This is a genomic window from Chryseobacterium sp. GP-SGM7 (genome assembly GCF_049166575.1).
In the GTDB taxonomy this organism is placed as follows: Bacteria; Bacteroidota; Bacteroidia; order Flavobacteriales; family Weeksellaceae; genus Chryseobacterium.
Window position 1 is genome coordinate 1 of sequence record NZ_JBMHFF010000002.1, and the last position, 115,343, is coordinate 115,343.

Annotated in this window: 101 protein-coding genes, 8 tRNA genes, 1 other RNA gene and 1 pseudogene; 89 read left to right on the forward strand and 22 right to left on the reverse strand. The window is 34.6% G+C overall.

All coding sequences use genetic code 11. The features are described from left to right. The first annotated feature begins 516 nt into the window (after positions 1-516). The 15 genes and pseudogenes from ACOOWA_RS08820 (at position 517) to ACOOWA_RS08890 (ending at position 18,997) form a co-directional block, all read left to right on the forward strand. On the forward strand, positions 517-1,806 hold the full coding sequence (locus ACOOWA_RS08820; RefSeq protein WP_421374680.1) for a phage integrase SAM-like domain-containing protein: 1,290 nt from the start codon (positions 517-519) through the stop codon (positions 1,804-1,806). Positions 1,807-1,848: 42 nt separating this feature from the next. After that, a complete protein-coding gene (locus ACOOWA_RS08825; protein ID WP_421374682.1) occupies positions 1,849-2,886 on the forward strand; it encodes a hypothetical protein in 1,038 nt (345 codons plus the stop codon). Between the two features lie 184 nt (positions 2,887-3,070). Continuing rightward, positions 3,071-3,373 (forward strand): DUF3853 family protein, encoded by a 303-nt coding sequence (locus ACOOWA_RS08830; RefSeq protein ID WP_421374684.1) that lies wholly within the window; start codon positions 3,071-3,073, stop codon positions 3,371-3,373. After that, positions 3,373-4,437, forward strand: coding sequence for an AAA family ATPase (locus tag ACOOWA_RS08835; RefSeq protein WP_421374686.1), 1,065 nt, complete (start codon positions 3,373-3,375; stop codon positions 4,435-4,437). Before ACOOWA_RS08830 ends, ACOOWA_RS08835 begins: the two co-directional genes overlap by 1 nt. Continuing rightward, positions 4,382-4,651: a transposase gene (locus ACOOWA_RS08840; RefSeq protein ID WP_421374688.1), complete on the forward strand. Its 270-nt coding sequence runs from the start codon at positions 4,382-4,384 to the stop codon at positions 4,649-4,651. The genes ACOOWA_RS08835 and ACOOWA_RS08840 overlap by 56 nt, the downstream gene beginning before the upstream one ends. Beyond that, a complete protein-coding gene (locus ACOOWA_RS08845; RefSeq protein WP_421374690.1) occupies positions 4,645-5,460 on the forward strand; it encodes an IS3 family transposase in 816 nt (271 codons plus the stop codon). Before ACOOWA_RS08840 ends, ACOOWA_RS08845 begins: the two co-directional genes overlap by 7 nt. 198 nt (positions 5,461-5,658) lie before the next feature. Continuing rightward, positions 5,659-8,546 (forward strand): annotated as a pseudogene (locus ACOOWA_RS08850) (SNF2-related protein); the annotation flags it as partial. Between the two features lie 217 nt (positions 8,547-8,763). Continuing rightward, entirely contained in the window at positions 8,764-10,977 is a 2,214-nt protein-coding gene (locus ACOOWA_RS08855) for a cysteine peptidase family C39 domain-containing protein (protein ID WP_421374692.1), read from the forward strand. Positions 10,978-10,981: 4 nt separating this feature from the next. Further along, positions 10,982-11,479, forward strand: a complete 498-nt coding sequence (locus ACOOWA_RS08860; protein ID WP_421374694.1) for a hypothetical protein — start codon at positions 10,982-10,984, stop codon at positions 11,477-11,479. Positions 11,480-11,777: 298 nt separating this feature from the next. Further along, positions 11,778-12,701, forward strand: coding sequence for a hypothetical protein (locus tag ACOOWA_RS08865; protein ID WP_312304125.1), 924 nt, complete (start codon positions 11,778-11,780; stop codon positions 12,699-12,701). 8 nt (positions 12,702-12,709) lie between these two features. Continuing rightward, positions 12,710-13,192, forward strand: coding sequence for a hypothetical protein (locus tag ACOOWA_RS08870; protein WP_312304128.1), 483 nt, complete (start codon positions 12,710-12,712; stop codon positions 13,190-13,192). After that, positions 13,185-15,215, forward strand: coding sequence for an AAA family ATPase (locus ACOOWA_RS08875; RefSeq protein ID WP_421374696.1), 2,031 nt, complete (start codon positions 13,185-13,187; stop codon positions 15,213-15,215). Before ACOOWA_RS08870 ends, ACOOWA_RS08875 begins: the two co-directional genes overlap by 8 nt. 102 nt (positions 15,216-15,317) lie before the next feature. Further along, a complete protein-coding gene (locus tag ACOOWA_RS08880) occupies positions 15,318-16,406 on the forward strand; it encodes a hypothetical protein (RefSeq protein ID WP_421374698.1) in 1,089 nt (362 codons plus the stop codon). Positions 16,407-16,517: 111 nt separating this feature from the next. Then, on the forward strand, positions 16,518-17,363 hold the full coding sequence (locus tag ACOOWA_RS08885; protein WP_421374700.1) for a DUF695 domain-containing protein: 846 nt from the start codon (positions 16,518-16,520) through the stop codon (positions 17,361-17,363). Between the two features lie 17 nt (positions 17,364-17,380). Further along, on the forward strand, positions 17,381-18,997 hold the full coding sequence (locus ACOOWA_RS08890) for a hypothetical protein (RefSeq protein ID WP_421374702.1): 1,617 nt from the start codon (positions 17,381-17,383) through the stop codon (positions 18,995-18,997). A 110-nt stretch (positions 18,998-19,107) separates the two neighbouring features. On the opposite strand, the gene ACOOWA_RS08895 is transcribed toward ACOOWA_RS08890, so the two are convergent. The 3 genes from ACOOWA_RS08895 to ACOOWA_RS08905 all read right to left on the reverse strand — a co-directional run bounded on the left by ACOOWA_RS08895 (position 19,108) and on the right by ACOOWA_RS08905 (position 25,102). Beyond that, on the reverse strand, positions 19,108-20,355 hold the full coding sequence (locus ACOOWA_RS08895; RefSeq protein WP_421374704.1) for a site-specific integrase: 1,248 nt from the start codon (positions 20,353-20,355) through the stop codon (positions 19,108-19,110). A gap of 247 nt (positions 20,356-20,602) precedes the next feature. Beyond that, positions 20,603-21,002: a transfer-messenger RNA gene (gene ssrA / locus ACOOWA_RS08900) on the reverse strand. Between the two features lie 275 nt (positions 21,003-21,277). Continuing rightward, positions 21,278-25,102 carry a T9SS type B sorting domain-containing protein gene (locus tag ACOOWA_RS08905; protein WP_421374706.1) on the reverse strand — a complete coding sequence of 1,275 codons (3,825 nt, stop codon included), beginning with the start codon at positions 25,100-25,102 and terminating at the stop codon, positions 21,278-21,280. Between the two features lie 415 nt (positions 25,103-25,517). On the opposite strand from ACOOWA_RS08905, the gene rpsU reads away from it, so the two are divergent. From rpsU to ACOOWA_RS08955, 10 genes are all read left to right on the forward strand, one after another. After that, a complete protein-coding gene (gene rpsU, locus ACOOWA_RS08910) occupies positions 25,518-25,715 on the forward strand; it encodes a 30S ribosomal protein S21 (RefSeq protein WP_034702010.1) in 198 nt (65 codons plus the stop codon). Between the two features lie 81 nt (positions 25,716-25,796). Further along, on the forward strand, positions 25,797-26,684 hold the full coding sequence (locus tag ACOOWA_RS08915) for a tyrosine-type recombinase/integrase (RefSeq protein ID WP_421374708.1): 888 nt from the start codon (positions 25,797-25,799) through the stop codon (positions 26,682-26,684). Next, positions 26,681-26,971: an HPF/RaiA family ribosome-associated protein gene (locus ACOOWA_RS08920; RefSeq protein WP_421374710.1), complete on the forward strand. Its 291-nt coding sequence runs from the start codon at positions 26,681-26,683 to the stop codon at positions 26,969-26,971. Before ACOOWA_RS08915 ends, ACOOWA_RS08920 begins: the two co-directional genes overlap by 4 nt. A 110-nt stretch (positions 26,972-27,081) precedes the next feature. Beyond that, positions 27,082-27,155: transfer RNA gene (locus tag ACOOWA_RS08925), tRNA-Thr, on the forward strand. 20 nt (positions 27,156-27,175) lie between these two features. Next, a tRNA-Tyr gene (locus ACOOWA_RS08930) sits at positions 27,176-27,256 on the forward strand. 86 nt (positions 27,257-27,342) lie between these two features. After that, positions 27,343-27,415 (forward strand) — tRNA-Gly (locus tag ACOOWA_RS08935). Positions 27,416-27,504: 89 nt separating this feature from the next. After that, a tRNA-Thr gene (locus ACOOWA_RS08940) sits at positions 27,505-27,578 on the forward strand. A gap of 20 nt (positions 27,579-27,598) precedes the next feature. After that, positions 27,599-27,679 (forward strand) — tRNA-Tyr (locus ACOOWA_RS08945). A gap of 86 nt (positions 27,680-27,765) precedes the next feature. Next, positions 27,766-27,838 (forward strand) — tRNA-Gly (locus ACOOWA_RS08950). Positions 27,839-27,878: 40 nt separating this feature from the next. After that, positions 27,879-27,950 (forward strand) — tRNA-Thr (locus ACOOWA_RS08955). 103 nt (positions 27,951-28,053) lie between these two features. Here ACOOWA_RS08955 and ACOOWA_RS08960 read toward each other — a convergent pair. Both ACOOWA_RS08960 and ACOOWA_RS08965 read right to left on the reverse strand, forming a co-directional pair. After that, positions 28,054-28,998: an ISAon1 family transposase gene (locus ACOOWA_RS08960; protein ID WP_421374626.1), complete on the reverse strand. Its 945-nt coding sequence runs from the start codon at positions 28,996-28,998 to the stop codon at positions 28,054-28,056. A gap of 28 nt (positions 28,999-29,026) precedes the next feature. Continuing rightward, positions 29,027-29,380: an ISAon1 family transposase N-terminal region protein gene (locus tag ACOOWA_RS08965; protein ID WP_421372726.1), complete on the reverse strand. Its 354-nt coding sequence runs from the start codon at positions 29,378-29,380 to the stop codon at positions 29,027-29,029. 307 nt (positions 29,381-29,687) lie between these two features. Between ACOOWA_RS08965 and ACOOWA_RS08970 the strand changes: the two genes are divergently transcribed. The 9 genes from ACOOWA_RS08970 (at position 29,688) to ACOOWA_RS09010 (ending at position 40,296) form a co-directional block, all read left to right on the forward strand. Beyond that, positions 29,688-30,368 carry a response regulator transcription factor gene (locus tag ACOOWA_RS08970; RefSeq protein WP_421374712.1) on the forward strand — a complete coding sequence of 227 codons (681 nt, stop codon included), beginning with the start codon at positions 29,688-29,690 and terminating at the stop codon, positions 30,366-30,368. Next, positions 30,369-31,733 (forward strand): ATP-binding protein, encoded by a 1,365-nt coding sequence (locus ACOOWA_RS08975; protein ID WP_421374714.1) that lies wholly within the window; start codon positions 30,369-30,371, stop codon positions 31,731-31,733. Positions 31,734-31,973: 240 nt separating this feature from the next. Next, complete coding sequence (locus tag ACOOWA_RS08980; RefSeq protein ID WP_421374716.1) at positions 31,974-32,750, forward strand: SDR family oxidoreductase; 777 nt, start codon at positions 31,974-31,976, stop codon at positions 32,748-32,750. A gap of 5 nt (positions 32,751-32,755) precedes the next feature. Further along, positions 32,756-33,202: a DUF2147 domain-containing protein gene (locus ACOOWA_RS08985; RefSeq protein ID WP_421374718.1), complete on the forward strand. Its 447-nt coding sequence runs from the start codon at positions 32,756-32,758 to the stop codon at positions 33,200-33,202. Between the two features lie 34 nt (positions 33,203-33,236). Then, positions 33,237-33,590 (forward strand): hypothetical protein, encoded by a 354-nt coding sequence (locus tag ACOOWA_RS08990; RefSeq protein WP_421374720.1) that lies wholly within the window; start codon positions 33,237-33,239, stop codon positions 33,588-33,590. A gap of 3 nt (positions 33,591-33,593) precedes the next feature. Then, positions 33,594-34,508 (forward strand): helix-turn-helix domain-containing protein, encoded by a 915-nt coding sequence (locus ACOOWA_RS08995; protein ID WP_421374722.1) that lies wholly within the window; start codon positions 33,594-33,596, stop codon positions 34,506-34,508. Between the two features lie 148 nt (positions 34,509-34,656). Further along, the gene (locus tag ACOOWA_RS09000) at positions 34,657-35,898 is read left to right on the forward strand and encodes a TolC family protein (RefSeq protein WP_421374724.1); all 1,242 of its coding nucleotides are present in this window, start codon (positions 34,657-34,659) and stop codon (positions 35,896-35,898) included. An 11-nt stretch (positions 35,899-35,909) separates the two neighbouring features. Continuing rightward, positions 35,910-36,992 (forward strand): efflux RND transporter periplasmic adaptor subunit, encoded by a 1,083-nt coding sequence (locus tag ACOOWA_RS09005; protein ID WP_421374726.1) that lies wholly within the window; start codon positions 35,910-35,912, stop codon positions 36,990-36,992. A 202-nt stretch (positions 36,993-37,194) separates the two neighbouring features. After that, positions 37,195-40,296, forward strand: a complete 3,102-nt coding sequence (locus ACOOWA_RS09010; RefSeq protein ID WP_421374728.1) for an efflux RND transporter permease subunit — start codon at positions 37,195-37,197, stop codon at positions 40,294-40,296. 92 nt (positions 40,297-40,388) lie between these two features. Here ACOOWA_RS09010 and ACOOWA_RS09015 read toward each other — a convergent pair whose 3' ends face one another. After that, positions 40,389-41,894 carry a DUF4394 domain-containing protein gene (locus ACOOWA_RS09015; RefSeq protein WP_421374730.1) on the reverse strand — a complete coding sequence of 502 codons (1,506 nt, stop codon included), beginning with the start codon at positions 41,892-41,894 and terminating at the stop codon, positions 40,389-40,391. A 249-nt stretch (positions 41,895-42,143) separates the two neighbouring features. Between ACOOWA_RS09015 and tuf the strand changes: the two genes are divergently transcribed. From tuf to nusG, 4 genes are all read left to right on the forward strand, one after another. Further along, entirely contained in the window at positions 42,144-43,358 is a 1,215-nt protein-coding gene (gene tuf / locus ACOOWA_RS09020) for an elongation factor Tu (RefSeq protein ID WP_066678598.1), read from the forward strand. 52 nt (positions 43,359-43,410) lie between these two features. Beyond that, positions 43,411-43,481 (forward strand) — tRNA-Trp (locus ACOOWA_RS09025). A gap of 12 nt (positions 43,482-43,493) precedes the next feature. Then, positions 43,494-43,700: a preprotein translocase subunit SecE gene (gene secE / locus ACOOWA_RS09030; RefSeq protein ID WP_034679301.1), complete on the forward strand. Its 207-nt coding sequence runs from the start codon at positions 43,494-43,496 to the stop codon at positions 43,698-43,700. A gap of 19 nt (positions 43,701-43,719) precedes the next feature. Next, a complete protein-coding gene (gene nusG, locus ACOOWA_RS09035; RefSeq protein ID WP_421374733.1) occupies positions 43,720-44,262 on the forward strand; it encodes a transcription termination/antitermination protein NusG in 543 nt (180 codons plus the stop codon). A gap of 114 nt (positions 44,263-44,376) precedes the next feature. Here the strand turns inward: nusG and ACOOWA_RS09040 are convergent, their stop codons facing one another. Both ACOOWA_RS09040 and ACOOWA_RS09045 read right to left on the reverse strand, forming a co-directional pair. Beyond that, positions 44,377-45,321 (reverse strand): ISAon1 family transposase, encoded by a 945-nt coding sequence (locus ACOOWA_RS09040; protein ID WP_421374626.1) that lies wholly within the window; start codon positions 45,319-45,321, stop codon positions 44,377-44,379. A 28-nt stretch (positions 45,322-45,349) separates the two neighbouring features. Next, positions 45,350-45,703: an ISAon1 family transposase N-terminal region protein gene (locus tag ACOOWA_RS09045; protein ID WP_421372726.1), complete on the reverse strand. Its 354-nt coding sequence runs from the start codon at positions 45,701-45,703 to the stop codon at positions 45,350-45,352. A 737-nt stretch (positions 45,704-46,440) separates the two neighbouring features. Here ACOOWA_RS09045 and rplK point away from each other — a divergent pair. From rplK to ACOOWA_RS09135, 18 genes are all read left to right on the forward strand, one after another. Beyond that, entirely contained in the window at positions 46,441-46,887 is a 447-nt protein-coding gene (gene rplK / locus ACOOWA_RS09050) for a 50S ribosomal protein L11 (RefSeq protein WP_034679146.1), read from the forward strand. Between the two features lie 11 nt (positions 46,888-46,898). After that, positions 46,899-47,591, forward strand: a complete 693-nt coding sequence (gene rplA / locus ACOOWA_RS09055; RefSeq protein WP_055983824.1) for a 50S ribosomal protein L1 — start codon at positions 46,899-46,901, stop codon at positions 47,589-47,591. Positions 47,592-47,608: 17 nt separating this feature from the next. Beyond that, positions 47,609-48,193 (forward strand): 50S ribosomal protein L10, encoded by a 585-nt coding sequence (gene rplJ, locus ACOOWA_RS09060; protein ID WP_421374736.1) that lies wholly within the window; start codon positions 47,609-47,611, stop codon positions 48,191-48,193. A 48-nt stretch (positions 48,194-48,241) separates the two neighbouring features. Next, complete coding sequence (gene rplL, locus ACOOWA_RS09065; protein ID WP_055983830.1) at positions 48,242-48,610, forward strand: 50S ribosomal protein L7/L12; 369 nt, start codon at positions 48,242-48,244, stop codon at positions 48,608-48,610. A 320-nt stretch (positions 48,611-48,930) separates the two neighbouring features. Beyond that, positions 48,931-49,347, forward strand: a complete 417-nt coding sequence (locus tag ACOOWA_RS09070) for a hypothetical protein (RefSeq protein ID WP_421374738.1) — start codon at positions 48,931-48,933, stop codon at positions 49,345-49,347. A gap of 827 nt (positions 49,348-50,174) precedes the next feature. Next, a complete protein-coding gene (locus ACOOWA_RS09075; protein ID WP_421374740.1) occupies positions 50,175-50,798 on the forward strand; it encodes a hypothetical protein in 624 nt (207 codons plus the stop codon). Between the two features lie 61 nt (positions 50,799-50,859). After that, positions 50,860-51,678 (forward strand): hypothetical protein, encoded by an 819-nt coding sequence (locus ACOOWA_RS09080; RefSeq protein WP_421374742.1) that lies wholly within the window; start codon positions 50,860-50,862, stop codon positions 51,676-51,678. 4 nt (positions 51,679-51,682) lie between these two features. Further along, a complete protein-coding gene (locus ACOOWA_RS09085; protein WP_421374743.1) occupies positions 51,683-52,540 on the forward strand; it encodes a hypothetical protein in 858 nt (285 codons plus the stop codon). A gap of 1 nt (position 52,541) precedes the next feature. Next, complete coding sequence (locus ACOOWA_RS09090; protein ID WP_421374745.1) at positions 52,542-53,342, forward strand: hypothetical protein; 801 nt, start codon at positions 52,542-52,544, stop codon at positions 53,340-53,342. A 501-nt stretch (positions 53,343-53,843) separates the two neighbouring features. After that, positions 53,844-57,665 carry a DNA-directed RNA polymerase subunit beta gene (gene rpoB / locus ACOOWA_RS09095; RefSeq protein ID WP_421374747.1) on the forward strand — a complete coding sequence of 1,274 codons (3,822 nt, stop codon included), beginning with the start codon at positions 53,844-53,846 and terminating at the stop codon, positions 57,663-57,665. Positions 57,666-57,790: 125 nt separating this feature from the next. After that, complete coding sequence (gene rpoC, locus ACOOWA_RS09100; RefSeq protein WP_421374749.1) at positions 57,791-62,056, forward strand: DNA-directed RNA polymerase subunit beta'; 4,266 nt, start codon at positions 57,791-57,793, stop codon at positions 62,054-62,056. 87 nt (positions 62,057-62,143) lie between these two features. Further along, a complete protein-coding gene (locus ACOOWA_RS09105) occupies positions 62,144-62,452 on the forward strand; it encodes a DUF3467 domain-containing protein (RefSeq protein WP_027388013.1) in 309 nt (102 codons plus the stop codon). Between the two features lie 182 nt (positions 62,453-62,634). Beyond that, positions 62,635-63,285 carry a Crp/Fnr family transcriptional regulator gene (locus tag ACOOWA_RS09110; protein WP_421374751.1) on the forward strand — a complete coding sequence of 217 codons (651 nt, stop codon included), beginning with the start codon at positions 62,635-62,637 and terminating at the stop codon, positions 63,283-63,285. A 124-nt stretch (positions 63,286-63,409) separates the two neighbouring features. Then, a complete protein-coding gene (locus ACOOWA_RS09115) occupies positions 63,410-64,255 on the forward strand; it encodes a DUF5777 family beta-barrel protein (protein ID WP_421374753.1) in 846 nt (281 codons plus the stop codon). 2 nt (positions 64,256-64,257) lie between these two features. Continuing rightward, positions 64,258-64,608, forward strand: a complete 351-nt coding sequence (locus ACOOWA_RS09120) for a hypothetical protein (protein WP_421374755.1) — start codon at positions 64,258-64,260, stop codon at positions 64,606-64,608. Positions 64,609-64,618: 10 nt separating this feature from the next. Beyond that, positions 64,619-65,161 carry a YceI family protein gene (locus ACOOWA_RS09125; RefSeq protein WP_421374757.1) on the forward strand — a complete coding sequence of 181 codons (543 nt, stop codon included), beginning with the start codon at positions 64,619-64,621 and terminating at the stop codon, positions 65,159-65,161. Positions 65,162-65,180: 19 nt separating this feature from the next. Beyond that, complete coding sequence (locus tag ACOOWA_RS09130; protein ID WP_421374759.1) at positions 65,181-65,708, forward strand: ankyrin repeat domain-containing protein; 528 nt, start codon at positions 65,181-65,183, stop codon at positions 65,706-65,708. Between the two features lie 2 nt (positions 65,709-65,710). Beyond that, positions 65,711-66,481, forward strand: coding sequence for a T9SS type A sorting domain-containing protein (locus tag ACOOWA_RS09135; protein ID WP_421374761.1), 771 nt, complete (start codon positions 65,711-65,713; stop codon positions 66,479-66,481). 258 nt (positions 66,482-66,739) lie between these two features. On the opposite strand, the gene ACOOWA_RS09140 is transcribed toward ACOOWA_RS09135, so the two are convergent. From ACOOWA_RS09140 to ACOOWA_RS09175, 8 genes are all read right to left on the reverse strand, one after another. Continuing rightward, the gene (locus ACOOWA_RS09140) at positions 66,740-67,291 is read right to left on the reverse strand and encodes a hypothetical protein (RefSeq protein WP_421374763.1); all 552 of its coding nucleotides are present in this window, start codon (positions 67,289-67,291) and stop codon (positions 66,740-66,742) included. Further along, entirely contained in the window at positions 67,254-68,474 is a 1,221-nt protein-coding gene (locus ACOOWA_RS09145) for an RHS repeat domain-containing protein (protein ID WP_421374765.1), read from the reverse strand. Before ACOOWA_RS09145 ends, ACOOWA_RS09140 begins: the two co-directional genes overlap by 38 nt. Positions 68,475-68,603: 129 nt before the next feature. Then, the gene (locus tag ACOOWA_RS09150; RefSeq protein WP_421374767.1) at positions 68,604-69,035 is read right to left on the reverse strand and encodes a hypothetical protein; all 432 of its coding nucleotides are present in this window, start codon (positions 69,033-69,035) and stop codon (positions 68,604-68,606) included. An 11-nt stretch (positions 69,036-69,046) separates the two neighbouring features. After that, positions 69,047-71,002 (reverse strand): RHS repeat-associated core domain-containing protein, encoded by a 1,956-nt coding sequence (locus tag ACOOWA_RS09155; protein WP_421374769.1) that lies wholly within the window; start codon positions 71,000-71,002, stop codon positions 69,047-69,049. 165 nt (positions 71,003-71,167) lie between these two features. Then, on the reverse strand, positions 71,168-71,635 hold the full coding sequence (locus ACOOWA_RS09160; RefSeq protein WP_421374771.1) for a hypothetical protein: 468 nt from the start codon (positions 71,633-71,635) through the stop codon (positions 71,168-71,170). A gap of 86 nt (positions 71,636-71,721) precedes the next feature. Next, the gene (locus ACOOWA_RS09165) at positions 71,722-75,216 is read right to left on the reverse strand and encodes a DUF6443 domain-containing protein (RefSeq protein WP_421374773.1); all 3,495 of its coding nucleotides are present in this window, start codon (positions 75,214-75,216) and stop codon (positions 71,722-71,724) included. Between the two features lie 6 nt (positions 75,217-75,222). Beyond that, the gene (locus tag ACOOWA_RS09170; RefSeq protein ID WP_421374775.1) at positions 75,223-78,525 is read right to left on the reverse strand and encodes a SpvB/TcaC N-terminal domain-containing protein; all 3,303 of its coding nucleotides are present in this window, start codon (positions 78,523-78,525) and stop codon (positions 75,223-75,225) included. Positions 78,526-78,529: 4 nt separating this feature from the next. Then, on the reverse strand, positions 78,530-80,152 hold the full coding sequence (locus ACOOWA_RS09175; RefSeq protein WP_421374777.1) for a T9SS type A sorting domain-containing protein: 1,623 nt from the start codon (positions 80,150-80,152) through the stop codon (positions 78,530-78,532). Positions 80,153-80,372: 220 nt separating this feature from the next. On the opposite strand from ACOOWA_RS09175, the gene ACOOWA_RS09180 reads away from it, so the two are divergent. After that, positions 80,373-81,653, forward strand: coding sequence for an ectonucleotide pyrophosphatase/phosphodiesterase (locus ACOOWA_RS09180; protein WP_421374779.1), 1,281 nt, complete (start codon positions 80,373-80,375; stop codon positions 81,651-81,653). Between the two features lie 418 nt (positions 81,654-82,071). On the opposite strand, the gene ACOOWA_RS09185 is transcribed toward ACOOWA_RS09180, so the two are convergent. Continuing rightward, positions 82,072-83,130: an NAD(P)-dependent alcohol dehydrogenase gene (locus ACOOWA_RS09185; protein ID WP_421374781.1), complete on the reverse strand. Its 1,059-nt coding sequence runs from the start codon at positions 83,128-83,130 to the stop codon at positions 82,072-82,074. Between the two features lie 394 nt (positions 83,131-83,524). On the opposite strand from ACOOWA_RS09185, the gene ACOOWA_RS09190 reads away from it, so the two are divergent. The 22 genes from ACOOWA_RS09190 (at position 83,525) to ACOOWA_RS09295 (ending at position 103,826) form a co-directional block, all read left to right on the forward strand. Further along, the gene (locus ACOOWA_RS09190; protein WP_421374783.1) at positions 83,525-84,841 is read left to right on the forward strand and encodes a phenylacetate--CoA ligase family protein; all 1,317 of its coding nucleotides are present in this window, start codon (positions 83,525-83,527) and stop codon (positions 84,839-84,841) included. Beyond that, the gene (locus tag ACOOWA_RS09195; RefSeq protein ID WP_421374785.1) at positions 84,842-85,927 is read left to right on the forward strand and encodes a 2Fe-2S iron-sulfur cluster-binding protein; all 1,086 of its coding nucleotides are present in this window, start codon (positions 84,842-84,844) and stop codon (positions 85,925-85,927) included. A gap of 83 nt (positions 85,928-86,010) precedes the next feature. Further along, positions 86,011-86,949, forward strand: coding sequence for a 1,2-phenylacetyl-CoA epoxidase subunit PaaA (gene paaA, locus ACOOWA_RS09200; RefSeq protein WP_421374787.1), 939 nt, complete (start codon positions 86,011-86,013; stop codon positions 86,947-86,949). 105 nt (positions 86,950-87,054) lie between these two features. After that, positions 87,055-87,336 (forward strand): 1,2-phenylacetyl-CoA epoxidase subunit PaaB, encoded by a 282-nt coding sequence (gene paaB, locus ACOOWA_RS09205; protein ID WP_034679196.1) that lies wholly within the window; start codon positions 87,055-87,057, stop codon positions 87,334-87,336. A 12-nt stretch (positions 87,337-87,348) separates the two neighbouring features. Beyond that, positions 87,349-88,155, forward strand: a complete 807-nt coding sequence (paaC, locus tag ACOOWA_RS09210; RefSeq protein WP_421375575.1) for a 1,2-phenylacetyl-CoA epoxidase subunit PaaC — start codon at positions 87,349-87,351, stop codon at positions 88,153-88,155. A 170-nt stretch (positions 88,156-88,325) separates the two neighbouring features. Then, positions 88,326-88,790 carry a 1,2-phenylacetyl-CoA epoxidase subunit PaaD gene (gene paaD / locus ACOOWA_RS09215; protein ID WP_047446914.1) on the forward strand — a complete coding sequence of 155 codons (465 nt, stop codon included), beginning with the start codon at positions 88,326-88,328 and terminating at the stop codon, positions 88,788-88,790. A 155-nt stretch (positions 88,791-88,945) separates the two neighbouring features. After that, the gene (locus tag ACOOWA_RS09220) at positions 88,946-89,746 is read left to right on the forward strand and encodes an enoyl-CoA hydratase-related protein (RefSeq protein ID WP_421374790.1); all 801 of its coding nucleotides are present in this window, start codon (positions 88,946-88,948) and stop codon (positions 89,744-89,746) included. A gap of 106 nt (positions 89,747-89,852) precedes the next feature. Then, positions 89,853-90,989: a 3-hydroxyacyl-CoA dehydrogenase NAD-binding domain-containing protein gene (locus ACOOWA_RS09225; RefSeq protein WP_421375577.1), complete on the forward strand. Its 1,137-nt coding sequence runs from the start codon at positions 89,853-89,855 to the stop codon at positions 90,987-90,989. A gap of 236 nt (positions 90,990-91,225) precedes the next feature. After that, on the forward strand, positions 91,226-91,534 hold the full coding sequence (locus ACOOWA_RS09230; RefSeq protein WP_421374792.1) for a hypothetical protein: 309 nt from the start codon (positions 91,226-91,228) through the stop codon (positions 91,532-91,534). 2 nt (positions 91,535-91,536) lie between these two features. Continuing rightward, entirely contained in the window at positions 91,537-91,950 is a 414-nt protein-coding gene (locus tag ACOOWA_RS09235; protein ID WP_421374794.1) for a PaaI family thioesterase, read from the forward strand. A gap of 51 nt (positions 91,951-92,001) precedes the next feature. Beyond that, a complete protein-coding gene (locus ACOOWA_RS09240; RefSeq protein ID WP_421374796.1) occupies positions 92,002-92,364 on the forward strand; it encodes a four helix bundle protein in 363 nt (120 codons plus the stop codon). A 44-nt stretch (positions 92,365-92,408) separates the two neighbouring features. Beyond that, positions 92,409-93,617: a 3-oxoadipyl-CoA thiolase gene (gene pcaF, locus ACOOWA_RS09245; RefSeq protein ID WP_421374798.1), complete on the forward strand. Its 1,209-nt coding sequence runs from the start codon at positions 92,409-92,411 to the stop codon at positions 93,615-93,617. Positions 93,618-93,828: 211 nt separating this feature from the next. Next, complete coding sequence (locus ACOOWA_RS09250) at positions 93,829-94,422, forward strand: transferase hexapeptide repeat family protein (protein ID WP_421374800.1); 594 nt, start codon at positions 93,829-93,831, stop codon at positions 94,420-94,422. Between the two features lie 75 nt (positions 94,423-94,497). Then, positions 94,498-95,325: an alpha/beta hydrolase gene (locus ACOOWA_RS09255; protein WP_421374802.1), complete on the forward strand. Its 828-nt coding sequence runs from the start codon at positions 94,498-94,500 to the stop codon at positions 95,323-95,325. An 11-nt stretch (positions 95,326-95,336) separates the two neighbouring features. Then, entirely contained in the window at positions 95,337-95,885 is a 549-nt protein-coding gene (locus ACOOWA_RS09260; RefSeq protein ID WP_421374804.1) for a hypothetical protein, read from the forward strand. A 19-nt stretch (positions 95,886-95,904) separates the two neighbouring features. Beyond that, positions 95,905-98,400, forward strand: a complete 2,496-nt coding sequence (paaZ, locus tag ACOOWA_RS09265; protein ID WP_421374806.1) for a phenylacetic acid degradation bifunctional protein PaaZ — start codon at positions 95,905-95,907, stop codon at positions 98,398-98,400. 17 nt (positions 98,401-98,417) lie between these two features. Next, the gene (locus ACOOWA_RS09270) at positions 98,418-99,740 is read left to right on the forward strand and encodes a S41 family peptidase (RefSeq protein ID WP_421374808.1); all 1,323 of its coding nucleotides are present in this window, start codon (positions 98,418-98,420) and stop codon (positions 99,738-99,740) included. A 1-nt stretch (position 99,741) separates the two neighbouring features. Then, positions 99,742-100,428 (forward strand): SMUG2 DNA glycosylase family protein, encoded by a 687-nt coding sequence (locus ACOOWA_RS09275; RefSeq protein ID WP_421374810.1) that lies wholly within the window; start codon positions 99,742-99,744, stop codon positions 100,426-100,428. 137 nt (positions 100,429-100,565) lie between these two features. Further along, positions 100,566-101,030, forward strand: coding sequence for an IS200/IS605 family transposase (tnpA, locus tag ACOOWA_RS09280; RefSeq protein ID WP_421375579.1), 465 nt, complete (start codon positions 100,566-100,568; stop codon positions 101,028-101,030). Between the two features lie 96 nt (positions 101,031-101,126). Beyond that, positions 101,127-101,891: a methyltransferase domain-containing protein gene (locus ACOOWA_RS09285; RefSeq protein WP_421374812.1), complete on the forward strand. Its 765-nt coding sequence runs from the start codon at positions 101,127-101,129 to the stop codon at positions 101,889-101,891. A gap of 293 nt (positions 101,892-102,184) precedes the next feature. Then, on the forward strand, positions 102,185-102,949 hold the full coding sequence (locus ACOOWA_RS09290; protein ID WP_421374814.1) for an enoyl-CoA hydratase/isomerase family protein: 765 nt from the start codon (positions 102,185-102,187) through the stop codon (positions 102,947-102,949). Between the two features lie 139 nt (positions 102,950-103,088). Further along, positions 103,089-103,826 (forward strand): hypothetical protein, encoded by a 738-nt coding sequence (locus ACOOWA_RS09295; protein ID WP_421374816.1) that lies wholly within the window; start codon positions 103,089-103,091, stop codon positions 103,824-103,826. Positions 103,827-103,981: 155 nt separating this feature from the next. Here ACOOWA_RS09295 and ACOOWA_RS09300 read toward each other — a convergent pair whose 3' ends face one another. Then, complete coding sequence (locus tag ACOOWA_RS09300; RefSeq protein ID WP_421374818.1) at positions 103,982-104,524, reverse strand: GNAT family N-acetyltransferase; 543 nt, start codon at positions 104,522-104,524, stop codon at positions 103,982-103,984. A gap of 155 nt (positions 104,525-104,679) precedes the next feature. Next, positions 104,680-106,281 (reverse strand): class I SAM-dependent methyltransferase, encoded by a 1,602-nt coding sequence (locus ACOOWA_RS09305; RefSeq protein WP_421374820.1) that lies wholly within the window; start codon positions 106,279-106,281, stop codon positions 104,680-104,682. Positions 106,282-106,381: 100 nt separating this feature from the next. Here ACOOWA_RS09305 and ACOOWA_RS09310 point away from each other — a divergent pair, with 100 nt between their 5' ends. The 9 genes from ACOOWA_RS09310 (at position 106,382) to ACOOWA_RS09350 (ending at position 112,736) form a co-directional block, all read left to right on the forward strand. Continuing rightward, positions 106,382-106,999: a hypothetical protein gene (locus ACOOWA_RS09310; RefSeq protein WP_421374822.1), complete on the forward strand. Its 618-nt coding sequence runs from the start codon at positions 106,382-106,384 to the stop codon at positions 106,997-106,999. A 308-nt stretch (positions 107,000-107,307) separates the two neighbouring features. Continuing rightward, positions 107,308-107,598: a winged helix-turn-helix domain-containing protein gene (locus ACOOWA_RS09315; protein WP_421374824.1), complete on the forward strand. Its 291-nt coding sequence runs from the start codon at positions 107,308-107,310 to the stop codon at positions 107,596-107,598. Between the two features lie 65 nt (positions 107,599-107,663). Continuing rightward, positions 107,664-107,954 (forward strand): hypothetical protein, encoded by a 291-nt coding sequence (locus ACOOWA_RS09320; protein WP_421374826.1) that lies wholly within the window; start codon positions 107,664-107,666, stop codon positions 107,952-107,954. A gap of 124 nt (positions 107,955-108,078) precedes the next feature. After that, the gene (locus tag ACOOWA_RS09325) at positions 108,079-108,918 is read left to right on the forward strand and encodes a metallophosphoesterase (RefSeq protein ID WP_421374828.1); all 840 of its coding nucleotides are present in this window, start codon (positions 108,079-108,081) and stop codon (positions 108,916-108,918) included. A gap of 401 nt (positions 108,919-109,319) precedes the next feature. Next, a complete protein-coding gene (locus ACOOWA_RS09330; protein WP_421374830.1) occupies positions 109,320-109,706 on the forward strand; it encodes a hypothetical protein in 387 nt (128 codons plus the stop codon). 11 nt (positions 109,707-109,717) lie between these two features. Further along, the gene (locus ACOOWA_RS09335; RefSeq protein ID WP_421374832.1) at positions 109,718-110,203 is read left to right on the forward strand and encodes a Coq4 family protein; all 486 of its coding nucleotides are present in this window, start codon (positions 109,718-109,720) and stop codon (positions 110,201-110,203) included. Between the two features lie 50 nt (positions 110,204-110,253). Then, entirely contained in the window at positions 110,254-111,630 is a 1,377-nt protein-coding gene (locus tag ACOOWA_RS09340) for a DUF4153 domain-containing protein (protein ID WP_421374834.1), read from the forward strand. Position 111,631: 1 nt separating this feature from the next. Further along, complete coding sequence (locus tag ACOOWA_RS09345; protein ID WP_421374836.1) at positions 111,632-112,159, forward strand: hypothetical protein; 528 nt, start codon at positions 111,632-111,634, stop codon at positions 112,157-112,159. Between the two features lie 61 nt (positions 112,160-112,220). Further along, positions 112,221-112,736, forward strand: coding sequence for a hypothetical protein (locus tag ACOOWA_RS09350; protein ID WP_421374838.1), 516 nt, complete (start codon positions 112,221-112,223; stop codon positions 112,734-112,736). A gap of 71 nt (positions 112,737-112,807) precedes the next feature. On the opposite strand, the gene ACOOWA_RS09355 is transcribed toward ACOOWA_RS09350, so the two are convergent. The 3 genes from ACOOWA_RS09355 to ACOOWA_RS09365 form a co-directional block, all read right to left on the reverse strand. Further along, positions 112,808-113,620 (reverse strand): hypothetical protein, encoded by an 813-nt coding sequence (locus tag ACOOWA_RS09355; protein ID WP_421374840.1) that lies wholly within the window; start codon positions 113,618-113,620, stop codon positions 112,808-112,810. Between the two features lie 215 nt (positions 113,621-113,835). After that, complete coding sequence (gene dtd, locus ACOOWA_RS09360; RefSeq protein WP_421374842.1) at positions 113,836-114,285, reverse strand: D-aminoacyl-tRNA deacylase; 450 nt, start codon at positions 114,283-114,285, stop codon at positions 113,836-113,838. Continuing rightward, positions 114,285-114,743 carry a hypothetical protein gene (locus tag ACOOWA_RS09365; protein ID WP_421374843.1) on the reverse strand — a complete coding sequence of 153 codons (459 nt, stop codon included), beginning with the start codon at positions 114,741-114,743 and terminating at the stop codon, positions 114,285-114,287. The genes dtd and ACOOWA_RS09365 overlap by 1 nt, the downstream gene beginning before the upstream one ends. A 107-nt stretch (positions 114,744-114,850) precedes the next feature. Here ACOOWA_RS09365 and greA point away from each other — a divergent pair, with 107 nt between their 5' ends. Beyond that, on the forward strand, positions 114,851-115,321 hold the full coding sequence (gene greA / locus ACOOWA_RS09370; protein WP_421374844.1) for a transcription elongation factor GreA: 471 nt from the start codon (positions 114,851-114,853) through the stop codon (positions 115,319-115,321). Positions 115,322-115,343: the final 22 nt, after the last annotated feature.

Consider the following 115,343-nt stretch of genomic DNA (forward strand, 5'->3'; position numbering starts at 1 on the left):
AAAGTTATAATTCTTAAAAAAAATTAAAATTTATAAAAAAAGTTAAAAAAATAAATATTATTGTAACATATGTGGTATCTGTTGATTTTATGACGTGTATTTTAAAGATTTGTTGAGTTATCAATATCCTATTAAATACCTCAAATGAAAGCTGTAAAACCTTTAAAATTAATATATACATCTTTGCAATGATAATATCTTGTTCTCTGGGTTGAAGTGTGATTTTGTGCTTTTTAAAGTTAATATAGGTAAAATATAAATACAAAGACGTTGCTTTACAAACAAAAACCTCTATATCAATGATATAAAGGTTTTTGTTGTTTACGTTTTCAACGTATCATTTTTGGTGGAGTTGGAGGCTCTTTCTCCCGAACCTTTACAGGTGATATTAAAGTATCAAAATGCTGATTTGTAGAAGTTAATGTATTCTGTAGTTAAAATAGAATATCATAAATAATCATTGTATATCTCAGTAATTGGGTGTAAATTTGGGTGTTAGTTTTAAGTCCTACACCTATGAATATCAAAAGAAATATCGTATTTGCTCTTGAAAAAAGAAAGAAGGATGGTGCGCCTGTTGTAGAGAATGTACCTATCCGTATGCGTGTTATATATCATAACAAAAGGATTGAGTTCACCACAGGCTATCGTATAGATGTTTCAAAATGGGATGATGGCAAGCAACGTGTAAAAAATGGTTGTACAAACAAACTCAAGCAGACCGCAGCTGAAATTAATTCTGACCTTTTAAAATACTATTCAGATATCCAGGATATTTTTAAAGAATTTGAAGTGAATGACTTCATTCCTACTCCTGAACAACTTAAAGTAGCATTCAACAATCGTCACATTAAAGACTTGCCTAATAATTTGAAGCCTGAAGCTCCCGTAATATCTTTTATGGGAAAATTTGATGAGTTTGTTAGGGAATGTGGAGTTCACAACAATTGGACAGATGCTACTTATAAGAAATTAGCGGCAACTAAAAAACATTTAGTGACTTTTGACAAAAACCTTTCTTTTGAAGATTTTGATGAAAGCAAGTTGACGGAATATGTAAATTATCTACGTGACAAGAAAGGTTTTCGGAATACTACCATCGGTAAGCAGGTAGGATTTTTAAAATGGTTTCTTCGATGGAGCAAAAAGAAAGGATACACTTCCAACTTTGCTTTTGAATTATTCAAACCAAAACTGAAGACCACTCAGAAGAAAGTTATATTTCTGACTTGGGCGGAGCTGACGACATTAAGAGAATATAAGATTCCGGAGACAAAAAAATATTTGGAACGGGTTCGTGATGTTTTCTTGTTCCAGTGTTTTACAGGGCTAAGATATTCAGATGTATTCAATTTACGGCGCAGTGACGTAAAAGAAAACCATATCGAAATTACGACTGTAAAAACTGCGGACAGTTTAATTATTGAGCTGAACAACCATAGTAAAGCAATATTGGACAAGTATAAGGAAGTATATTTTGAATATGATAAAGTTCTCCCGGTAATCACCAATCAGAAGATGAATGATTATTTGAAGGAGTTGGCAGAATTGGCGGAAATAAATGAGCCTGTTCGGGAAGTTTATTACAAAGGCAATAAGCGCATTGACGAAGTTACACCTAAATACGCACTATTGGGAACTCACGCAGGAAGGCGAACATTTATTTGTAATGCCTTATCATTGGGGATTCCGGCACAAGTGGTTATGAAGTGGACTGGACATAGTGATTATAAAGCAATGAAACCCTATATTGATATTGCTGATGAAATCAAAGCCACTGCAATGGATAAATTTAACCAGCTTTAATAATTGTATTGTAAGTTTGTAAAAATTGAAAATATTTGATTGATGGGAGAAAACGATAATCAGCAAAGCGATTTTTTGTATCAGATAATAGATGTCTTGCCTCAATATACTACAGTAAATACAGTTTATCAAGGCATCCTAGGTAGTACATTAAACTTTGAAGAACAGTGCCAGATTACAGATTTCTACACTGGGATAAAGAACCGTGAAAACTTTGAAAAAGCAGTTCTGAATTTTATCCTTTCCACAGATAAAGAAAAACAGTTTCCGATTGTCTCTATGTTGCGAACATTGATTGATAGCAATATTGAATTGTATAAGAACAACAAGGATTTTTTTGATAATATAGATGTAATATCTGTTTGTGCAAATAGACCTGACTCTCTCAACTATCAAATCAACATTCAGCAAAAACGTACCAACTCTTTGTGGATGGAATTGATACAGATAAGAAATTCTTTGGAATCTGCAAGCTGGAAGAGAGAAAATGCAAAAGTTGAATACCTTACAGGAGAGGAAGAGAGAGTTTCCAACTTATACAAAATTGAACAGGATAAACTTGCTGTACTATATAAACAGAAGGCAGAATCAGATACGGCCGCTTCAAAATATGTAAAAAATGTTTTTAGGAATATCTATGAATCAGGAATTTTCAATATTTCAATATTGAATAATTATTTTCCGATTGAAACAGAAAGGCAGGATCACAATCAATCAAATCCCCAACTTCAGGAAGGGAAATATTTCCCTATGGAATTAGTCTCAAAAATTCATAAGGAATGTAATGGTTTTCAATTTGAGAGTTTAACGGAAGTAGAATTGTATTCCATCCTAAATTTACTACCTGTAAACACTCTATTGGTTATCAAGAGAGGAGAAAAGACACGTATGTGTTATTTAATTTCTATCCTTTATAATTATTTGAAAGTACAAGACAAAATAGAGTGGCGTAGCTCTATATTAAAGTCCCTAGACATTAAGGAGGATTTCTACACTTCAAAATATAAAGAACCTGTATCTGAAGTGCCCAGCAGAGAATCTAAAAATTTTGCGCTGTCTATCAGTAAAATATTTGTTTAATACTTTCTGATAGCATATAATACCACTTTTACCACTTAAAATATTTTTAATACTCATTGATAATCAATGATATAAATTTTAGAAATCCACCTTCTTACCACCTTTTTTCCGACATAGATTTGCAATGTGTTCGAACAGTAACGCCGAAGTATAAGGCTTGTTTAACTATAACATTGTAAAAGATATGAACCTAAACGAACTTAAGCAGAAACCGCTTTGGCAGATGACAGGTGAAGAATTTCTTTATCTTCAGCAGGCTGATGGACATAAAGAAGCTGAACCTATTCCCTTTAATAATTCTTTAAAAAAACACGTGTATGGAATAGTTGGAATAGCACGTTTATTCGGATGTAGTATTCCCACGGCTAACCGTATCAAACAGAGTGGAAAGATTGATGAAGCCGTCACACAGATAGGACGTAAGATCATTGTTGATGCAGACCTTGCATTAGAATTAGCCGGACGTAAAACAGGAGGAAGAAAGTGATGATGGATAATAGCAAAGACATAAAAGCCTTGTGGCATTCCTCGCGTTTGTTGATTACCGATAAATTTGAATATCCACCGGTAGTCATCCGTATTGATGAATCTGTTGTAGGAACGCTTGGTAATTTTTCCGCTACCGTTGGGAAAGCTAAGAGTAGAAAGACCTTTAGCGTTACTGCGATGACCGCAGCTGCTTTGGTGTGTCGTCTGATGCTCAATTATAATGCAGAAATGCCTGATGATAAAAGGAAAATCATTTACTTCGATACCGAACAAAGTCCGTATCACAGCCAGAAAGTACTTTCCAGAATAATTGAGCTTTCAGGAATGAACAAGGAAATTCAACCTGAGAATCTTGAATTTGTCTGTTTAAGAAGATTCAATCCATCAACCCGTATTCAGATTATCGAAGAAGCAATCAAAAGCACTTCTTCATTAGGTTTAGTCATTATTGATGGAATAAGGGATTTAGTTTTTGACATCAATTCTCCGAATGAATCTACTGAGATTATTTCTAAACTTATGATATGGACAGAAGTCTATCAGTTGCATATTCACACTGTTTTACACGTCAATAAAACAGATGATAACGCACGGGGACATTTGGGAACTGAACTACTCAATAAAGCCGAGAGCATACTACAAGTGGTAAGGGATGAAAAAGATCCGAATATCTCTATTGTAAAGCCGATGAGTATTCGTGATGTCGAGTTTGAGCCTTTTGCCTTCAGGATTGATAATGATGGTCTCCCTGAATCCGTGGATGACTATCATATAAAGACGGGGCAAGTCAAGGGATTCGATTATCACGAAATCTCTGAACAGATACATCGGGAAGCACTATCGCTTGCTTTCAAAGATCAAAAATCACTTTCTTATGGAGAATTGATTTCAAAGCTCATAGAATCCTATGCCCATTTCGGATATGAATTCGGAACTGTAAGTCTCCCTAAAAACTGGACATTTTATAACCCTAAAATTATAAACAAAAAACGATTAATTTTAGGTTATGAGAACGAGCAAATTTACAGACAGCCAAATTTTGGCAATTTTAAAGGAGTATGAGTCAGGACAAACAGCAAAAGAATTATCTCGGAAATACGGTTTTCACTATCAGACTTTGCATGATTGGAAAAAGAAATTCAGTGGGATCAGTTCTACCCAGGAATTACAAAAGATCAAAGAATTAGAATCGGAAAACAATCGGTTGAAAAAGATGTTTGCCAACCTTAGTTTGGAACATGAAGCACTGAAAGACGTACTCTCAAAAAAGTGGTAAAGCCTGCCACAAAACGGGAAGTGGTTGCTTATCTGGTTTCAGAATATCCGATGAACATTCGGCAGGCGTGTAAATCTTTGAATTTGGAGCGAAGCAGCTATTACTATCATCCCAAAAGAAAAGATGATACGGACGTCATTGATTGTTTGAACCAACTTTCTGAAAAACATCCCAGCTATGGATTCAAGAAAATGTTTCACAGTCTTCGTAATGAAGGTTTTGTTTGGAATCATAAGAAAGTATATAGAGTTTACAAGAAACTGGGACTGAATATTTTGAGAAAAAGAAGGAGAAGACTTGCTTCAAGAGAAAGACAAAACTTGGAAGTTCCTGAAAAATACAATGAAGTTTGGAGTATGGACTTTATGAGTGATTCTTTATTTAATTCAAGACGATTTCGAACGTTGAACATTATTGATGATTATAATAGAGAATCGATTTGGATTGAAGCCGGGCTTTCCATCGGAGCGATGCATATGACCGATCTATTGGAATGGATTGTAAAGGAAAGAGGAAAACCAAAAGCAATACGAACGGATAATGGTCCCGAGTTTACGAGCTCTGTTTTCACGAATTGGTGTCATAAACACAGAATTGAAATCCGGTACATTCAACCAGGGAAACCTGTTCAGAATGCTTTTATTGAAAGGTTCAACAGAAGTTATAGGACAGAGGTGCTGGATGCAAGAATCTTCAATACTTTGATAGAAGTACGGGAAATAACTTCTGATTGGATGGAGCATTACAACTATAACAGACCTCATGAAAGCTTGGGAAACCTATCTCCAATGCAGTATTTGTTGAACTAAGCGAAGCGAATCATGAATACCATAAAAAAATATGAAATAAATGAATAAAAAGGAAAACTCACCAGACGCTAATCCCAACACTGAGTTTTCTCCTTTTCAACAAATTTTGCCAACATCAACAACAGAATGAAATATTTTATAGTTTTACAAAACAAAATGAGGGTATAATTCTGTCCAAAGTTCGGGGAGACTTACAGGAATATTTATAAAAAACTGGAACAGTTAGAAAAAGATTTTGCCGATAAATATGCTATTGGTGGAACCGAAAATCAATATGAAAAGCAAAAGGCTCTACTGGAAAGCGTTTTACCCAAGCCTAAATCCCTTGATGAAATTTATATCAGTCCAAATCACGAATTTATACACCAATTTGGGTTAGGATATGTAGAAAAAGAACAGTGGAATTCTAATTCAAGACAAATAGAAACCGTAATGGTATCCTACAATCTTGCTGAAAAGTTTAAAGATTTTGTAAGCAGTTTACCCAGTGATGCCTTTGCGGGATCGTCGTCGTGGGAGGTGCAAAGTTTTGTCGATAATGAGACCGTTACGGGAAGTGACAAAGAAAGAAATGCTCTCGTCCGTGAAAGAAGAAAAGCCGCTGCTAACGATTTGTTTTATAAATTTTTGAGAGAAGAATTATCGGATGAACTAAGACAGCGCTTCGTAAAAGACTTTAACAGAAACTATAATAATATTCATGTTCCTGATTATTCCAAATTCCCGCTGTTCTCTAAAATTCATCTTAATTTCAAAGGAAGAGAATTAAAACTAACCGAGGTTCAGAAAGCAGGAATCGTAAGACAAACTACAAAAGGAGTTGGCTTATTAGCTCATGAGGTTGGTTTTGGGAAAACTTTATCCGGAATTTTATCTATGCATGAAGCGATGGAGCGTGGAAATACAAAAAGACCTTTAATTGTTGTTCCGAACGAAAGTATTCTCAAACAATGGGTGGAAACGATTTTTGAAACCATTCCTCATGCCAAACTAAATGTACTGGGAAACCTGGGTAAAGATTATGTTCTTTCAAAGTTTGATAACAAGGACGGAGAGATAACCATAGTTACCTATGAAGGCTTTAATAATATCGGTTTTTCTGAAAATATTACTCAGGAGCTGGCTTCCCGATTTTCTTACATTTCAGAAAGTGAGCTAAAAAGTGTTAATTCCATTAGTGAAAGGGATTTTCAGAAAGAACTGGAGAAAGAAAAAGAACTGGAGGGAAAAATGAAACGTGGTAAAATCTATGATTGGGAAGATTTTGGCTTTGACCATCTTACTTATGATGAAGTCCATAATGCCAATCATATTGTCGGTAAGGTTAGGGTAGAAGACCGTAGATTTGCTTCGGATTTCAGGAGCCAGAACCAGCAGACTTCCAAATTAGGAATCAATACCTGGATGGCAGCACAATACATTCAGGACAAGAATGATGGAAGAAATGTTACTCTGTTTTCTGCTACCCCTTTCACCAATAAGCCTTTAGAATATTATTCCATTTTATCCCTGATCGCTAATAAACGTTTGGAAGAGTCCGGTTACTTCAATGTCAATACATTTTTTGAAACCTTTATGGAGGCAGATAATGATATGGAAATTGATGCCAAAGGTGATGTGAAATTCAAAGCGAATGTCCGTAGGTTTAAGAATAATTCTTTGTTTCAGCAGCTGCTTTCCGAATTTATTGATATTAAAGGGGAAGAAGATAATCCAGAACTGAAGCGTCCCAACAAAATCAACAAAGAATATAAAATTGAGCAAAATGATCTGACGAAAGAGCAATATGATCTACTCAATGAAAGCTTTAGTGAAACAAAGAAAGGAGCGATCCTTACCCATATCCTTAATGCCCGGTTGATTGCCATTTCTCCATATCTGTCGATTTATTATGATGGAGAAGAACCTTCTGTACAGGAATTTATAGAGAATTCTCCGAAGCTAAGGCAGACGATACAGCTGATCCGGCAGAATAAAAAAGACATTCCGGATTTAGGGCAAATTATTTATTCAGAATTAGCCGTTGCAGAATTTCCAAAGCTGAAAGAATATCTTATTAATGAAGTTGGTTATAGACCCGAAGAAATTGGAATTATTACCGGAGCAACCAGTAAACCGGGTAGGTTAAAGATCCAGGATGACTTTAATGCAGGAAAAATAAAAGTAATCATAGGCAGCGAAGCTATCCAGGAAGGAATGAACCTTCAGGAAAATACAACTGATCTGACCTCCTTTCTTTACCGTATAATTTTACTTCTCTACGGCAGGTGGAAGGACGAATATGGAGACAGGGGAACAGGAATGAAAATGTCCGTGTCAATTTTATGCTGACCAATGACAGTATTGATGTTTTTATGCTTCAAAAATTGCAGGCTAAGCAGGCAAGATATTTAGAAGCCATGAAAAAAGGAGCGGATGTATTAGATGTTTCGGATATCAGTACCCAGGAGCTCAAGACATCGATCATTACCAATCCGGAAACAAGGGCTAATATTGAGATTGAATTGATGAAAAAACGAATTGAAAGTGAGAAAAACAAACACCTTGCGGATAGTGCTTTTGTATTAAGGAAGTATGAAGATTTTATCAAAGTTCAGGAAGGCGTAACCAAAGCAGAGTATAGTTATAGCAGGATTTTAGGGTACTCCAAAGAGGAAGGAGAGGACTCAGAATATTGGAAAAATCAGCTTCCATCTTATCAAAAAACGATAGAGCTGGCAAAAGAAGAAGTTCAAAAAGCAATCCAGCATTTAGCTGAAAAAGGAGTAAATGTTACAGAAATTGAGAAGCAAACCGAGGCTACAGAGGATAAAATAGCTGAATTGGATAAAAAACTGGAAGAACTTCCGGAGATAAAAGATAATTTAATTGCTCAATATAAGATGGAAAAAGAGCAACAGCTTAAAAGTAATAAGCATATAGATCATGTAAAAGACAGGGCAGAAGAGAATAAAATTCTATATAATACTTTATTGAACGTGAGTCCTATAAATACTATGGATAGTAAAATCTCATTAGATGTAACACCAAATCAAGAAGAAGATATGAATTTGGATAATGTATCGACTGTAGTAAGAAAAAGATAATGAAAAATATGTAGAGATTCCTTCTCATCTTTTCCGAGAAATTAAGTTTTCAGACAGGAGTGAACTTAGCAGAAAATAGGACATAGATATTTTTCTCTCATTTTATTTTGGATGAATTTTTATAAAGGAAAAATAACACGTCAAGTTCTGGCGTGGGTGAGGATTAGCTTTGCTTTAGAAACATTAAAACAAAATATTAATTGCTAAAACACAGCTTATGAAGAAACTATTTGATGATGAGTGGAGTGATGATCTCTCTGAGTTTAAGGTCATTTCCATAGAAGATTTAAACAAAGGATTTGTAGGAGATAAGAGTGCTTTGGGAGATACTATTATCAACAAAGATAATTCTCCTGATTACAGAAGCCCGTTCCATGATTACAGAAATACACCTTTAGGGTATTCTTATCTTACAGATAATCCTGTATCCATATTTGCTTCAACAGGAGTCAATGAAAAAGGCGAAAAGGGCTATGAGTATTATGCAGAAGTCCTTCCTTGTGAAACAGGTTCACAGGTATATGGAAGCTATCAGGCTAATGCCAGAAAGAAACAAGCTTTATTTCTGTTCTATGAGAAACCTAATCCTAACAAATCAAACTTCTCTGGTGATTTTTACATTGCCAAGATGGGAGATTACTTTGTACAACTTTTCAAGAGATTTCCAGAACCATTACCCTCCAATGTAAATGGTCAGTTTTTCAGGAATATTACCTCTATGGAAGATGAAGCTGCCTACTTGACACAGCTAGCTTATACTTTTGAGAAGGATAAAATAGATGCTACCCTTGTTCATCAGGCTTTAATGAGAGAATATCAGTTTTATACAGGAGACAGAAGGTTTGAAGAGATTATAGGAAATATTTCTTCTATTCCTGCTGATGCCATTGGATGGTGTGCTGAAAAGCTGGAAGTTTTTAAGCCTACAGAGAAGAATTATAATCCTCAAGCTAATGATTATTCTCCTTTAATCCCTATTATAGGAGGTGTTGCAGTTCCTGTTAATATAAATAAAGCTGCACAGTTCTTTGAGAACTTAGGTGACAATCCTTTTGTTCAGGGGGCAGAGGTTGCTTTTTCACAGGTATGGTCTATGGTGAAACAGGCAGCAAGTAAGGTTAAAGATGCTTCTGTAGACCATCTTCCTGATACATTTAAAAAGCTGATCAATAAAATTACAGGTGTCATTAATGATATTAAATCCTTTCTGACCAATATAACAAATGATCTTGGTGAAATGGTAAAGCAGGGATTTGAGGTTCTTAAATTAGCCAATGCTTTCTATTGTGGTGTTAATAGTGGGCTTATCAGTCTTATCCAATGCCTACTTTATATTTTAGAGTTTCTCTTACAACCTACTACTGCTTTCTCCTATCAACAATATCTTGAAAGAAGAGATTTAATGGAAAAAGCAGAAGATGTATTGGATTGGGTAGCAGAGAATGTTCCTAAGTTCTTGCAGGGAGTTAAAGACATATTCAAAGCCAGTGGAAGCATTTCTCAATCTGATATGGAAGGAATATTGGATAAGATGAAAGAATACTTTGAGAATGTTTCTCGTTATACAGTGGCTTTTTATGTTGGTATATTTGCCTTTGAACTACTAATTAATATTTTGCTACTTATCTTTACAGAGGGTGCAGGGAATGTGGTAAAAGGAGCTACTTATGTACAAAAAGCAGCAAGTTTATTAAAGGTTCTGGCAAGGGAAACTGTTTCTGTAGCCACATTAGGAATTACAGATTTACTGGCTTTTCTTTCAAGATTTATTATTAGATTTGGAAAGGCTTGTGCTAAAGGGTTTTCTGGCTTTACCAGATTCATTGAAGAATTATTGCAAGGGGCTAAAAATGGTGCTAAAGCAGAGGAACTAGCTGATGAAATCCATGATATAGAGGAAGTAATAATCAAAGGAAGAAAACTTCAAAAAGGAGGTGGTGATGCAACCAAGTCTTTTGCTGAAAATGCAGGAATTAAGATAGAGCGATTTTTAAGTGAAGCTAAGGTCTTTGGACAATCTACAGACTATACTTGTGCTGCTACTTCTTTGAGAATGACATTACATGACAAGGGTATTTTACTATTAGAAGATGAATTGGCAAGAGCATTAAAAACTGATACTAATGGGGCTTCAATTTTAGATATCCCTGAGGCTCTATATTTCAAAAGATTGGAAGATCAGGTAACAGCTATTGCTGAAAAAGATATTAGGTTATCAAAGTTATTAGAAAAATTAGAAGACGGAGATAAAGCAGTTGTGAGTATTGGCACAGAACATTTTAAAGGACATGCAGTAGTACTGGAGAAAGTGGAAGATGGTAAAGTATTTTTACGTGACCCCTTACCTATGAATCAAGGTGCTTCATACAAAATGAATATTGAAGATTTTAAAAGAATATTTAAAGAAAGAGCAGTAATTATTAAAAAATAAAACAATGACAGAGGCAGGAAACATACAATATAATACAAAAGGGGAAAAACCTTTAAAAGGCTACCAGATAGTTAGAGTGAGAAATGTATCTCATTCAAAAGAAGTATTAGATAATTTTAAGAATGCAGTTTTAACAATTTTAAAAAATAAGAACTTAAGTGATGAAGATCCTAAATGGGAACAATTATTACCTCAAGGTATTGTTAATAAGCTTAAACAATTAGATGATGATGACTTTAAATATGATGAACTTTTATATAGGCTAAGCACAAGTGTCTATAAATTTCAAGATATAAAAGATTGGGAGTGGTATAGTTCTTTAGAGACAGAAAAAGGATTCGATATTATTGTAAAAGGTTGGTTCAATGCTCATCAATTTATCAATTTTATCCATTGCCAAAATGTTCCTTTAGATGATATCAGGATTATTGATGCTGATAAACAAGAAATTTATGAGCTAAAAACTATCAAGGATTATACTTCATATAAAATACTAAAGTAAACTAACTTAATATTTCTAAAACTAAACCATTCTTGAATTACATTACAGTAAAGAATGGTTTTTTCTTGAAGAAAATGATATTTGTATTAGGGACCTTGGCTTTTATCTCATAAATTGTGCAAGTTAAAAGTGACTTATCAAAATCCAACTCTTTATACAAAGCTCTCTAAATTATTGCTTCTAACTGAACTATAAATTTTGTAAAAAATCTCTGCAATGGGAATTTAGCAAGCTAGTTTAATAGTATATTAGAAAATTTAACTATTTTTATAGTTCAAATATATTGACTATTAATCATATGTATAAAACTGAACATGGTGATTTTGACGGAAATTCATGGGAAGAATTTTGTCAATTATGTTTTAAACACAAATACGAGAAAGAAGGTTATCAAGAGCTTCCTGCATGGCAGGGAGATTTAGGTATTGAAGGATATACAAGAGCTGGAAAAGTTTTTCAATGTTATTGTCCTGATGAGAATTATAATGCTGATGTACTTTATGAAAAACAAAGAGATAAAATCACAAAAGATTTAGGGAAACTGATTTCTAATGAAAAAGAACTCAAAAGATATTTAGGGAATCAAAAAATAGCACAATGGATATTTGTTACTCCTCGATATCAAAATAAAGAGTTAGTACGTCATTGTGCTGAAAAAGCTAAAGAATTTAGAGAAAAAAAATTGGATATCCTGGATCCCAATTTTGACATTCTTATTCATGATCTCGATTTCTTTTCGGAACAAATACCCCTTATTATTGATGGAAAAGGCAAGAAAATAGAAATTAATCATCAAGATGAAACAGATCAAAATGCTACTCAATGGATAAATTCAGAAATTGATCTTGTTGAAAATGCGAATAGAAAAAACGGCCATAGAATTATTGCAACTGCAAATAATCGAGATAGGAAAATTGAGAAATTGACAAGAATCACCATTTCAAATTTCCTAAATGGTAATATTACGATTAATAAATTACAGCAGAAATTTCCGGATGACTATGAAAAACTAGTTAGAGTTGTATCCCAATTTGAGAAAAAAGTTGAAGAAATCTGCTTAACTAATGATGCAAGTAGTACTGAATTATATTCGACAATAGAAAAAGATCTGAAAGACAGAGTCAGGATTACACTTCCTTATTTAAATGAAATAACCATTGAAAAATTGACGGAACAGGTATTAGCAGACTGGATACTTAGATGCCCAATTGATTTTGAATAAAAATAATCATGGAAAACTCAGAAATAAACTTTGAACGAATTACCTTTAAACAGAAACCAATTCCGATCCCTGTTGATTATAGACCGACTTATAAAATAAGTATTATTCTTTTGGTATTAAAATTTTGTTGTATTGGTGAGACATCATCATTACTGAAACTTCACTTATTTTCATGGGTATTGAAATTTGACAGAAATATGGAGATATTTCAAAAATTCATATTAAGTAATTATAAAGATGAATTTCAGGTGTGGAGTATCGAACCTGCATTAAATAGAGCATTACAATATGCTATTGCAGACAATCTTTGCGAACTAACATCAACAAGCAAGTATAAGCTCACGGAAAAAGGAAATCAATTTTGTGATTCAATTTTAAATTCTGAAGCTTTTGAACAGGAAATTACTTTTTTAAAGTTTGTTGGTAAAAACAAAATTACCGATAGCAGGCTTAATTCGATGATTAAACAATGGAAAATTGAATATGACTAAACTAAAAATTAACCGATTAAAAATTGAAATAAATACTGATGCTGGAATATTCGGAGCTGAACATGAATTCTCAAAAGGGCTGAATATAGTGAGGGGAGACAATACCACGGGAAAATCATCTTTATTCCAATCAATAATTTATGCCTTAGGATTTGAAGAATTGTTAGGAGGAAAATTTGAAAAGACTCTTCAATCTGTTTTAAAAGACAAAGTAGAATATCCTCGAAATGAACAGTATTTCAATATCATTCAATCTTATATTTATTTGGTTATTGAAAATCAGCTAGGACAAATAATAACCATAAGACGCGGAGTAAAAACACCAGGCAGAAAATCTCAATTAGTAGATATTTATTTTGGAGACTACATAACCAATTTGAAGGATATTACAGAAGAAAGACAAATGTGGGTTCATGATAAGGGTGGAGCTTCCGATAATGATTTTGGCTTTCATAAATTTCTATGTGAGTTTCTTGAAATAGATTTACCAAAAGTTATAACATACAAAGGAGATTATACCCAAATTTATCTACAGCAATTAGCTTCTTCCTTTATTATTGAACAAAAAAAAGGATGGAGTGACTACTTTATTACTGCACCAATATATTCAATAAGAGACCTCAATCAGCGAATAGTTGAATATCTGTTGAATCTGGATGTGTTTGAAAATAATGAAAAAAGAGAGGAAATAAATATTCGTAGAAACTTACTACAATCTAAGTGGGAAAAGGTATTTAATGAAATGGATTATTTAGCAGACAGATCTAGCTCAGAACTTACTGGAATAAGTTCAGAACCTGAAATAATAAATGATCTAAATTCAATTAAGCTTCTTTATAAAAAAGAAAATTCCAATATAAGGATTGAAGAATATTTACAAGAGCTCAGAGATGAACTTATAACCTTTGACAACACAATTAATACTGTCGGTCAAAATTCAAGCAAATACGAGAAAGAATTAGAAGAAAAGCAGAATTTGCTAAATAAAATTGTAGTTAATTATGAACTGTTATTACCTGAGATAACTAGTGAAATTGAAAAATTAAGGCAATATCAAAATCAGTTTAAAAATATTTCTGAAGACTTAAGAAAAAATAAAGGCGTACAAAAACTAAATAAACTTGGTGCTGAACAAGACATAAAATCCATACAAAACATTTGTCCAACTTGTACCCAAGAAGTTAAAGATCTTTTACCAAGTGATATTAACCATACACCGATGAGATTAGATGATAATATTAAATATCTTGAATCTCAACTGGCAATGATTGAAGTTTATATATCAGGACAGAAAAAATTAATTACAGATAAAAGGGCGAAATCTGAATTATATCAGCAAACTTCAACGAAATTAAGAAAAGAAATAAGAAGCCTAAAAACAGAACTGGTCGAGGATTCCAGAGTTCCTTCGGTGGTTGAAATTGAAGAAAAATTCAGTTTAAATCAAAGGATAAACTTTTATAGTAAGACGATTGAAAAATTTGAATCTTTAAAAAATGACTTAATTCCTTTGATTGAAGAACATATTGAAATCCAATCGGCAGTATCAAAATTACCAAAACTGAACTTATCTGAACAGGATGCTAATAAAATCATTGATCTAGAAAATAATTTTGTTTCATACTTACAAAAATTTGGATATACAAGCAAATCGTTCAACAGTATCAAGATTTCAAGAGATAATTACTTCCCAATTGTTGATGAGCTTTATAGTATTAAATTTGATTCTTCTGCTAGTGATTTCATAAGAAGTATATGGGCATTTACTATTTCATTAATGAAAACATCAGTAAATTATAATGGAAATCACCCTCAGTTTTTAATGTTTGATGAACCTAAACAACAGGATGCTTCTCTTGAAAGCTTTAAATCTTTTCTAAAAGAATTATCTGAATTTAAGGAACAACAAATGATTGTCTTTGCTTCATTTGAAAACTCTGATGAGACATTTAACGAATCGACGGAAAAAATTGAATTTTCTCTAAACCGTATTAACGAAACTTTAATAAAACCAATAAAGTAAGAGATTGTTTTAATAGTTAGGTAAAAATAATCTGTTGTGGATGAATTTTATCTATTAAAATGGGCTATGAATTAATGATTATACTAATTTTGATATAAAAAAATGTCTAAAAAATATTCAGAATATTATCCAAACCAAATAGCATTAGAAAATAAATTTGAAAAGCATCTGAAAAACACTAATCGATTTGTAGAATTTTGTAGAGGGAAGGAAGTTCCGTATTATCAAGATGAAGGCAATTGGGGAACAAAGCTTGATCTTAGAGATGTTTCTGAGAAGGAAGGCGTAAAACGAGCTTATCTATTGCAAGAGTTTTACATATGGAAAGAGTGGAAGGAAAAAGGGCGAAACATTTTTCATTTTTCAGAAAATATAACTGATCTACTAAAACAAACTGACGTTCTTGATATTGATATTTCTCTAATTAAGTTGCCATATTCAGACTTTTATATTGATTTATCATCTGCAAAAATTCCTTTTGAAGAAGATGTTTCTGAAATCATTGAAGGTGCCTTTATCAGAGATGAGTATCATGATGGGGAGGATTATGAAAGAGCAATAAATATAGATTTTGTCAGCAAAGAATATATTGGAAAATATTGGAATATTAACAAAGATTTATGTTGGGATACCGAACGGGGATTTCATTCAATATTACTTTTCCTTGATAGGAAAGATAATCTGAAGACAATTGAAGATGCTATAAATTTTGATAAAGATGGATTTGTAAGTACTCCAATGTTTGATGATAGAGATGAGGATACAAAACAGGGCTTATATAGCATTCATAAACAATTTGTAGATAGAACAATTAATTTCATTATCAATTGCCTCCTGTATTTGACAACTAAAGAAGTTGATATTGATGAGAAATATCCAGTCGATTTACCTGTTCATTTAAAAGCTAAATTAGAGAAAGCAGCTACTAAACGGAAGAAAGAAATTGTTCATTCAGAAATATTACAAAATGGATTTACCAAAGTCAAATATGTAGGATATAGGTTGACCACAGCAAAGCCTCTTAATAATTCAGGAAGAGAACTTAATCCACATTGGCGAAGAGGGCATTGGCGAAATCAAAAGTTTGGTGAAAACTTTAGTGAAGCAAAATTAATTTGGATAATGCCTACAATTGTTAATAAAGAAAAAGGGAAGCCTCAAAAAGGACACATTTATGAAGTAAAACAATAATCTCTGATTTCAAATTAGAAACTATAAATAGGTTATAAAGCCGATGCGAGACTATTTTATTAGTGGTATAGTGCTGATGATTAGAGACCATGAAAATACAAAAAAGAAAAAATGAAACTAATAATTATGTTGATCTTTCTTGGACTTTTAGGTTGTAACTTAAAAGCACAATCGAACAAAATTCCTATCGAGAAAATTGAGGAAATGTTTTCTAATATGAAAGAAAACGGAGTAAATCCAGACACTAAAATGCTTTGGGGTTATTTCTTTACTTCTGAAAAAAAAGATAAATTTATCCAAGTTGCAGGCAAGCTTAAGAGTAAAGGTTTTGATTTTGTTGAAATTTATCAAGCAAAAGATAAAAGCTATTGGCTTCATTTAGAACGCAGTGAAATACATAATCCAAAAAGCTTATTTGTTCTCGATGAAGAACTTTATACAATAGCAGATGAATATGGAATTATTTATGATGGCTTTGACGTTGGAAATGTAGACAAAGATAAACCGATCGAAAGAGATACTTATGCAGTTCCAGAGGAATTTAAGACAATTGACTTCCAAAAAGATAAATATCCCTGTTTGCTAATTGGTAACACCGCGTTTGACAGATTTCCGCACAAAGAAGAATTTGGCTATTTTATAAAAGTTACAACATCCTACAAGAAAGATGACAAATTGATGTTGCCGGTTGATGGAGAGCTAGAAAACTTAGAAAAGTTTGAATCTTTTATAACAAATAATTTGACGCAAAACAAAATTAAGAACTACTACGTTTTTAGAAATACACATAAAGGAATTAGAAACTTTTACATAGTAACAAATGACAAAGCTGATGCAACGCAAGTTTTGAATGTCATTAAAATGTCCGGAAAACAACGAACGTTTGATTTTGAAATTTTGACAGACAAAGGTTGGAGCTTGTACAATGAGTTTAGAAATAAAATGCCGAATGAATAAGAGATAAATTAGTAATTATGAAAATTCTTTTATATACATTAACCTTATTTATTCTGACAGCATACTCCGTCAAGGGACAAACTATGGATAACACTTTACAAAAGTTAGTTGAGAATAAACTCATTGAAAAAAAGCAAATCAGGGATTTTGAAGAAGTACTAAATCGGAATGAAACAAAATCAAATAGCGCTTACTTACGCTCGCTTTATCAAATAGAATTTAAGAAGCTAACCGGGCATTACTATTCAGAGTTAGGAATGCAGTTGAAGTTTGCAGATGAAAAGCCTAAGCTATCAGTACAGACAAAAATAAATGAAGAGTTGTACCTGTACCTTTCCAAGCTTAAGAATTGTGGCTTAGTAACAGTCAAGCAATTTAATGATCAGTCAAAAAAGATTGGGAACAATGATTATGTATATATTCTTCAGCTTTTACCTGACTTAGCAGATCAAAGTGCTTATGAAGAATGGTTAAGCTCTGATAAACTTAGTAAATATGGCGAAAAACTGTTCATAAATAATGTTATTTCTGAAAAATCATTTGAGAAATTTAAAAATGATGTTAATGCTGGGAAAATAACATCACATTATCAGCTTGTCGATTATTGCAAGAATGCAATCTTCTTTGATTTAGCAAAATATTCTAATGACCCTTCTATTTACCTTGAACAAATTCACCAGGAAGTTTCGAAGCTTCTACCGGAATTAAGTTTTACAAACTTCAAATATAAAATAGAAGTGGATTCGACAGAATCATTTAAGGATTATACTTCGTATAAAGTTATTGTATCACTAAAAGCTAATAATAAAACATATACCCAGAAAAGTTTTATATCACCCAATGATATTGATAAAGGTGGGGGCTTTTTAGGAAAAATTGATGATCAAGAGTTTTATAAAATATTCAATAAAATTCTTGCAGACAATCAATCACCATTGAGACTTCATGAAATACAACCTACATACCAATACGGGCAGGCAAAAAAATATCAATATTTTGGGATAATAGCTCTGTCTAAAAATCAGCTTCAAATGTTCCGAAATTTGGATAGCTATATGCAACTAAGCTACGAAAAATTCAAAAACAGTTTAACATCAGATCAGATTGACATTGCAATAAAAGAATATCAGAAAATTGGTTTATTTAATCATTTGTCGACATCGCAAATTGATAATGCAAAAGTGAGAGTTTCTGAACAAGAAAATGATAATCTAAATGGTGTACTAGCTGCTTTTCCAGATGTTGTACGTATATATGATACAGAATTAGGAAATCTCAAAGATCCATATGCTGAATTGATAAAAGAATATAAAAGAATATCTCATAACCAATTTAATGCAACAGAAATTTCTGATAATTTTGACATACAAAATAAAAAAGCCATAGTAAAATTTAAAGTTGGGAGTAAGTCTTATAATAAGACACTTAAAATTGAAGATGACTGGATTGATACGAATTTTTTTGATTTTATAAAATCAGTTGTTACAGACCAACAACTAGAAGGACAATTTTACGAACTCTATACGGGCGGACAAGAAGTAAGTATTATATATTTGACTAAAGATCAATATACTTACTTAAAAATGAAAAAACTTTTAGTATTTGCTGACGAAGAATGGCTGACAGAAGAATAAAGTCATAACAACTGAGGTGACAGGATTGTAATAGCTTGTTTTATGGAGAAATCATTTATGTTTATTTTAAAAAGGCTCAGATTATAAAATCTAAGCCCTGACTTTTTGGCTCACACACTTCGTGGGATAGTGTCCATATTTCTTTTTTTGCCTTTGATCAATATTTTTTTTAATACCGACATATCCTCCCCAATTTTTTTATCTTGTATTTTAGCATAATGCTGGGTCATTCTAATGTTGGCATGTCCAAGCATCTTGCTTACGGTCTCTAAAGGGACACCATTATTGAGAGTAACCGTTGTAGCAAATGTATGTCTTGCCGTATGAAAAGTAATATCAAAATCAATTTCACATAAGTCTCCAATTTCTTTTAAATACCCATTCATCTTTTGATTGCTTAGTACCGGTAAAACAGTATTTTCATTTACACATTTCGGATGATTTTCATAACTGCTTAAAATTTCCTGTGCTTCTGGTAGCAGGGGTATACTGGCTTCGATCTTTGTTTTAACCCTTTTAGTTTTTATCCATAACCCTGTATCAATTCTCTTTGTTATTTTATCTTTCGTAAGATTCTTGACATCAATATAGGCTAGACCTGTATAACAGCAGAATACGAAAATATCACGGACTATTCTTAATCTGTCAGAATTAAAATTCTTCTCACGGATTTTTTGTAGCTGGATATCAGTTAAGAATCTGACATCTACGCTTTCTATTTTAGATTTATAACCTATAAAGGGGTTCTTACTTATCCATTCATTGTTGAGATAGATATTAATTATTTTTTGAAAATTTCTAATATACTTTACAGCAGAATTATTTGAGCAGTTTCGTACAGTTCTCAAATAAAACTCATAATCTGCAATGAATCCGGGATTAATATGACGGACATCAATATCACTGAGATTAAATTTCCATTTCAAAAATGCCTGAGTATGTCGTAATGATGTTTCATACCGTTTCCACGTTCCTTTAGAAAATTCTCTATCTATAAGTTCCTTTACCTTTGAGTTGTGATCTTTAAAAGCTTCAATAAGAGTAACTTTTTTTTCTTCAATTCCTAGATATTTATTTCGAAGATTTTCACAAGTTATCTCTTTGCCTTCGTTATACAAGGAATTATAGCATTCAAATAATTTAGCTCTGAAGCTTTCCAGTAAAGAGTTTAATTGTTTACCATTGGGACTATTACCTGATATCTTTCCTAATTTTATACTCCATTGAGAGGTTTTTACCGTTTGTCCTGTTGAAATTTCCGTTCGTCTTCCGGCAACAGTGATTCTCATGTAAATTGTTGATAATTCAGGATTGTTTTTTGCCTTTTTGGCATAAAAGAGTAAGCTGTAGGTTTGCATAACATTTTAATTTTAAAGGTTAATAATATTGCTGAACCTTTAAACCTACAAGATGTTCAATCATTGAACAGGCTGATGAATAAGCTGTTTAATGAGAATTCGGTGAGTCAAAATGCTGCCTAAAGACGACTCACCGAATGACTCACGTTCGATTTGTATTTCTTTGGTATATTTTGATAACTCAAAAAATAAAAAAGCCCTTAAATACTAGGATTTAAAGGCTTTTAGATTAATTTGGTTTCCCACCTGGTGGAGTTGGAGGGATTCGAACCCTCGTCCAAACAAGCAATACATAAGATTTCTACATGCTTATTTTACTATTAATTTTCGAACTTAAGCAGAGAGCAAACACCCAACTTAAATCTTAGCTTCTGAAGTTTTCGAGTTTTGGTCAAAGCGCCCAAAACCTTATTTCTGCATTACTATATCTCAGAATCAAACGCCGCAGAACAGAGCATTTGTGAGACATCTTGCTTCCTTACTATCTTCGGGAAAGCGCTTGAAATCTTACTTTATTCGGATTAAGCTGCAAGAGCGAACTCTTCGTTGCCAGTTAAAATTTTGTAGCAAGGGATTTAAGAGATCGCGCTACGGTTCTCTGCATGCTTACTTACCCATTGACCTTGCTGTCGAAACCAGTCAACCCCATGTTAAAGTAGCAGCAAAGATACTACTTTTGTTTAAATTCTGTTAATATTGATTCCTGTTTTTTAATATCGGATTTTTTTAGGAGCTTATTCCCGCTGTCCACTGTATCTTTTTTGCGGCGGTCTCCTCTTCGTTCCGTCCGCCACAAAAAAGGATGCCGTTTCCATCGGGGCTAGGTTAATGGTCTGTTATTTAATTTTACTTATCAAAATCAAAAAGTGTCGGAATAATTTCCGACACTTTTTTAAACTCAATCTTAGCTTCAACCTTGGCTTTAATCTCTATTTTTTAGCAAAATCCAACCGTTAATCTGTACCGGTTTTTTTGTTATTTTGTCTTCCCAGTTCAATTTGTACCAATAAGTTTCTGTAGGTAAGGGTCTTCCAAGATATTTACCGTCCCAAATCGGAGTTTTAGTAGAAGCTTTAAATACAGACTTTCCATATCTGTCAAAAATACCGCCTTCAAAATTTCCGTATTCGCTGATTTCGCTGAAATCAATCACATCATTCTTGCCATCGCTGTTTGGAGTGATTACATTGTTCATGAAAAATGTATAATACTCTGCAGAACTTTCACAGGCAACACCTCGATATCTTAATTTAATAGAGTACTTTGTATTTTTCATTACGCTGAAAACATTTGAGGCTTGCCATGTTACGCCATTGTCTATAGAATATTCAATAGGTAATATTCCTGTATTTTTAACTATGATGGTTAAGATATTATTGCTGTACGTGATTTCATTAATTTCCGGTGTTACAATGTATTTTACTGTAGCTGTAAAAGTTTTAGAACAAACGCCATTGCTGATTGTTACAGAATAAGTTCCTGCTGTTGCTGTGCTTATTGTTTGTGTTGTTGCGCCTGTGCTCCAAACGTAGGTGTAATTTGGTACTGCTCCTGCATCTAAAATTCCTTTATCACCTTTACAGATTTCAATATTACGCAGCGTAGAAACAATTTCCGGAACTACGGTTATTGTTATGGCTGCAGATGTAGTTGCTGAACATCCATTTGCGCCTACCCCTGTTACGGTATAAGTTGTTGTAGATGTTGGTGAAACGGTTTGTGTGCTTCCGTTTCCTGATAATCCTGCCCATGTGTAAGTGTTTGCTCCACTTGCAATAAGTGTAATTGATTCACCTTTACATATTATCAGTTTTGGAGCTGATATATTAATTATTGGCGGAGTGATATTTTTGATAACTGTTACTGAAGCTTGCTTTGTACATCCGTTTGTGGTTGCACTTGTAATGGTTAAAGTATACGTTCCCGAACTATTAACGATCGGTGTTAATGTATTCGCTCCTGAAACAATATTTCCGCCGCCTGTTGCAGTCCATAAGAATGTCGCTCCTGTTTGATACACTGAAGACGTTGCGTTTAAAGTAATTTGCGGATGGGTGCAGTTGATTTCTCCCGGCGCATTAATATTGACAAAAATTGCGGGATCCATTATTGTTGTAACTGTTTTTGTGTACTGGCAACCATCCGGAGCTGTAACTGTCACCATATGATTTCCCGGAGTATTTACAGTTGTTGTTGCTGTTGTTGCTCCGTTAGACCATAGGAAGGTATTTCCTGTCCCGTTTGCTGTTGCGGTTAATGTGGTTGAATTGCCTTCGCAGAATGTCAGCGTTCCCGAAATCTGCACATTCGGATTTACTCCTTGAGTAATAGTGATAGAAACAGGAAGACTTGTACACGTTCCGTTATTATTAGTTAAAGAATATGTTCCTGCTGTAAAAACGGTTATTGATTGTGTGATTGCTCCATTAGACCAAGTATTTCCTGTGGCAAAATTTGAAGTTAAAACTACAGGATTATTATTACAAATCGCGTTAGCTGAACTTGTAATTGTAGCAACTGGTATTAAATTAACGATTAATTGTAATTCGGCAATTTTTGAACAAGAACCCGTTTTAACCAAAACATAAATCGTTGCATTTCCTGAAGTATGTGTTGCCGGAGTTGCAATTGTACTGCTATTTCCAGCTAAAGCATCTGCTTGATTTAAATAATAACTGAAAGTTACCCCGGAAGTTGTGCTAATGTTGGCTTGAGCTGATGTTAGATTAAATATTCCTGTATTGGTCGTTGAGCATAAACTTAAAGATGAATTCTGCACAACAGGAACTATTCCCTGTGTTAATGTAACCGATTTTGTGTATTGACAGTTGGATGAAGTTGTGACGGTTACTGAGTAAGTTCCGGGTGTGGAAACCGAAAGGGTATTTCCTGTAGCTCCGGTTGACCAGATGTATGTATTCCCTGTTCCATTCGACGTCGCTGTTAAAACAGATGGTGAGCTGCAAATAATAAGATTACCCGAAATTTGAAGATTAGGATCGCTTTCTGCGGCTAAAATTATTGTACCTGGATTACTCGTGCAAATTCCGTTTGAAGTCGTTACAGAATAAGTTCCCGGAGTTGTTACCGTGATTGAGGGTGTTGTTGCTCCGTTTGACCAAGTATTTCCGGTTGTTGAGCTTGATGTTAATGTTACGCTTCCTCCAAAGCAGATTGCTGAAGATGTGCTTGTAATTGTAGGAGCTGAAAGTTGAGAAACATTTAATTGTAATGAAACAACTTTTGCGCAGGTTCCGGATTTTACTCTCACATAGATTGTTGCGTTTCCGGAACTGTGAGTTGTCGGAGTTGCAATTGTGCTTGTATTTCCTGCCAATGCATCTGCCTGATTTAAATAATAATCAAAAGAAACTCCCGATGTTGTGCTGATATTGGGTTCGGCTGCAGTTAAATTAAATACTGCTGTAGCTGTATTAGAACAACCTGTTAAAGTTGTATTTTGTGCTACAGGAACTACCCCTTGAATAACAGTAACAGATTTTGTGTACAGACAATTTGCAGGAGTTTTTACAGTAACCGTATAAGTTCCCGGAGTTGTTACGGTAATTCCTGGAGTTGTTGCTCCGGTTGACCATAAATAAGTATTTCCTGTTCCCGTCGAAGTAGCAGTAAGCGTTGTTGAAGTTGCTTCACACAAGGTTAAATTTCCTGCAATCTGTGGATTAGGATCAGTATCCTGAGTGATAATTACTGAAGCTTGCGGACTGGTGCAAATTCCATTTGTACTTGTTAAAGTGTATGTTCCCGGAGTCGTCACCGTGATTGAGGGTGTGGTTGCTCCGGTAGACCATGTATTTCCTGTGGAATTGCTTGAGGTTAAGGTAATATTTCCGCCAACGCATAATTTTGTTGCAGACGCAGTAATTGAAGCGGTTAAACTTCGGTCTTTGAAAACAATGGCATTGGTTTGTTTGCATGAGCTGGCTGTACTGGTTGGGTTAGTTGGATCCTGATAACTGATGCTGTAATAATAAGTTGTTGAAGTATTTACAGTAACCGGAGTTGTAATCGGGCTCGTTCCTGTTGCAGCGTTGTTTGCAGTATTGTAATAATTGACAGTAAAGTTAGGGTTTCCATTGATGATTCCGGCTGATAAAGAATTGAAATTAAAAGTTGCAGAATTTCCGCAAATTCCGATTTCTCTTGGTGAATTTGCATTGGGACCCGCAGTTCCAGGTGGAATAAACGGATTGGGAGCGGTCGTCGAATTAGTGAAAGGAGATACAAAAGTCGCCGTTCCTCCCCAGATTAAATTAAATGTATATACTGTTGCAGACCAATTGTCTACATACAGATAGTAGGTTTGTCCCGCTACAACGTCCATATATTTACAGTATGGATCGGTATTTCCTGCTCCGGAAGTCGTATTGGTATTGGTCATATTCATCCCGGTGTTGGTAAAATTTCCGGAAGCATTACATCTTATCGGTGTTCCTCGGTTGGCACAGGTTACATTCGGTCCATAGATTGCCCAATCGTAATCAACAGGTCCGGTTGGAGCAAGATCGAAAGTAAGTGTTCCGCTGGTTGCAATCGTAAATTTATACCATACCGAATGGTTTTCGTAAGAAAGGCAGCCTCCAAGAGTTTCGTTAATGTTTCCAATTCCGACAGGAGTATAATTAATGCTTGAATTTCCACACACGGTAATGGCAGAAATACAATCTTCTTGTGCAAATGCGAAAATGTGAAAGATGATGAGTAGTGAAGAAAGTAGTTTTTTCATCATAAAAAGTTTTATTGATACTTTTAGCTAAAGTGTTTTATTATCTATTACTTATGTAAAAGATTTTAAAAGAAAATATAGGATTGTTTTCAGGGAGTAAAATGTTCTGAGTGACAGAGTTTTATAAGTAATTCAAAGCGTGTTGTCGTGTTCTCATGATTGTTTAGCTTATGGTTTAAGTATCGGTTTTTAGTTTGTTTAATTTGATTTACAAATTTAAATAAATAGGGTTGTAAAAATAAAAATTTTATTGATTTCATTTGAATTAATAAAATAAATTCAGAATCACCTCTCACAAAGGGTTTTTGTTCGGTTTTAAATATTGAAATAAATTAAAATTGAATATTTTTCTATCATAAAGTTTGCAGTTTAATAAAAAACGCTTAGTTTTGCAATCCAAAATGAGATGTAATATATGTTAATAATTCCAGTAAAAGACGGAGAGTCTATCGACAGAGCGTTAAAAAAATATAAAAGAAAATTTGACAAAACAGGTACTGTTCGTCAATTAAGATCAAGACAAGCTTTTATCAAGCCTTCTGTAACTCTTAGACAAGCTAGATTAAAAGCGGCTTATAAGCAAAGAGGATTAAGCAAGGAAGAGCAGGCTTAAGATATTTTCTTAAACACATACTAGATCACTTCTTAAATAAATTTATTTAAGAAGTGATTTTTGTTTTATATTTACAAAAGTATGCGAGAGAAATTTTTAGACTATTTACAATTAGAGAAGAGGTATTCACCTCATACTATTATAAGCTACCGTCGTGATCTCGACGATTTCTATTCTTTTTACCTTGAAACAGAATCTTCAGAGAACCTTCTCAAGGCTGATAAAAAAATAATCAGAAATTTTGTGGTTCAGCTCAGTGAGAACGGTATTTCGAAAAGAACAATCAACAGAAAGCTTTCCACCCTTCGCAGTTTCTATCTTTTTCTTTTAAAATTAGGCGAAATTAAAGTTTCCCCGGTAGAAAGTATATCGTCATTAAAATTCTATCCCGAAAAGCAAATTCCCATCTCTCAGGACGAAATGCAGGTTTTACAGACTGAAATTTTTGATGAAGTAGAAGACGTGCTGGAAAAATCGATCGTCGAAACTTTATATCAAACCGGAATAAGAAAATCTGAGCTTTGTGGCTTAATATTTGAAAGTGTAAACTTAGAAAGTAATGAGCTTAAAATCTTAGGAAAGGGTAATAAAGAAAGATATATACCTATTTCTGAAAGTTTAAGTGCTTTACTGAGAGACTATTTAAAGATAAGAAAACCATTGGATGATTTTAAATCTTATTTTTTTATCAATAAAAAGGGAAAAAAACTCACAGAAAAATTTGTCTATGTAGTAGTTAATAAGTACCTTAGTCTTGTAACTTCGAAAGAAAAAAGAAGTCCTCATATTTTAAGACACAGCTTCGCGACGCATGTTTTAGACAATGGGGCAGAGATATCGAAAGTAAAAAAAATATTGGGTCATTCTAGTCTTGCAAGCACACAGGTGTACACTAATGCCAATATAGAACAGTTGAAAAAAGTGTTTAATCAGGCTCATCCAAGAGCAATTAAAAAAGAAGAATTATGAAGATTTCAGTACAAGCAATCGGCTTAACTCCACACGAACCACTAGAGTCTCATGTAGACAAAAAAGTAAGCAAACTAGAAACGTTTTATGATAAACTTCAGGAATGCAAAGTATTTTTAAAAGTTGAAAACAATTCTGATAAATCAAATAAGACCACTGAGCTGATTTTGGTCGTTCCGGGAGACGATATTGTGGTTAAAAAAACATCAGCAAGTTTTGAGGAGAGTTTAGATCAATGCGTTGATGCTGCTAAGAAACTGTTAATCAAGAAAAAAGAATTAGCTTAATAAAAAAAGTAAAAAAACTTTCTAAAAAGTTTGAGAATTCAAAAAATCCGTTCTATATTTGCACACGCAAAAAAGGAATAGAGATCTTTTGAATTCTTTTTGTTTTATAGGCTTCCATAGCTCAGTTGGCTAGAGCAGCTGATTTGTAATCAGCAGGTCGTGGGTTCGAGTCCCTCTGGAAGCTCAATTTAATATAAAATATCTGGGGAGATTCCAGAGTGGCTAAATGGGACTGACTGTAACTCAGTTGCTTCGGCTTCGCAGGTTCGAATCCTGCTCTCCCCACGTTTTATATTACAAAAAAAGTTGCATAAATAAAGGATTTTTCCTAAGTTTGCACAGCGTTTACCAATAATTTTGGAAACAAAATTGCGGAAGTAGCTCAGTTGGTAGAGCGTCAGCCTTCCAAGCTGAATGTCGCGAGTTCGACCCTCGTCTTCCGCTCAATTTCACAGTCTAAAGGCGTGATTTTTTTAACTGCTGATGCAGCACAGAGTAGATTTTCTCTGATAGCTTTCAGTTTTTATTAAATTGCTTCCATAGCTCAGTTGGCTAGAGCAGCTGATTTGTAATCAGCAGGTCGTGGGTTCGAGTCCCTCTGGAAGCTCAATTTAATATAAAATATCTGGGGAGATTCCAGAGTGGCTAAATGGGACTGACTGTAACTCAGTTGCTTCGGCTTCGCAGGTTCGAATCCTGCTCTCCCCACGTTTTATATTACAAAAAAAGTTGCATAAATAAAGGATTTTTCCTAAGTTTGCACAGCGTTTACCAATAATTTTGGAAACAAAATTGCGGAAGTAGCTCAGTTGGTAGAGCGTCAGCCTTCCAAGCTGAATGTCGCGAGTTCGACCCTCGTCTTCCGCTCAACAGAAATCATGCTTTTTAGTATGATTTTCTTGTTTAAGCCGACTTAGCTCAGCGGTAGAGTGCTTCCTTGGTAAGGAAGAGGTCACGGGTTCAAGTCCCGTAGTTGGCTCATTATTTAACACATTGTTTTTCAATGTGTTTTTTTATTTATATCAAACTGATTCTAATGTTTGATTTCTGAAAAATCTTGGATCAGTAACAAAATCTGGGGACTAAGCAAAAAGTTTTGACAATCTGAATAAGAAAAATGATTTGTCCCTTACTCCTCGAAGTTGCATTCTGAAGTTTTTGATTTTAGCGTTAAAGCTTTCTGCAGAGGCATTGGTACTTCTTTGTTCAAAATAGTTAAGGATATCATTATAATGATTCATAATAGTATTTTTGAGTATAGAAAATGATTTAAAACCGGATTCTTCTACGTCTTTAAACCAACGAGCCAATTTGAGCATGGCTACAGACTTTGTCATGTTTTGGTTGTAAATTTTCCTGAGATTATCCGATAAGTTGTAAGCTTTTTCCAAGTCCGGATATTGAGAAAATAAAATTTTGGCTCTGGCAGATTGGTTTTCAGTCCATTTTTCTCTGCTTTTGTAGAGCAAATATCGGCTTCTGGCTAAAAGTTGTTTTTGGGTATCGCCATTTTCAAAGATTTCGATTTTCGCTCTTGCTTTGGTTTCTTTTGCGGTTTTTAATGCTTCATTTTCCTTGTCTATGGCTGCCCAACGATGTTTGATTCTTAATTCCTGAACAGCTTCGATGGCTAGTTTTTGTACATGGAAACGGTCGACAACCTGCACGGCATTGGGAAAACACCGCTTGGCAATAAGCTTCATAGAGCCCGCCATATCCAAGGTAACCTCCTTTACCTTTTGCCTTAATTTTCTGCTTATTTTTAAGAGTTTATCAATAACATCTTCGCTTCTTGTTCCTTTAATGACGGCAACAATACTGCCTTTCCTGCCCTTGGCATGCTTGGATGTAAGCACGGTGTAAAGTTCGCCCTGAGACAAGGCTACTTCGTCTAAAGAGAGTTGTGAGAGGCAGTTTGCGGGGTATAAAATGTAATCTTCGGCATGGGATTTCTGGTTCCAGTCTTTAAATTCACTGAGGGATTTTTTGTACTGTCTGCGAAATTTCTTTCCGTTGACACCATACATCTCGCCAATGATTTCCAAAGGAAGCGCTTTAGTATCGGCTGATTTTTTTTAAGAACTCTGCAAAATCCTGTGTCATGCGAGTGCCTTTAGCGATGAGATTCCAATCTCGTTGAACAATATTTCCAGACTTCATATCCGTCCATCTTCTACGCTTAATGTTGAGTTTTACGGCTTTGCCACGAAGCGGAAAATCATCAACGGCAATTTCTTCGTGAAATCCTTTCGATTGAAGATTTAATGAGGAAAACTCTTTAGGAACACTGTTTTTTTCTTCAAAGTAAAGATGAAGAAGTCCTTCTTTTTCTTCAGATTTTACGAAATCGAAATACGCCACTAAATATTCGGGAAGTAACAGTTTTAATAATTCTTGATCTTGAGACATGAAGCAAAGTTAAAAACTTTCAACAATTCTCCCCAGGTTTTGTGATTGATCCAAAATCTTTCAACTATATTCATACCAGGTTGTTTTAATATTTTTTAAATATTTTATTCTAATTGATGGTCTAAATATTAGCTTAAACTAAACCTTTCAAAGTTTAATATTATTTTAATCAGTCTTAATATATGCTTCAAAATACTTTAGCAATAAGTCTTTAAATAGTTAAAATAATTTAATAACGGTATATTACAAGCTTTATTGATCGTTTACTGTTGAAAATTTCATTAAATTCGTGATAAATACTTTCCGAATGAATATTCTTTTACTGGAAGACGACCTGATTCTTTCTGCTGAACTGAGTAAATTTTTAGAATCGAATCAATTTACGTGTGACAAAATTTATGATGGTGAAACCTTTCTCCGTCAGATAAAAAACAATTCTTACGATTTATATCTTTTAGATATCAATGTTCCGAAGATTAACGGGCTTGATGTTTGTCAGACAGTGAGAACTTTCGATAAAAATACACCTATTATTATCATTTCGGCTTACGGAGATATTTCAGATAAAAAAGATGCATTTACAAGACTGGCAGATGATTATTTGGTAAAACCGTTTCAGTTTGAAGAACTTTTGTTGAGAATGAATTCTCTTTTAAGGAGAAAAGCTCCTTCAGAAAATGTAGATTCAGATATTATAAGAATCGATGATTTGATTATCAATAAAACCGAGCAAAAAGTTTTCCGTTCAGGTAATGAAATTGCTTTGACTTTAAAAGAATTCCAGCTTTTGGTTTATCTCGCAGAAGCACAGGGAAGAACAGTTTCCAAGCAGCAGATTACGGAAAATGTGTGGGAGCATAATTTTAATACCAATACCAATACGGTAGAAGTTTATATTAATTTCCTCCGAAAAAAAATTGACAAAGAATATAAAGTGAAACTTATCCACACGAGGTCTGGTTTCGGATATTACTTAAATCCTTTATAAATGTCTTTAAAAAGAAAAATTGCGCTTACTTTAAGTATTTCGTTTTCATTGCTTTTTGGGATTGTACTGATTATTATTTATCTTTCGTTTGATGACTTCCGACGTGAAGAATTCAAAGATCGATTTGTAAGAAGATTAGGATTCACCACCAATTTTATTTCAAAATCTAAAAACTTTGAAGAAGAGGCACCCATCTTTTTCAATGAAAACTCAGACAATTTCCTTCTGAACGAAACAATTTTAATTTTTAACGGTCAAAAAGAACTTATCTACAGCACCATAAAAGATCAAAAAGTAACTTGGGATAAAAATTTATTATCTGAATTAGACAAAGAAAAAGATATTTATAAAGAAAAAACAATACCTGAAGTTTATGCTTCACTTAAAAATATCAATGGTGAAAATTATTACATTCTCACAAGTGCATATGATACTAATGGACGATCAAAACTGGCATATCTGAAATATCTTTTAATAACGGCATTCATTACATGTACATTACTGATTGGGTTTTTCTCTTACTATTTTATGGGAAAATTTCTCCAGCCTCTGGAAGATTTGAACAAAGAAATTTCCGAAGTTACCGCTCATAAATTAACGAAGCAAATTCCGGTGGAACAGTCGAATGACGAAATCAGTATTTTAGCCAGTTCATTTAATACAATGATTTCAAGGCTGAATGATGTTTTCCAGTCTCAGAAAGACTTTACGGCAAGCGCATCCCACGAAATCAGAACGCCGATTACGAGGATGGCTTTTCAGCTTGAAAATTTAATAAAACTCGAACAACATTCTCCGGAAACACTTTCTGCCTTAAAACAGATGTCTAAAGATGTCTATCAATTATCAGATTTAACGAATTCTTTATTGCTTCTCACAAAATTCGATAAAGAAAATATTCAGAGTATTTACGAAGAAGTGCGAATTGATGAGGTTATTTTTGAATCTTTTGATCGTGTACAAAAAAGCTACCCCAATCTGAAGATGGATTTTGGTATCTCAGAAGAAACGCAGGAAAATGCTTTCCTTACTATTAATGGCGTTCAATCGCTTTTAGATATTGTATTTATAAATTTACTTAAAAATGCAGCCGTTTATTCTGATAATGCCGATGCAAAGATTCTCATCACCGAAAACGAAAATCATCTTATCATTGATGTTACTTCAGAAGGAAATACAATTTCTTTAGAAGAGCAGCCCAAACTTTTTGATGCTTTCATGCGAGGAAATAATTCTCAGAATATTTCCGGTTCCGGCTTAGGCTTGAGAATCGTAAAAAGAATTTTAGAATATCATGGAGCTGATATTTTATATTCGTCACCGTCTGAAAATTTAAATAAGTTCAGTATTGTTTTTAATAAATAAATTTTAAAAATTCGATTTCTCGCAGATTAATATGATTTTTCAGACATTAAAGAATCAGCGTAATCTCCCAAATCTGCAAGAGCCTTTCGGTAAATATTTCCCTACTTCTTCATTGATAAAATAAAGAATTTAAGATTTTTAAGGCACATTTAACTTCCTTTTCAGCTACAACAACCCGACTTTTGGCTACATCGTTTTTCTACGGCTTGCAGAACTTTGCAATATCAAAAAGAAAAACAAATGGAACTAAAAAACAGCACCGTTCTCATCACAGGCGGAACCAGCGGAATAGGTTTGGAACTCGTAAAACAATTAACAGAACAAGGCGCGAAAATTATCGTCACCGGACGAAATATCGAAGCTTTATACAATGCGAAATCAATATTCCCAAACATTCATACTTTCCAAAGTGATGTAAGTAATCCGAAAGACATCAAAGATTTGTATGAAACAGTTACCACACTTTTCCCGGATTTGAATATCATCATCAACAATGCAGGTTTGATGAGGTTGATAGATTTGCAGGATACAAGTTTAGACCTGGAAAATATCAACCGTGAAATTTCTACCAATCTTTCCGGAACCATTCAGATGGTACATCAGTTTCTTCCCCATTTGCTTAAAAAGAAATCAGCTGCAATTGTAAATGTTTCTTCAGGCATTGCTTTTATGTCTTATTCTTCTGCACCAATTTACAGTGCCACAAAAGCTGGTGTTCGTGCTTATACGCAGGCTTTGAGATTGCAATTGGAAAACACCAATATCAAAGTTTTTGAGATGATTCCTCCCGGAGTCAATACCAATCTGCAAAACGAATGGGCAGTAAAACCTAATTCGAGAATGATGATGGATGTTGATAAAATGGTAAATGTTGTCATTCAGGGCATGCTGAAAGATAAAAAAGAACTCAAGCCTCCAATGATTGGCATCATTAAATTAGCAACAAGGCTTTTCCCAAATATGATGCTGAATTTCGGGCATCGTGAATTTAAAAAAATTAAAAATCTTCAAAATTAATTGCAATGAGAAAACTATTTTTTATAATAACGATGATTCTTATTTCATCCTTATCATTTGCACAAAAGCTTACAGCAGATGAGATTATGGGAAACTGGGAAAGCATTGACGGTGATATAAAATTGAAATTTGAAATCTTCCGGCAAAACAAAAAATATTTCGGGAAACTTCTCTGGGCATCTAATATGTTTGAAGCTGACGGAAAAACCCCGAAAAAAGATTTTAAAAATCCTGATGTAAAATTAAAAAACCGTTCCCGTCAGAATATTGTGAACATCACCAATCTCACATTTGAAGATGGTGAATATTCCGGAGGAAAACTGTACAATCCGACTGACGGTAATTTTTACAACCTGAAAGCAAAGCTCACCGATATTAATAATCTCCAGTTCAGGGGATATATGGGAGTTTCACTTCTCGGGAAAACAATGAAGTTCAGAAGAATACCATAATTTTTTTTTAAATTTATCCTAAAATAAAAATACAATGATAAAAAGTATAATTTCTTTAATATTACTGATTGCTTCTGTCTTTCTAAATCTAAAGCACGGCTGGGAAAGTCTCCATTATAAAAACAATCCGCAGTCTCTTAAGATGATGAACGAGTTGGGAATCAGCGAAACTTACATTCCCGTCCTGGGTGTTTCTATCATTTTAATCGCAATTTTACTTGTCATTCCTAAGACTTTTTTTCTCGGAAATGTTCTCAATGCAATGTCGATTGTATTGATTATGGCCTTAGCAATGAGAGCAGGAAATTTTAAAATGGTTTTAATGGAAATTCCTTTTCTGATGATTCCGTTGATTATGATTTGGCTGAAATATCCTTTTAAAAACTGATTCATGAGTTCTAAACCCATTCGTTTTACAACCATTACAGAAGCGCACCGTGCATTTGGTTTGCCAAGTCCGGAACATCCGCTGATCAGTGTTTTGAATTATGCAGACTTAAACATTCCAACCAGCAATGAGGAAATCAGTGCAACATTCGATTTCTACTACATTTCACTTAAAAAAGGATTTACAAACAAGCTTTTTTATGGTCAGCAAACTTACGATTTTGATGAAGGAATGCTTTACTTTATTGGTCCGAACCAGGTTTTAAGAGGAGCCGGACCGGAACCGGATGATGACCTTTCCGGCTGGGTTTTGCTCATTCATCCCGATTTTCTCTGGGGAACTTCTTTGGCAAAAACGATTAAGAAGCATGAATTCTTCGGATATTCTGTTAATGAAGCATTATTTTTGTCGGATAAAGAAAAAAATATTCTGAATGGAATCGTTGAAATTATTCAAACTGAATATCAGGCAAATATTGATAAATTCAGTCAGGATATTATGATTTCGCATCTGGAAACTCTTCTCAATTATTCCGAAAGGTTTTACCAAAGGCAGTTTCTTACCAGAAAAAAGAGCAGCCATAAAATTCTGGAGCAAATGGAAGAGATTCTGCAAAATTATTTTAATGATGAAGATTTAGTGTCGAAAGGTTTACCGAGTGTTCAGTTTGTAGCAGATTCACTCCATATTTCGGTAAAATATCTGGGAAGCCTTCTGAAACAGTTGACAGGTCAAACCACTCAACAGCATATTCACGAAAAACTGATTGAAAAAGCGAAAGAAAAACTTTCCACTACCGAATTATCGGTCAGTGAGATTGCTTACGAACTTGGTTTTGAGCATTCTCAAAGTTTCAGCAAACTATTCAAAAGTAAGACCAGTCAAAGTCCTTTGGAATTTCGGGCTGCATTTAATTAGAAATATTATTTTACTGGTGTGCAACTAAAAACTTCTCTCATCCTGATGGAAGTTTTTCTTTGTAAAATTCACAATTTAATTTTTTTTTAAGCCTCCTTTAAGTTCGTTTTAATCGAGCAACCGCATTTTTGTCATCAAAATTGAGAGAATGAACAAAATTGCAGGACTGTTTGTGGTTATTTCTTCGGTCATCACCGCACAGCAGCAAATGTCGCTTTTGGAATGCGAAAATGCCTTTCAGCAAAACAACCTCCAGCTTCTTGCTGAGCAATACAGCATCAACATGGCAGATGCAGATATTCTGCAGGCGAAAATATGGGAACTTCCACAGATGAGCGGTTATATTAACGGCTATAACCCGGAAGATAAAAGGTTTTTAGACGCAGGAAGAGCAAAAGGTTTTGAATTTACCCAATTGATTTACATGGGTGGCAAAAAGAAAAATGAAATTGCTTTTGCAAAATCAAATAAAGAGCTTTCACAATTGCAGTTTTCACAACTTTTGGTTGAGCTGCGAACCCAGCTTCACACCAATTACTATGATTTGTATTACGAAAAACTTAAGCTTGAAAATACCAACAAGCAATTGGGCTATATGAATGACCTTTTGAAGGCATATAAAGTGCAATCTGCAAAAGGAAATGTTTCGCTGAAAGATGAAGTAAGACTTCAAAGTATCGTTATTCAGTTAAACAATGATAAAGTAGGAATCAATAAAAATATTCTTGAATTCGAGCAGAATTTAAAAGTTCTTACAGGAATCACCGAAAAAATAGAACCACAGATTTCAGAAGAAGAAGCGCTCAATATTTTGGCGGCACAGCCTTTTGGTGATGAGGCAGAATTAAAAAGAAAGGCTTTAGAAAATAATGCAGATTATTTATTCATTTTAAAACTGATTGATAATTCTAAATTATTTGCACAATGGCAAAAGTCTTTAAATGTTCCGGATTTAAATGTCGGAATGGAATACGATCAGGCTTCAGGAACTTTTAATAATGAAATCAATTTAAAAGTAGGAATTCCGATTCCTTTGTGGAAAAGCAATAAAGGGAATGTAGAGAAAGCCAATTTCGCCATCAAACAAAATCAGAAAAATGCAGAGTTTCAAAAACTCGATTTGGAAACGAAGGTAGAATCTGCCTTTCAAATCTGGAAAACCCAATACGAACAGTTAGCCGAAATAAAAGCAACCGACCTGAGTAATCTAGATTTGGTCTACAACGGAATGCTGAAAAACTTCAGAAACGGAAACATCAGTTTAATCGAATTTACAGATTTCATGGAAAGTTACCGCCAAACGGCACTTCAGATTTACGATATGAAAAACGAACTGATACAGTCTGCGGAAAAGCTTAATCAATTGGTACAAACTAAAATTTTCTATTAAATAAAATCTCAATGAAAAAAATAATTATACCCTTATTTTCAGCTTTCCTTTTATGGTCATGCTCAAAGCCTGAAATTGCCAAAACTCCCGAGCCAAAAGGTTTTGAACTGAGCAATACCATGCTTGAATCTATTTCCACAGCAAAAGTAGAAAACAGAAACATAGAAGATTCTTACAGTTTTTACGGCAAAATTGCTGCAGATGCCAATTCATATATTGATGTTTTTCCTCTGGTTGGCGGAAACGTAATGAGCGTAAATGTAGAATTGGGTGATTATGTGAAAAAAGGCCAGGTTTTGGCGACCATCCGAAGTACAGAATTGGCAGACATTCAAAAAGATTTGAGTGATGCTAAAACCGATTTATTGGTTGCACAAAATAACCTGCGTGTTGCCAAAGAAATGTACGAAGGAAAACTGAATACCGAAAGAGATGTTTTAGAAGCAAAAAGCCAGGTACAAAAAGCACAGGATCAAATGCAGCGATCATCTGCAGTAAGTACTGTTTATAATGTTAAAAACGGAAATATTTACAGTGTTTTGGCGCCAATTAGTGGTTATATCGTGCATAAAGACATCAATAAAGATATGCAGCTGAGAAGCGACCGGAGTGAAAATATTTTCGATGTTGCCAATACCACCAATGTTTGGGCAATTATGAACATCAGTGAATCTGATATTGATAAGATAAGTCTCGGAATGCCGGCTCAGGTTTCCACATTGTCGTATCCCGATAAAGTTTTTAACGGAAAAATAGATAAAATATTTAAAATTATCGACCCGCAAACCAATGCAATGCAGGCAAGAGTTGTTCTGGATAACGCCAACGGATTATTGATTCCCGACAGTAAAGCAACGATAAAAGTTTCAAAGTCTGAAAATAAAATGGCACTTTCTATTCCTTCTAAAGCAGTGATTTTTGATGATGACAGGAGTTATGTGGTGGTTTTTAAATCAAGAACAGATGTGAAGATTAAAGAAATTCAGGTTTTGCAACAGCTGGGTGACGTTACCTACATTTCGGAAGGTCTTAAAGAAGGTGAAAATGTAATTACCAATAATCAGCTGTTGATTTACCGTTCGCTAAACAATTAATTTATTTCGGCCATTAAGATTTGAAACAAGTAAGCAATTAAGACAAATCTGTTATTTAACTATAAAAATCTGAACATCTTTTTGATGTTTCTTAATTCAGCTTTTAAGTTTCATTTTCTTAATGGTTTTTTTAATCTTTTAGATACAATAAACATTAGTGATTAGACTAAAATCTAAAACCTAATATCAAACATCTATTCACATGAATAAATTCATAAAAAATATAATTTCCTTTTCACTCAAAAACAAAGCGTTTACCTTTATCTGGGTCGCAATTTTGGCAGTGGCGGGATTTATCAGTTTTAAAAATATGCCGATTGAGGCATTTCCCGATGTAACGAATACACAAATTGTTATTATCACGCAATGGGACGGAAGAAGTGCCGAAGAAGTCGAACGTTTTGTAACAACTCCGATTGAACTCGCAATGAGCCCGGTTCAGAAAAAAACGAGCGTGAGAAGTACAACGATGTTTGGACTTTCTATTGTGAAAATTCTCTTTGACGACGGTGTTGACGATATGTTTGCCCGGAATATGGTCAACAATCAGCTTCGGAACATCAGTCTTCCTGAAGGAATCGATCCCGAAGTTCAGCCGCCTTATGGGCCGACCGGAGAGATTTTCAGATATACTTTAGAAAGCAAGAAAAAAGATTCCCGGGAATTGTTGACATTGCAGAATTGGGTAATCGACAGAGCGCTTCGTGGCGTTCCCGGCGTTGCAGACATCAATGTCTTCGGTGGTCAGGATAAAGTTTTTGAATTGAGTATCGATCCGAGAGCTTTAGATAAATATAATTTAACGCCGCTTCAGGTTTATGAAGCCGTGACGAAAAGTAATTTAAATGTTGGTGGAGATGTTATCGAAAAGAACGGACAAGCCTACGTTGTACGAGGAATTGGTTTGGTACAATCTACAGATGATATCGCCAACATTACCATTCAAAATGATAACGGAAACCCAGTTTTGGTAAAAAATGTCGCTGAAGTCCATGAAAGTTCAAGACCAAGAGTGGGGCAGGCTGGATTAAACAATCAGGACGATACTGTAGAAGGAATTGTTGTGATGCGGAAAGGCGAAAACCCGCGTGAAGTTTTGGTAGGTGTAAAAGCCAAAATTGCCGAACTGAACGATAAAATTCTTCCAAAAGATGTAAAAATGGTTACTTTCTACGACCGTGATCACTTGATGGATTTTACCACAGAAACTGTAATGCACAATTTATTGGAAGGAATTATCCTTGTCACGGTGATCGTTTTAATTTTTATGGCAGATTGGCGAACAACACTTACGGTTTCCATTATTATTCCGCTCTCATTATTATTTGCATTTTTATGTTTAAAACTTTGCGGAATGAGTGCCAATTTATTGTCTCTGGGAGCGGTAGATTTCGGAATTATCATTGACGGAGCCGTCGTCATGGTTGAAGGTATTTTCGTAATGCTTGATCACAAAGCCAAAAAATACGGTCCCGAAAGATTCAACAAAATGGCAAAAGCAGGTTGGATAAAGCAGACAGGAACAGGTTTAGGAAAAGCAATTTTCTTCTCAAAATTAATCATCATCACCTCATTGATTCCGATTTTTGCATTTCAGAAAGTGGAAGGAAAAATGTTTTCACCTTTGGCATTTACACTCGGTTTTGCCTTGATGGGAGCTTTGATTTTCACTTTAACTTTAGTTCCTGTGTTAACACATTTACTTTTAAATAAAAATGTGAGGGAAAAAAACAATCCGTTTGTGAATTTCTGGGACAGAATTGTTTTGAAAGGTTTCAGATTTACCTTTAAAAATAAGAAAATAAGTTTAATTGTTTCTGTTTCGATTGTTGCCGTGACTTTATTTTCAGGGAAATTTTTAGGAACAGAATTTTTACCGCAATTAAATGAAGGTTCGCTTTGGATTACTGCCGAAATGCCGATGAGTTCCTCTTTAAAAGAATCTTTGAAAACAGCAGATATTTTAAAGAAAGACATTATGAGTGTTCCCGAAGTGACAGATGTTTTGGCTCAAACCGGACGAAGCAACGACGGAACAGATCCGAACGGATTTGGATTTGTACAGTTTGCGGTTAATCTGAAAGATAAAGATGAATGGACCCGAAAGATCAGTTACGAACAGTTAACGGAAGAGATTGATAAAAAACTGAGCAAATATCAGGGAATTACTTTCAATTATTCCCAGCCGATTTCTGATAATGTTGCTGAAGCAGTTGCCGGATTTAAAGCTGAAAACGGAATTAAAATTTACGGTGACAATCTCCATACTTTGGATGAACTGGCGGATAAAGTTTTAAAATCAATAAAAGATGTGGATGGAGTTCGTGATGCAGGAATTATTAAAAATATTGGTCAGCCTGAAGTCAATGTGGTTTGGGACAGGAATAAAATGGCAGCTTACGGCGTGATGCCAGAAGACGCACAAACCGTTCTGGAAATGGCTTTTGGAGGAAAAACAGCTTCGGAAATGTACGATGGCGAAAGAAAATTGCCGATTCGTCTGCGTTATTCCCAAGAGTACAGAAAAGATGAAAATGATATTGCTTCACTGATGATTCCTACACAGGACGGATCGATGATTCCGCTGAAGGAAGTAGGCACAATCGAAAAAAATAATGGTGCTGCATTTATTTACAGAGATGATATTAAACGGTATATCGGAATTAAATTTTCGATTCGTGACCGTGATTTGGGCGGAACAATTTCTGATGCCCAAAAAGAAGTTGCAAAAATTGACCTTCCTGAAGGGTATAAAATCGGCTGGACCGGTCAGTTTGAAAACCAGCAAAGAGCAACGAAAAGATTAACGGAAATAGTACCAATCAGTATTTTAGGGATATTTTTCCTGTTGTTTATTCTTTTTGGAAACATGAAAGATTCATTCTTGGTGTTGGCAAATGTGCCTTTTGCTTTAATCGGAGGAATTATTGCACTGCATTTAACAGGAATGAATTTTGGAATTTCTGCTGGAGTCGGAATGATTGCTTTGTTAGGAATCTGTATTCAAAACGGAGTAATCCTAATTACAGAATTCCATCAAAACATAAAAGACGGACTAAAATTGGATGAAGCTGTTTTGAATGGTGTAAAATCCCGGACAAGACCTGTAATCATGACCGCTTTAATGGCATCCATCGGACTTTTACCAGCTGCACTATCCACCGGAATCGGCTCTGAATCTCAAAAACCTTTAGCAATTGTTATTATTGGAGGTTTAATTACAGCAACTGTTCTTACTCTTTTAATCTTTCCAATCATCTTTTGGATTTTTAACAGAAGCAAAAAGACAGAGGAAATTATTTAAAAATTATCTTTCATTTACATTATATCGTTTGAAGGGCTGAAAAAATTAATTTTCAGCCCTTCTTTAATAATAAAAACTATGTTTGAATATGTTTAGAAACCAAGTCCTACTGTGAATCCTCTTACGGTATTAGGATAGTTTGACATAAAAGTTGCTGCTCCGGTAGTCGTATTCACGTTGTACAATTTAGTTTCTGAGCCCACTGTTGCAAGCAAATAAGCTTTTTGACTTGTACTACCGATATCGAAACCGTTTGCTGCGGTAATATTGATACCTAATGAACCTACTTCCACCACTGTTCCGTTGTTTGGTGGATTTTGCAGATACAATTTATCAGTAGAATGATCAATTACAAATAGGGAAGTGGTCGTTGCTCCTGCAAAATTATTAGTATAAGCTGCTGCACCTAATGTAATAGTTGTAGGATTAATTGCTCCATCAACTGCGGTGACACCTCCTGTAATTGGATCCAATCTTAAATTTTGCCCTAAATTACTTACCACTCTGATTTTATCAACCGTCGGATTAAAATCAAAACCGAATTCTGTTCCCACAAGCAGAGTTGTAAGTTGTCCTGAGCCGACCTGTGTTGCAGCTCCGGTTCCTAAATTAATTGTATAAATTCTGCTTGTACTTCCTAAAGCATATAATTGTCCGTTCAAGGGTCTGAAATCTATACCTAAAATATTTTCACCTGTCTGAAGTCCTGTGATCGCTTTTGCAACGGGTTGAGGATTATTAGGGTTAAAAATTTGAATAGAATTTGCCTCATTTACAGCATACGCTACAGGATTTGTTGGAATGGCCAAATCAAGAATTTTCATTGAAAGATTTCCGATATTTGTTGCTTTTCCGTTAGATAAATCAACTCTGTATAGGCTGTTCTGACTTCCAGATGTTGCTGCCATTAATGCAACTGTATTTTCTGGATTAATATCGAAGGCGGCTTGTCCGGTAAAAGTAATACCTAAACTTCCTACTTCAACCAAAGTTCCGTTGTTTGGCGGATCTTGTTTAAATAATTTTCCGGAAGTCGCATCCAAATCATACAAAACAGTTGATGTAGCACCTGAAACACTATTGGTATAAGCAATTCCTGTAATAGAGGACGAAGTTGCAATACTGGTGTCCATAGCAGCAAGAGCTCCGGTTTCAGGATGTAAACGAAGATTTTGACCGGTATTGGTTACCAGTCTGATACGGTCTACTGTAGGATTAAAATCAATAGAAGCAATTGTGCCTGAAATTGTTGGTGTAAAAGCAGTTGTACTCACAGCCCTTGTATTTCCAGTTGAAGTATTGATAATATAAAACTTACTTGCATTAGAAACAGCGTAAAGCTCTCCTGTTGCGGGTCTGAAATCAATACTTAATAATTTTTCTCCTGAAGACAAGCCCGTAATTGCTTTTGAAGTAATAGAGGCAGAATTATTTGAATTAAAAGTCAATAACTGATTGTTATCAGCCAATCCGTAAACCATCATGTCGGGACCCGGAGTAATCAATTCAGGAAGCATTTCTTCCACCTCATTATCATCACAAGAGATTACCGAGACAAACGTAAATGCAGCTAAGCAGATATAGGATAATTTTTTCATAATAATTTATTTTAAGGTTTTTGTAAATGTATATACGATGGAAAATTATCTGTGGATTTTTGTAAACACTTTTTTTTAATTCATTTTTTTGTTTAAATTTGCACTTCTGTTTACAGAAAAAGATGAGGTTTGCGAGTTTCTTGCTTTGTATATAAAAGTTTTTTTGATAAAAAGATTTTGGTATATAAAAATTCATTATATTTGCACACCGAAAATTTGAATAAAACAATAAAATAAATAATTTAAATCATGGCAAAGGAAACGTTTAATCGTAACAAACCACACTTGAACATTGGTACTATTGGTCACGTTGACCATGGTAAAACTACACTTACTGCAGCTATTTCTGCTGTATTAGCGAGCAAAGGTCTTGCTGAGAAAAAAGATTTCTCTGCTATTGACTCTGCTCCGGAAGAAAAAGAAAGAGGGATTACTATCAATACTGCTCACATCGAGTACGAAACTGAAAAAAGACACTACGCTCACGTTGACTGTCCAGGTCACGCGGATTACGTAAAGAACATGGTAACTGGTGCTGCTCAGATGGACGGTGCTATCGTTGTATGTGCTGCTACAGACGGACCAATGCCTCAAACTAGAGAGCACATCCTTCTTTGTCGCCAGGTAAACGTACCAAGAATTGTTGTTTTCATGAACAAAGTTGACATGGTAGATGATGCTGAGTTATTAGAGCTTGTTGAAATGGAATTAAGAGACTTATTGTCTACTTATGAATTCGACGGTGATAACTCTCCAGTAATTCAAGGTTCTGCTCTTGGTGCACTTACTGCTGCTACTGCAGAAGGAGGTCCTAAAAGTGATGACCAGTGGTTTAAATCTGTTGAGCAATTGATGGATGCTGTTGACGAATGGATCGAGCAGCCGCCAAGAGATACTGATAAGCCATTCTTGATGCCAATCGAAGACGTATTCTCTATTACAGGTAGAGGTACTGTTGCAACTGGTAGAATCGAAGCTGGTATTATCAACACAGGAGATCCTGTAGATATCATCGGTATGGGTGAAGAAAAATTAACTTCTACTATTACTGGAGTTGAAATGTTCAGAAAGATCTTAGATAGAGGTGAAGCTGGAGATAACGTAGGTCTATTGTTGAGAGGTATTGAAAAAACTGACATCAAGAGAGGTATGGTAATCGCTAAGAAAGACTCTGTGAAGCCTCACAAAAAATTCAAAGCTTCTGTTTATATCCTTTCTAAAGAAGAAGGTGGACGTCACACTCCATTCCACAACAAGTACCGTCCTCAGTTCTACGTAAGAACTACTGACGTTACAGGTGAGATCTTCTTACCAGAAGGTGTAGAAATGGTAATGCCTGGTGATAACTTAGAGATCACTGTAGAATTGTTACAGCCAATCGCTCTTAACGTAGGTCTTAGATTTGCGATCAGAGAAGGAGGTAGAACAGTTGGTTCAGGTCAGGTTACTGAAATCTTAGACTAATCATCTTAATATAAATAAAGTTCCGTAGGGAAACTTACGGAACTTTTTATCTACGGGCATCGTCCAATGGTAGGATACCGGTCTCCAACACCGTTGATCAGGGTTCGAATCCTTGTGCCCGTGCAAATATAAATTATGAGTTCATTTGTTGATTTTTTAAAAGGTTCTTATAACGAATTTAGACATAAAGTTGAATGGCCAAAATGGTCAGACTTACAGTCTTCTACAATTGTAGTTACTGTTGCAACTGTTATTTTAGCGTTATTTACTTTTGGTGTTGATGAGTTGTTTTCAAAAGCAATCAGTAACATCTTAGGAATATTGATTAACAGCTTCAACTAACAAAAAGTAATTTCCCATAATGAGCGAATTAAAATGGTATGTGCTGAAAGCAATCAGCGGACAGGAAAATAAAGTGAAAAACTATATTGAGACAGAAATCAAACGTTTAGGGTTTGAGCAGTACGTTACTCAGGTGGTTATTCCTATGGAAAAAGTAATTCAGCTTAGAAATGGCAAGAAAGTTCCTAAAGAAAGACCTTATTACCCAGGTTATCTGATGGTTGAAGCAGATTTAATGGGAGAGATTCCTCACGTAATTAAAAATATTCCGGGCGTAATTTCTTTCTTAAGCTTAACTAAAGGTGGAGATCCTGTACCAATGAGAAAATCTGAGGTAAACAGAATGTTAGGTAGAATGGATGAGCTTTCAGAATTTGCTACTGATGCTGAAATTCCGTTCATCGTTGGTGAAAACGTTAAAGTGATCGATGGTCCTTTCAACGGATTCAACGGAACAATTGAAAAAATTCTTGAAGATAAGAAGAAAATTGAAGTTTCAGTTTTAATCTTCGGAAGAAAAACTCCAATGGAGCTAAGCTTTATGCAGGTAGAAAAAGTTTAATACTTTTTAAAATATAAAAAACCAATCTGAATTCCAGGTTGGTTTTTTTGTGTTTTGGAAACTGTAGCTTTTTATTATAATCACTTATTACGGATCAGTAACAAAATCTGGGGACTAAGCAAAAAGTTTTGACAATCTGAATAAGAAAAATGATTTGTCCCTTACTCCTCGAAGTTGCATTCTGAAGTTTTTGATTTTAGCGTTAAAGCTTTCTGCAGAGGCATTGGTACTTCTTTGTTCAAAATAGTTAAGGATATCATTATAATGATTCATAATAGTATTTTTGAGTATAGAAAATGATTTAAAACCGGATTCTTCTACGTCTTTAAACCAACGAGCCAATTTGAGCATGGCTACAGACTTTGTCATGTTTTGGTTGTAAATTTTCCTGAGATTATCCGATAAGTTGTAAGCTTTTTCCAAGTCCGGATATTGAGAAAATAAAATTTTGGCTCTGGCAGATTGGTTTTCAGTCCATTTTTCTCTGCTTTTGTAGAGCAAATATCGGCTTCTGGCTAAAAGTTGTTTTTGGGTATCGCCATTTTCAAAGATTTCGATTTTCGCTCTTGCTTTGGTTTCTTTTGCGGTTTTTAATGCTTCATTTTCCTTGTCTATGGCTGCCCAACGATGTTTGATTCTTAATTCCTGAACAGCTTCGATGGCTAGTTTTTGTACATGGAAACGGTCGACAACCTGCACGGCATTGGGAAAACACCGCTTGGCAATAAGCTTCATAGAGCCCGCCATATCCAAGGTAACCTCCTTTACCTTTTGCCTTAATTTTCTGCTTATTTTTAAGAGTTTATCAATAACATCTTCGCTTCTTGTTCCTTTAATGACGGCAACAATACTGCCTTTCCTGCCCTTGGCATGCTTGGATGTAAGCACGGTGTAAAGTTCGCCCTGAGACAAGGCTACTTCGTCTAAAGAGAGTTGTGAGAGGCAGTTTGCGGGGTATAAAATGTAATCTTCGGCATGGGATTTCTGGTTCCAGTCTTTAAATTCACTGAGGGATTTTTTGTACTGTCTGCGAAATTTCTTTCCGTTGACACCATACATCTCGCCAATGATTTCCAAAGGAAGCGCTTTAGTATCGGCTGATTTTTTTTAAGAACTCTGCAAAATCCTGTGTCATGCGAGTGCCTTTAGCGATGAGATTCCAATCTCGTTGAACAATATTTCCAGACTTCATATCCGTCCATCTTCTACGCTTAATGTTGAGTTTTACGGCTTTGCCACGAAGCGGAAAATCATCAACGGCAATTTCTTCGTGAAATCCTTTCGATTGAAGATTTAATGAGGAAAACTCTTTAGGAACACTGTTTTTTTCTTCAAAGTAAAGATGAAGAAGTCCTTCTTTTTCTTCAGATTTTACGAAATCGAAATACGCCACTAAATATTCGGGAAGTAACAGTTTTAATAATTCTTGATCTTGAGACATGAAGCAAAGTTAAAAACTTTCAACAATTCTCCCCAGGTTTTGTGATTGATCCCTTATTACCAATATGTAGAACCTTTATTTTGTGATATCCATCTATATCTCACAACAAACTCTGATTCACCATATTATCAATTATTTTGAGCCGAACGCTAATCGTTCCAGAGTTTACTGATGTGTCAATTCCTATTCATACAGCGATTGATATTATTGGGGATTATTATTTTGGAAATTGCTATGAGATCTTGTCCACAAATATAAAAATTGAAATTCCCCTCACTTCAGAGAAAGTATCAATAAAATTATGGAAAATTTTACTGGAACACTACTTGGTAACTGATAAAATTGTTACGAGAAGATCGGTGCAAAAAAAATAAAGGTTTTGCAACAGATGATTTGTATGTTCAGACAAGAATAAGATGACTGTCAGAAAACCTTCGCAGCCGCTCTTTAATTTTAAATTCAACATTTAAACGGCAAGGAAGTGAGGGGTTAATGCCGGATTTTTTCAACATAAATTAATCACTCATTATCTTTTAAGCTGAATTCTGTTCCATCTTATTTTTTGTCCTGTAATTAATTTGCTTATTTCTGAATTTTAATCAGTTAAGTATTTGCTATTTCAAAAATATTTCATAATTTTGCAATCCGAAAAGTAGGTTTACTTTATGTGAGTGTGGTAACCTGCTGAATAATAATGCTTCCAAACTCATTAATTATTCAAATTTAAAAAACAAAAAATGGCTAAAAAAGTCTTTAAAATGGTTAAGCTCCAAGTAAAAGGAGGAGCAGCAAACCCATCTCCACCGGTAGGTCCAGCTTTGGGTTCTGCAGGTGTGAACATCATGGAGTTTTGTAAGCAATTTAACGGAAGAACTCAAGATAAGCCAGGACAAGTTTTACCTGTAGTAATTACAGTGTACGAAGACAAATCTTTTGAATTCGTAATCAAAACTCCTCCTGCAGCAATCCAGTTGATGGATGCGGCTAAAATCAAGGGTGGTTCTGGAGAACCAAACAGAAACAAAGTAGGTGCTGTATCTTGGGCTCAGGTTCAAAAGATCGCTGAAGACAAGATGACTGACCTTAACTGTTTCACAATGGATTCTGCAGTTTCTATGGTTGCAGGTACTGCTAGATCTATGGGATTAAGAGTAACAGGAACTAAACCAACTTTTAACGCTTAATACTTAGAGAAATGGCAAAATTAACTAAAAAGCAAAAAGAAGCTGCTAGCAAAGTAGAAAAAGGAAGAATCTATAACCTTGAAGAAGGTTCTGCTCTTGTAAAAGAGGTGAACACTGCAAAGTTTGATGCTTCTGTAGATATCGCTGTAAGATTGGGTGTAGATCCAAGAAAAGCAAACCAAATGGTAAGAGGTGTAGTATCTCTTCCTCATGGAACTGGTAAAGATGTTAAAGTTTTGGCTTTAGTAACTCCGGACAAAGAAGCTGAAGCTAAAGAAGCGGGTGCTGATTATGTAGGTCTTGACGAATATTTACAAAAAATCAAAGAAGGTTGGACAGATGTTGACGTTATCGTTACGATGCCGGCTGTAATGGGTAAATTAGGACCATTAGGTAGAGTTTTAGGACCAAGAGGTTTGATGCCTAACCCTAAATCAGGTACTGTAACGATGGAAATTGGTAAAGCAGTAACTGAAGTAAAAGCTGGTAAAATTGACTTTAAAGTAGACAAATACGGTATTATCCATGCTGGTATTGGTAAAGTGTCTTTCGATGCTGCTAAAATCAAAGAAAATGCTCAGGAATTGATCTCTACTTTGATCAAAATGAAACCTACTGCTGCTAAAGGTACTTATGTGAAGTCTATTTATTTATCTTCTACAATGAGTCCTGGTATTGCAATCGATACTAAAGCTGTTAACTAATACTAAATCCTAAGACAATGACAAAAGACCAAAAAGTTGTAGCGATACAAGAGATCAAAGACTTGCTTCAGGATGCTAAAGTAGTATATGTTGCAGATCTTGAAGGATTGAATGCTGGTAAAGCTTCAGACTTCAGAAGACAGGCTTTCAAGCAAAACATTAAAGTAAAAGTGGTAAAAAATACACTTTTGCAAAAAGCAATGGAACAAATTGACGGAGTAGATTTCTCTGAAATGTTTGGTACTTTCAAAGGTAACTCTGCTTTAATGATTGCTGAAACAGCAAACGCTCCGGCAAAATTAATCAAAGACTTCAGAAAGAAAGATGAAAAGCCTGCTTTAAAATCAGCTTTCGTACAGGAAACATTCTATGTTGGTGACAACAACCTTGATGCTTTAGTAAGCATTAAGTCTAGAGAAGAAATGATCGGTGAAATCATCGGATTACTTCAGTCTCCAATTCAAAGAGTTGTTTCTGCTCTTCAAAACAAATCTGAAACTGCAGATGCTCCAGCTGAAGAAGCTGCACCTGCTGTGGAAGAAACTCCAGCTACTGAAACTCCAGAAGCTGCTGCAGAAGGAGAAGCTCCGGCTGCAGAATAATTAGACTCTCAAAAAAATCAATCAATAATCAACAAAAACATTACAACAATGTCAGATTTAAAAAATTTAGCTGAAACGCTAGTAAACTTAACAGTAAAAGACGTAAACGAATTAGCAACTATCCTTAAAGACGAGTATGGAATCGAGCCTGCTGCTGCTGCAGTAGTAATGGCTGGTCCTGGTGCTGGTGAAGCTGCTGAAGAAAAGACTGAATTCGATGTAATTCTTAAGTCTGCAGGTGCTTCTAAATTAGCTATCGTTAAATTGGTAAAAGATTTAACTGGTGCTGGTCTTAAAGAAGCTAAAGACATCGTAGACGGAGCTCCTTCTGCTATCAAAGAAGGAATCTCTAAAGACGAAGCTGAAGCTCTTAAGAAACAATTAGAAGAAGCTGGTGCTGAAGTAGAATTGAAATAATTTTCAATTTTTAAATATTAGGAAGCGGTAAACTTAGTTTATCGCTTCTTTTTTTTGATTCCAATATTGAAATGTATAGAAAATTTCCGTAGTTCAATTGTGCTCATTATTTGTCCTGTTGATACTTATTAATAAATAGAATTTAAGATCAATTAATTGTGAATTATGTGAAATTATTTAATACTAATCCTTTAATTGATTAATAATTTTCAAGAATACATCATAAAATGTAAAAATAAATTATGATTTTAGTCATAAACTTCTGTACATTTGCAGTGAAGATATCCAGCGAAAGCTAAAAAAATATTTTCTTGATACTTTTGAAAAAAATAAATAATTATAATATTGTAAAAGCATTTTTTACAGGAATTTTATTGATTTTAATTTCGGTAAGTTGTAATTTACAGGCACAGTCTAAAGATTCGGTAAAACAAATTGCCAAACCAAGTATAATTTTGAAGGATGGTGCAACGCTTTTTTCTGCAGACAATTCTTTTAACAGCCAGATTTCGGATAACAAAATTGTACATGATAAAGCAAGCATTGCCAGACAGGATAAAAAAAAGGATTCAAAAAGACTTGAGATGTCTACTCCCAAAGAATCTGACAAGAAAGTTGGTAAAGATAAAGATGTAATAAAGCAAAATAATAATAGAAAAATTATAGAAGACAGTACCAAAAAAAGGAAAAAAATATCAATTGTTTTTGAGAATTTTTGCCGGTCAAATTATTGTTAAAACTATAGCAGCTAATTAAAATAAAAACTGTAAAACCCTTGGTAGAAATACTGAGGGTTTTTATTTAATTATTTAGAATATTGTTGATTTAACTTAATGAAAAATAGTTTACGGTTAATCTTTAATAAAGTTATGGGTAGTTATTTAGCTAATTAAGACGAATTTATTTTAATTCTAAGAAATTGGAATTCAAAATATCTGAATAAGGTCGATTATATCTTTCTTTATCATAATGAATTGAAATTTGAAAATAAAACATTTGTTTTTAATTAATAAATTAAATATCTGATTATAAATCAGTTGAGATTTGTAATCAGATGTATTTGTAAATTTTTACGTCAATATTTATAAATGCTTCCAACAACAACTTGCCTGAAAATTTTGGTGATCCTATATTTGTTACATCAATAACAAGACATCAAATCAACATTATAAAAATTTCATCATTCAGTTTTCTTGTAGAATATCAGGGCTCACATAGTCTAGGGAAAAGAGCCCTGTTGTCTACAATTTTTCAAATTTAAGTTACAAACTATTAAGATAGACACCAACCATTACATTATATTGATAGAAAAAACCGGATCTGTAAAGATGCGGTTTTTCTGTTTGTAATCATAAAAATATTCATCTCAAAATAATATTGTCTTGTAATTACCTTTCAATCAATTATCTTTATATAAATCAGATGATAAAATTTACATTATTAACAATAAAATAATGGATAGATATGTAAATAATGATTAATTTTGCAATGGTAAAAAATTAAGATTGGAAATAGGTCTACACGTGCTTTATATGATTACGAATAATTTAAACTTTATTATAAGGTGAGAGTTTTTCGTGGTCTTCTTGTAGCTCTATTGTTTTTAATTTGTGCATTCTCATATGCACAAGAAGGTTTTGGGAATAATACATCTTCAGTTATCACTTTAACAGATGGAGTTACTGTTTATTCATCAGACCAAAATTTTAATAAACAGATCAAACATAAACATGTAGGGATTGATAATGCCGAAATTGTAATTAAGAGAATTTCAGAAGATAAAGAAATTTTAATTGCAAAGACCTTCAAAAATCCTTTTGTCCCCGGAAAAAAATTAAAGAATAAGCCGAAAGAAAATCACAAAAATTTTCAGAGAGATAACATAAAAGCAATTAAAAAGCATATTGCTGAATATGAGAGCCGAAAGGGATCTTTCGAATGGATTGATTATAAGGTGTTTCCTTCTTCTGAAAAGTTTATAATGTCATCTCATATCAATCAGGATTATGTAGTACCAAATTTTGGGCAACATAATTTTTCTGATGCAGATGCTCATCAAAATCAATATATTGTAAAAAGTGCACTAGACTTTTTACATTCTCAAAAATATCGATACTACAATAATAAATCATTAGATTTTTGTTTCTCTCAGGTCTTTTCTGTAAGACCACCACCATTTGGTTGTTAATTCATATGTTATAAAACTGTATATATTACAGATAGATTCTTATTAATTAAATAAACTTAAAATGTATAATATATTCAAATTATTATTCCTCTTCATATGTGGTTATTCTTGTGCGCAGATAGGAATTAATACAACCACTCCAAGAGCTGTCTTGGATGTAAATGGTGATATTGCACTCCGAAAAGCGCTAAGTATTGGAGGTACTGATGTTGCCAATGGTAATACAGGAAATATTGACCAGATTTTGGTTTCGCAGGGAACAGGAAATTCTCCAGTCTGGAAATATGCCAATGTTCCTTTTATGGAAAATTCTCAGTATAAATTAATCAATACATATCTGAAAAACGATAACACGGGAATTACAACCCTTTCAAATGGTGTTGCTGTTTCAACGCCGCTTACTAGTAGTTTAAATGAAAATTTTGATGCTTTAAAATGGGTTAAAATTGCAAACTTAAATACTTCGATTGATGTTAAATCGGCTCAAAATAAAGTTACTTATCAATTTCAATCAGGAGTTGAGCTGGTAAATAAATCAGTAGCATCCGGAGCATCTGTAGAGTATATTTGCGGAATTTTTAAAGATAATAAATTGGTTGCACTGCGACCGGATGGGATCAGTACGGTAGATACAAGTCCGGTACAGGGTATATTTACCTTAAATTATACCGAAGAAAATATCCCAGTGGGAGTTTACACTTTGGAAGTGGCATGCCGTAAGACAAAATCATCCGATGTTACCAATAATTATTTTAGGATTGGAATCAATATTCCTACCTATGGCCCTGCGCCCGATACTACAAGTACTTCATCAAATGCTTTTGCACTAAGATCATTATTCAAAATTGATATTGCACAGCTCGTAACCTATACAAACTAAAATAATGAGAAAAATACTTATATTCATATTAGGTTCATTCACAGTTCTGTTGCATGCGCAGGGGAATATTGGTGTAGCAACAACAAGCCCAAGAGCTAATCTAGATGTAAATGGAGATTTAAACATTGGGAAAAAAATATTTTTAGATAATGGTTCGGGTGTACTTTTGGCTGGAAATGAAGATCAGCTTCTTGTATCCAGAGGTCCAAATAATCCACCTACGTGGAAGACTCTTAGAATACCTGAATATCTTGCAGGAAAATATTATTTAATTTTTAATGATTCCTTCCGGGATTTTAATACGGTAACTCCTGGTGGAACAACGGGTCAGGGAATTAGTTTTAATAATTCTGAAACTGCTCCGACAACCTTAGTGCCTTCAACAGATTTTGTAGTTGATACCCCATTATCTTCTTTAACGGCTAAAGGATTTAAAACTATTTCTGGGCTTTCTAAAGATTTCACTGTGAATAGTACAGTGAGCAGTACTTATTTTATGTTTGAAACTGTAGTTCAGCAAAATAATGCAGGAGGTAATGCTTCAAATATTAAATTCGCTTGCGGTATTTTTGTTGATGGTTTGCTAAAAAGTATCAGACTCAATATGCTACCTCAAAGTGCAAGTAATAATACCTTTATAACACATACTCAAATAGGAGGTGTAGAAAACATGGCAGCAGGTACACATACTATTAATGTTGCTTGTGCAAGACTCACAAATCCTTTTGCCGGTCTTACATTAGGTGTGGGATCGCCTTCTTACCAAGGAACTCAGAATACAAATAATTTCATGACTCAATCATCATTAAAAGTTGATGTCTATGAAATTCCTCAAAATTTCTCATCCGTAATAATTCCTTAAAATGAAAAATATTTTTATAGTAATCATATTATTTGCAGGTTTTGCACAGGCTCAGGTAGGCGTAAATACGAGCACTCCTGCTAAAATGCTTGATGTTAACGGTACACTTAATGTTCGAAAAGAAATAAGAACAGGTGGTACGTCAACCGTTGTAGGATCAGCAGGAAATGCAGGTCAATTATTTGGTTTTAATTCAATTTCGTCAGATACATGGAAGACGGTTCAGATTGCAGATGGTACGGGGAGTTTATCTCTATTCTACTTAAATACAGTAAAAGATGTTACAGGTTTGCAATTTACACAGACAGGTAGTACAGGTATTTATAGTTTAGATTCTGGATTTACCAGTAGTACTAATGTAGGTGATTTAAACTGGCAATATATAACCAATGCTCACGACAGCTTTGTTGTGACCAAGACAGATAATCTTTCTAAAGCTGTATTATCATTTCAGACAACTGTTCAAATCGCGAGACCAGCAGGATTGACCTGGACTACAAGCTCTGCCAGTTTTGCCTGTGGTATCTTTGTGGAAAAAGACGGAGTAGCAGGAAAGCTGAAAGCAGTAAGAAATGATGTAGTAAGAGGTATACCTGGAACATATAAAGTTTATAATCTGAATGTTACCTTAGATGCATTGGCAGCAGGTTCTTACGTTGTAAGGGCAGCTTGTGCCAACAGACAGCTGAATAGTGGAGCAACACTGGTTACTCTTGGTGTCGGGAAACCTGTAGATACGTCTAATCTTAATGTTGATATGGCGCAGACTACATTAACGACTTCTTTACTTCAAACTTATTAAGCCTTTTTTAATTATTGAAGTTTTCATGTAGTTTTTTAAGTTCACGTAAATATTATTTTAATGTATTCGTATTTTAATTTCTAAGATGTGAACGCCAGAATTAAAGAAATAAATATTTTCATATGCAACCATCTCAAAATGAGATGGTTTTTTTTTGTGTATGAATTTAAAAAAAAGTATATTTGCAGTCTCTTTTGGCGCTAAAATTAAACATAATACAGTAATCTATTGAAAATCAACTCTTTCATTGTTTTGAAAGGGTGTTCTGTATTTTATAGTACTCATGTATTTTAACCCATCAGATAAAATAAAAATATTTTGCATTACACTGTGAAAAGATATACCAGTGTTGCAGTTAGAAAGATAAAGATTAACTTAAAAGGATATAGGTTCTTACGTGAGCGCCAAAACACTTTTGCCTGTTACTTTTAGTTTGTTTCTTGTCATTCTGATATTTTTGAATAAAAACAAAATATTTTTTAACCCTTTCTTAAAAGTTTTATGAGTAAAACAACATCAACAACTAGGGGAGTTGAGAGAATTAATTTCTCTTCGGCTAAAGGAAAAATCATTACTCCGGATTTCTTAGATATCCAGTTAGAGTCATTCAGAGATTTTTTCCAGCTAGATACACTTCCTGAAGACAGAAGGAAAGAAGGTTTGCACAAAACTTTCCAGGAAAACTTTCCTATTACCGATTCTAGAAACCAGTTTGTATTGGAATTCTTAGATTATCTGGTAGATTCTCCACGTTATTCGATCGACGAATGTGTGGAAAGAGGTTTAACGTATTCCGTTCCTCTAAAAGCTAGACTTAAATTATACTGTACAGACCCTGAGCATGAAGATTTTCAGACTGTTGTACAGGATGTGTATTTAGGTCCGGTTCCTTACATGACAGATAGTGGATCTTTCATTATCAATGGTGCAGAGCGTGTTATCGTAACTCAGTTACACAGATCTCCAGGTGTATTCTTCGGACAGACGTACCACGCCAACGGAACTAAATTGTACTATTCAAGAATTATCCCTTTCAAAGGATCTTGGATGGAATTTACGACAGATATCAACAGCGTAATGTACGCATATATCGACCGTAAGAAAAAATTACCTTTAACGACTTTATTAAGAGCAATCGGGTTTGAATCTGATAAAGATATCCTACAGATTTTCGATCTTGCTGAGGAAGTGAAAGTTTCTAAAGCTGCCCTTAAAAAAGTAGAAGGAAGAACTTTGGCTGCGAGAGTATTGAACACATGGTTCGAAGATTTCGTAGACGAAGACACGGGTGAAGTTGTTTCTATCGAAAGAAACGAAATTATCTTAGACAGAGAAACTATTCTTGAAAAAGAACATTTAGATCTAATTCTTGATGCTGGTGTGAAATCTATCCTGATTCACAAAGAAAACAGTAACGAGTTCTCTATCATCCAGAATACTTTACAAAAAGACCCTACAAACTCTGAAAAAGAAGCAGTAGAATATATTTACCGTCAGTTAAGAAATGCAGATCCACCAGATGAGGAAACTGCAAGAGGAATTATAGAAAAATTATTCTTCTCTGAGCAAAGATATTCATTAGGAGAAGTGGGACGTTACAGATTGAATAAAAAATTAAATCTGAACATCCCTACTACAACTGAAGTTCTTACAAAAGAAGATATCATTGCGATTGTAAGACACTTAATCGAATTGGTAAATTCAAAAACTGATGTTGATGATATTGACCACTTATCAAACAGAAGAATTAAAACTGTTGGTGAGCAATTAGCAGGTCAGTTCGGTGTAGGTCTTTCTAGAATTGCAAGAACGATTAAGGAGAGAATGAACGTTAGAGATAACGAAATCTTTACTCCGCTTGATCTTGTTAATGCTAAAACTTTAACGTCGGTAATTAATTCATTCTTTGGTACCAACCAGCTTTCTCAGTTTATGGACCAAACCAACCCACTATCAGAAATCACGCACAAGCGTAGACTTTCTGCACTGGGACCTGGAGGTTTATCAAGAGAAAGAGCAGGTTTCGAGGTTCGTGACGTTCACCATACGCACTATGGCCGTATCTGTCCGATTGAAACTCCGGAAGGACCAAACATTGGTTTGATTTCATCTTTGGGTATTTATGCTAAAATTAATACTTTAGGTTTCATCGAAACTCCGTATAGAAAAGTGAACGATGGTACTGTAGATCTTAATGCAGACCCTATTTACTTAAATGCAGAAGACGAGGAAGATAAAGTAATTGCTCAGGCAAACGTTGAGTTGAATGACAATGGTACATTTATCACAGACAGAATTATTGCTCGTCTGGATGGTGATTATCCTGTTGTAGAGCCTTCTCAGGTTAATTTGATCGACGTTGCTCCAAACCAGATTTCTGGTATTTCAGCTTCGTTAATTCCTTTCCTGGAGCATGATGATGCGAACAGAGCATTGATGGGATCAAACATGATGCGTCAGGCGGTTCCGTTATTGAAGCCACAAGCGCCAATCGTAGGTACAGGTCTTGAGCAGCAGGTTGCTAAAGATTCAAGAATCTTGATTAACGCTGAAGGAAACGGTTTAGTTGAATACGTTGATGCTGATAAAATCATCATTAAATATGAAAGAAGCGAAGACGAAGATTTAGTATCATTCGAATCTGCTACGAAAACATATAACCTGACTAAGTTTAGAAAAACCAACCAGAGTACAACCATTACCCTAAGACCGAATGTAAGAGTAGGTGATACAGTGGCAAAAGGACAGGTACTTTGCGATGGTTATGCTACTGAAAACGGGGAATTGGCTCTTGGTAGAAACTTAGTGGTTGCCTTCATGCCTTGGAAAGGGTATAACTTTGAGGATGCAATCGTAATCAACGAAAAAGTAGTTCGTGAAGACTGGTTTACTTCAATCCACGTGGATGAATATTCTCTTGAGGTTCGTGATACCAAATTAGGTATGGAAGAATTGACGGCAGATATTCCAAACGTTTCTGAAGAAGCTACAAAAGATCTTGATGAGAACGGGATGATCAGAATCGGTGCTGAAGTAAAGCCTGGTGATATCATGATTGGTAAGATTACGCCAAAAGGTGAATCTGACCCGACTCCTGAAGAAAAACTTCTTAGAGCAATCTTTGGTGACAAAGCTGGTGATGTAAAAGATGCTTCATTGAAAGCAGATTCTTCATTAAGAGGTGTTGTGATCAACAAGAAATTGTTCTCTAGAAATATTAAAGATAAAAAGAAAAGAACTGAAGAAAAACTTAAACTTGAAGAGATTGAAAACACTTACAAGGCTAAGTTTGACGAGTTAAGAAACAGCTTAATTGAAAAATTAAATACACTTGTCAGCGGTAAAACTTCTCAGGGAGTTACCAACGACTTAGATGAGGAAATCATCGGTAAGGGTATGAAATTTACGCATAAATTGTTGACTTCAGTTGAAGATTATGTCAACGTAAGCGGTGCTGACTGGACGGTTGATAACGATAAAAACGAATTAATCAAACAGTTAATTCACAACTATAAAATCAAATTCAACGATATTCAAGGAGTTAAGAACCGTGAGAAATTTGCATTGTCAATCGGTGATGAGCTTCCTGCAGGTATCATGAAGTTGGCTAAAGTATATATCGCTAAAAAACGTAAACTGAACGTTGGAGATAAAATGGCGGGTCGTCACGGTAACAAAGGGATCGTTTCGAGAATCGTTCGTGAAGAAGATATGCCATTCCTGGAAGACGGAACACCGGTTGATATCGTATTGAATCCACTTGGGGTACCTTCTCGTATGAACATCGGTCAGATCTACGAAACTGTTCTTGGATGGGCAGGTAGAAAATTAGGATTGAAGTTCGCTACTCCAATTTTTGACGGTGCTACTCTTGATCAGATCACTGAGTACACTGAAAAAGCTGGAGTTCCTAAATTCGGTCACACTCACCTTTATGATGGGGGTACAGGAGAAAGATTTACTCAGGCTGCAACAGTTGGTATTATCTATATGTTGAAATTAGGACACATGGTAGATGACAAAATGCATGCTCGTTCTATCGGACCTTACTCATTAATTACTCAGCAACCTTTAGGAGGTAAAGCTCAGTTTGGTGGTCAGAGATTCGGAGAGATGGAGGTTTGGGCTCTTGAAGCATTTGGAGCATCAAATATCTTGAGAGAGATTCTTACTGTGAAGTCGGATGACGTGATTGGTAGAGCAAAAACTTATGAAGCGATTGCGAAAGGGGAAGCAATGCCTGAACCGGGTATTCCAGAATCTTTCAACGTATTGCTTCACGAGTTACAAGGTCTTGGATTAGACGTAAGACTTGAGGAATAAATTCGATTTGAAATAATTTATTTTGAATTTTAAAATTCTGTTTACAGATTTTAAAATATATGTCAGAATAAATTAGAGATTCATTAATCTCAAATCTCAAATCTCAAATCTCAAATTCAAAAAAAATGTCAAATAAAAATAAAACAAGTCGTTTTAATAAAATAACCATCGGTTTGGCTTCACCGGAATCTATTTTACAGGATTCCAGAGGAGAAGTGCTTAAGCCGGAAACTATCAATTACAGAACGCACAAACCTGAAAGAGACGGTTTGTTCTGTGAAAAAATCTTCGGTCCTATCAAAGATTACGAATGTGCTTGTGGTAAATACAAGAGAATTCGTTATAAAGGGATCGTTTGTGACCGTTGTGGTGTAGAGGTTACGGAGAAAAAAGTACGTAGAGAAAGAATTGGACATATCGGTTTGGTTGTTCCTATTGCGCACATTTGGTATTTCCGTTCTTTACCAAACAAAATCGGTTACCTTTTGGGTATTCCTTCTAAGAAATTAGATATGATCATCTATTACGAGAGATATGTTGTGATTCAGCAAGGTATCGCTAAGAAATTAGATGGTTCTGATTTTGACGATAAAGAATTCCTTACAGAAGAAGAATACCTTGATATTATGGAGACTCTTCCTGTAGAAAACCAATATCTTGACGATTCTGATCCAAACAAATTCATCGCCAAAATGGGTGCTGAAGCTGTTGAAGAATTGCTGAAAAGAATTGATCTTGATGCTTTGTCTTTCGACTTGAGACACAAAGCTCACAACGAAGGTTCTAAGCAAAGAAGAACTGAAGCTCTGAAAAGATTAAACGTTGTAGAAGCATTGAGAGGTGCCAATACAAGAATGATCAACAGACCGGAGTGGATGATTATGCGTGTACTTCCTGTTATTCCGCCAGAATTAAGACCATTAGTTCCGTTGGATGGAGGACGTTTCGCAACTTCTGACTTAAATGACCTTTACAGAAGAGTAATTATCAGAAACAATCGTTTGAAGAGATTATTGGAGATCAAAGCTCCTGAAGTGATCTTGAGAAACGAGAAGCGTATGCTTCAGGAATCTGTAGATTCATTATTCGATAATACAAGAAAATCTTCAGCAGTAAAATCTGAATCAAACAGACCATTAAAATCACTTTCAGATTCATTGAAAGGTAAGCAAGGTCGTTTCCGTCAGAACTTATTGGGGAAAAGGGTAGATTACTCTGCGCGTTCGGTAATTGTTGTAGGTCCAAACTTACAGCTTCACGAATGTGGTATTCCTAAAGATATGGCTGCGGAATTGTACAAACCGTTTATCATCAGAAAACTGATTGAAAGAGGGATTGTAAAAACAGTAAAATCTGCAAAGAGAATTATTGATAGAAAAGAACCGGTAGTTTACGATATCCTTGAAAACGTGATGAAAGGTCACCCTGTTTTATTAAACAGAGCACCTACTTTGCACAGACTTGGTATTCAGGCTTTCCAGCCTAAGATGATCGAAGGTAAGGCAATCCAGTTACACCCGTTGGTAACAACAGCATTCAACGCCGATTTCGATGGTGACCAGATGGCGGTACACTTACCGTTAGGACCGGAAGCTATCCTTGAAGCTCAGTTATTAATGTTAGGTTCTCAGAATATTTTGAACCCTGCAAACGGTTCTCCAATTACAGTACCTTCTCAGGACATGGTTCTTGGTCTTTATTTCATGACCAAAGAATTAAGCTCTACTGAAGATATGAAAGTATTGGGTGAAGGTCTTGCATTCTATTCTCCGGAAGAGGCGGAAATCGCTTATGCTGAAGGTAGAGTTTCATTGAACGCTAAAGTAAGATGTAGACTTCCAATTAAAGAAGACGGTGTAATCACTACGAAATTAACTGAAACTTCTGTTGGTAGAATCTTATTTAACCAGATCGTTCCTAAACAGTCAGGATATATTAATGAGCTTCTTACAAAGAAATCATTAAGAAATGTTATCGGTAAAATTCTTGCTGATACAGATTTTCCTACTACTGTGAAGTTCCTGGATGCAATGAAAGACTTAGGGTATTCAAATGCATTTAAAGGAGGTCTTTCATTCTCATTAGGGGATATTGTAGTTCCTGTTGAGAAAAAGAAAATGATCGCAACATCTATTGAAACTGTTGACGAAATTAGAGCCAACTATAACATGGGTCTGATTACCGATACAGAAAGATATAACCAGGTAATTGACGTTTGGACAAACACTAACGCAGGATTAACTGAAATGATCATGAGCAGAATGAAAGTTGACCAAGGTGGATTCAATTCTGTATACATGATGCTTGATTCTGGAGCGAGGGGTTCTAAGGAACAGATCCGTCAGTTATCAGGAATGAGAGGTTTGATGGCAAAACCGCAGAAAGCGGGTTCTACTGGTGCGGAAATTATCGAAAACCCGATTCTTGCAAACTTTAAGGAAGGTCTTTCTATCTTAGAATACTTCATCTCTACTCACGGTGCTCGTAAAGGTCTTGCGGATACCGCTCTTAAGACTGCCGACGCGGGTTACTTAACGAGAAGATTAGTAGACGTTGCTCAGGATGTTATCGTTACAGAAGTAGACTGTGGAACTTTAAGAGGTACAGAAGTTACTGCACTTAAGAAAAATGACGAGATCGTTGAAAAGATTTCTGAAAGAGTATTAGGTAGAGTTTCTTTACATAACATTTATGATCCTGAAACTGACGAAATCATTGCTGAAGCTGATCAGGTAATTACTGAGCAATTAGCGAAGAAAATCGAAGAAGTAGGATTAGAAGCTGTTGAAGTACGTTCTCCGTTAACTTGTGAAACTAAAAAAGGTATCTGCGCTAAATGTTACGGTAGAAACTTAGCTACAGGTAAAATGATTCACATGGGTGAAGCAGTAGGTGTTATCGCTGCACAGTCAATTGGTGAACCGGGAACTCAGCTTACGTTGAGAACTTTCCACCAAGGGGGTGTATCTACAAACGTTTCAGAAAATCCTTCTATTATTGCAAGAAGAGATGGTATCGTAGAATTGGATGAGGTAAGAACAATTACTTCGGAAGATGAAAACGGTAATACTGCAGAAGTAGTAGTGTCTCGTACAACAGAATTCAGATTGGTTGCTGATAACGAAGCAAGAACTCCTTTAATGGTTGCTAACGTACCTTATGGTGCTATATTATCTGTAAAATCAGGTGACAAAGTAAGCAAAGGAGATTTAATCTGTAAATGGGATGCGTACAACGCAGTAATCATTGCAGAAACTTCTGGTAAAGTAGAATACGAAGATATTATCCAGGGTATTTCATTCCAGTTGGAAATTGATGAAGCTACAGGATTTGAAGAGAAAGTAATCTCTGAATCTAGAAATAAGAAAGCCGTACCTACTTTGAAAGTGGTAGATTCTAAAGGTGTTGAGCAAAAAGGCTACAACTTACCGGTAGGAGCCCACTTAATGGTAAATGATGGTGAAAAAATTAAGGCTGGTAAAGTCTTAATCAAAATCCCAAGAAAAGCTGCAAAGACAGGGGATATCACCGGAGGTCTTCCGAGAGTTACAGAATTATTCGAAGCAAGAAACCCATCTAACCCGGCTGTTGTTACAGAAATTGACGGAGTAGTTTCTTACGGAAAAATTAAAAGAGGTAACAGAGAATTGATCGTTGAAGCTAAAACTGGTGAGAGAAAAATTTATTTAGTTAAATTATCAAACCAGATCTTAGTACAGGAAAATGACTTCGTAAGAGCTGGTTCGCCACTTTCTGACGGTTCAGTTACTCCGGACGATATCTTGAAGATTAAAGGGCCAACTGCGGTTCAGGAATATTTAGTAAATGAGATTCAGGAAGTTTACCGTCTGCAAGGGGTAAAAATTGATGATAAGCACTTCGAAATCATCGTAAGACAGATGATGACGAAAGTATCAATCGTTGACGGGGGTGATACTCAGTTCCTTGAGGCTGCTCTTGAGCACAAATATGATTTCTTGGAAGAGAACAATAGAGTATTTGGTCTTAAAGTAGTAACTGAAGCTGGAGATTCTAAAGTTTTCCAACCAGGACAGATGATTACTGCAAGAGAACTGAGAGACGAAAACTCTAAACTGAAGCGTGAAGATCAGGCTTTAGTTGAAGTAAGAGAAGCTTTACCTGCAACAGCTACACCTGTATTGCAAGGTATTACAAGAGCAGCTCTTCAGACGAAATCATTCATGTCTGCTGCATCATTCCAGGAGACAACTAAGGTTCTTAACGAAGCAGCAGTTGCTGGTAAAGTAGACAGCCTGAATGGTCTTAAAGAAAATGTAATTGTAGGACACAGAATTCCTGCAGGTACAGGTCTCAAAGAGTATCAAAATGTAATAGTAGGTTCTAAGAAAGAATTCGAAGACCTTAACTAAAATTAATAAATTGAAATTTGAGATTTGAATTTATTTTTATATTTTCACAATCTCAAATTTTAATTTTCAAAAAATATAATTTATACAATGGACAATCAAAATCAAAACAACGATCCAAACAACATCAACATCCAACTTAACGAAATGGTAGCTTCAGGGGTTTATTGCAACCTTGCTTTAGTAAACCATTCTCCTTCTGAGTTTGTTGTAGATTTCATCCAGCTTATGCCGGGTGTACAACAAGCAAACGTAAGATCAAGAGTAATCTTGGCTCCTCTTCATGCTAAGAGAGTTCTTACAGCTCTTCAGCAAAACATCACAAACTACGAGCAACAATTTGGCGAAATCAAAGAAGTTGAGCCTTTCGTATTAGGTGGTAACAACGTTAACGCATAAGATTTTTCTTATCATACATAAGAATGCCTCGGTGAAAACTGAGGCATTTTTCTTTACGGGATTATTTTTTTTAAATAACAATAATATCAGTTTGTTAGCATTTGAATTAATAAAAATTTCAATAAAAATGTAATACGGATTATCCAATTGTATATCTTTGTTTTTGAATATGATTCAACGAAATGATACATGATCAGTTTATTTTAAATAAATTTGGCTCTCTGGGTAGTGATTTTTTAATTGAGCTAAAAAAACACGCTTTAATTTCAGATATTAAAGCAAAAACTGAGATTGTGAGAGAAGGGCAGAAGAATAAATTTGTTCCGTTTTTAATAAAAGGTTCTGTAAAAGTTTATTCCTTAAACGACGGTAGAGAGCTTATTTACTATTACATAAGACCCAATGACAGTTGTCTGATGACATTTTCGTCAATTTTTTCAGATTATATCAGCAGAATTTATGCGATTGCGGAAGAAGATTCCGAAGTATTATTAATTCCGGTTTCTGTTATTCATGAATGGCTGATAAAATTTCCGCAGATCAACAGACTTTTTTATGGCGAATACGAAAAAAGATTTGTAGATGTTATGAATATGGTAAACGATGCAGTCTTTCATAAATTAGATAAAAGAGTTTTAAATTATATCAAACAGCAGATTTCTATTACCGGAAACAATCCTGTAAAACTAACTCATAAGGAAATTGCCAACAATTTGGGAACTTCAAGAGAAGTTGTGAGCAGAGTTTTGAAAAAAGTAGAAAATGAGGGTGAAATAATTCAGACCAAAGAAGGTATAAAAATCCCTGTAAATGAAAATGTTAGAATAGACTAATAAATAGTATTCAATATTTTTAACAATCTGATTGATAAAAACAATTCTCTCGGTGACTTTTATCACCAAATTTTAGAAACAGAAGTCTATAAGTTTGTCATACGAATAATAAACAATTATGTGTATGACAAAAACTCTCCTTTTTTTGTCAATGCTGGCTTCAGGTCTTGCCTTTTCTCAGGAAGATCTTTTGAAAGATATTGACACCGTTCAGACAAAAAATACAGAAATTTCACCGCCCGCTTTTAAAGCGCTTCAGATTGTCACAGGTCAGTCTACCAAACTTACGGCAAAAAACGAATGGTATATTGTGGTAGCACACCGTTTTGGAGATGTAAGCAAAGGTTTCAAAGATTTCTTCGGATTAGATGATGCCTCGACAAAATTAGGCGTAATCTATGGCCTTACCGACGGAATTTCCTTGAGCCTTTCCAGAGAAACCAATCAGAAAACTTTTGAAGGTGGTGCGAAATACAGATTAGTAAAGCAAAGCGAAAATTTTCCTTTTGATGTTGTCGGGTACAATGTAATGGCGGTAAATACAGACCTCAGCAAAGACAATTATCCGGATTTGAAATTCGGAGATCGACTTTCGTATCTTACTCAGGCTTTAATTTCGAGAAGATTTAATGAAAATTTTTCCCTGCAGTTAACGCCTTCTTACGTTCACAAAAACCTTTACGAACCGATGATTGAAGATAAAAATCAGTTCTTGACAGGTTTGGGCGGTCGTTATAAAGTGTCAAAAAGAATTTCTATTAACGCCGAATATTTTGTGAATTTCGACAATCACAGTTTTTACAAAAATCCTTTATCAATCGGGATGGATTTAGAAACCGGGGGACACGTGTTCCAGCTTTTATTCAGCAATTCCCAACTCAATTCAGATATTGGTTATCTCACCAATGCTTCCGGAAAATGGGAGAAAGGGCAGGTTTTCTTTGGGTTTAATCTTTACAGAGTTTTTTAGTTATGAAAAAATTAATGTATATCGTTTCGTCAGCAGTTTTCTTAATGGCTTGTGAAAGCAGAACCTACGAAGAGATTTCAGATAAAACTCCCGTTGCAGAATTGGTAACGTATAACAAAGATGTGAAGCCGATCATTGATGCAAACTGTATAAGTTGTCATTCATCGACAGGTTCAGCTTCATTTTTGTCTTTGACAAATTATAATCAGGTGAAAAATAATATCGACAATATTATCAACCGGATCAGCAGACCAACCGGAGATCCTCTGAAAATGCCTCAAGGTGGAAGTCTATCACCCTCTCAGATCACCATCATCACAAAATGGAAAGCAGATGGACTTTCTGAAAATTAAAATAATTAATATGAAAAATCTGTTATTATTAATCATCACATTAGGTTTTGTAAACATTGTTTCGGCTCAGAAATATTCTACAAAAACAGGTAAGGTAACGTTTGAAGCTTCGGTACCGTTATTTGAAGATGTTTTTGCTCAGGATGATGGCAATGTTGCTATAATAAATGCTGATAACGGAGATTTTGCATCGGTTTCTGTCGTTAAAAACTTTCATTTTAAAGTGAAATTAATGGAGGAGCATTTTAATGAAAACTATGCTGAAACAGCTAAATATCCAAAAACTACTTTCAAGGGCAAGATTGCAAATTTTGACAAAACAAAACTTACGGCTTCACCTCAAAAGTATTCAGTTCAGGGAACTTTAAATTTTCACGGAGTAGACAAAGCTGTGAATTCCACAGCAACAATTTATACGAAAGACGGGAAAATCTATATGCAGGGAGCTTTTGTGGTAAGACCCGCAGATTTTAATGTTACCATTCCTAAAATGGTGATGAAAAAAGTAGCCGAAAATGTAAATGTTGAGTACAGTTACATCTTTTCAAAATAAAAACAATAAAAATCTACTTATGAAAAAGATATTTTTTATTCTGAATCTTATCCTGGGTTTTACCATAATGTCGGCTCAGGAAAAAGCAAAATCTATCTTTGATATTGCAAGAAACGGAACTGTGGATGAAGTGAAAGAGCTGATGAAACAGAATCCGGATATTATTAACCAAACCAATGAAAACGGTTTTTCACCATTGATTTTGGCTTGCTACAGAAGTAATATGGAAGTTGCTAAATTTCTAATCGACAATGTGAAAGATGTGAATTACAAAAGCAGCGAAGGAACTGCTCTTGCCGGTCTTGCTGTGAAATACAACAGAGATTTGGTAGAACAGTTATTAAATAAAAATGCTAATCCGAATATTATAGATTCTACGGGTGCAACACCTTTGTTTTGGGCAGTTAAATTCGGAAATACAGAATTGGTTGAATTATTATTGGCTCATAAAGCCGATAAATCAATCAAAGATTCACAAGGAATGACTCCTTTTGAATATGCTTTACAGACAAACAACAAAAACATTATCAACTTATTAAAAAATTAAAAATGAAAAAAGTTTTATTAGCTTTAAGCGTGGTATTTGCAAATTTTGCAATGGCACAGTTTACAACAGGAACAGTAAGTCTGGGATCTACCGGAATGACTGTAAAATTAGATACCTCTTCTACATTAGCTACTCTTACGCTTACAGGAGCAGATACTTCTTATTTAGGAATCGGTTTTGGTAATTCTGGTGAAGGTATGCAAACTGGTAAAGACGGATTTATTTATAATTCACTTTCTACAACCAATACAAATTTAGATTATACTTTTGCAGGAATAAATGTCACTCCAAATGCAGATGCAGCACAAGATTGGACGATAACTTCAAATACAGTTACTTCCGGAACGAGAACAATTGTTGCTACGAGATCTCTTGCCGGAGGAAGTGGTGATACCGCTTTTACCAATACAAACAGCACCATTAATATTTTCTATGCAAAGGGAACGAGTACTACCTTGGCAAATAATTATCATGGAGGCGGAAATCGTGGGTATGTCATGCTAACCAGATCTGCTTTATTGGGAACTTCTGATTTAGCGATGGAAAACAAGAAAGTTTCTCTATATCCAAATCCGGCAAAAGAAAACGTAAGTTTTAAAAATGCTGATAAAATCAAATCTGTGGATATTTATGAATCTACAGGTAGAAAAGTAAAATCAGCTACTTTAGATGGTGAAAGCTTAAATGTTGCCGATTTGAAATCGGGTAATTACTATTTTGAAATTACCTTAAAAGACGGAAGTCTTACCTTTGAAAAATTGATTAAACAATAAGAGAAAACTATTAAAGTACTCATGGTCTGTGGAATTCCGAGTTTGATTATTTTTTTTGAGTAGGATTATTATGTTTTTTAAGCTATAAAATGTATATAAAAAAGAGTGAAATTAAAAATGACTACGCTTTAGTTCTGTTTCCTAATACAAAACAGAACTACATATAAATAAAGAAAACCCTCGCAATTGCGAGGGTTAGTTATTTATCTGCCACACGATACAATCGTGCGATAGAGTAAAGTTACCATATTTATTCTATTATTCCTTAGAGTATTTGTAATCTTTAAGAACTAAAATCCCAAAATATTTCCATTCAAATTCATCTTGAAAATTTACTCTTAAAATTAAATCTTCTTTTGTTTTTGAAAGAACTTCGATAGAATTTACTATTCTATGATGTGAAGGGTATCCCCCAATTGGAGATTTTGCAATAAATACATTTTTGTCTTGTCTCTGTAAATTAAATTCATCAAATATTCCCAACTTAATATTTTTTTGAATATTAAAATTATTCCGTTGTAAACAGATCATTTTTTGAAAAGACTTAAGGGTATCATTATACTTATATAAAATTTCTTTATCAGAATCGTACTTCAAATATTCATATTGCATTTTTGATGTATCTTCCCTAAACCTATCAAAGATTCCAATATTAACTTTTTCATTATTTAATATTGCTGATTTATAGGTTACAACAATTGGTTTGTATATTTCTATGATTTGTCCTTTAACTATATTTGCTAAAAATAATATTGCTAAAAGAATTATATTTTTAATTACTCCCAATCTTATTATCTTTTCTTTTATCATTTTCTCTTAAGTTTATAAGTTGATTTTGAATAACTTCTGCAGGAGATCCGGGAGTTCGTTCGCGCTCAAGCCTAAAATAGGTCGATCCATAATTTATATGATCTTGCTCAGGTCCGCCGGTATCAATTCCATCCTCTATATGAGCTTTTATTTCATGATAAACCGCTTCAGCCAAATCATAGTTGTCATATTTACGAACATAAGACTCACCTTCGGCTTCAATTGTTGTTGAATACCCTTTCTCACTGCCATCTTTTTTAAAGAAATTTTCATTTAAAGATACTAAATGAATTTTTCTGCCTTTGGATTGGGATACATCTACATCATTAAATTCATCCATATCGTTTGCAATAACACTACCTGAAGGAATTGTAATTTTTTCAGTACTTAATTTTACAAGTCCTTTTGATCTCACATTACTCAACGTTGCCGCAACGGTACCAGAATTAGTACCAAAATTTTTAGACCCAATATATATGTCATCAGTCTTACTATTACCATATTTATCCCATAGCCTCTTTCCTTCCGGAGTTTTATACATAGTCTCTTTAGATGCTTTAAACGAACCATTTTCTGTCAATATAAAAATATCTTTTGCTTGCCTTCCATCCGGATCAACAAACATGATTGGATTGTCTAAAGCATAAGTATAGGTTGAAAATCTTCTTGATTTCTCTGCCAGCGGATCTACCACACCCCATCGTCCGATATCCGGCATATACATTCTTGCCCCATAATCATACATTCCTGTCTCTTGGAGTTCCTTTCCGTTGTACTTATATTGGTAACTTGGGTTTCCTGCCAAAACATTATACCCTTCATGCTTCAATCCAAAAGGATAATAATTGTTTTCTTCAAGAACTTCTGCGCTTGTACCATTGTTAAAATAGCTTAATCTCACATTTCCCAAATGGTCTGTATAATTGTAAATATACTTATTATTTTCGAAATTAAAATATCCTTCCGATGTGGGAACAAACTTGAGTTCCGGATTTCCTGAGTAAGAAAAAGTAATACTTTTTTCGTACTGAAAACCATCCAGATAATCGGTTTCCGTCTTAGCAATGAAGTTCGTTACAATCCAGTCTTTATAGGTGTATATTTTTTTGAGCTTGATACCGTCTGCTCGGTAAGTATTGGTGGTGCTGAGATAAATCTCTGCCTGTCTTCCTCCCGTAGCCACAAATTGATCTGATTTTATATAATTAGGTAAATTCAGATAATTGTAACGTATTTCCAGAATATTTTTATCCTTATGGCTCTTTATATTTCCGTTAAGATCATACGTTATCGCATTTCCTGATGTATCGGGTTATAAATCCGATAGATTAGGCTTAAACTTTTTCATTGAACAATTTAATGTATCCAGTTTGTAATATCCTATTTCTTTTTTATCTCTAATTACAAATTGTTTCTTATTAAAGTGCATATATCTATTAGATAATTTATAACAATCCGAAAATTTATTTTTTTTGTCAACATATAAAAGGATAGTATCACTTTCTAACAGTTGACATCCAATAAAATTTGTAGAAGTAGAAACCTCTTTATATCGTATTATTTCACAAATATTCTCACCTTTATCCGTAAACAAACTAACAATATAAACTCTTGGTTCTTTTGAACTTTTTTTATCTGCTTTGATCTCTTTTATAATGTTTTCATTAATTGATATTTCTTCAAAAGAGTTTTTCTCTTTACAAGAAAAAATTAATAAAAAAAATATTAAGCAATATTTATACATATTATAAGTATTTATCGATGAACTCTATCTTCTCTTTGGTTTGGCGTCCAAAATCTTTCATTATTGTACTTGATAATATTAGGACGATTTTGTGTTGGTATAAAAATCCAAGCGCTTTCAGGCATAATATCTTTATTACTCTCAAAAACACTTCGATCACCTTCTTCGTTTGGTTTAATCGTTCCATTTGGATTAAATCCTGAAGGTCGACTAGAAGCATCGTAGTGTGAATCTTTCATTAGAAAGCCTAAAGGATGGCTATGCCCGGTTTCCAGCCAAGTATATCCTTCTTTTTTTACATAGTTTTCTGCCATCCCATGATTAGTAACATCTCCTATTCGATGCTGGGAAGTAATCAAATACAGTGTTGTATCTCCAAATAAACCATCTTTATGCAATTTATCATAACTCCATTCTTTGTTGGTAACAGAAGCAAGAAAATAATAGTAGTTCTTAATCTGTTTTGAAGAAATATCCGGATTTTTCAGATTTATGATAGTTTCTGTAGGAACGTCTCCTAGCCCATACGGTTTCCATTCTGTAATTTGTCTAAAGTTTTTAGTAAATTCTTTATTAACTCTAATTGATTTAGATCCATCTTCATTGAAATATCTGTCAAATTTGTCATTTGTTTTTCTAATTAGATCTAATCGTCCGTTTAAATTTACTCTATAATCATCTTTCGGCTCTCTACCATCAGAGTCAATAAAATTAATCGGGTTATTAAAAACGTAATTATATACGCTGTGACGACGCATCTTTTCCGCCAGCGGATCCACCACACCCCATCTTCCAATATCCGGAATGTAAAATCTAGCTCCATAATCATACATTCCCGTCTCTTGGAGTTCTTTTCCGTTATATTTCATCTGATAAGCATTCAGTGTAGTCGCCGTATAATTATGCAACAACCCAAAAGGATAATAATTATTGATCTCTACAATTTCTCCTGGTTTCCAAACATCGGTACAAGCCATGTTACCGTCTCCTATATCTGTGCATTCTCTTACATTCATATCTCTGGGTTGAATAACCCCGTCATGATTGGCGTCAGAATAACTTAGTCTCACATTTCCTAAATGATCTGTGTAATTGTAAATATAAACATTATTTATAAAATCAAAGTATCCTTCTGAAGTGGGTACAAATTTAAGTTCAGATCCTGAAAGACCGGAAGGTACAATTTCATACTGAAATCCGTCCAGATAATCCGTTATTTTATAATTTGCTCCCTGAGAATACCTTTTCGAGACTTTCACGCCGTCTGCTCTGTAAAGATAATCGGTTACTCTGGTGAATTTTCCCGGTGTATTGGCTATTTTGTCGGGTAGATTCAGGAAATTGTACTGTATGGATGCAATGCTTTTATCTTTGTGGGAAATCATATTTCCATTATTGTCATAAGTAATCGTATTATGAGCAGCCAAATAAGGATATCCTTTGCTGTTGCCGATCTGTTCTTCTGTAACTTTCGTCAGCTTGTTGCCTTCATAATCATATCTCAGATTGTCAATGGCCATTGCGGTAGTGCTTCCGTTGGGCAAACCTTCAGATCTTCGCAGTCTTGTAATATTTCCGTTAAGATCATATTCTGTTTTTTCGAAAAATTCTTTTGAGGTTTCATAGCCTGCTTTCTGATAAAATCCGGCTGATAATCGATTCAGTCCGTCATAAACATAACCGTAGGTTTTTAAAGGTTCATTGTCTTCGGTCTGTGTTTTCCATGAGACTTCTGCAATATTTCCGTTATATTTTGGCTTCACCAATAGATCCATAAAATCGGTGTTGGGATTTTCCAAACCTTCCCTGTGATTATAATTGATCTTATACCCGAATATATCACTTCCAAGATTCGCAGGATCATTGATCTTCGTCATCCAGCCTCGAATGTTGTAGCTGTAATCAATGGTTTGTAAAGGTGTGGCAATATTCGTTCCGCCTACTTTCTTGGTTTTAAGCTGAGACAATTCGTTGTATTCGTTTTGTGCCAGACAAAATGCTTACTACCAAAAAATTTAAAGACTTCTTTAATAAAAACGTAGCTGAACTATAAAACACAAAAACCTCGCAAAATGCGAGGGTTTTTTATTATCTGTCACACGATAAAATTGTGCGAGAGCGAGGATATTACCTTAATGACTTCTTATACCTTCCGAGCATGGTACAATACACTTAATATCAAATTTTTCATTTTTCACACTTTTGTATATGCATTCGAAATCTATTTCCTGAATGTTATCTTTTAAATAATTTAATATATATTTCGAACTTTTGTCATGAAAAATTTTCTTGATAGAATTCATAAAATATAAAAGATCATTTTTTGAAAAGCCCGAGAGTTTATAACTGTTATTTTCAGAGTCGATTGCCAAAACATATGTATCGCAAAATGAAGAATTAAATAAAGCAACCAGTTTATCACGATCATATTCTACATCATTCTTTTGAAGATTAAATTTTAAAATTTTAAAATTTTCATCCAAATAAATCGAAGAAGTTTTTATCGTATCAAATTGTATGTTTATTAATTCGGGGTTATAATATTTATTTCTATCATTCTTATCCTGAATTGTTAAAATACCATCTTCAATTAAATTCATTGTGAACTTTTCATTTACAGTTTGGGAAAAATGAAAGCTTGATATAAAGATAGTAGATACTAGTATAAAGTATGATTTATACATAATTATTTTATTATTTGAAATTTACGCATTTGTCTTATCATAAAATTTTCTTGCCAATCCATAGCTGTTTTAGATTGAAAAGTATTTCTATTTGCTGGAGTTTGACAATTAATAGTGCCAGAATCTCCAGCTCCTTGAGATCTTGCCTGTGCTGGATTCATAGCAGTATTGTAAGCATGGCCCATTTCATGAGCAAAAGCTCCTGAGAACGGTGATACCTTCTTCAAGTCTAACGTTGTTGTGATCGAATGAATTCCAAAATATTGGGAATTACCATTTGTATCTTTTGTAGATGTAAACGCAGTTGCTGTAAAGGCTCCTCCATAAGATGATGCTTGTCCAGATTTAACCACAACATCAATATCATGAGTTGCACCGTTTGCATCTTTATACTGCAAATTATTGGCTAAATTAAAATTATCTGGATCCATGCCTTTAAAATTATCTATAACAGATTGAATTCCTTTTTCAACGGCAATACTTTTATCTAAATTTCCTTGAGCTTCATTCAAACTTTTTAGAATGGTTTCATATTTATTATAATCTTTTCTAGAATCAAAATCTTTCTTTGTTAAATTTTTATTACTTCCATACTGTGAATTTATGATTGACTCACGTTGTTTTACATCTTTTTCAAGCTTTACTCTATTGGCTGTTTCTCCATTAATGATTTCCATTCCGTTGGGATCAATAAAGATTACTGGGTTATTTCCTGCATAAACATATGGCGCAGAGTCTACATATTTCTCCGCCAACGGATCTACCACCCCCCATCTTCCAATATCCGGCATATAAAATCTCGCACCGTAATCATACATGCCCGTCTCTTGGAGTTCTTTTCCGTTATATTTCATCTGATAAGCATTCAGTGTAGTCGCCGTATAATTATGCATCAATCCGAAAGGGTAATAATTATTGATCTCTACAATTTCTCCTGGTTTCCAAACATCGGTACAAGCCATGTTACCGTCTCCTATATCTACACATTCTCTTACATTCATATCTCTCGGCTGTATGATTCCATTCTGATCGGCATCAGAATAACTCAGTCTCACATTCCCCAGATGGTCTGTGTAATTGTAAATATAAACATTATTTATAAAATCAAAGTATCCTTCTGAAGTGGGTACAAATTTAAGTTCAGATCCTGAAAGACCGGAAGGTACAATTTCATACTGAAATCCGTCCAGATAATCCGTTATTTTATAATTTGCTCCCTGAGAATACCTTTTCGAGACTTTCACGCCGTCTGCTCTGTAAAGATAATCGGTTACTCTGGTGAATTTTCCCGGTGTATTGGCTATTTTGTCGGGTAGATTCAGGAAATTGTACTGTATGGATGCAATGCTTTTATCTTTGTGGGAAATCATATTTCCATTATTGTCATAAGTAATCGTATTATGAGCAGCCAAATAAGGATAACCTTTGCTGTTGCCGATCTGTTCTTCTGTAACTTTCGTCAGCTTGTTGCCTTCATAATCATATCTCAGATTGTCAATGGCCATTGCGGTAGTGCTTCCGCTGGGCAAACCTTCAGATCTTCTCAGTCTTGTAATGTTTCCGTTAAGATCATATTCTGTCTTTTCGAAAAACTCCTTTGAGCTTTCATAGCCTGTTTTCTGATAAAATCCAGCTGATAATCGATTCAGTCCGTCATAAACATAACCGTATCTTTTTAACGGTTCATTGTCTTCGGTCTGTGTTTTCCATGAGACTTCTGCGATGTTTCCATTGTATTTTGGTTTTACTTTCAGATCCATAAAATCGGGGTTTGGATTTTCCAAACCTTCCTTGTGATTATAATTGATCTTATACCCGAATATATCACTTCCAAGATTTGCAGGATCATTGATCTTCGTCATCCAACCTCGAATGTTGTAGCTATAATCGATGGTTTGTAAAGGTGTGGCAATATTCGTTCCGCCTACTTTCTTGGTTTTAAGCTGAGACAATTCGTTGTATTCGTTTTGTGCTAAAATCTCTTCCGTATTGTTGTCTACTTTATGTTTATGGGTCAGCAACCGATTCTGATGATCGTAAGAGAAAGTCTCGGTGATTACTTTTTCGGTGTCGGTTGACAGTCTTTTGTGATAAGTTTTGGTCTGCAGTACCGCTCCCGAAAAATCCAGCTCAGATTCCGTTTTGGTGTAGCCTCCCAAATGATTGATCGCGTAACTTCCGACAGGTCTTCCTTTGGTATCGTAGTAAGAGTAGCTTTTCGTCCAGTTGTCATCTTCAATATTCTTTACCAATGTCATTACGGGAAGGCTTTTTGTGCTTTTCCCCAATGTGGCAGCATTATCTGTTAAAACCGTTTTTCCGTAAATCGTAGAAGGAAAAGCAGGATTGAAGCTGTAAGAAGGATAAGTGTCGTAATAATTAACTGACAGTACCGTTTCAAGATAAGGAAACATTCCGTTAGAATAATAAATCTGCATTCCGTTCTTTGCAAAGCCTCCTGTATCTCTGTTTTCTGTAATTACCAGATTTCCTATCATATTCTGCATCCCTGCTCTGTCACTGCCCGATACAATTCCTGTATAAATTACCCTCCCGAACCTGTCATATTTTGTGAAAAGCCATTTACCGGTAGGTTGCATTACTGCATCCTGAGTGAATATCAAACGATCTGCTTTATCATACACCATATATTCCCAGCCTTTTCCGGGTAGCTTTTTTTCTACCAAGCGGTTTTCGCCGTCGTAACGGTATTGGTAGCAAAGATTATTAAGGGCTGTTTCATCAAGTGTCGCAATCGAAGCCAAAGGCGGAATTACAAATGCCAATTGATTGTATTCGTTATAAACATAATAGGTATCAATTTTTGTAGTGGCATCAAGCATTTTTCTTACGAGTAATGTCTGCCCCTGTCCGTTTTTAAATTCAATGGTTTTGTTGCCATCCTCGTCGGTCACCGTATTTTTGTAAAGTTGAGACGAGGCGTAAGTTCCGGTACTGTTTACTGTGGATTTCGTTGCGTTGTTCTCCCAAACAGTAGTTGTAGTAAATTTGATAACTTCTCCTGCAATATTGGCATCATAATCAAATTTCACAGGTTTATTGCTCCAATCGTTACCAACCTGGATCTGCTGTTGCAATCTGTCTAAAGGAGAATTTTCTAAAATCTTTTCTGAATAAATCTTTTCTGAACCGTAGATTGAGTTTTGTGTGGCATTCGAAAGCGGATTAGAAATTATAGCACCATTCTGAGTTGAAGATTGAGGAACGGGAAGAAAGTCTTTCACCTGCCTTCCGAAACCATCATACTCTATATGGGTAACCACATCTTTTCCAAGAGGTGATGCTTTTATATTCACCACTTGTTTCGGTCTTCCTAGACCGTCAAAATACTGAACGGTTTCTGCTGTTTTAGTTGGAGTAGTTCCGTTATAATCGAGGTAGGTTTTGGTATAAACATAATTTTCGGTATTGGTCAGCTGAGCCTGCGAAAAGCCTGCAAAAAATAGTGCGCCAACCGGGATTAATATTTTTTTCATCTGTTTTTATGGTTTGTAGTTGTATTTGAATTCTTTTAAAATCCTCCCTTCTTCATCAACTATTTTCTCTAACCTGTTGGCAGGATCGTATTTGTAGATCTCTCTGATTCCTGAGGGTGGGGTGATGCTTGTTACGCCGATTAATGGATCGTAAGTGTAGGTTGCCATCTGAAAATCTTTAAAATTAACATCATTTCGAAGGTTATCCAGCGCTGTGATCAAACTGCTTTCTGTAGCAGGATTGGCAGCGTCTGAATTGGATGCATTGATGATTGCCGTAATTAAAGAATTATTTTGAATATTATTATAGACTGCACCTTCAATCTTTGCAACAGGTTGGGTTCTGTTATACCCCCAAATGATTGAAACAGGCGTTCCTTCTTTGGTGGTATACTGTAAAATATTCCCTTTTGAATCGTATTTATCATATGTTGCTTCTACCGAATTTACTCCAAAAATATCGGTCGATTTCATTTCATAAGGAAGCGGAAGCCCTGAAGTTTTGATATTTGCTTCCGACTGATAGACCGGAAAAACTATTTCTGATGTAGACAGTGTTTTGGTAACTCCGTTTTTAGTTTGTGTAATGGTGGTTTCCAATGGAATATCTATCATGTTTTTGCTGATCAACAGTTGATTCCCTTTTTCATAAGCATATTGATAAGAAGTCTCAGAGACTGTACCGTCATGTAAAACGGCTGATTTTTTTATAGGGTTAAAAATGTTATTACCGTAAGAAAAATTCTCTTCTGTATTTACAAAATCTGTATTAAAAATTTCTTTGTCTTTCTTAGAAAGCAGTCTTACATTATTGGTGTAATTATAATAAAATCCGGAGATAACCCCATTAGTGGAAGACCCAGTAATCGGAAACTGAAGCGAATAAAACCCAGCCGGAAAAAATTGTCTTGTCTGGTTTACATGAGAATAATCATAGATGTAGCTGATTTTTTTTACCTCTTCATCGAGTCCGTTAAAATTTGATTTGTATATTATTTCACCATTTTTTTTCTTCCTTTCCCAGCTGTTGTCTGTATTTTCCATATTGTGAACATACAGACAATTCTGACATCCATAATTTACAGTCGGTGATGCTGCCGTATTACCATTTTGCTGATAAGTATGCAATGTTTTTATCACCGAATGATTATCAAAATCTTCAGAATATTCTGTTATTTTTGAGTAAACTGTATTTCCCACAGGTAAAAATGAATATACATTGTCTGAATAGATGACATCCCCTACTGCTGCTGTAATGTGACCATACATTCCGTAAGTGGGCAAAAATGTATAACCGGAGCTTAACTCTGTCAATTGATCATTAAAATAGTTGTAGTCGAAATATTTTTTATATTTCAATACATCATCATTTGAATATGATCTGATTTCTTTTATTCTTAATCCGCCAACTCTTTTGATTAAAGGTTGTGGATCTTCTTTAATGGTTAAACTTAGATGAAAGTCAGACTGGCTCTCATAATTCGGCTCAGGGAGACCCATATACTGAACTTTGATTTTATATGTTCCTACGGGAAGATTTAGCCATTTTCCACTCGCAATGTCCAGCGGCTGATCGGCTGCATCCAGCAGTGAATAAATGTAATTGCATTCTCCGATATAGTTTCCTCCGGGATCTACCGTGTTTACGGGACAGCCTGTGATTTGAAAATTTCCAAGCTGCAGATCGCTATGGAGTTTGTGGTCTATAGTAAAAGTATATTCCCAACGTCTGATTCCGTTACTGTAAAATGTAGAATTCGATTTGTTGACATTGTAAGTTCTCTTTTTATAGCTGGATCTGATGTTGACAATGCTTAATTGGGCAGTATCATTCTGTGGCAAATAATCAAATGATGAAGCTGTGTTGGGTTCAAATATGTACTCTGTAGATCCCCTTGTAGGATAGATTATTTTTTTCAGTATTCCTGCGGTAGCAAATTCGGCGTTCACACTTCTCTCTGCATGTCCATCTTCTAAGAGATTAATACCATACTGGAAAAACATTCTCGGGAATAAGTTGACATTGGGCTCACCATTATACCCTCCCCAATAGTCCATAGAATTAGAACTCTTTTTGGGAAGTACATTATCATCATATTCAAATCTGTATTCTTTTTTCTGTTGACCGGGATCGCTGTAAGATTCTTCTACACTATCTAGCTTTAAACGGTGTGTATTGTTGCTTGCAGGTAATGAGATATAAGCAAAAGAATCCCCGGAGCTGCCTGCATCTCCAATGAAATAAGAATGATTAAATTTTACCTTCTTAATCAGCTGCCCAGAATTTGAAAAAACTTGCATATCAGCTATTCTCTTAGAATTTTGAAGATCAAGACGAATACTGGTATCCGGATTAAACATGACATATCCTGTCTGAAAGCTGATTTTTTTTAAATATTTCTCATTGTAGTTCCTGGAAGTGTAGAGTGTAGGTGATATTTTTTGCCTGCTTTTGGTAACCATTCCTTTAGATACCTGTTTTACCTGTGAAACGATGTCATATTCAAAATTCACAATATTACCTTTAGTATCTATAATTTGAGAAAGATGCCAGTTTGTATAATGATTGGGGATAGAACTATTCGGAAGCAACGTTAAAGGGCCTGTTCCCCCGGACATGGTAATTCCATTATTGACAGACAGTTCTCTGGAATTTTCATCTGCTCCGAAAATATATTTTATTCCACTCGTATCCAGAATTTCCCAACCGATTATAAGTTGAGTCACAGTGTCGTAGAGAGGAGTGATTTTATTATTAGACATTGGCATCTCTACAAACTTTTGGGTAATCTGATTGTAAGAAATTTTGCCGGAAGAACCGGGCAAGCTATAATAAAAGATGTCCGCCTGCGCATCATATCGGTTTTCACTGATATTCTGCTGAATGGTGAGTGCATCATAAGAATTAGCTGTTGCAATATAGGTGACAGGTGTCTGGGTGTATATAAATCCTCCCATAAATTGTCCAGGATTGTAATAGTCGTCAGGTAATCCCAACATTGAGCGGGAAACAGAACCACCTGATGCAAGGCTCCAGCCCAATCCTACATTAGAAGCATTTTCTGAAACTTTTATACCTGCACTATTGTATTTTAAACTTACAGGAACATTAACGTCACCTGAACTAATATGGTATAACGGCACTGAAATATCGGGTACTCCTGTAGAATAGTCGACATTGTGACTTACAAATTTTTCGATAGAAGCAGCATTTGGTGTTGGGGGCAGCGATTGTATCCCAAATGACTGTGATTGATATACGTTAATAGAAATCACATAGGTGATTCCAAAAATAATTTTTCTCATCATGTTTTTATTTTTTAATAATTTTCGCATTCGCAGTTTTCTCAGTATCAGTTTTCACCACAATCAGATACCCTCCCTGAATCAGATTCTGTGTATTTATTTTAGTCACTTTATTTTTCGTTTTCAGACTTTGAAGCTGTCTTCCTCCCATATCATAAAGAATAATATCAGCTTCTTTAAAATCAAACCCAACTTCTACATAACAATAATCTGATACAGGATTAGGATAAATCTTAATATCCTGCTTCTCGATCAGTTGGTCAATCTGGCTGTCTCCCAGCTTCACAATTTTCCAGTTCTCTTTGCCTAATTCCTCCGCACTCGTTCCTGCCAAAACAATCGAACCGTCTTTATTCATCTTCAGATCAGAAAGCCTTTCCTCTTTCTTTCTCGATTCTCCTTTTACGTGTTTTCTCCACTGTTCATTCCCATTATCATCAACGTACAGCATCCAGAATGTCTCGTCATCTGCTTCTATTCTTCCTTCTGCCTGAGTGTAACCGCCCAGCAAAATGCCTTTGGTTGATGGTTGTTGGTTGTTGGTTGATGGTCTCCCATTAATCACATTCATGCCCATCAGAATATCACGGTTTTTGAAATTATAAGATTTCTGCCATTGCTCTTCGCCTCTTGCATTTAAAGAAATCAACCAAACATCCGTTCCTTCTTCAATTCCAACCGTTTTGTTTCCCGATCGTTCAGATCTCGATTCGCCACCAATGATATATCCCGATGAAGTAAAAGCCATCGTTCTTAAATGATCGTCACCTTTTCCTCCGAAATTCTTCTCCCATTCTACTTTTCCGTCTTTGTTAAGTTTAACAATCCAAAAATCACCCTCGCCGAAATTATTGGTGGTTTTTGGTTGATAGTTGATGGTCGAACTTCCTGCTTCCATCTTCCTGCTTCCAACATATTCGGAACTTCTCGAATACATTCCAAGTAACGCTCCTCCGTCCGGAGTTGGAATGATCTTTTCCACTTCATCCAGTCCTTTTCCGCCTAAAATTAATTCTGAAAGTACTTTCCCGTTTTTATCCAATGTGGTCACTGTGACATCTTTAGATCCAAAACCGTTAGGAGAATTCTGAACATTTCCTGCCACTATGAAACCTAAATTGGTTGTCTGAATCACAGATCTGGCTTCTTCATCCTGTGATGTTCCCAAAGTTTTCTGCCAGAGTTCATCCCCAAATTCATTGATTCTGATCAGCCAGATATCAGATCCGCCTTTAGATTCTTCTTTCTTGTCTAAGCCTTTCCCTGAATAAGAAGTTCCTGCCAATAAAAAGCCTCCTTCCTGCGTAGCTACTGTGGCCGATAGAAAGTCATGATTCTGTCCTGAGAAATACTTTTCCCAGACTTCCTGACCTTGCTGGTTGAGTTTTACTAAATGAAAATCGTAGCCGTTATTTTGTTTTGAGGTTGCAGTTGAACTTCCTGCACCCAGCTTCCCACTTCCTGCCTGAATACTGCTTCCCGTAATCAGGTACTGCTGATCGATTGTGGTGGTCACCTGCGAAAGAAAATCCTGTGTTGAAGATTGAATGTCTTTCTGCCAAACCACATTCTGAGCATAAAATACTGCTGCAGTGCTTATCAGAAATGCACTCATGTAGAGTTTTTTCATAATTTGCGTTTTAACTAATATTTTTTTGCTAATTTAACTTTTTTTAACACATACCACAAATATTTTGATAAAAATTTGATGCTGTGATGTATATGATGCAAGCTACAACACTAAAGCGACAAAATATGACGTGTTTATTTCGAGATAATTAATTATTCTTTAACTCAACAAACTTTCATCCGATAAACTTTCATCTTAAATTTGCATAAATTTTTACAAGATGAAAAAAAGTCTTTCCGTCATATTTCTATTCGCAATACTTACCGTTTTTTCACAATCTAAAATAGATACCGCACAAGTCATCATTCCCAACCGATACAATAATGCAGCAACAATACAGAAACCATATGTCATCATGATTTCAGCAGACGGTTTCAGGTATGATTATGCTAAAAAATATAATGCTGAAAATCTTTTGAAATATTCAAATCAGGGAATTCAGGCAAAAGCGATGATTCCGAGTTATCCGAGTATTACGTTTCCCAATCACTGGACTTTAATTACCGGATTATATCCTTCTCATCACGGCTTGATTGATAATTTTTTCTATGATTACAAAAGCCAGAAGAATTATGCGATGAACAAAAAAGAAATCGTGGAAGACGGAACTTGGTATGGCGGAATTCCGCTTTGGGCTTTAGCTGAAAAGCAAAATATGATCAGTGCTTCCTTGCAATGGGTAGGTTCCGGAAGTGATGCAGGTGGAAAAAGACCAACGTATTACTATCCTTATCACGAAAAATTTTCACCTTCTGAGAAAGTTAATAAGGTGATTAATTGGTTAAAACTTCCTGAAAATCGAAGACCACATTTTATTTCGATATATTTTCCTGAAGTTGACGGAAGCGGTCATCATTTCGGACCGGATACGGAGCAAACAGAAAAAGCAGTTCATCTGGTTGATCATGCTATTGGTGAATTGGTTAAGAAAGTAAATGATTTAGGCTTAAAAAATGTAAATTTTATCTTCGTTTCAGATCACGGAATGATAAAAGTTGATGGCGGAAATCCTCTTGACTTTCCTGAAATTCTTTTAGACAAAAGCAGATTTGATCTCTATAATTCTCAGACTTTATTAAGAGTGCATGTAAAAAACTCTGATGAGGTTAAAAAAGTGTATAAGGAATTAAAGGCCAATAAAACAGACGACTACGAGGTATTTTTAGATAAAAAACTTCCAAAATATCTTCATTTTAGGACTAAAGATGATAAATATAACAGGATAGGACAAATTTTATTAATTCCAAAAGCTCCGAAGATATTTTTAGAAAAAGGAGGAAAAACTTCGATTGGTAAACATGGCTATAACCCGAAAATCGTTCCGGAAATGAAAGCTACATTTTTCGCTTGGGGACCGGAATTTAAAAATAATATGGTGATTGATGAATTTGAAAATATCAATGTTTATCCGTTAATCGCTGAAATTTTAGGCTTAACAATCACAGAACCAATTGACGGGAAGTTTAAAGTATTAAAACCGATTTTGAAGAAAATAAATTAATGTTTTAATGTATGTCCGTAATTAGTAGTAATTTAATTTTCAGCTCCATTTTTGTCATTCTGAAAGAATCTCAACACCCTGAAATAAAATAATTTAGATTCCCCAAGAATGACAAAATGACTGCTGATTTTAGAATTATGATTAAACCGGAAATTCATAAATGTTTTAATTAATTTTAAATTTAAAAAGCAGCCTCTTGAAAGCTTGAATTGAAAGTTTCAAAGGATCTCTGATAAAGTTTTGACAATTCGTAAAAAAACCTTTCGATGTTTTGATAAAATCGTCAATAGATTTTTACCAAAACATCCTGATCTTTTTTAAATGCTCATTAAACGATGGTTCCGGCTTTGCAAAATGTCGAAAATAAAAAGAGAACATCGGAAAATGTTCTCTTTATTGTATGAATTTCAGAATTGGATTAATTCTTCAGACTCTGCATATCAATTACAAAACGGTATCTCACATCGCTTTTCAGCATTCTTTCGTATGCTTCGTTGATGTCCTGCATTTTGATGATTTCAATTTCAGAAACAATATTGTGTTCGCCACAGAAATCAAGCATTTCCTGAGTTTCGGCAATTCCCCCGATTACAGATCCTGCTACAGACCTTCTTCCCATAATCATTGGCGGAGTAAATAAAGCATCTTCCATTTTACCGATAAATCCTACCAAAACATGAGTTCCATTGATGTTTAAAGTCGAAATGTAAGGGTTTACATCATGATCGTAGGGAACGGTATCAATAATTAAATCAAACTTACCCTTCACGGAATCCATTTCAGAATTATCCGTAGAAATGACAACGTGATCAGCTCCTAATTTCTTCGCATCTTCAGTTTTTCCGGGAGTTCTTGAAAACAGAGTCACTTCAGCGCCTAAACCTTTTGCAAGTTTGATTGCCATATGTCCTAAACCTCCTAAACCAACCACAGCAACTTTCGAATCTGCACCCACGTTCCAGTGTTTTAAAGGCGACCAGGTTGTAATTCCTGCACAAAGAAGTGGTGCCACTGCAGCCAAATCTAAGTTTGCCGGAATTTTTAAACCATATCCTGCATCTACGACTACTTTCTGAGAATATCCACCAAAAGTATGACCTCCCAAGTGTTTATCTTTCCCGTTGTAAGTTCCGACAAATCCTTCCAGACAGTATTGTTCAAGATCTTGTTTACAGCTGTCGCAAGTTCCGCAAGAATCAACAATACATCCGACTCCGGCTAAATCTCCAACCTGAAATTTAGTAACATCGCTTCCAACTTTTGTGATTTTCCCGATAATTTCATGACCGGGAACGGATGGATATTTTGTTCCGCCCCAGTCGTTTCTTGCGGTGTGCAGATCTGAGTGGCAAACTCCGCAATATAGAATTTCAATTTCTATATCATTTGCAGTTACTTCTCTTCTCTTGATATTCATTTCTGTTAAATCGGCAGTTTTAGATTCTGCACCGAAAGCTTTTACTGAGTATGTATTCATTTTTAAATTTTAAATTGTTTTTCTTTATACAAAAATCGGTTCTTTTATTAAAATCACCATATAAATATGATTGTGTACAGGATTTTATAGATTGTTTTGAAAAGATCTAATAATTAGTGTAAATAGAATTGTTATTATGAATTGCTGTAAATGGTAATAATTTAGTTTTTAAAGGGTTATTTGTCATTTCTTAGGAATCTAAAGTCCTTTATTTTAGAATATTTAGATTCCTGAAAATCGGACATTAATCCTATTTTTTATAATTTTAACTCATACATTTCTTATACATTTTATAAGCAGCTATTTAGAATAATTCAAAATATGATAAATGTCAGTGTTTTCTTTGCAGAACAAAAAATTCTTTTTATTTTTACCTAACAAATGTTAGTTAGTTATGGAGTTTGATGTTGAGTATTTAGAATTGAGTCAATTACGCGATCTGCAATCCAAAAGATTAAAAGATCTCATGATTTATCTTGAAGGTAAATCAGATTTTTACAATGGTAAATTTCGAGAATTGGGCATTTCTTTACAAGATATTCAGTCTGTTAATGACATTTCCAAACTTCCGATAACATACAAACAGGATTTGAGAGACCATTATCCGTTCGGATTGTTTACCGTTCCGAAAAATGAATTGCAGAGAATTCACTGTTCAAGCGGAACAACGGGGAAACCGACGGTTGTAGGATATACAAAAGAAGATGTTGACTTATTCAGCGAAGTGGTTGCGAGATCTTTGAATGCGGCAGGAGCAAAACCCGGAATGCAGTTGCACAACGCTTATGGTTACGGAATTTTCACTGGCGGATTGGGACTTCATTACGGAGCAGAAAAACTAGGAATGAGTGTTCTTCCGATTTCGGGAGGAATGACAACGAGACAGGTTGATTTAATTATAGATTTTAAACCAGAAGTTATCTGCTGTTCACCGTCTTACGCTTTAACAATCGCTGATGAATTTGCTAAAAGAGGAATCTCTGCAGATGAAATCAGTTTAAAATATGCCGTTTTAGGTTCAGAACCTTGGACAGAATTGATAAGACATCATATCGAAGAAAAGCTGGGTGTTCATGCAACCAATATTTATGGATTAAGTGAAATTATCGGGCCCGGAGTTTCGATGGAAGATTTTGAGGAAAAAGGCGGCTCTTACATTTGGGAAGATCATTTTTATCCTGAAATTTTAGATCCGATTACCAAACAACCCGTTCCGTTTGGAGAAGAAGGTGTTTTGGTGATTACAACTTTAACGAAGAAAGCAATGCCACTTTTACGGTATTGGACGAACGACATCACAAGTCTTTACTACGACGAAAGTGGAAAAAGAACAATGGTGAAAATGCGCCCGATTCTTGGGAGAGCCGATGATATGCTGATTGTAAGAGGGGTAAATGTCTATCCAAGCCAGATTGAAGAAGCGTTTTCACATGTTGAAGGGGTAGTTCCTAATTATTATTTAACACCGATTGAGAAGGAACAAATGTGTGTAGCGTTGGATATTGATCTGGAAATTGATAATGAATTTATCGCTGCGAAAAAATTAAATATAAATACCGATGATTATGCTATTTTTGTCGGAAACTTTGGAAAAAGCATCGAAAACGAAATAAAAAAGAGAGTAGGAATCACAACGAAAGTAAAAATTCATGCTCAGGACAGTCTTCCAAAATGCGAAGGCGGAAAAATTAACAGAATACTTAAAAAATAAATGAATTCATTTTATAAACTTAAAACTGTAAAAGTTCAGAAAGATACCAACGATGCTGTAAATGTAGCCGTTGAAATTCCTGAGGAGCTGAAAGATAAATTCAGGTTCAAGCAGGGACAGTATCTTAATTTCCGAATGATGATCGACGGAAATGAAGAGAGACGTTCTTATTCGATCTGCAATGCGCCAAGTGAAAAAAGCAACACGCTTGAAGTATTGGTGAAATTATTGGAAAATGGAAAAGTTTCAGGTTATTTTAACGAGCATCTTCATATGGATGAAGTTCTTGAAGTAATGCCTCCGATGGGCGGTTTCAACACATCTTATCACCCGACAAACGTAAAAACTTACGTTGGTTTGGCGGCGGGAAGCGGAATTTCTCCGGTGTTGTCGAATATCAAGGAAAGTCTTTATCAGGAGCCGAATTCAAACGCTTACTTGTTCTACAGCAACAGAAGCATGAATCATGTGATGAAAAAGGCTGAAATCGATAAATTGGTTGAGCAATTCAACGGAAGGTTGAAAGTTGTTTATTTAGTAAGCCGTGAACAGCACGAAGACCCGATTTTTGAAGGAAGAATTTCTCCTGAAAAATTAGATCAGTTGTTCGAAAGATATACAGATATCGATGTAAAAGAATCGACTTTCTTCATTTGTGGACCTTCCGAGATGATTAAAGGAATTGCGGATTATTTAAAGAAAGATAAAAAAGTTCCGGCCATTCAGGTTTTGTTTGAATATTTTACCGCTCCCGATGAAGAAAATACGGAGGAAATGAGCGACGAATTCAAAGCGATTGCCAACATCGAAAGTATGGTAACAGTAATCATTGATGATGATGAATATTCGTTCCACCTGAATTCAAAAAAAGAGAGTATCTTAGATAAAGCATTGAAAGACAATCTTCCTGTACCTTTTGCGTGCAAAGGAGGAGTGTGCTGTACATGTAAAGCGGAGGTTTTAGAAGGTGAAGTTTTCATGGAAAAAAACTACGCGCTTACCGAAGAAGAAGTAGCCAGAGGCTTCGTTTTGACCTGTCAATGTCACCCGACAACGAATGTGGTGATGCTTAATTATGATGTATAATTTAATGTAACAATATATCAATTTACCAGTGTAACAATCATTGGTACATTGTTAGACTGATGCATTGTTAAATTGAAAAAATTATGGATTTAGAAAAATTTGTACAGTACGTACACGACGAAAATAAAGTAGAACCAAAAGATGTAATGCCCGATGATTACAGAAAACTATTGGTTCGTCAGATTTCACAGCACGCACATTCTGAAATTGTCGGAATGTTGCCGGAAGCGAACTGGATTTCCAGAGCACCTTCATTAAGAAGAAAAATGGCTCTTTTAGCTAAAGTTCAGGATGAAGCAGGTCACGGTTTATACTTGTATTCTGCAACTGAAACGTTAGGAAACGGAACGATCAGAGCAGACAGAGACGCAACGTATGAAGATATGTTGGAAGGAAAGGCGAAATATTCAAGTATTTTCAATTATCCGACGTTGAGTTGGGCAGATATTGGTGCAATTGGATGGCTGGTTGATGGTGCAGCGATTATGAACCAAGTGATGTTGATGGGGAATTCTTATGGCCCTTATTCAAGAGCGATGGTGAAAATCTGTAAAGAAGAATCTTTCCACCAAAGACAAGGTTATGAGATTTTGATGGCTCTTTGTCGTGGTACAAAACAACAGAAAGAAATGGCTCAGGCTTCGTTAAACCGTTTCTGGTGGCCGGCTTTAATGATGTTCGGTCCGAATGATGATAGCTCGCCAAACTCTAAAATTTCGATGAATTACAGAGTAAAAAGAGAGAGTAACGACAGTCTTCGTCAGCGGTTTATTGACGTTACTGTTTCTCAGGCTGAATTCTTAGGATTAACCGTTCCGGATAAAGACCTGAAATGGAATGAAGAAAGACAGCATTACGATTTCGGAGAACTTCCTTGGGGAGAATTTATGGAAATCTTAAAAGGAAATGGTCCTGCCAACAAAAAGCGTATCGAAACCAAGAGAAAAGCGCAAAGAGAAAATTCTTGGGTAAAAGAAGCGGCGGTAGCTTTCGCGGAAAAACAGGAAAAAATTTCAATATAACAATATACCGATGTAAAAATGTAACAATCATTGTCATGCTGAGCTTGTCGAAGCATCTCATTGTTAAACTGGTACATTGATACATTGTTAAATTTAATTTTATTTATGGCAAATTTAGATATGTGGGAAGTGTTTATTCAGACTAAACCGGGATTATCTCACAAACACGTTGGAATTGTACAGGCGCCAACAGCAGAAATGGCTTTGCAAAACGCGAGAGACGTGTATACAAGAAGAAAAGAAGGAACTTCTGTTTGGGTTGTTCCAAGTAAATATATCGTGACTTCGGAAGGAATTGATAAAGAAGCTTTTTTCGATCCGGCAGATGACAAACTATACCGTCACCCGACGTTCTACGACATTCCAAACGATGTAAAAAATATGTAAAACAGCTCTTGGCTGTTAGCTGCTGGCAATTGGCCAAAAGCTAAACGCCAAAAGCTAAACGCTAAAATAATGAACCCATTATATAATTATTTATTAAAACTAGCAGACGACAGTTTCATTATGGGACAGCGTTTGTCTGCGTGGTGCGGTGAAGGTCCTTATTTGGAGGAAGATATTGCATTAACGAACATCGCTTTGGATGAACTTGGTCAGGCGAATAACTTTTACGTTTACGCTTCAAGAGTTATCGATAACGGGAAAAGTGAAGATGATTTAGCATTTTTAAGATACGAACATGAATATGTAAACGCACACTGGACAGAACTTCCGAACGAAGATTATGCTCAGACGATTTTAAAGGTTTACGTTTTCTCTGTGTATCAGAAATTGATGTACGAAGCATTATCAAATTCTACAAACGAAGAACTTTCTGCCATCGCTCAGAAATCTTTGAAGGAAGTAAGATATCATTACACTCATGCTGCTTCCTGGATGAAAATTTTCGCTCAGGGAACAGAAGAAAGTAAATCCCGTTTAGAAAAAGCAATTGAAAATATTTGGGAATACACGAAAGGTTTATTCGCAAAAACAGAAGGAGAAGATGATTTGGTGGCTTTAAATATCGCTCCGAATTCAGATACTCTTTACGAAGAATTCGTTTCAATTACGCAGAAAGATTTTGAAGGTTTCGGATTAGAATATCCTACAAATCCTTTCATGCAGCCAAAATCAAGAACGGGTTATCACACAGAATATTTCGGATTTATCCTTTGTGAATTACAGTATATGCAGAGAGCATATCCGGGGTGTACTTGGTAAAATTTTGAATGTAACAATGTAGCAGTTTAATAATGTAACATTTGTGAACTGTCACTGAAATTATACTTTGTTGTCTTAACTGAGTAGAACGCCTTTGCGAACTTAAAAACAGTTAGTAGTCACAAAAATCTTAGCGCACTTTGCGTTAAAAAATATCAGATAAAAGAAGATTGAAAAATCCTTTAGAAATATTAGAATTAGTTCCCGATCCGGAAATTCCGGTAATCAATATTGTGGAATTAGGTATAGTAAGAGAAGCAAAAGTTACAAGCGAAAATTCTTGCGAAGTAACGATTACGCCGACTTATTCTGCCTGTCCCGCTATGTTTACCATTGAGGAAGACATCATAAAAATAATGAAAGAAAACGGTTGGGATGCAAAAGTAGTCACCAAAATGTTTCCGATTTGGACAACGGACTGGTTGACGGATGAAGCGAGAGAAAAACTTCGTGTTTACGGAATTACACCGCCCGAAAAAGGAGCAGACGAAAACCACATCGGAAAACCGAAAAAGTGTCCGCGTTGTGGTTCTATGAATTCAAAGCAGATCAGCAGATTTGGTTCTACTTTGTGTAAGGCTTCGTACCAGTGTTTAGACTGTTTAGAGCCTTTTGATTATTTTAAATGCCACTAAAATTAGTGTAACAATCTAAAAATGCAGCAATACAGTAATCTTGAATGCTGTGAATATTGTTCCATTGATAAACTGATACATTGCTACATTTTTAAAGCGTAAATTAGTGAGATGAAAATTTCAAATTTTAAACCTCAAATTTCAAACTAATTATTATGTACACACAACTTGATATTGAAACCCATTTTGAAGGAAAGCTGAAAATTGCTTACCTCAATCAGCCGGAAACGATGAATGCGCTGACAAAACCTTCGCTGCTTGATCTTAAAGATTTTATTAAAGAATGTAGCGAAGATCCTATAGTGAGATGCGTTGCTATTTCCGGAAGAGGAAGAGCTTTCTGTTCGGGTCAGAATCTGGATGATGCATTTGTTCAGGGAAATGAGCATCAGGACAACGATATTATCAGAAGAATTGTGACAGATTATTACAATCTGTTGGTGATGGAAATTACCCATTGTAAAAAACCTGTTGTTGCTTTGGTAAACGGTCTCGCTGTTGGAGCCGGAGCAATGTTGGCGTTAATTTGCGACTTCGTTTTAGCCAATAACAAAGCATATTTTGCACAGGCATTTTCCAATATTGGTTTGATTCCTGATACAGGCGGAACGTATTTCTTACCCAAATTATTGGGAAGACAGTTAGCCAATTATTTGGCATTTACAGGAAAGAAATTATCTGCTGAAGAATCAAAATCTTATGGTTTAGTGGCTGAAGTTTTCACTGAGGAAGAATTCAACTCAAAATCATTGGAAATTTTAGAAAAAGTTTCAAATATGCCGACTGTTGGTTTAAAATTGACTAAAAAAGCTTTCGCTGCCTCTTATAATAATTCGTTGAAAGATCAATTGGAACTGGAGGGCGATTTGCAGCAGGAAGCTGCTGAAACAGAAGATTTTAAAGAAGGAGTAAGTGCGTTTTTAGAAAAAAGAAAACCTGATTATAAAGGAAAATAAGAATTAATATAGCAATGTACCAATGTAACAGTTTACCAATGAAATGCTTCGACAAGCTCAGCATGACAAAGATTGTTACATTGGTACATTGATACACTGTTACATTATGACGAATGTAGGAATTATCGGAGCCGGAACTATGGGAATCGGCATTGCACAGGTAGCCGCAACGAACGGATGCAAAGTTTGGGTTTATGACGCCAACGCAAAACAGGTCGAAACAGCAACCGTAGGTTTGGAAAAAACATTAACCAAACTGGTTGATAAACAGAAAATTTCAGCAGAGAAAATGACTGAAATTTTAGCCAATATTTCCATTGCTACAGAATTGAAGGACTTCAAAGATTGCGAATTGATCATCGAAGCCATCATCGAAAACAAAGACATAAAAACCAAAGTTTTTACAGAACTAGAGAAACAAGTTTCAGAAAGCTGTGTGATTGGTTCCAATACATCATCTATATCCATCACCTCTCTCGGTGCAGAATTACAGAAACCGGAGCGTTTCATAGGAATCCACTTTTTCAACCCGGCTCCATTAATGCCTTTAGTTGAGGTGATCCCATCTTTATTAACAGAAAAATCTCTAGCAGAAAAAATCTACAATCTGATGAAAGATTGGGGGAAAACTCCGGTTATTGCTAAAGATATTCCAGGATTTATCGTGAACAGAATTGCACGTCCTTACTACGGTGAAGGTTTGAGAATTGTTGAAGAAAACATCGCAACGGTAGAACAGGTAGATGAAGCCATGAAAACAATCGGAAACTTCAAAATGGGACCTTTTGAATTAATGGATTTAATCGGTGTTGATGTCAATTTTTCAGTAACAAAAACAGTTTACAATGAATACTTCTACGACCCAAAATATAAACCGTCTCTTCTTCAGCAAAGAATGTCGGAAGCCAAACTTCACGGCAGAAAAACTGGAAAAGGTTTCTACGATTATTCCGATGGAGCGGAAAAACCTGTTGCACAAAAAGACGATGCACTTTATCAGCAAATATTTTTAAGAATTATTTCAATGTTGATCAACGAAGCGGTTGAAGCGAAAAGATTGGGCGTTGCGAACGATGAAGATTTAGAATTAGCGATGCAAAAAGGGGTAAATTACCCAAAAGGATTATTGGTTTGGGGAAAAGAAATCGGTTATGCAAAAATCTCTGAAACCCTGCAAAATCTTTACGAAGAATATCAGGAAGAAAGATATAGACAAAGTCCGCTACTGCGTAAAATGGATTAAACAATTTGAAAATTAATTAATATGAATGTCCGCTTATAATCATAATGTAAAATTCAGCGATCATTTTGTCATTTCGCAGAAATCTCAGTAGCCTGAGAATATTGAAGTTTATATTCTTTCAGAATAACAAAAAAACTGCTAAGAATTAAGTCATTATTAATTACGGATATACATTTTAATTAAAGCAGTCTTTCATTTTCAAATTCTCAAATTGATTTTATTTTCAAATTAATAATATGGATGTAAATATATTCAGAGCTGAATTAGAAACGAGATTAAAAATCGAAAAAGAATATTTAATTCAGGAGCTTTCTTCGATAAATAATAATCTGGAAAAATTAGACTTGTTAGGGAAATTCAATGAAAAATATAAAGAATTGATTAGGAGAATTGCAGCCGAAGAAAGAATTGATTTAAATGCTTTGAATACAATTGAAAATTCATCAGAGCATCTTACAAACGAGCAGATCATTCTAGGAAAAACCATGAGTGTTTACGACAATTTGGCTGATGAATTATATGTAGAAATTACAACAACAAAATAATTATGAACCCAAGACAGGTTGCAGAATATATGTTCGATCAGGACTATTTTTCCCAATGGATGAATATCAAACTGATTGAGGTAAAACAAAATTACTGTTTAATAGAAATCCCCATTAAGAAAGAAATGATTAATGGGCTGAAAACGGTTCACGGAGGCGTTACATTCGCTTTTGCAGATTCTGCACTGGCTTTTTCGTCTAACAATTCTGGTAATGCAGCGGTAGCATTAAACTGTATTATCAATTTTACCAAAGCCGGAAAAGAAGGCGATATTTTCAGAGCAGAAAGTATCTTGGTAAATGAAACCAGAAAAACCGCTGTTTATGACATTAAAATCACCAATCAAAATGAAGAACTAATTGCAAAGTTTGTCGGAACAGTCTATAAAATTGGAAAAAAAGTAACGGAGCTATAAGCTCAATGTAGCAATGTAATAATTTACTAATTTAACAATTTAATAATAACGATGATCAATTTTGAAAATAATCCATTGATTCAAAAAACAGTTCAGTTTTCATTGGATATAATTGAATTTTGTGAATTATTACAAGAAAAAAGAAAATTTGTTATTGCAAAGCAATTGTTACGTTCTGGAACAAGCATTGGAGCAAATGCATTTGAAGCCCAAAATCCTCACAGTAAAAAAGATTTCATCAATAAGATAAAAATTACATCCAAAGAATTAGAAGAAACCAAATATTGGCTTTATCTGTGTAAACATTCCAAAAATTATCCATTTGATGAAAAGCTTGAACATCAAATTGTAGAATTAGGAAAAATTATTTATAAAATATTAAGTACAAGTTTAAATAAAAATCAAGGCATTTAACATTGTTATACTGTTATATTGCTACATTGTTAAATTGAAATATCATGAACAACGTATACATCATAGATTACATCAGAACTCCCATTTCAAAATTAGGCGGAGGTCTTTCAGAAGTTAGAGCCGATGATTTGGCAGCAGTGGTTTTAAAGGAAATCGTAGCAAGAAATCCAGAAGTTCCTGTTGAGGAAATTGAGGATGTTATTTTCGGATGCGCCAATCAGGCAGGTGAAGATAACAGAAACGTTGCAAGAATGGGACTTTTATTGGCCGGACTTCCTTACAAAATCGGAGGCGAAACAGTAAACAGATTGTGCGCTTCAGGAATGTCGGCGGTAGCCAATGCTTTCCGTTCGATTGCTGCAGGAGAAGGTGAACTTTACATCGCAGGTGGAGTAGAACATATGACGCGTTCGCCTTATGTAATGTCAAAACCAAGTACTGCTTTCGGAAGAGACAGCCAAATGTTTGATACTACTTTCGGATGGAGATTTGTGAATCCCAAAATGAAAGAAATGTATGGCGTTGATGCGATGGGCGACACGGCAGAAAATTTAGCAGAAATGCACAATATCAGCCGTGAAGACCAGGATAAATTTGCGCTTTGGTCACAACAAAAAGCGACTAAAGCTCAGGAAAGCGGAAGATTGGCAGAGGAAATTGTCAAAGTTGAAATTCCACAGAGAAAAGGCGAACCGAAAATCTTCGATACAGACGAATTCATAAAACCGACTTCTTCAATGGAAGGATTGGGAAAACTTCGTCCTGCTTTCAAAAGAGAAGGAGGAACAGTAACAGCCGGAAATGCTTCAGGTATGAATGACGGCGCAGCGGCTTTAATTTTGGCAAGCGAGGAAGCCGTAAAAAAATATGGCTTAAAACCAATAGCTAAAATCTTAGGATCTTCTGTTGCTGGTGTTGAGCCAAGAATCATGGGAATAGGACCAGTTGAAGCGACTCAGAAATTATTAAAAAGACTGAATCTTTCATTAGACGATATGGATATTATCGAATTGAATGAAGCATTTGCAGCTCAGGCTTTAGCGGTAACAAGAACATTAGGTTTAAAGGATGACGATTCAAGAGTAAATCCAAACGGAGGAGCTATTGCCATCGGTCATCCACTTGGAGTTTCAGGAGCCAGAATCGTAGGTTCTGCCGCCATGGAACTTCACAAACAGAATAAAAAATATGCCTTGTGTACCCTTTGTATCGGTGTCGGACAAGGCTATGCGATGGTGATTGAAAAAATATAAATGAAATTTTAAAATGGGTTAATTTGAGAATGTGAAAATGATATTAAGAACATATTTTTAATTAGCTCATTTAATTTAACGTTTAGCCTTTGCTGAGTGAAACGCCTTTGCGAACGAAAAATATACATGAAAATTTTCAAAAAAACTTTGCGGACTTTGCGTTAAAAATAATTTTCAAATTATCTCATTCTCAAATTTTTAAATTAAAATTATGAATATTTACTCATATTACGGAATTCGTCCAATCATCAAACCTTCCGCTTACGTTCATCCACAAGCGGTGATTATTGGAAATGTGGAAATCGGCGAAGAAGTTTATATCGGTCCAAACGCGGTTATTCGTGGTGACTGGGGTAAAATTATCATCAAAGACGGGGCGAATGTTCAGGAAAACTGTACCCTACACGTTTTTCCGGGCATTGAAACGATTTTAGAAGAATCTGCCCATATTGGTCATGGAGCAATTATCCATTCCGGACATATTGGAAAAAATTGTTTGGTTGGAATGAATGCAGTTGTAATGGATAAAGCAGTTATCGGTGACGAATGTATCATCGGAGCTTTGGCTTTTGTTCCTGCAAACTTTAAATGTGATGCAAGAAAACTAATTGTCGGAAGTCCGGCAAAAATTATCCGCGATGTTTCTGATGAAATGATTAAATGGAAAACAGAAGGAACAAAATTGTATCAAGAATTGGCTAGGGAAGGAAAAGATGCGATTCTGCCTTGTGAGCCTTTTACAGAATATGTTCAACAGATTCCTACGAAAATTGTTGATTACAGCATTTGGGATGATGTAAAATAATTTTTACAGGCTTAAACCTCATAGGTTTCTAAAACCTATGAGGTTTTGAAAAGGTGATTAATAAAGAAAAAAAATATGCTTAAAAAACTTCTCATTTTCATCAGTATTCTCTTTACATTTCACTTCATGGCTTTTGCCCAAAGTACAAATGTAAAACCATTGAATATCGGAGAAATCAGAACCATAAAATCTAAAATTTTAAACGAAGAAAGAACGTTAAATATCTATCTTCCGCAAAATTTCACCAAAACAAAATCTTACCCGATCATTTATTTGTTGGATGGAAGTATGAATGAAGATTTTATTCACGTCACAGGATTGGTTCAGTTTTTCAATTTGATGTATGCAATGCCCGAAACGATTGTGGTTGGAATTGCCAATATTGACAGAAAAAAAGATTTTACTTTTCATACGGATTTAAAAGATTTGCAGAAAGACTATCCTACAACTGGACATTCTGATAAATTCATAAGTTTCCTTGAAAAAGAATTAAAACCTTATATCGAAAGTCAGTTTAAAACGACCGATAAGTATATATTCGGACAATCTTTGGGCGGACTTTTAGCTACAGAGATTCTGTTGAAAAAACCTGAAATGTTCAATAATTATTTCATCATCAGTCCGAGTTTGTGGTGGGATGATGAAAGTCTTTTAAAACAAGCTCCTCAATTATTAGCCAAAATTCAGGAGACAAAGAAATTTATTTATGTTTCTGTCGGAAAAGGTGAGCATCCGATAATGATAAAAGATGCAGAAGATTTTTTTGATGTTTTGAAAAAAGCCAACAAGAAAAACTGGACTTTAGAATATAAAATGATGGAAACCGACAATCATGCAACGATTCTCCACAGAAGTTTGTATGAAGGTCTGGTGAAATTATTTCCTTATCAAGAACCAAAGTAATATCTTAATTTATGGATGAAAACAAAATTAAGAATATAAGCAACATTGAAAATATAAAAGAACTTCTTAGTGAACTTCCTGAATTTAAGTATCAGAAAGAACTAACGAAGAAACTAGATACTAAAAAGGATGATTTCACTTATGAAACGGTGTTAGAAATCGTTCTTTGGAAAACTAATAGACTTCCTGAAATTAATAATGATTTAATTATAAAAATTAATGCTTTAAGGAAAGGATATGATGAGGATTTATCAGATAGTATTTTGATTAAATTATTAGATTCAAAAGGCTTTGATTTGCCAATGGCTTCAACTTTTTTAAGATTTATTGATTCAGATTATTTTCAAATTATTGATCAAAGAGTTTACAGAATCTTGTATGGGAAAAATTTGAAAATTCCATTTAGTAAACCTAAGAAAATTGAATTGTATAAAAAGTATCTGATTGATTTAAAAGAAGCTTGTATTGCTCATAATATTCCTTTTTCTAAATCTGACAGAATTCTTTATTTGTTAGATAAGCATCCTCAAGTGAATAAAGATCAAAAAATAAAATATTAATAAAAAGTAAAAAAACTATATGGAAAAGTTAAAAAATTACATTCATGGCGAATGGATTGAGGGCTCTGGAAACGGAATTCCTTTGTACAACGCTGTAAATGGTGAACAAGTTGCGATTTCAGATACAGAAGGTCTGAATTTTGAGCAGGCTTTGGATTACGGAAGAACGGTAGGTTACAAAAATCTTTCTTCGATGACGTTCTACGATCGTGGGGAAATGTTGAAAAAAGTAGCGCTTTACCTCTTAGAAAGAAAGAAAAAATATTACGATTTATCATATAAAACAGGAGCAACTCACGTTGATTCTTGGGTAGATATCGAAGGAGGTTTCGGTACTTTCTTCACCTATTCAGGATTGGCGAAGAGAATGCTTCCGAACACTCCGTTTTGGGTAGATGGGGAAACTCAGAAAATTTCGGCAAACGGAACTTTCTTGGGAACTCACATTTTAACGCCAAGCGAAGGAGTTTCTGTACAAATCAATGCATACAACTTTCCGGTTTGGGGAATGTTGGAAAAATTATCCACCTCTTTATTGGCAGGTGTTCCATCCATTGTAAAGCCTTCTCCGTTTGGTTCTTACTTAACGAATGCTGTTTTTCAGGATATGATTGAAAGCGGTGTTCTTCCGGAAGGTGCTGTTCAATTGGTTTGTGGTGAACCTGGAAATATTCTGGATTATGTTCAGGATGGAGATTCTGTACTGTTCACAGGTTCTGCGACAACAGGTAGAAAATTAAAATCTTTACCGTCAGTTTCAGGAAATGCGGTTCGTTTCAATATGGAAGCAGATTCTTTGAACTGTTCAATTCTTGGTTTGGATGCAAAACCAGGAACTCCGGAATTTGATTTATTCATCAAAGAAGTTCGTAACGAAATGACCACAAAAGCCGGACAAAAATGTACGGCAATCAGAAGAATTATTGTTCCGGAAAACTTAATTGGTGATGTTCAGAATGCTTTATCTAAAGCTTTAGATCAGACAAAAATCGGAAACCCGTTGAGCAGAGAAACAAGAATGGGTTCTTTGGTGGGAAGACAACAGTATGATGAGGTTTTAAGAAAAGTTGATGTTTTAAAAACTGAAAATGAACTTGTCTATGACGGAAAACACGAATTGGTAGATGCGAACTATGAAAATGGAGCATTTATGAGTCCGAAATTGTTCTTAAATGATGCTCCGTTCACTAAAAATATCTCTCACGATGTCGAAGCTTTCGGTCCGGTTTCTACTTTAATGCCTTACAAAGATGTGGAAGAAGCGGCAGCGTTGGCAAAAAGAGGAAAAGGAAGTTTGGTAGGTTCCATTGTTTCTCACGATAACAATTTCGTGGCAGAAACTTCCTGGAAAATGGCCTCACAGCATGGAAGAATCTTTGTATTGAACAGGGACAGTGCGAAAGAAAGCACAGGTCACGGTTCTCCGCTTCCGACGTTGATGCACGGTGGTCCCGGAAGAGCAGGTGGTGGAGAAGAAATGGGCGGACTGAACGGTCTTCATTTTTTCCTTCAAAAAACAGCGATTCAGGGTTCTCCGGATATTTTGACAGCAATTACAAAGGTTTATCAGCAAGGAGCTGAGAAAAAATATTCAGACAAGCATCCTTTCCAGAAATATTTTGAGGAAGTTGAGGTTGGAGATTCTTTGGAAACAGCAGGAAGAACGGTTACGGATGCAGATATCGTTAATTTCTCCAATGTTTCCTGGGATCATTTTTACGCTCACACCGATGCAACAAGTTTAACGGGAACGATCTTCGATAAAACTGTTGCTCACGGATATTTCATCCTTTCTGCAGCGGCAGGTTTGTTCGTTTCAGGTAAAAAAGGACCTGTTATTGCGAACTACGGGCTGGAAAACTGTTCGTTCTTCAAACCTGTTTATGCAGGAGATACGATTACGGTTTATTTAACCGCGAAAGAGAAAATCAACAGAGGCGTAAAAGGGAGAAATATTCCTTCCGGAGTTGTGAAATGGCTGGTTGAGGTTATCAATCAAAGAGATGAGATCGTTTGTGTAGCGACAATTTTAACTTTAGTGGCAAAACAATCTTCATTTATTGATTTTAAAGTTCAGCATATTCAGAAAAAATTGAATGGTCTGACTGAAAGTACGAAACCTGTTTTTGGAAATTTCACTCCGCAATTGATGGTTGAGCATTTGGAAGAAGTTTTGAGAAATGGTTTTGGTGATTTAAAACCGGAAGACTTCCCTGAAATTCCTGCTGAAAATTTAGAAAAACTTCAGGATTGGCTGTACACAGAAAAAAAGATTCGTCCGGGAGCGCAATATCCGTTATGGAAAGAAGGTGAAGTTCCTCATAATAAAAATAAAAATCTTGATGAAGCGAAGGGGAAATTGATTGAAACTTTAAAGGAATTTACTGTTTATTACAAAGAAAATCCTTTTGCAGAGCATTACAATCCAAGATTCGGACATTTGAATAAAGAAATGATGGAACTTTTCCAAAGAAAACATTTTACGCATCATTTTGAACAATTCGGATTGATTTAAGTTAAAAATTAATGATTATGAAGTTTTTAATTTCTACGGCATTTTTATTTTTTGGACAAATTATTTTTGCTCAAAAAGAAATGCCTCAAATAGACGAAAAAATAAAAAATGAAACCATTACAAATATCGTTTCAGCTATAAAAAAGAATTATGTCTATCCTGAAAAAGTCTTAGAAATTGAAAACTACTTATATAAACAGAATAAATCTAAAGTATATAAAAGTACAGTTAATCCTCAGGATTTTGCAGAAAAACTTGTCTCAAATATTCTTTCAGTACAAAATGATAAGCATTTAAGAATAGTATATGATCCTGATTTAGAAAAAGATATTCTTTTATTTAATGAATCAAAAAAAAATGCTGAGAAAATATCCAATTCAGATATCGAGAAAGAAAAAGCGGTAAATTTTTATTTCAGAAAACTGGAAATACTTCCTTCCAATATCGGATATGTAGAATTTACCAACTTTTCTTTACCTAATGATGAAGCCAGAAAAACTATCCGTTCTGCCATGCAGTTTGTTTCCAATACGGATGCTTTGATTATTGATCTGAGAAATAATCGTGGCGGAAATGCGGTTACAGCAAATGAGATTTTGGGTTATTTCTTTAATTCAAAAATAAAAACCGGAAGAAGTTTCAATAAGATTGAGAATAAATGGTCTGATAATTATATACAAAATCAGGATATAACGCTGAATATGCCGCTTTATATTCTTACAAGTAAAAAGACCTATTCGGCAGGAGAAGGATTTGCTTACATTCTTAAAAATCAAAGAAACGCAAAGATCATCGGAGAAGCCACAAACGGAGGAGCACACCTTACCAGAAGCTTTAGTTTAGGAAATGGTTTTGTAGGATTTATTCCTTATTTAAGATCAGAAAACGAAAAAACTAAAACAGATTGGGAAGGAACCGGCGTAATTCCGGATATCAACTCAGATGAGAAAAGCAGCCTGATTACGGCTCAAAACGAAATTTTGTCTGCAAAATTATCGTCTGCTAAAGATGAATCTGAAAAAAGGAAAATCATTTGGCTTATCAATTATAACAGATCTCTTACTTCAGATGTAGATGTAAACAGTTCAGATTTGGACCGATATACTGGACGATTTGCAGAATTTGAAATAACAAAACAAGATAACACCCTTTTTTTCAGAGATGTGAATCAACAGAATAGAATTCCGTTTAAAATGATTCCTGTCACCAATACACTATTTCAGGTAGGAATGGACTATCAGATAGAATTCTTGCAAGGAGAAGATAAAACATGTAATTCCATTAAAATAAGCTGGAATGATGGATGGACAGAAGAAATTAAACGAGAACATGTAAAGTAAAATGAAAACTTTTGCAGATCAGGTTACTCAATTCAATAGAAATTTGAAATACTCCGGAAAATTGCCAGACAATTTTCAGGTTTTAAATCCGTATCTCGATAATCCTGAAACCATGATGGTCATGGAAAAGTTTTATCAAAAATATTACAATGATTCCAATCAAAGGAAATTTTTGGTTGGAATTAATCCGAGTCGTCACGGAGCGGGCGTTACAGGAGTTCCGTTTACAGATACAAAACGTTTGGATAGTGTATGCGGAATCAAAATGGAATCTGCTCACACGCATGAAATTTCTTCTGTTTTCATTTACGATATGATCCAATCTTATGGTGGAGCAGAGGTATTTTATAAAGATATTTATATCAATTCTCCTTTTCCATTGGCGATTGTCAGAAAATCAAAAGGAAATTGGATTAACGCCAATTATTACGATGATAAAGAACTTTTCAGAGACGTAAAAGATTTTATGATTGATTCTTTGAAGAAACATATCAGCTTAAATCTCGATACTTCTGAAGTGTTTATTTTAGGAAAAAAGAATGCAGAATTTATTTCAAAGTTAAATCAGGAAGCTGATCTTTTCGATAAGTTGACTGTTTTAGAACATCCGAGATATATTCAACAGTATAAATCAAAAGAGAAAGATTTGTATATTGATAAGTATATTTTAGCGCTGAAAAACATATGAAAATCAAATTTGTTTTACAGTCAGATAATGCTAAAAATGTTTTTTTGTAGAGCGTTCCGTAGGAACGTAATCTGTGTAGAAAAAATAATATAAACCAATACAGCGTTCCGTAGGAACGCCATCTAAAAAACACAATGATGCCAAATACGTACACCCAGATTTACATTCAATTGGTCTTTGCCACAAAAGGCAGAGAAAACAAAATAATCAATTCAATCCGTGATGAAATTGAAAAATATATTTGCGGAATTTTCTATAATAAAGGACAGAAGGTCTTGGCGATTTATGCTAATCCAGATCATATTCATATCTTTTTCAGTTACAAAAATTTGCAGATCACGATTTCAGATTTAGTAAAAATTGTAAAAACAGAATCGACAAATTTTATTAACGAAAAGAAGCTAATTCCGAATCATTTTTCCTGGCAACAAGGTTACGGAGCGTTTTCCTATGCAAAAAGTCAGAAAGAGCAGGTTGTAAATTATGTTTTGAATCAGGAAATACATCATAGAAAGAAAAATTTTAGAGAAGAGTATATTGAGTTTCTGAAGGCTTTTGAAATTGAATTTAAAGATGAATATTTATTTGAGTTTTATGATTGAAAAGAAATAGCGTTCCTACGGAACGCAAATTGAAATGCTTAATATAAAATTCCTCCGAAATCCGCAAAAAAGTTTAATTTAAAAAATAAGAATAATATGCCCTGGAATCCCGAAATCTACAACCAATTTAAAGACATCCGTTACCAACCTTTTTTCGATTTGGCAGAAAATATTTCTCCTGAATATTTAGAAAAAGCAATCGATATTGGCTGTGGAACTGGCGAACAGACAAAAATTCTTTCAGAGAAATTTGAGAATACAACTTTTTTAGGGATTGATTCTTCAGAAGAAATGCTTGAAAAATCTTTTAGTTTTGAAAATAAAAAATTAATTTTCAGAAAACAAACGATCGAAGAATTGTATGGATCCAACGAAAAATGGGATCTGATTTTCAGCAATGCGGCCTTACAGTGGTCAGATCATCATGAAAAATTGTTTCCAAAACTGCTTTCATTGTTGAGTGAAAAAGGGCAGTTTGCAGTGCAAATGCCGGTTCAGTCTGAAAACATTCTCAACCGGATTCTTTTTCAGCTGGCTTCTGAAGAACCCTATAAAACTCAACTTCAAAACTGGAACAGAGTTTCTTCGGTTTTAAGCTTGGATGAGTATGCTAAAATGATGTTTGATGCAGGCTTGGAAAATTTGAATATCTCTATCAAAGTTTATCCAATTATTGCGGATGATGCTGAAAAACTATTTCAGTTTATCTCCGGTTCTGCTTTGATTCCTTATTTGGAAAGGTTAGATGATGAACAGAAGGAAAAATTTACGACTGAGTACAAAAGGCGAATTTCAGAAAAATTTGAAAAATTTCCTGCGATCTACTCATTCAAAAGAATTTTAATATATGGAAGAAAATAGGTTTAAACTTCCTTAAAAAATAAATTCCCCTTTGTTGGGGAATTTTCATTTATGCCTAGAATCGTGTTTCGAAAACATTTAGTGTTTATAAAAAGTTTTCGTGGGAATTAACTTAATACTTCTTTTATCTGTTACAAAATAACAGATTTCCGGTAGAAAACCGTAGAGTATAAATACCCGTTTTAAAACTCAGTATTTGTACGCATTTGTATTTTAATATAGAATTTTTTGTATTAAATTTTTTAACCGAACAATTGTTAGTATTTTTGTTTGAATCGAATATCAAATAAGAAATGAGTGATTTTGTAACATCAGAAATTAAAAATAATATTGCCGAAGTCACTTTCGGAACAGCAAAAAGCAACGCTCTTCCCGGAGCAATTCTTGAAAAATTGGCTCAAGCCATTCTCGACGAAGGAGCAAAAAGTGAAGTAAAAGCGATTCTTGTAAAAAGTGAAGGCGAAAAAGCGTTCTGTGCAGGAGCAAGTTTTGATGAACTTTTAGCGATTGAAGAGCTGGAAGCTTCCACAAAATTCTTTGGAGGTTTTGCTAAAGTTTTAAATGCAATGAGAAATTGTGGTAAAATTGTTGTCGTAAGAGTTCAGGGAAAAACTACAGGCGGTGGAGTAGGTTTGGCTTGTGGTGCAGATTACTGTTTTGCAACGAAAGATTCTGCTTTAGCTTTAACGGAAATTAACTTGGGAATCGGTCCGTTTGTGATTGGTCCTTATGTTGAAAGAAAAATTGGGAAATCTCAGTTTTCGGCAATGGCAATTGATGCAGATTTCAGGTCTGCAGATTGGGCAGAACAGCACAATATTTATCATTCGGTTTCTGAAACGATTGCAGAAATGGATTCTAAACTTGATAAGTTTATGATAACTCTTTCTTCAAGAAGTGAAGATGCTTTAGCTTTAATAAAAAAAGTTTCTTGGGAAGGAACAGAATATTTCAACGAGTTGATGCCTGCAAGAATTCACATGAGCGCAAGTTTGATTTTGGAAGATTCTGCCAAGAAAAATATCGAAGCAATTAAAGAAAGATTGAGAGCAAAATAAACCAAACTCAATTTTTAATTTGAATTAAATTTATCAAAAAACATGGAAACACCCTTTTTAAAATGGGTGTTTTTCCTTTAAAATATGACTTTCAGCGGATGTAGTTTTGTAATCAAATAATTTATAAAACCTAAACATTATGAAAGCAAGATTTTTTTTATGCCTTTTTTCTGCAGCCACTTTAGCTTTAAGCTGCTCCAGTAATGACGATGAACAAGTTGTACTTCCACAACCTGAAGCATTTACCATGGAAGGAGCAAAAGGAATGAGTACAGGAACTACCTCTGTTGCGGGAACAAGTGTTCCTGCAGGATTTACCTGGAGCGAAGTGAAGTCTCCACAATCAACTTGGGGATTGAACGGAACGATTACTGATCGTATGCTTGCAGAAGATTTTGTAGTTCCGTCCGGTCAGAAATGGAGTATTCGGAATATTTATTTTTATGCTTATCAAACCAATTTTGCAGGGACTACTTTCCCTCTGAATGAATTATATTTTGAAATTTATTCTTCAGATCCGTCAGTTGCGGGAGCGGTGAAGATCTATGGTGATCTTACATCAAACCGGTATGTTTCTTCTGAAGAAACCAAAATGTACAGAATTTTGCAGGGACAACCCGATACTACAACCCGTAAAATTTACAAAGTGAAAACTCAGACACCTGATTTGAATCTTTCAGCAGGAACCTATTGGATCAAATGGGGTTCTAAAACTTCAAACGGAACTCATTTTTATCCTCAGCTTCCTCATGACGGGACGAAAGTAAATAATGCAAAACAGTTCGTCGTTGCAAATTCAACCTGGACAAATCTTGATGATGGCGGGCAAACTGTAAGTTTACCCATTGAAATAAGCGGCACCAAACTTCCTCAGTAAATAGATATTCCAAATCACAAAAAGCCATTCTGTTATTCAGAATGGTTTTGTTTTTTTTTAGATGATATTCAAATTATTAGGGTTTCTTTTGCTGAGTGAAATGCCTTTGCGAACGAAAATGAAAACGAATTCAAAATATTATATTTAATCATCTTTCAAACTGTTTTATATTCTGATTTTAACAATGAGTATACAACTGAATCTTCGAAAACTCCATCAACTAAATAATGGCCACGAAGAACCCCCTCTTTTGTAAAACCATAAAAATCCAGCAGCTTTTTGGAAGGTATATTATTTTCGTCAATTAAAGCTTCAATTCTGTTCAAATCCAAATCCTGAAAACCGTATTCAATCACTTTTTGCAGAGCTTCTTTCATGAATCCTTTATTTTTAAACTCATCAGAATTTAAGGCATAACCTACTTCTGCACGATGGTGTTGCGGATTCCAGCTGTGAAAACCACAATTTCCGATAATGGTGTTGCTTTTTTTTTCTACAATTTGAAAATTCAGCATCTTTTGATTGTAAGATTCATAACCTTTTTGATGGATTTTTTTCTGACGGATAAACTCCTTATCAGTAAAACCTAATATTTTCTTGATTTCGTCATCGTTATTCAACTCAAAAATTTTGTTCATTATTTGTGAATCAAGTTTTTTAATTAATAAACGTTCTGTTTCTATGGTTTCAAATTTCATTTTAAAAATTTTATTTTTTACCGCAAAAGACACAAAGAGATAAATGATAAAATCAATGGTTAACAAAATGTAATATATTTCATTTTGCTCTCTTTGAAAATCTTAAAAAATAAGAAAATCTTTTGTTTCTTTTGCGGTAAAATTTTACTTACATTTTAGCTTTTCAATAAATTTATGGAGACCGTTGCCAATTCAGAATTCGGGAATTTTCTAAATAAATCTTTGTCGGTTTTCAGACCCGCTTCAAGGCAAATCTTTTTAAAAACGTTAACTTCCAATATATATTGATCAGAAAATCCATGCGTCGATTCATAAGCTGTTGCGGGAGTTTTCCCTAAATTTTTAGCAGTAAGTTTTGAATCTAAAGCATGAAGCTCAATGATTAAAAGTCCGTTTTTTCGAATGTACGGAAGCCAAAGTTCTAGATGTTCTTTCAGACTTTCTTCTACTAAATTATTTTGAAGTCTTTTTCCGCGATAAGCAAATGCTCCCGTTGAAGTACTGATTCTTTCGTGATGACTGTTCTCGGGGGCCTTCCAAACTCTGTTGTGATCCAGAAAAGTTCTTATATTTAATAAATCTGAAAGGTCAATTTCATAGTTTTCTTTTAAATCATCCGCTAATTGTTGAGGATTTCCGATGTCGCCCCAAATTACTTTTGCCCAAATATCATTATTAATAAGATTGGCTCGAGTGACTTTCAGGGCTGCTTGATTGTAATCTGCACCAACCAAAAAAAGCGGGTGTTCTTCAAGCATTTTTCCACGGAGCGTATATCTTTCAATAGTTTCAAAAATGTGTTGAATGAAAGCACCGTTTCCACATCCCATATCGAGAACTCCTTTCGGCTGTAAATGGATCGGCTGATTAAAAATCTCAATAATAAAATCATTGGCAACTTTGAAATAATTTGCATGAGAACCACCACTTCCCCACACATTCATCGCACGGTCAACGTGGATTTCGTCTTCGCCTTCTGCAATTTCTCTGATTTTTGAAGCATTTCCGAATAAAAGATCATTCATTTTATTCAGCAAAGGAAGGTAAGAAACGGTAACGCCATAAGAAGCGGCTCTTTTTGCAAAATAAATTCCGGTTTCGGTAAATTTATAGTTATCATTTGATTTTTTAAACCAGCCTAAATGCGTCATAAAATCTAAGATAACTTCGAAATTTTCCGAATTCTTGTGAAATTCTGCGGCCTGAAAAGATGTTTCCATAAAATATTTATGAAACATTCCTGTCATTCCTAAATAAACGATTATCGGGCCGATGATGCAGCCTTCAATATGTTTTAAAATTTGAATTTGAACTTCTTTTTCCGTATCAGAATCAGAAAACTGAATTCCAAAATTATTTTTAACGGAATCACTAAGCTGCTTAAATTCTTCAATGAATGAAACTTCGTTGATTTGATTTTTAATATTCGTAGAAAGCTTCAGAAATGGAATAACTTTTATATAAAGCAGACTGTATTTTTGAAGAAATTGTGTTTTTTCATTCACAGAAATTGAGATAATATCATTTTCATTATCTACTTCATAATTGAGGAAATCCTGAGATGCCAATGCACGAATTGCCACATTAAGATTACCTTCATTCGCTTTAAAATTTTCTGAAAGCTCGTTCAAATATATTTTTTCTCTTAGTATAATGAATGCTATAATTTCATTCTTTACCAAAGAAGTGACAATGGGTGCAGTAACAACGCCATCCAAATGTCTGAAAATTTCTGAGCGCAGAATCTCTTTATCCATAACTATGTTTTTTCTAAAGTTAACAATTTGAACAAATAGTTTGAAAAAAGTTTTGATATTTGAAAATTAAATATAACTTTGTAATTCAAAGTTCTTTTATATGGAATCAAAAAACTATCACGAAGACTTATCGCATATTCGTTCTATGATGGAGCGTTCTTCAAGATTTATTTCATTAAGCGGATTGTCCGGTGTTGTTGCAGGTTTGGCTGCAATTTTAGGTGCCGCATATGTTTTTTATGTTTTTAAAAGAGAAGGGCTGGATTATTTTGATGGAGAAAGAAGAATTTCTAATTCAAGTATTGTCAATGAATTAGTAATTACGGGAACTGTCATTTTAATTGTTGCTGTTTTAAGCGGATATTTTTTCACTGCCAGTAAAAGCAGGAAAAAAGGTCTGAAAATTTGGGATGCGACAACCAAGAGACTTTTGTTTACCTTTGCTATCCCTTTGGTGACGGGCGGATTTGTTTGTTTGGGCTTACTATATCACCATCTTTTTGTTTTGGTTGCTCCTGCTACATTGATTTTTTACGGATTGGCTCTGGTAAATGCAGAACGGTATACTTTGACTGATGTAAAATACTTAGGATTTTGCCAAATTGGATTAGGATTGATTTCCTTGTTCTTTTTAGGATGGGGATTAATTGCCTGGACTTTTGGATTCGGTGTTCTGCATATCGTGTATGGTTTGATTATGCATAGGAAGTATAAGTGACTATGAAAATGTGATAATGATCCAAACAAGCTCTTAGAATCAAAAAAAGCAAATTGTATTGGGCATTCCGCTTTTTTGACTTCTTCAATTAATAATAAATTGCAAGTACAAATGTTGGATGATGAATGATGTGGGAAACATAAAGTGGGAAAGATTTATTTTTTAGGATATAATATTCATTCACTTTTTAAGTCAGAGTTTTTTAAAGATCATGACTTTGTTGTGATCGAAAATAGAAAAACATATGAGATAATTGCAGTTGATCCTGCTTTGTATGATTATTTCAGAATTAATAAAATTAGATTAAAGTGATTAACATCAGTCAACTCAATAAAGAATTCGAAAGCCGTGTAAGATTGGGCATTATGTCCGTTCTTATGGTGAATGACTGGGTTGATTTTTCTGAAATGAAAAACTTATTGGAAATTACCGATGGAAATCTGGCAAGTCACAGTAATGCTTTGGAAAAGGCAAATTATATTGAAGTAAAAAAAGAATTTGTGGGAAAAAAACCAAAGACTTCTTATCGTGTAACTCAAAATGGAAGAACTGCTTTTACAGAACATTTAAATGCTCTTGAAAAATTAATAGGAAGATAAAGACTATATTTTTTTGAAAATAAACTTTGAAAAACAAAGTACTTTATAAATTAAAATTAAAAAAAATGATGACACACAAACAAACAACAGCAGCAATTTTTGCTGTTCCTGCACTTTTATTGGCAGCAGCATTTTTAGGAAATATTTTTGTAGAAGGCTTTAATTGGTCTGAATTTGATTTTCTCGCAGCCGGAATTTTACTTTTCGGAACTGCGGGTTTGATAAGCTTGGTAAGGGCTTTAGTTAAAAATAAGAATTACAAAATTATCATCAGTCTTGTCATTGTAGCCATTCTTGTTTTGGTCTGGATGGAACTGGCTGTAGGAATTTTCGGAACTCCATTCGCAGGAAGCTAAAATTTGAATCCATAAAAATATCTCTCGCCGATTGAGCAGATTTAGCGAATTCAAATCTTAAAATCTGCATAATCTGTTAAATCTGCGAGAGCTTAAAAAGTATTCCAGATAAAAAATTCAAAAAATGACCAGGAAAAAATTTCTCAAAAGACTGTTGCAGCTTTCCGCAATTGGAGCTTTACCTTTTTTGTATTCATGGCAAATTGAGCCATTTTGGGTAGAATTTGTTCAAAGAAAACTTCCCATTAAAAATCTTCCCGAACATTTAGAAGGAAAAATTTTGATGCAGATTTCAGATTTGCACGTTGGAAATAGATTTGACTGGAATTTTCTCATAGAATCTTTCGAAAAAGCCCAGGAATTTAAACCTGATTTTGTGGTCTACACAGGGGATTATGTCAATCACGGAACTTCCGAAGATCACAAAAATTTAGAAAAAGTTATCCAAAAAGGTGTTTTCGGAACATTGGGAACTTTCGGAATCATGGGAAATCACGACTACGGAAAAAACTGGAAAGATCTCGGTTCTTCAGAAGAAATTTGTAGAATTCTTCAAAACAACGGAGTGATAATGCTTAAAAATAAACAGACAGAATCGCATGGTTTAAATATACTTGGTTTTGATGATCTGTGGTCACCGAATTTTGATCCGATGAAAGTGATGAAAGATTACGATCCTGAAAAAGCCAATCTTGTCCTTTGTCACAATCCCGATGTTTGTGATAAAGATGTCTGGAACGGTTATCAAGGCTGGATTTTGAGCGGTCATACTCATGGTGGACAATGCAGAATTCCGGGAGTGATTACACCAATTCTTCCTGTTGAGAATAAAAGATACATTTCCGGAGAAATCGATTTGCAAGACGGAAGAATGTTGTACATCAACCGTGCTTTAGGTCATTCTTTTCAGGTGCGTTTTATGGTTCGTCCGGAAATTACGGTTTTTACTTTAACACAAGCTTAAAATTTTAAAGATGAAAAATAAAGATATTATAAACATTGGAAAATATACTTTTCTAACCTTTTTAATTCTCGGAAACATATGTCTTTTTGGATTTATAATTTTTAAAGAGGATATGTTTGCACTCTTCGGCTATTTTGTTCTAATTATTGGCACTGTAATCAATTTACTCATCGTTCTTTCATTGGTTGTGTATGGCTTCTTTAATAAATCACAGCTTCAGACTTGCTTAAATGCAATTGGGGTAATCTGTATAAATATTCCGATTGCGATTTTGTATTTCTTTATTGGTATATCTCTCCTAAACATTTAAGTATGAAATCGCCATTACTAATGTTGAAACACAAACACTCATGAAGATTTGGCGATACCATATGACTTAAAAAAACAATAAACATCTATATATGAAAGAAGACTTAAAACTTACAAAATCTCAAATTAGAGAATGGTGGAGTGATAAGAGATACCTCTATAATCTAGGATTGATTTTATCCGGAATTATCGCATTTATTATTTATGTTATTGTTGGTGTAAATTTTATAATGCCTTATGATGAAGAGTTTGAAATTACATTATTTACTATAGTTTTTCAAGGAATAGGATATTTAATAATGATTGTTTTCGCAAATTTATTTTATTCTTTAGGCGTTACGGAAGATCTTAATCACAATAAAGAAAACACCGATGACTTTCGAAAAAATCTATTCAATCTTGGCTTTTGGCTTTCCGTTTCATTGCCATTTTTAGCTCCACTTTGGCTTCTCATATCTTACTTTTTAGAATTTTATTAAATACATAAACTATGAAAAAAATACGCATCAAATTTTTACTGTTCGTTTACGACAAAACACAAAAATTGTACAGAAAATATTTCAAAAAGAAAAAAAGACAATGGCAGTTCAACGAAGAACAGCTGTTGGAATTCCACAAAGATTCTTTAGGCAGGAAATTAGGAGAGTTTTATAAGAAACACGGTTTTACGATGATTCCCAAAATGGAAAATCACGATGTACATCACCTGTTGACTGGTTGTGGAATCAATTTCGTAGACGAAATCGCCATGCAATTTCTTCTTTTAGGAAATGGAAAAATTAATGCGCATCTTTTAGCGGCAATCGGTTTGGGAACGGTTATTCTTCCTGAATACTACAAAATTTACATCAAAGCCTATAAAAAAGGAAGAAGGATGAGAGCTTTTCATCATGTCGATTTTGAATCTTTATTGTGGCAAAACTTTGAAAATCTTCAGAATTTCTTCAAACAAAAAGAAACTCCGGTTTTTTACTGATTTTAATAATTTATTTCCATCAACTGTCAACTAAAATCCATCAATTAAAAATGAAAACACATCACTATATATTTCTCAGCACCATCGCATTTATCATTTTATTTTATAATGAAAATGTAGGTTTAAATCTTGGTATTTTAGGCGTTTTATACTCAGTTTTAACGCTTTTTAAAACCCCGGAAAGAAATCGCAGCAAAACTTTTCTTCTGCTATTCGTGACAAGTATTTTGTCGAGCTTTGCATTTGCATGGTTCGGTGATCTCAGCTCGTTTCTGGCATTGACGATTTCACTTTTGCTGCTTTCATTCCGGTCAAAAAACCGAAGACTGAAAAGTCTTTTTCTCGTTCCTGTTTTTGTAACCACTTTCTTCACATTCTTTTGCAGAGTTTTCAGTTTTAACGAATGGTTTCCGAAAAATGAAAACTCAGGTTTTTGGAAAAAAATGGTTGCCTTTGTTTTAATTCCATTCTTATTTGTGGCTGTATTTTTCGGAATTTATGCAACGGGAAGTGATCATTTCGCAAGTGTATTTACAGATTTTGAATTGGATATTAATCTTTGGCAGATTTTCTGTCTTGGAATTTTAGGATTTTTCATTGCTTTTAATTTTTTCAATTTCGTCGTTGAAAAACAGATTTATCAGCAGAATCATGTTTTAGATAATGAATTTAAAGCAGAAAATAAAATCCAAAAGCAGACATTTTCTTTTCTTGATTTAGATTCAGAAAGAATGGGCGGCGTGATTTCTTTTGTTTGTTTAAATATTTTGTTGATTTTTTTCATTATTTCTTATAATTATGAGCAGTTTTATGAATTTATCAAAAGCCCGAATCAACTTTCTGAAGAAACCCACGAACGAGTAAACGCTGTTATCATGTCAATAATAATGGCAATTCTGGTAATTATGTTTTATTTTAAATCAACTTTTAATTTCGATTCTAAAGCAGGATTATTAAAAGCTGTTGCTAAAATCTGGTTGTTTCTGAATGCGGTTTTAATTTTTTCTGCAATGCTGAAAAACACAGAATATATTACCAATTATGGTTTTACTTACAAAAGACTTGGCGTTTATGCTTTCCTGCTTTTATCATTAATTGGTTTAATTCTTACATGTATTAAAATTCAATTCAAAAAGAGAAATTCATTTCTTTTCAATTCGATGAGCTGGTTTTTTTATGGAATGGTTTTAGTATGCAGTTTTATAAATTGGGGCGGAATCATCACTTTCCAAAATATGAAACGTTCTGATTTTGCAGTTAATTATCATTTAAAATCAATTTGGTTCAGTGAAAAATATCTTTTAAAATATGCTGAAGAAAAGAAAGATTCAAAACTGAAAAAAGAGGTTTTAAAACAAATTAAAAGTGAAAAATCAATGACCGTTTTGTCTAAAATCCTTTATTATGAAACCATTCAAACTAAATAAAATGAAAAAGTTATTTTTTGCATTTATTCCTTTACTTGTAATTTCCTGTAAAAAAGAAGTTCCGGCAATAGAAACCAAAACAGATTCAATTATAGTTTCCGAACAGTCTGCCAATACAATAAAAGTAGATTCGCAAAATATTAAAATCAATCAGGATTCTGTGAAAAACAGTAGCATTGACGGCAAAGATGAGGTAACCGGAGTGAAAAACGGGGAAATTATCAAAGTTGTTGACGGAGAAAATCTTCCTGTGTCAATCGAAGAAAAGTTTACAGATCAAAATCAAAAATTGGTCTTAAAAATTAAAAACTATCAAAAATCAGATCTGAAAGCTATAGTTTTGCCCAAAAATAATAATATGAACATCAGATTTAATCAGATAAAAACGCCTGACGGAAAATTTGATGGTCCTTTCGGAAGAGAAATTTCATACAAAATACCAAAAAACGGTGAAGTATGGTTGATTATCGGTAAAAACCTGATGGCAGAAGGCGATCTTACAGGTGATTTTTCTGTGAAAGTAGAGTAGATTTGGTACAATTTGTGCAAATGTAATTTTCTAAAATTTATTCATTATTAAATAATCAATTATGAAAAATATATTTTCATTAGCAATAGTATCTTCCATGGCTTTGGTAAGTTGTGGTGCGGTACAATCGATCGTACAAAATACATTTCCTTACACAACCAATGTTTTGGTTTCAACGGGAGTACCAACAGATAAAGAAGTTTCATCTACTGCAACTGCTTCAAATGTGCAGACTTGGGTTGGTGGAAATAATAATGCTCAGATTAAAGATGTAAGAATTTCGGATGCTAAAATTTCTGTCGTTACACCAAGTGGCGGAAATTTAAGTGCTTTAAAATCGGTAAAAGTTTATATTTCTTCAAACGGAACAGGTGAAAAACTTGTTGCTTCGAGAACATCCATTGATACCAATTCTTCCAGTCTAAATTTAGATCTGAACAACGAGACCGGTTTTTTAGATTCTGTTGTAAAAAGTTCGGGGTTAACGGTACGAACAGTTTATGAACTTAAAAATCAAACCACCTCAGATATGAATTTAAAGGTAGCTCTGAATTTCAGCAGTGTTCCTCAAAGATAAAATTTTATTATGTAAAATATCAAAAGCTTTCTCGAATTTCAAGAAAGCTTTTTTCGTATGATGAATTTGTGTTATTTTATTCTATGAATAATGATGTCTGCATTGATAACATTTAAAACCTCCAATGCTAATAAACCGGTTTTTACAGTTCCAAAGGTTATCTTATCTCCCGCATTCAGACTGTAAATATTATCTATTTGGGTATCAAAAGCTAAACTTACAAGAATCATAGGAGCTGATGAGAATACGGCATCGTTCTTGAAAATATCTATAGAAGCACCTGTTGCATTAAGAGATATCCCTGTTTCTTTATATCTGTAAGTGATGCGATAGAGCCCTGTCTCCGAAACATTGTATGCTCCATTGCTATCAACATTAGCAGATGGAATAAAAACTGTTTTTCCACTGCCAGTTGATTGCGGTAAATTTAAATAAGTCCTTTTATTGGCAAGTAAAGCTAATCCTAAGAGTGTTCCGTTTCCGGAAAATCTGGCTGAATAAGCGGTATTGGGTGCAGCTGGTTGTTGTGCATCAACTTTAACCCAAAGTCCTGATAAAGGTAAAGTACCCGTAGAGCTTCCTTGCGAATCAAAAATATAGAGGCCTCGAGACGTGACTCCAATAGTTTTTACTGAATTGGTGGCACTTGTTCTCCCTTGCGTTACATAAACAACTGCGCCGTCCTGATCTGTTCCGTAACGATTTTCTCGTGCTAAAAGCTCATCTCCTGTGAGTTTTGGCGGAATTATCCCATCTGCAACAGTGGTGCTTACACCGGGTCCGATATGCAATGTGGCTTTTGGATCATTTGTATTAATACCCACTTGTGCTTTTGCGTTATGACAAATCACAAAAAATAGAACGATAATAAAGTAGTTTTTCATAACAATTAATTTTAGTTTTGGTTTTTAAAGGTAATCAAAAAAAATATTAACTTTTTATAAAAAATGGATTTATTTTGTCAAATGTGGTATAAATCCGTATTTATACGGATGTAAAATTACGGTTTTGCAGTATTTTATTGTTAAATATATAGATTGCTTCTATCGATATGACTTAATTCATTAGGTGAGGAAGATTATTGCACAGGTAGGGTTTTTTAATGTTTTGTAATTGAATCCATTACAATGGTTACGGGACCGTCATTTATTAATGAAATTTTCATGTCTGCACCAAAAATACCGCTTTCAATCTTTAATTGTGACTTTGAAAGTGCTTCTTTAAAATATTCAAAAAGTGGGATTGCTTTTTCGGGTTTTGCAGCTTTAATAAAAGAGGGTCTGTTGCCTTTTTTGTAATCTGCAATTAAAGTAAACTGACTGATGCACAAAATTTCCCCGTTAATATCTTTAATCGATAAATTAAGCTTGTCATGTTCATCGCCAAATACTCTGAGATTTACAATTTTTTGAACTAACCAGTCTGCGTCTGCTTTTTCGTCATTTTCATCAATTCCAACCAAAAGCATGAACCCTGTATTGATTTCTCCTACTGTTTTTCCATCGACCTTTACACTGGCCTCAGAAACTCTTTGTACAACAACTTTCATTAATTATATAAGCTCAAATTTTTTGTAGATGCATCGTAATTCCAGAAATATGTTTTTGGAGGAAGTGAAGAAACACTTGTTGGTTGTCCGCTTATTAAAATCCAGTTTGCATTATCTTTCGGGCAAACAATACTGATGTTATCTTTTACTTCAAGCGTCGTATTGTTATCCGGACAAATATGGGGTGCATTTCTGTCATAAACTTTAAATGTTGCAGGATTATCTCCTGTTCTCACGACAAGTAAGCCGCGGGTTCCGGCTTGTTGCTCATCAACATAAATCCAGCCTCCAACGAAGTTCAGATTGTTGTAGGCAGCAAAATTCAGGTTTAAACTTACACTAATTGGTGAGTTGGGAAAACAGCTTACGGTATCTTCACGGTTACTGCAAGAATTTATATTTAAAAAACTGATTGTCAGCAAGATGAAAAATGAAACGATTGAGAAAGTTTTTTTCATTTGAATATAAATTTTTATATATTTGTAAAACAATAACGATTAACACGCAAAAACATTGTCCGACAAATGTCGGATAATTTTTTTATAATAAAACAAAATTTAAAATTATGGCAAGCTACGTAACAAAGGAAGGATTAGATAAAATGAAAGCCGAGCTTGAGCAACTGGAGAAAATAGAAAGACCAAAAATTACTCAACAGATTGCAGAAGCAAGAGATAAAGGTGATTTGTCTGAAAATGCAGAATACGATGCCGCTAAGGAAGCACAGGGAATGTTGGAAATGAGAATTTCTAAACTGAAAGATGTAGTGACAACTTCTAAAGTAATTGATGAAACGCAATTGGATACTTCTAAAGTTTCAATTCTTACAACAGTAAAATTGCTGAATAACGATACCAAAAAAGAGCAGGTGTTTACTTTGGTTCCTGATAATGAGAGTGATTTGAAAACGGGTAGAATTTCTGTAAATACGCCTATTGCAAAAGGTTTATTGGGAAAAGTAATAGGTGATAAAGCCGAGATTATTCTTCCCAACGGAAATAAATTGTCATTTGAAGTTTTAGATATAACTTTGTAGACTTAAATTTAAATCTAATTTT

Excerpts from the sequence above, each read along its gene's own strand:
- ACOOWA_RS09220 (WP_421374790.1), top strand. The coding sequence starts at position 88,946 with ATGTACACACAACTTGATATTGAAACCCATTTTGAAGGAAAGCTGAAA.
- ACOOWA_RS09150 (WP_421374767.1), bottom strand. The coding sequence starts at position 69,035 with ATGTATAAATATTGCTTAATATTTTTTTTATTAATTTTTTCTTGTAAA.
- pcaF (WP_421374798.1), top strand. The coding sequence starts at position 92,409 with ATGAACAACGTATACATCATAGATTACATCAGAACTCCCATTTCAAAA.
- rplJ (WP_421374736.1), top strand. The coding sequence starts at position 47,609 with ATGACAAAAGACCAAAAAGTTGTAGCGATACAAGAGATCAAAGACTTG.
- ACOOWA_RS08960 (WP_421374626.1), bottom strand. The coding sequence starts at position 28,998 with ATGTATGGTGTCAACGGAAAGAAATTTCGCAGACAGTACAAAAAATCC.
- ACOOWA_RS09330 (WP_421374830.1), top strand. The coding sequence starts at position 109,320 with ATGAAAGAAGACTTAAAACTTACAAAATCTCAAATTAGAGAATGGTGG.
- ACOOWA_RS09195 (WP_421374785.1), top strand. The coding sequence starts at position 84,842 with ATGAATTCATTTTATAAACTTAAAACTGTAAAAGTTCAGAAAGATACC.
- ACOOWA_RS09010 (WP_421374728.1), top strand. The coding sequence starts at position 37,195 with ATGAATAAATTCATAAAAAATATAATTTCCTTTTCACTCAAAAACAAA.
- ACOOWA_RS09310 (WP_421374822.1), top strand. The coding sequence starts at position 106,382 with ATGGAATCAAAAAACTATCACGAAGACTTATCGCATATTCGTTCTATG.
- ACOOWA_RS09165 (WP_421374773.1), bottom strand. The coding sequence starts at position 75,216 with ATGAAAAAAATATTAATCCCGGTTGGCGCACTATTTTTTGCAGGCTTT.
- secE (WP_034679301.1), top strand. The coding sequence starts at position 43,494 with ATGAGTTCATTTGTTGATTTTTTAAAAGGTTCTTATAACGAATTTAGA.
- ACOOWA_RS08825 (WP_421374682.1), top strand. The coding sequence starts at position 1,849 with ATGGGAGAAAACGATAATCAGCAAAGCGATTTTTTGTATCAGATAATA.
- ACOOWA_RS09230 (WP_421374792.1), top strand. The coding sequence starts at position 91,226 with ATGGATGTAAATATATTCAGAGCTGAATTAGAAACGAGATTAAAAATC.
- greA (WP_421374844.1), top strand. The coding sequence starts at position 114,851 with ATGGCAAGCTACGTAACAAAGGAAGGATTAGATAAAATGAAAGCCGAG.
- ACOOWA_RS09365 (WP_421374843.1), bottom strand. The coding sequence starts at position 114,743 with ATGAAAAAAACTTTCTCAATCGTTTCATTTTTCATCTTGCTGACAATC.
- ACOOWA_RS08880 (WP_421374698.1), top strand. The coding sequence starts at position 15,318 with ATGTCTAAAAAATATTCAGAATATTATCCAAACCAAATAGCATTAGAA.
- ACOOWA_RS09045 (WP_421372726.1), bottom strand. The coding sequence starts at position 45,703 with ATGTCTCAAGATCAAGAATTATTAAAACTGTTACTTCCCGAATATTTA.
- ACOOWA_RS08915 (WP_421374708.1), top strand. The coding sequence starts at position 25,797 with ATGCGAGAGAAATTTTTAGACTATTTACAATTAGAGAAGAGGTATTCA.
- ACOOWA_RS08835 (WP_421374686.1), top strand. The coding sequence starts at position 3,373 with ATGATGGATAATAGCAAAGACATAAAAGCCTTGTGGCATTCCTCGCGT.
- ACOOWA_RS09300 (WP_421374818.1), bottom strand. The coding sequence starts at position 104,524 with ATGAAATTTGAAACCATAGAAACAGAACGTTTATTAATTAAAAAACTT.
- ACOOWA_RS09290 (WP_421374814.1), top strand. The coding sequence starts at position 102,185 with ATGAGTGATTTTGTAACATCAGAAATTAAAAATAATATTGCCGAAGTC.
- ACOOWA_RS09355 (WP_421374840.1), bottom strand. The coding sequence starts at position 113,620 with ATGAAAAACTACTTTATTATCGTTCTATTTTTTGTGATTTGTCATAAC.
- ACOOWA_RS08990 (WP_421374720.1), top strand. The coding sequence starts at position 33,237 with ATGATAAAAAGTATAATTTCTTTAATATTACTGATTGCTTCTGTCTTT.
- ACOOWA_RS08830 (WP_421374684.1), top strand. The coding sequence starts at position 3,071 with ATGAACCTAAACGAACTTAAGCAGAAACCGCTTTGGCAGATGACAGGT.
- nusG (WP_421374733.1), top strand. The coding sequence starts at position 43,720 with ATGAGCGAATTAAAATGGTATGTGCTGAAAGCAATCAGCGGACAGGAA.
- ACOOWA_RS09275 (WP_421374810.1), top strand. The coding sequence starts at position 99,742 with ATGAAAACTTTTGCAGATCAGGTTACTCAATTCAATAGAAATTTGAAA.
- ACOOWA_RS09135 (WP_421374761.1), top strand. The coding sequence starts at position 65,711 with ATGAAAAAAGTTTTATTAGCTTTAAGCGTGGTATTTGCAAATTTTGCA.
- ACOOWA_RS09260 (WP_421374804.1), top strand. The coding sequence starts at position 95,337 with ATGGATGAAAACAAAATTAAGAATATAAGCAACATTGAAAATATAAAA.
- ACOOWA_RS08855 (WP_421374692.1), top strand. The coding sequence starts at position 8,764 with ATGAAGAAACTATTTGATGATGAGTGGAGTGATGATCTCTCTGAGTTT.
- ACOOWA_RS08970 (WP_421374712.1), top strand. The coding sequence starts at position 29,688 with ATGAATATTCTTTTACTGGAAGACGACCTGATTCTTTCTGCTGAACTG.
- ACOOWA_RS09130 (WP_421374759.1), top strand. The coding sequence starts at position 65,181 with ATGAAAAAGATATTTTTTATTCTGAATCTTATCCTGGGTTTTACCATA.
- ACOOWA_RS09085 (WP_421374743.1), top strand. The coding sequence starts at position 51,683 with ATGAGAAAAATACTTATATTCATATTAGGTTCATTCACAGTTCTGTTG.
- ACOOWA_RS08885 (WP_421374700.1), top strand. The coding sequence starts at position 16,518 with ATGAAACTAATAATTATGTTGATCTTTCTTGGACTTTTAGGTTGTAAC.
- ACOOWA_RS08995 (WP_421374722.1), top strand. The coding sequence starts at position 33,594 with ATGAGTTCTAAACCCATTCGTTTTACAACCATTACAGAAGCGCACCGT.
- ACOOWA_RS09255 (WP_421374802.1), top strand. The coding sequence starts at position 94,498 with ATGCTTAAAAAACTTCTCATTTTCATCAGTATTCTCTTTACATTTCAC.
- ACOOWA_RS09120 (WP_421374755.1), top strand. The coding sequence starts at position 64,258 with ATGAAAAAATTAATGTATATCGTTTCGTCAGCAGTTTTCTTAATGGCT.
- ACOOWA_RS08980 (WP_421374716.1), top strand. The coding sequence starts at position 31,974 with ATGGAACTAAAAAACAGCACCGTTCTCATCACAGGCGGAACCAGCGGA.
- ACOOWA_RS09080 (WP_421374742.1), top strand. The coding sequence starts at position 50,860 with ATGTATAATATATTCAAATTATTATTCCTCTTCATATGTGGTTATTCT.
- ACOOWA_RS09040 (WP_421374626.1), bottom strand. The coding sequence starts at position 45,321 with ATGTATGGTGTCAACGGAAAGAAATTTCGCAGACAGTACAAAAAATCC.
- ACOOWA_RS08865 (WP_312304125.1), top strand. The coding sequence starts at position 11,778 with ATGTATAAAACTGAACATGGTGATTTTGACGGAAATTCATGGGAAGAA.
- ACOOWA_RS09170 (WP_421374775.1), bottom strand. The coding sequence starts at position 78,525 with ATGATGAGAAAAATTATTTTTGGAATCACCTATGTGATTTCTATTAAC.
- ACOOWA_RS09115 (WP_421374753.1), top strand. The coding sequence starts at position 63,410 with ATGACAAAAACTCTCCTTTTTTTGTCAATGCTGGCTTCAGGTCTTGCC.
- ACOOWA_RS09140 (WP_421374763.1), bottom strand. The coding sequence starts at position 67,291 with ATGATAAAAGAAAAGATAATAAGATTGGGAGTAATTAAAAATATAATT.
- ACOOWA_RS09180 (WP_421374779.1), top strand. The coding sequence starts at position 80,373 with ATGAAAAAAAGTCTTTCCGTCATATTTCTATTCGCAATACTTACCGTT.
- ACOOWA_RS08895 (WP_421374704.1), bottom strand. The coding sequence starts at position 20,355 with ATGCAAACCTACAGCTTACTCTTTTATGCCAAAAAGGCAAAAAACAAT.
- ACOOWA_RS09325 (WP_421374828.1), top strand. The coding sequence starts at position 108,079 with ATGACCAGGAAAAAATTTCTCAAAAGACTGTTGCAGCTTTCCGCAATT.
- ACOOWA_RS09190 (WP_421374783.1), top strand. The coding sequence starts at position 83,525 with ATGGAGTTTGATGTTGAGTATTTAGAATTGAGTCAATTACGCGATCTG.
- ACOOWA_RS08820 (WP_421374680.1), top strand. The coding sequence starts at position 517 with ATGAATATCAAAAGAAATATCGTATTTGCTCTTGAAAAAAGAAAGAAG.
- ACOOWA_RS09345 (WP_421374836.1), top strand. The coding sequence starts at position 111,632 with ATGAAAAAGTTATTTTTTGCATTTATTCCTTTACTTGTAATTTCCTGT.
- tuf (WP_066678598.1), top strand. The coding sequence starts at position 42,144 with ATGGCAAAGGAAACGTTTAATCGTAACAAACCACACTTGAACATTGGT.
- ACOOWA_RS09015 (WP_421374730.1), bottom strand. The coding sequence starts at position 41,894 with ATGAAAAAATTATCCTATATCTGCTTAGCTGCATTTACGTTTGTCTCG.
- paaZ (WP_421374806.1), top strand. The coding sequence starts at position 95,905 with ATGGAAAAGTTAAAAAATTACATTCATGGCGAATGGATTGAGGGCTCT.
- ACOOWA_RS09090 (WP_421374745.1), top strand. The coding sequence starts at position 52,542 with ATGAAAAATATTTTTATAGTAATCATATTATTTGCAGGTTTTGCACAG.
- ACOOWA_RS08920 (WP_421374710.1), top strand. The coding sequence starts at position 26,681 with ATGAAGATTTCAGTACAAGCAATCGGCTTAACTCCACACGAACCACTA.
- ACOOWA_RS09295 (WP_421374816.1), top strand. The coding sequence starts at position 103,089 with ATGAAAGCAAGATTTTTTTTATGCCTTTTTTCTGCAGCCACTTTAGCT.
- ACOOWA_RS08905 (WP_421374706.1), bottom strand. The coding sequence starts at position 25,102 with ATGAAAAAACTACTTTCTTCACTACTCATCATCTTTCACATTTTCGCA.
- ACOOWA_RS08860 (WP_421374694.1), top strand. The coding sequence starts at position 10,982 with ATGACAGAGGCAGGAAACATACAATATAATACAAAAGGGGAAAAACCT.
- rplL (WP_055983830.1), top strand. The coding sequence starts at position 48,242 with ATGTCAGATTTAAAAAATTTAGCTGAAACGCTAGTAAACTTAACAGTA.
- paaA (WP_421374787.1), top strand. The coding sequence starts at position 86,011 with ATGGATTTAGAAAAATTTGTACAGTACGTACACGACGAAAATAAAGTA.
- ACOOWA_RS09250 (WP_421374800.1), top strand. The coding sequence starts at position 93,829 with ATGAATATTTACTCATATTACGGAATTCGTCCAATCATCAAACCTTCC.
- ACOOWA_RS08975 (WP_421374714.1), top strand. The coding sequence starts at position 30,369 with ATGTCTTTAAAAAGAAAAATTGCGCTTACTTTAAGTATTTCGTTTTCA.
- ACOOWA_RS09175 (WP_421374777.1), bottom strand. The coding sequence starts at position 80,152 with ATGAAAAAACTCTACATGAGTGCATTTCTGATAAGCACTGCAGCAGTA.
- ACOOWA_RS08875 (WP_421374696.1), top strand. The coding sequence starts at position 13,185 with ATGACTAAACTAAAAATTAACCGATTAAAAATTGAAATAAATACTGAT.
- ACOOWA_RS09285 (WP_421374812.1), top strand. The coding sequence starts at position 101,127 with ATGCCCTGGAATCCCGAAATCTACAACCAATTTAAAGACATCCGTTAC.
- ACOOWA_RS08840 (WP_421374688.1), top strand. The coding sequence starts at position 4,382 with ATGAGAACGAGCAAATTTACAGACAGCCAAATTTTGGCAATTTTAAAG.
- ACOOWA_RS09320 (WP_421374826.1), top strand. The coding sequence starts at position 107,664 with ATGATGACACACAAACAAACAACAGCAGCAATTTTTGCTGTTCCTGCA.
- ACOOWA_RS09350 (WP_421374838.1), top strand. The coding sequence starts at position 112,221 with ATGAAAAATATATTTTCATTAGCAATAGTATCTTCCATGGCTTTGGTA.
- ACOOWA_RS09270 (WP_421374808.1), top strand. The coding sequence starts at position 98,418 with ATGAAGTTTTTAATTTCTACGGCATTTTTATTTTTTGGACAAATTATT.
- rpsU (WP_034702010.1), top strand. The coding sequence starts at position 25,518 with ATGTTAATAATTCCAGTAAAAGACGGAGAGTCTATCGACAGAGCGTTA.
- ACOOWA_RS09000 (WP_421374724.1), top strand. The coding sequence starts at position 34,657 with ATGAACAAAATTGCAGGACTGTTTGTGGTTATTTCTTCGGTCATCACC.
- ACOOWA_RS09305 (WP_421374820.1), bottom strand. The coding sequence starts at position 106,281 with ATGGATAAAGAGATTCTGCGCTCAGAAATTTTCAGACATTTGGATGGC.
- ACOOWA_RS09225 (WP_421375577.1), top strand. The coding sequence starts at position 89,853 with ATGACGAATGTAGGAATTATCGGAGCCGGAACTATGGGAATCGGCATT.
- ACOOWA_RS09235 (WP_421374794.1), top strand. The coding sequence starts at position 91,537 with ATGAACCCAAGACAGGTTGCAGAATATATGTTCGATCAGGACTATTTT.
- paaB (WP_034679196.1), top strand. The coding sequence starts at position 87,055 with ATGGCAAATTTAGATATGTGGGAAGTGTTTATTCAGACTAAACCGGGA.
- ACOOWA_RS08965 (WP_421372726.1), bottom strand. The coding sequence starts at position 29,380 with ATGTCTCAAGATCAAGAATTATTAAAACTGTTACTTCCCGAATATTTA.
- rplK (WP_034679146.1), top strand. The coding sequence starts at position 46,441 with ATGGCTAAAAAAGTCTTTAAAATGGTTAAGCTCCAAGTAAAAGGAGGA.
- ACOOWA_RS09110 (WP_421374751.1), top strand. The coding sequence starts at position 62,635 with ATGATACATGATCAGTTTATTTTAAATAAATTTGGCTCTCTGGGTAGT.
- ACOOWA_RS09160 (WP_421374771.1), bottom strand. The coding sequence starts at position 71,635 with ATGAATTTAATTGAAGATGGTATTTTAACAATTCAGGATAAGAATGAT.
- rplA (WP_055983824.1), top strand. The coding sequence starts at position 46,899 with ATGGCAAAATTAACTAAAAAGCAAAAAGAAGCTGCTAGCAAAGTAGAA.
- rpoC (WP_421374749.1), top strand. The coding sequence starts at position 57,791 with ATGTCAAATAAAAATAAAACAAGTCGTTTTAATAAAATAACCATCGGT.
- ACOOWA_RS08985 (WP_421374718.1), top strand. The coding sequence starts at position 32,756 with ATGAGAAAACTATTTTTTATAATAACGATGATTCTTATTTCATCCTTA.
- ACOOWA_RS08890 (WP_421374702.1), top strand. The coding sequence starts at position 17,381 with ATGAAAATTCTTTTATATACATTAACCTTATTTATTCTGACAGCATAC.
- tnpA (WP_421375579.1), top strand. The coding sequence starts at position 100,566 with ATGCCAAATACGTACACCCAGATTTACATTCAATTGGTCTTTGCCACA.
- dtd (WP_421374842.1), bottom strand. The coding sequence starts at position 114,285 with ATGAAAGTTGTTGTACAAAGAGTTTCTGAGGCCAGTGTAAAGGTCGAT.
- ACOOWA_RS09240 (WP_421374796.1), top strand. The coding sequence starts at position 92,002 with ATGATCAATTTTGAAAATAATCCATTGATTCAAAAAACAGTTCAGTTT.
- ACOOWA_RS08870 (WP_312304128.1), top strand. The coding sequence starts at position 12,710 with ATGGAAAACTCAGAAATAAACTTTGAACGAATTACCTTTAAACAGAAA.
- ACOOWA_RS09185 (WP_421374781.1), bottom strand. The coding sequence starts at position 83,130 with ATGAATACATACTCAGTAAAAGCTTTCGGTGCAGAATCTAAAACTGCC.
- ACOOWA_RS09105 (WP_027388013.1), top strand. The coding sequence starts at position 62,144 with ATGGACAATCAAAATCAAAACAACGATCCAAACAACATCAACATCCAA.
- ACOOWA_RS09005 (WP_421374726.1), top strand. The coding sequence starts at position 35,910 with ATGAAAAAAATAATTATACCCTTATTTTCAGCTTTCCTTTTATGGTCA.
- rpoB (WP_421374747.1), top strand. The coding sequence starts at position 53,844 with ATGAGTAAAACAACATCAACAACTAGGGGAGTTGAGAGAATTAATTTC.
- ACOOWA_RS09335 (WP_421374832.1), top strand. The coding sequence starts at position 109,718 with ATGAAAAAAATACGCATCAAATTTTTACTGTTCGTTTACGACAAAACA.
- ACOOWA_RS09340 (WP_421374834.1), top strand. The coding sequence starts at position 110,254 with ATGAAAACACATCACTATATATTTCTCAGCACCATCGCATTTATCATT.
- ACOOWA_RS09125 (WP_421374757.1), top strand. The coding sequence starts at position 64,619 with ATGAAAAATCTGTTATTATTAATCATCACATTAGGTTTTGTAAACATT.